Source organism: Acidovorax delafieldii, assembly GCF_007993815.1.
Taxonomy (GTDB): domain Bacteria; phylum Pseudomonadota; class Gammaproteobacteria; order Burkholderiales; family Burkholderiaceae_C; genus Acidovorax; species Acidovorax delafieldii.
Window position 1 is genome coordinate 222,426 of sequence record NZ_VJWE01000016.1, and the last position, 112,957, is coordinate 335,382.

A 112,957-nucleotide genomic window follows, 5' to 3' on the forward strand; every position below is an offset into this window, starting at 1 on the left:
GCCGCCGGAAGACAAGGCGCTGGACGACGAGGCGCTGTGCCAGCGGCCGCCCAAGGTGCAGGCCATTGTGCAGGCCTGGCGCTACCGCGAGACGCTGAAGAACATCGAGTTCGCGGCAGTGATCTCCGGCAGCAACAACGACGATCCGGCCTGGAAACAATGGACGGACACGGCGGCCAACGAGACGAGGATCAAGCGCTTCAAGAAGCCGCTGTTCCACACCAAGCCAGAGAGGACCGACCCGCTGGCCTTCCTGGTCGTGAAGTCGATGCTGTTGACCGGCTTCGATGCACCGATTGAAGGCGTGATGTACCTCGACCGCCCGATCCGCGAGGCGGAGTTGCTGCAGGCCATTGCCCGCGTGAACCGCACAGGGTTCGGCAAGCGCTGCGGCATCGTGGTGGACTACTACGGCGTCGCCCAGCACCTGAAGGAAGCCCTGGCCGCATACGCCGACGAGGACATTCAGGGTGCCCTGCAGAGCTTGAAGGACGAAGTACCGGCCCTGCGCGATCGGCACAAGCGCGTGGTGGACCTGTTCCGCAGCCGCGACATCGAGTCACTGGATGACGTGGAGACCTGCGTTGAAGTGCTGGCTGACGAACGGCTGCGCGCGGAATTCACCGTTAAGCTCAAGCAGTTCCTCGGTTCGCTGGACATGGTGTTGCCGCGCCCGGAGGGCCTGCCCTTCTCCAAGGACGCCAAGACCCTCTCGTACATCTATGCCCGGGCGCGCAACCGCTACAAGGACACGCCGGTTCTGGGCAAAGACGTAGGCGCCAAGGTCCGCAAGCTGATCGACGACCATGTGATTTCGCTGGGTGTCGATCCCAAGATTCCGCCGATTGCACTGACCGACGCGGAGTTCGACACGCATCTGTCGCGCCAGGCGAACGACCGCGCCAAGGCGTCCGAGATGGAACACGCCATCCGCTCGCACATCCGCAAGCATCTGGATGAGGACCCGGTGCTGTTCCGAAAGCTCAGCGAGCGACTGAACGAGATCCTGAAGACGCTGGCGGACCAGTGGGATGACCTCATCGCAGCGCTGCAGAAGATCATCAGCGACATGCGAGCAGGCGCCTCCAGCGATGACGCTGGCCTCCCCGACATGCCAGAACACTACGTGCCGTTCCTGCGCATGCTGCTGGAGGCTGTGGTGGGCACCGAGCGCCCGAGTGACGAGCAGTTGCTGAAGATTCGCGACCTGACTGTGGAGCTGGTCGACATGATTGCCGGCGAACTGACCGACACCTTCTGGGAGCCACACAAGCGCCCGGCACAAGACGCCCTAGGGGCACGCATCTTCAGAACGCTGCGCACATCCCGCCTGGTTGCACCCGGTGATGTGTCAGCCCTGAAAGATCGCCTGCTCGAACTCGCCCGCGCCAACCATGAGAGGTTGACCAAGGCATGAGCGTGCTGACCGTAGACGATCTCTCCTTCGAACTGAAGCCGAGCACCCGGCGCCGGACCCTGCAGATCACCGTGGATCGCAGCGGTGAGTTGGTGCTGTCGGCACCGCCCGATGTCGAAGAGGAGCGCCTGCGCGAATTCGTTCTGGAAAAACGCTTCTGGATCTACACCAAGCTGGCCGAGAAGGATCGCCTGCAGAAGGCCGTGCCGACCAAGAGCTATGTCGATGGCGAGGGCTTTCCATACCTAGGTCGCAGCTACCGGCTGCGCTTGGTGGATGAGCAGGACGCCGCTTTGAAGCTGCTCAACGGGCGTTTCATGTTGCGCCGCGACTCGGTCGATACCGCCCGGGGTCATTTGATTCAGTGGTACAGCGCCCGGGCCAAGGTATGGCTGTGGGACAAGGTGCAGGACTACGTGGCGCGCATGGAGGTCCAGCCCGTCGGCTTGAAAGTGCAGGACCTGGGGTACCGCTGGGGTTCATGCGGCAAAGGCGACTGGCTGTACTTCCACTGGAAGACCATCCTGCTGCCGCCACGCATTGCCGAGTACGTGGTAGTGCATGAGCTGGCACATCTGCATCAACCGCATCACACGCCGGACTTCTGGCAGAGAGTCGAGCGAGCACTGCCTGACTTCGAACGGCGAAAGATCTGGTTGGCCGAGCACGGCATGGACGTTGAAGGAATTTGAAACGATGGCACAGAACTACTTCAGCAACGACCATTTCAAGCTGTTGAACAAGTGGAAAGGGACGGTCTACGACAAGACCAACCCGGAGCAACAGCGCGTCTATGAGGAGCTGGGCCAAGCCTACGACGTCACCAAGCATTGGGCCGAGGCGCTGCAGCAGCAACTGTTCAAGGACGGCAAGACCAAGACCGTCCGGAAGCCGACCGACCAGTGGCAGAAGAAATTCACCCACTACAACTGGGCTCGGATTTACCCGGCACAGAACGCACCAGATGGCCTGGCCTATACCGTTGGCATCGACGCCGAGCTTGGGTTCGTCGTCAAGATCGACCTCGTGGATATCAAGGTCAACGACCCGGCGCTGCGGAAGAAGTACGAGCAGATCCGAGGACCATTGACATCCTCGCCCATCGTGGCCATCAAGTCCGCTGCCGACGGGCTTGCACTGGACTTCACCGCGCTGGTCGACTGGAGCGTCGAATCGATCAAGAACTTCAAACTGACCTACGACGACGTCGCAGACCAGCTGGGGCTTTCGGCGGGGCAAGACGAGGCGTCATTGCTGCACCACTTCCAAGGGCACGAGGACTTCGTTGAACGGCAGCCGCTGTGGACCAGCACCACGACCGAGCTTTTCGGCCGACTTGCCCGTGCAGTGAACGAAATGGGGTTGGACTGGTGGTTCACCCGGGCCACCAACAGCCAGCTGCGCTTCGGACGCAAGGAAAAGGGTGTAGTGAAAGGCGGTCCCGTCGGATGGCTGTTCTTGCGCAAGGATGGCATCCGAGTCAGTTGGTCCGCCTTTGCCGGGTTGGATGAGCTTGAGCCCACTGATCTCACGAGCGAGCTTGTCCAAATCTTCGAAGCCGCCGACAAGGACGAAGGCAGTTGGCCAGCCAAGCTTGGGGCGCGCTCCGGACGCAACGGCTACTGGCCCGACGACTACGACATTGAGGACGAGCCCAAGAGCGACAAGCCGCCCAAAAATGTCATCTACTACGGCCCGCCCGGCACCGGCAAGACGTTCGACTTGCAGGCCCTGCTCGTGTCTGATTACACCGATGCCGAGTACGGCGAGCGCTACGAGTTCGTCACCTTCCACCAGTCCTATGGGTATGAAGAGTTCGTGGAGGGCCTACGCCCCGTCATCGCCAAGCGGGGCAAGAAGCGTGCGGCGGACAGCGAGACAGCCTCCGCGTCGAATGGGGAGGTGCGCTACGAGATCACACCAGGTGCCTTCTTGAGGCTGTGTGACCGGGCACGAAAGAACCCGTCAAGGCAGTACGCGATGGTGATCGATGAGATCAATCGCGGGAACATCAGCAAGATCTTCGGCGAGCTCATCACACTCGTAGAGGTCGACAAGCGCGATGGAGCGAAGTATCCCGTCGCCGTGACATTGCCTTACTCCGCAGAGAGCTTCAGCGTGCCGTCGAACGTTGATGTGATCGGGACGATGAACACGGCAGACCGCTCGCTGGCACTGGTCGACACCGCACTTCGCCGCCGCTTCGAGTTCATCGAGTCGATGCCCAAGCCCTCGGTTTTGGCTGGCACCATCGTTTCCCATAACGGCGTGGACATCGACATCGAGCAGCTGCTGACCATGCTGAACAAGCGGATCGAGGCTCTGTACGACCGCGACCACATGGTGGGACATGCCTACTTCACACGCCTCAAAGACCTGAAGGAGGCGGATCGGTTCAGCGAGCTGAAGACCGTGTTCAGGAACAAGATCATTCCGCTCCTGGAGGAGTACTTCTTCGAGGACTGGCAGAAGATTCGACTGGTTCTGGGCGATAACCAGAAGGCAAAGCAGGACCACCAATTCGTGCATGAAATCGGCCGCGAGGAGGACCTGCTGGCTCTCTTCGGCCGCGAGCACGAGCTGGACCAGTACGCGATTCGTTCTCGCTACCAGTTGAACGCAGGCGCGCTCGATCAGCCGGACGCCTACGTCGGCATCTATGCGCCCAAACCTGCCGTGACCGCCGGATGAATTCCCTGACGATCTTTGAGTTCGACAAGGTCGTCGAAGCAAAGGCCGGAGCGGTCGGACTTGCTGTGCCCAGACGTGTCTTCGCCTGGCTGGACATGCAGTCCCTGCGAAATGATGACGATGCCCCTGGTTGGCTCAAGCCGACTCACCTGAGCGGCCAGCGGGCCATTCAGGTCACCAGCTATGTGGGCGTCATTCGCGCCCCATGCGGATTTCAGATCGAGGTACTGCCAAAGACTGGGAGGAATACGTCACCTGAGGAAGCACGCGCGCTCCTCATCGAGATGTTGAAGTGCCTGGCCGGGTTTCGGCACATCAAGACAGCCAACGCGGACTTGGTCGCTGAGCGCATGCCCCTCCTGGAGATCTTCATCCAGCAGTTCCTGTTGGCCGTCGGTTCGCTCGTCAAGCGCGGACTGCGCAGTGACTATGTCGCGCGACAGGACAACCTCTTTGCACTTCGTGGGCGGTTGTTGGTGGCACGGCAGATCTCCCTGAATCTGGTCAGGCGTGACCGGTTCTTTACCGAGCATGACGAGTTTTCGCAGAACCGTGCAGAGAACCGCCTGATTCACACGGCGCTTCGCCATGTTCTGGCCCTGTGCCGATCGCAGGAAAGCCAGCGTGTCGCACGCGAACTCAGCTTTGTCTTTTCAGATGTTCCGCCGTCAGTCGATGTTGCCCAAGACATTCAGCGAATCAGGCTGGATCGAGGCATGGGCTACTACGAGTCTGCACTGGACTGGGCCAAGCTGATCCTGCAGGGTCTCAGCCCCATCTCTGGGATGGGAAGTCACCATGCCCCGTCGCTGTTGTTTCCGATGGAAGCAGTGTTCGAGGCCTATGTCGAGAAGCACTTGGCAAGGCAGTTGCGCGCTGACTTCGTCCTGAAGGCACAGGCAAGCAGCCAGCACCTCGTTGCGCACGATGACCAGCGATGGTTCCGCTTGAAGCCCGACCTGTTGGTAAAGCAGAAGCAAACCACGCGCTTGGTCCTGGATACGAAGTGGAAGCTGCTGGATGCGGCAAAGAAGAACGGGCGCGAGAAATACCAACTCAGCCAGGCCGACTTCTATCAGCTGTACGTCTACGGTCACCACTACCTAGACGGCACCGGGGACATCGTATTGATCTATCCAAAGACGGACACCTTCACAGAGCCGTTGCCAGTCTTTGACTTTCCGAAGGCCATCGGGATGCGCCTTTGGGTGCTGCCGTTTTGCCTCAAGGAGCGTCGTCTGAAGTTGCCAGCTTCCCTGCAACTTCGGTCGGTCTTCGTCGGGGAGAGCAGCAAAGCATCGCAGGCCGAAGACTTCAATGCGGTACCGGCGTGACGGGAATGAAGAGGGAATACAACTGTGGCACTTAACCTTGGCAAATCGGTCGTCGACTTCCTGACGGCACACCCCGAAGAGAAGTTCTCCGCGCGACAGATTGCCGAGTGGCTCGTTGCGACCTTCCCGGCCGAGTGCAGCGCCAAGAAGGCGAGCAGCCAGACGCTGGAAACCGACGAGGACCTGCTGCAGCAGTTGGTGGCGGAGATCGGCTCACAGCGCCCACGTCTGCAGAAGAAGCATCCCGGCCTCAAGACCACAGAGGGTCGGCCCCGGAAGTACTACTTCTCGGAGAAGTCGGACAGCGCCGAGGTCGCAGCGGTGGAAAACGTCGGCGTCGCAATTCCGGTCGGCAAAGATGAAGCCAAGACCGGTGAACACGGCCTTTACCCCTTGCTGGCAAGCTACCTGTGGGCAGAGTTCGGGGTGTACTCGAAGCGCGTCGATGAGAAACGCTCGTCCAACAAACGTGGGCCGCACGGCAACCGCTGGCTCTATCCGGATCTGGTCGGCATGGAGGTCCTGGGAGCGGACTGGCACCGAGAGGTCAAGGACTGCGTCAATCAGTACTCGGACAAGCGCACCAAGCTGTGGTCGTTCGAGGTCAAGCTACTGATCAACCGATCCAACGTCCGAGAGTGCTTTTTCCAGTCCGTCTCGAACTCATCATGGTCCAACTTTGGCTACCTGGTGGCTGCCGAGATCGAGGGCCAGGACACGCTGAAGGAGCTGCGGATGCTGTTTGCAGCCCACGGCATTGGCCTGATCAAACTAGATGTCGATAACCCGTCTGAAAGTCAAGTTTTAATTCCGGCCAGGGAGCGCAGCGAGATCGACTGGGATACCGCCAACAGACTGGCGACTGAGAACAAGGACTTCCTGGAATACGTGAAGCTGGTGAAGCAGTTGTACCAGACCGGGGAAGCCAGACTGGCAGATTGGGATATACGCGAGACGACGGACTGAAGTGCGTTACTCGATGTGGCCAATGACCTCGAGGCGCTGATCACCGCGTTGAAATGCACCAAACCAGCCGTTGCGCGATTCGGCGCGGGTGCGACTCACCAACAGCGTGAACCCATCGCACCCGCGCGCCTTCGCAGTGCTGAAGTCTGAGGTTTCGAATTTAGCCTCTCACAACAGGGTCGTGGCTACCGACTTCATGGCCGACTCGAACGGGCCCAACAGATTGTCTAGTAGGTTGTTACCGACGTGAGCGAGTTGACCTTGTCGAACAGTTCGCTGACCCCTGGAGCCCTTAGTCGCTCGGCATTCTCGCGACAGGTTCGGTAGTTGCCGGCGATGGTAGCGCAACGCCTGCGGGGGGCCGCATCAGCATTTCAGCTGGGCTCGACAACTCGCTGGCGGTGTGAACGGGCACATAGACGGGAATCTCCTTGATGTTGTTGTCTCCCTGCAGCCACGCTCGTGCTCGCAGGACTTCTGATCACCGTCGTTCCGGTCATCAATCCCGAAATCGTCGTACATCCGCCCTTACATCGAACGGAAAAAGAAAAACCCCGCTACCTTTTCGATAGCGGGGTTTTCTTTACTGACTTGGTGCCGGAGAGATGAATCGAACACCCGACCTTCTCATTACGAATGAGCTGCTCTACCGACTGAGCTACACCGGCTTAGCCTTGGATTATAGCGTGGAATGGTAGCTGGTCACGCGCTCCACCTCATTTTTTGAGCCGAGGATCACGCTGACGCGCTCATGGAGCTGGGTGGGCTGGATATTGAGGATGCGTTGCTTGCCATTGGTGGCTGCACCACCGGCTTGTTCTACCAGCCAGCCCATGGGGTTGGCCTCGTACATCAGGCGCAGCTTGCCAGGCTTGTTGGGCTCGCGTTTGTCCCACGGGTACATGAAGACGCCACCACGGGTCAGGATGCGGTGCACGTCGGCCACCATGCTGGCGATCCAGCGCATGTTGAAGTCCTTGCCGCGCGGGCCTTCCTTGCCCTGCAGGCATTCGTCGATGTAGCGCTTCACGGGCTCGTCCCAGTGGCGCATGTTGCTCATGTTGATCGCGAATTCTTTGGTGTCCTCGGGGATGCGCACGTTCTCCTCGGTCAGCACGAAGGAGCCCTGTTCGCGGTCGAGCGTGAACATGGCTACGCCATCGCCCACGGTGAGCACCAGGGTGGTCTGCGGGCCGTAGATGCAGTAGCCCGCTGCCACTTGCTGGGTGCCGGGCTGCAGGAAGTCGCCTTCCTCCACGCCGCGATCACCATCGGGCTTTTTCAGCACGCTGAAGATGGTGCCGATGCTCACGTTCACATCGATGTTGCTGGAGCCATCGAGGGGATCGAACAGCAGCAGGTATTCACCTTGCGGGTAGCGGTTGGGCACGAGGTAGATGCCGTCCATTTCTTCAGACGCCATGGCCGCCAGGTGGCCGCCCCATTCGTTGGCCTCGATCAGCACCTCGTTGGCGATGATGTCGAGCTTTTTCTGAATCTCGCCCTGCACGTTTTCACTGCTGGCCGTGCCCAGCACGCCGCCCAGTGCGCCCTTGTTCACGGCGTGGCTGATGCTTTTGCAGGCGCGGGCCACCACTTCCAGCAGCAGGCGCAGTTGCGAGGGAATGAGTCCGTCCACCCGTTGTTGTTCAACAAGGTAGCGGGTCAGGCTGATGCTTTTTGCCATGTCAGTCTCTTCTCGGTCGTGGTTTATTCGGCGAGTGCGCGGGTCACTACCTCGCGCACATCGTTGGACAGATCAGGCTTGGCGGCCACACGAGCAATGGCCTCGCGCGCGGCGCTGCGCCAGGGGTCCGCCAGCTTCTTCCAGCGGTCGAGCGCGCGCGCGAGGCGGGCCGCAACCTGCGGGTTGATGGCGTCCAGCTCGATCACACGGTCGCTCCAGAACACGTAGCCCGCAGCGTCCGACCGGTGGAAAGCACCGGGGTTGGCGCTGCAGTAGCTGAAGATCACGCTGCGCGCCCGGTTGGGGTTCTTCAGGCTGAAGTCCGGGTGCTGCATGAGCTGGCGCACGGCGGGCAAGACGTTGCCGCAACGGTCGGGCGCACCCGCTTGCAGTGCAAACCACTTGTCGATGACCAGGGGCTCGTCCTTGAACAGCGCATGGAAGCGGGCGAGGGCCGGTGTGGCCAGTTCGCTGCCGCTGGCCACCAGGGCCGTGAGGGCATTGAACCGGTCGGTCATGTTGCCCGCGACCTTGAAGCGCTGGTACGCCTTGCCAGGCCAGACCACATCGCCTGTCTTTTGCGCGGCAATGCACAGCATGTGCAGCGCCAGGCCACTGAGTGCGCGGTGGCCGGAGGAGACGGGGTCGGGTCGGTAGCCGCCGGTGTCCTGGTTCTGTTCCCAGACGGTTTCCCAGTCGGCCTGCAGCGCCAGTGCCAGCTCTTCGCGCATGGCTTCGCGTACCGCGTGGATGCGCTGCGGGTCCACCACGTCCAGCTGCTCGGCGATGTACGTCTCGGAGGGCAGCGTGAGCACCAGTTCCTTGAATGCTGCATCCAGGGCCGGGTTGCGCAGCACGCTGCGCATCGCCTCTACAAACGGTGTCGACAGGATGGTTTGCTCAAATCGGCCAGTAGCGCCGGTTGTATATGCTTCATTAGCTATTGTATTAATAGCAATCCGCAGTGCCAGGCGCTGCCCAGCTTCCCAGCGGTTGAAAGCGTCGGCGTCGTGCGCCAGCAGCGTGAGCAACTGCGCGTCGGTGTAGTCGATGTCCAGCACCACGGGGGCACTGAACCCGCGCAGCAGCGATGGCACAGGCTCGCTATCCAGGTTGGTGAAGGTCAGGGTCTGCGATGCCTCGGTGAGCACGACCACGCGCGAGGTGGTGTGGGCTGCGCCTTCTGCAGCGCCTTCACCTGCGAGGTGCAAGGGCAGGGCGGCACCGGTGGTGGCATCGATCAGGCCCAGTTCCACCGGGATGACGAAGGGTAACTTCTCGCTTTGGCCGGGCGTAGGGGCGCAGCTTTGCGACAGCGTGAGTGCATAGCAGCGCGTGGCAGCGTCGTAGCGGCCCGTGGCGCGCACGCGGGGCGTGCCAGCCTGGCTGTACCAGCGCTTGAACTGCCCAAGGTGCTGCGTGAGCGGACTGCCCGGGTTGGCATCGGCTATTGATCGCACAAAATCGTCGCAGGTCACGGCCTGGCCGTCGTGGCGCTCGAAGTACAGCTTCATGCCCTTGGCAAAGCCTTCGCGGCCTACCAGGTTGTGCTGCATGCGCACCACTTCCGCACCCTTTTCGTAGATGGTGACGGTGTAGAAGTTGTTGATCTCGACGTAGCTGTCGGGCCGCACCGGGTGAGCCATGGGGCCCGCGTCTTCGGGGAACTGGGCGGTGCGCAGCACGCGCACATCCTCGATGCGCTTGACGGCGCGGGCGGACGGGCTGCCCGCGAGGTCCATGCTGAATTCCTGGTCGCGGAAGACCGTGAGGCCTTCCTTCAGGCTGAGCTGGAACCAGTCGCGGCAGGTCACGCGGTTGCCCGTCCAGTTGTGGAAGTACTCGTGGCCCACCACGCTTTCGATGTTGGCGAAGTCGGTGTCGGTGGCCGTGGATTCGCTGGCCAGAACGTACTTCGTGTTGAAGATGTTCAGGCCCTTGTTCTCCATGGCGCCCATGTTGAAGTCGCTGGTGGCGACGATCATGAAGCGCTCCAGGTCCAGCGGCAGGCCGAAGCGGGCTTCGTCCCATGCCACGCTGTACATCAGCGAGTTCATGGCGTGTTCGGTCTTGCCCAGATCGCCGGGGCGCACGTAGACCTGCAGCAGGTGGTCGGTGCCCGAGCGGCTCTTGATCTTCTGCTCGCGGGCCACCAGCTTGCCTGCGACCAGGGCGAACAGGTAGCAGGGCTTCTTGTGCGGGTCCACCCACTTGGCAAAGTGGCGGCCGTCTTCCAGGTCGCCGCTGTCCACCAGGTTGCCGTTGCTCAGCAGCACCGGGTACTGGGCCTTGTCGGCGCGCAGCGTGACGGTATAGCTGGCCATCACGTCCGGGCGGTCCAGGAAGTAGGTGATGCGGCGAAAGCCCTCGGCCTCGCACTGCGTGAAGAAGGTGCCCTGGCTCACGTACAGACCCATGAGCTGCGTGTTCTTGGCGGGGCAGCAGGTGGTGAAGATTTCGAGCGCAAAGGGCTCGGCGCCTTCCGGCAGGTTCTCCAGCACCAGGCGGGTGCCTTCCATCTTGAACGAGGTGCCCTGGCCGTTGACCAGCACACGTGCCAGGTTCAGGTCATCGCCATCGAGCTTGAGCGGCTGCGCGGCCACGTCGGGGTTGCGGCGCAGCGTCATGCGGTTGAGCACGCGTGTCTTGTTCGGGTCCAGGTCGAAGGTCAGCTCGACGCTGTCGATCCAGTAGGCGGGGGCGGTGTAGTCCTCGCGGCGGATGGCGATGGCCGGGGCCGCGCCGTCTCCGCTTCCGTCGGCTTTATGCAGTTGCAACATGGATGCTCTCCAGAAAGTCGGTGTTCATGAGTTCGGTGTAGTCGCGCACGGCGGCCAGCACATGGGGCCCGGCCAGTTGTTCGGGCGTGTGGGTGCTGCAGATGGCCACGGCACGCATGCCCGCGCGGCGCGCTGCCTCGATGCCGAAAGGCGCGTCTTCAAAGACGATGCAATGCTCGGGGGCTGCCGCGATGCGGCGTGCCGCCTCCAGGAAGATCGCGGGCTGGGGCTTGCCGGGCAGGCCCTCATCGCCACGCACGATGGCCTGGGGCGCGGGTTCCAGGCCCAGGTGGCCCAGTGCGAATTCCACGTTGCCGATGTCACCCGCGGTGCCCACCGCCACCTTGAGACCACGCGCGCGCACCTGGGCCGCAAACTGGCGAAAGCCCGCCACTTCGGAGAAACGCGGGGCGAACAGCTCGCGGTAGATGGTTTCTTTTTCGTGCGTGAGCGCGTCGGCCTCGTCCTGCGACACGGGGCGCCCCAACAGTTCCACGATGCACTCGGTGCCATTGCGGCCCGTGGTGCGCGCCATGAGGTCGGGCACGTCGATGTCCATGCCCCGGCGGCGTGCAAACTCTACCCACGCCTGGGCGTGCCAGGGCATGGAGTCGATCATGGTGCCGTCCATGTCGAAGATGATGGCGTCGGTGCGCATCCGCATCGCTCAGACGCCTTGCTTCAACGAAGCTTCGATGAAAGCGTCCAGGTCGCCGTCCAGCACCTTTTGCGTGGCCGAGATTTCAACGTTGGTGCGCAGGTCCTTGATGCGGCTGTTGTCCAGCACGTAGCTGCGGATCTGGTGGCCCCAGCCCACGTCGGTCTTGGTGTCTTCCAGTTTCTGTTGCTCTTCCATGCGCTTGCGCATCTCGAAGTCGTACAGGCGGCTGCGCAGGCGCTGCCATGCCACGTCGCGGTTGCTGTGCTGGCTGCGACCGTCCTGGCACTGCACCACGATGCCGGTGGGGATGTGCGTGAGTCGCACGGCCGAGTCGGTCTTGTTGATGTGCTGACCGCCCGCGCCGGAGGCTCGGAAGGTGTCGGTGCGCACGTCGGCGGGGTTGATGTTGATCTCGATGGAGTCGTCGATTTCGGGGTACACGAACAGCGACGCGAACGAGGTGTGGCGGCCGCCCGAACTGTCGAACGGGCTCTTGCGCACCAGGCGGTGCACACCGGTTTCGGTGCGCAGCAGGCCGAAGGCGTACTCACCCTCGATCTTGATCGTGGCGCTCTTGATGCCGGCCACGTCCCCCGGGGTTTCTTCTTCGACCGTGGCTTTGAAGCCCTTGCGTTCGGCGTACTTGAGGTACTGGCGCAGCAGCATGCTGGCCCAGTCGCAGGCTTCCGTGCCGCCAGCGCCTGCCTGGATGTCCACAAAGCAATTGAGCGGATCCGCCTCGTTGCGGAACATGCGGCGGAACTCCAGCTCTTCCACCGCTGCGCGCATCGTGGCGGCTTCCGACTCGATGGTCAAAAGGCCGGCTTCATCGCCTTCCTCTTTGCTCATCTCATACAGCTCGGCGTTGTCGGCCAGATCGCGGGTGAGCTTGTCCAGCGTGACGACCACGCTGGAGAGCGACTTTTGTTCCTTGCCCAGCTCCTGGGCCTTCTTGGGGTCGTTCCAGACGGAGGGATCTTCCAGCGATGCGTTTACCGTGCGCAGGCGTTCAAATTTGGCATCGAAGTCAAAGATACCTCCGTAACTCTTGCGTGCGCAGAGCCAGGTCGCTGAGGGTGGTGCCGATGAGGTTGATGCGTTCTGCGTCCATGATTCTTGTCCTGCGTGTTCTGTGGAATAACTCGCGATTTTCTCATGGGACGGGCAGGTGCCCTGCTAATGCCCTTTGTGCCAGACCGCCGCCGGATCTGCGCAGGCCGGCGTGTGGGCTCCGAGTGGCATTCATATCAAAAATGATAGCTACTCAGGCAATATCCACTAGCGCTTGCGAGCGCAAGGACTTCAAATTGCCTCAGGCAGCATCCAAAAACGCTTCGATCAGCTGGGCCACCTGCTCGGGCTGGTCATGGTGCAGCATGTGGCCCGCGTCTTGCACGACCGCGGTGCTGCAGGTGCGCACATGGGTCAGGCGCTGGTGGTATTCGTCCAGGGTGTACCGGCCGTTCCACCACTGGCCCAGGCTGTCGCCACTGGCCTCGATGGCCAGCACGGGGGCCGCAATGCGCTCGTAGATGGCCAGGGCCTCGTCCGCGCGGTACAGCTGCGCACTGGTGATCTTGTGGGCGGGGTCACCCAGGATTTCCCACTGCCCCTGCGCGTTGGGCCGCGCCCAGTGCTGGGCCAGCCATTGGGCCTTGTCTTCGGACAGGCGGGGGTTGGTCTTCATCAGGCGGCGGGCGACGCCGTCGGCGCTGTCATAGGTCTTGAGTTCCTTGGTGCCCTGGTGCAGCTGCTTGATCTCGTCGATCCATTGCGCGTAGCGGGTGGGCGCCTGCGCGGGGCGTGTGGCGGGCAGGCCAAAACCTTCCAGGTTGACGAGCTTGCGCACGCGCTCGGGCCGCACACCGCCGTACATCATGGCCACGTTGCCGCCCATGCTGTGGCCCACCAGGTCGATGGCTTCGCCGGGGGCATAGTGGTCCAGCAGCAGGTCCAGGTCGGCCAGGTAGTCGGCAAACACATAGTGGTCCACCGGTGCACCGGTGGTGAGGCCAAAACCGCGCCAGTCCGGCGCGATGATGCGGCGTGGTTGCCGCAGCGCGTCCACCGTGAACTGGTAGGAGGCACTGACGTCCATCCAGCCATGCAAAAGCACCAGCGTGGGCAGGTCGCTTTGCTCTGGGCCCCAGTGGCGGACGTGGTAGTTGAGGTGCCGCAGCGCCAGTGTGCAGCTGCGCGAAGGGGTGAGGACTTGGTACATGCTGTGCCAATGTTACGTTGCCGCCACGCTGGCGGGGCGCCCTGCGGTGTCACCAAGGAGTCCGGCGTCCGGCAGGTTTTGGCGATCGCTTGTACCATCGCCAGCCGGGGCCGCAGCAGGCCCTGCTTACTTTCCCACCTTCTGGAGCCTTCACCGCATGAACACCGTCCGCTTGGGTCAGAGTGACCTGCTTGTCACCCCCATTTGCCTGGGCACCATGACCTTCGGCGAGCAGGTCAATGAGGCCGACTCGCATGCCATCCTGAGCCAGTCGCTTGCGCGCGGCGTGAACTTCATCGACACGGCCGAGATGTACGCTGTGCCCGCCAAGGCCGAGACCTTTGGTGCCACCGAAACCATCATCGGCAACTGGTTTGCCAAGAACCCTGGCGCGCGCCAGAAGCTGGTGGTGGCGACCAAGGTGGCCGGCCCCTCGCGCGGCATGCCCTGGGTGCGCGAGGGCAAGGGCATGACCCCGGCCGACATCGTGGCGTCGTGCGAGGCCAGCCTGCGCCGCCTGCAGACCGATGTGATCGACCTCTACCAGATCCACTGGCCCGAGCGCCATGTGCCAGCGTTCGGCAACCTGTATTACGACCCTTCCAAGGAAACCTCGCAAACCCCCATCCGTGAGCAACTGGACGCGCTGGCCGGGCTGGTGAAGGCGGGCAAAGTGCGCTACATCGGCCTGTCGAACGAAACCCCCTACGGCGTGCACGAGTTCGTGCGCCTGGCCGAGCAGCATGGCCTGCCGCGTGTGGCCACGGTGCAGAACCCGTACTGCCTGATCAATCGCACCTGGGAAAACGGACTGGATGAAACCTGCCACCGCCTGGATGTGTCTCTGCTGGCCTATTCGCCCCTGGGTTTTGGCCTGCTGACGGGCAAGTACGACGAAAGCGGCATTACTGGGCCCAATGCCCCGCAGGGTGCGCGCATTGCATCATATGAATCCGTGCGCAAACAACGCTGGGGCCGCCCGGAGGCGCTGGAGGCATCGCGCCGCTACAACGCACTGGCGCGTGCCAACGGCATGACACCCACGCAGATGGCCCTGGCGTTCTGCTACACCAAGTGGCAAGTGGCCAGCACCATCATCGGCGTGACGTCGGTGGCGCAGCTGGAGGAAGACCTGAATGCCTGGGGCACCACGCTGTCGCCCGAGGTGCTGAAGGCCATCGATGCGATCCGCTGGGAGCTGCGCGACCCTGCGTTGTGACCGGGGCAGGGCGTGGCCCTGCGAATCGGCAAGATCAAACAAAGGGGCCGTGCAGGCCCCTTGGTTTTTCTGCGAGTTTGTGCGCGCTGCTGTCAGGCAGTTGCCTCCTGCCGGGTGGTGCGCCCTTCAGTCCACGGTGTCCCTTGTGGCTCACCCAGGTCCCAGAACAGCCCGGCCATCACCGCCAGACCTTCTCGTGCCACGGGCGCCAGCAAATGTTCGTTGGGCGCATGCTGGGCGCAGGCGGGGTACGAGTGCGGCACCCACAGCGTGGGCAGACCGAGCTGGTCGGCAAAGATGTCGTTGGGCAGCGAGCCTGCCAGGTTGGGCAGCAGCGTGGCGGGCTGGCCTGCGCTGGCCTGCAGCGAGGCCATCGTCCAGTCCACCCAGGGGTTGTGCAGATCGAGCCGTGTGGCGCCGCAGTGCATGCCCATGGTGATCTCGACCTGGCTGAAGCCATGCGCATCCAGGTGTTCGCGCAGCGTGGCCTCCACGTTCTGCCAATCGGTGCCCACCACAAAGCGCAGCTGGCAGTGCGCCACGGCCTGCGCGGGGATGGCGTTGATGGGCCGCTGCGCGTTGCCCGCGCCCAGCGCCAGCACCTCCAGCGTGTTCCAGCCCACCAGCTGCTCTGCGGGGGTCAGGCCGGGCTCGCCCCAGCCGGGGGTGAGGGCGGGGTCATCGGCGCCGGTGCCAATCACCACGTCCTTGAGGGCAGTGCGCAGCTTGTCGGGCACCGCGGGCGGCAGCAGGCCTTTGACGAGGATGCGGCCCTTCGCGTCCACCAGCGTGGCCAGGGCGTGCGTGAGCACGGTGGCCGGGTTGGCCAGCACGCCACCCCAGTTGCCCGAGTGGTAGGCCTTGTCGCGGCTGCGCACCGCGAGTGAGAAGTTGATGGCTCCGCGTGAACCCAGGAAGAGGGTGGGGTGGCCCGCGTTCACGCGGGGGCCGTCGCTGGCCAGAAAAAGGTCGGCCCTCAGCGCGTCACTGTGCTGCTCGCAGAAGGCGGCCAGGCCGGGCGAACCCGCCTCTTCGCCCATCTCCATGAGCAGCGTCACGTTGTAGCCCAGGCGGCCGCCCCGGGCCTCGATGGTGTGGGCCAGTGCGGCCAGGCTCACGGTGTGCTGGCCTTTGTTGTCGGCCGTGCCTCGGCCATACCAGCGCTCGCCTTCGATGGTGAGCTCCCAGGGCGAGAGGCCCTCGCGCCATTGCGCGTCCTGTCCGTTGACCACATCGCCGTGGCCGTAGGTGAGCACGGTGGGCAGCGCAGGGTCTTCCACGCGGCGGGCCACCAAGAAGGGGCCGCCTTGTGGCGACGGGTTGTCGAGCACCTCGCATTCAAAACCCAGGGGCGCGAGCCAGGGCACCATTTCGTCGGTGAGGTAGGTGTGCAGTTCGGGCGGCACCTTGCCAGTGTCGCTTTCGGTGCGCCAGGCCACGCGGCGACGCAGGTCGGTGGCGAAGCGGCCATCGTCAAAGTAGCGCTGGACGTTTTGAATGAGTTGTTGGCGGTTCATCGTGCAGGTCCTTGTTGGGTGTTCGTCAGTCCACCACGATCTTGGCGCGGTGGGCCAGCGCGCGGTAGCGGCCGATCTCGTCATCGATCATGGCGCGCGTGGCCACGGGGCCCAGGTGCACGGGTTCCATGCCCTGGGTGCGCATCTGTTCCTGCAGACCACTGTCGCGGGTGACGGCTTCCACCTCGGTCACCAGCTTTCGGATGACAGACTGTGGCGTCTTGGCGGGGGCGGCGATGGCATACCAGGCGTCGAACACGGCGTCTGGCAGTTTGAGTTCCTCCACGGTGGGCACCCCCGGCAGCATGCTGGAGCGCGACTTGCCCGCAATGGCCAGGGCGCGCAGCTTGCCGGCCTTCACTTGCGGCGCCGCAGCGGCCACGGTGTCGATACCCAACTGGATTTCGCCGCCCATGAGGGCGATCAGCGACTGGCTGCTGCCCCGGTAGGGCACGTCCTGCAGCTGGATGCCCGCGGCCTGCTCCAGCAGCGCGCCCGCTAGGTGCGGGCCAGAGCCCGAGCCGAAGGTGGCGTAGTGGATGCTCTTGGGCTTTGCCTTGGCTGCGGCGATCAGTGCGTTCAGGTCCTTGTACGGCGCGCTGACGCTGACGACCAGCACCAGGGGGGCCCGGGCCACGGTGGCCACGGGCACGAGGTCCTTGGCAGGGTCGTAGGGCAGCTTGCTGCGCAAGGCAGGGTTGACCGTGTAGCTGGTGGAGCCCGAAACCAGCAGCGTGTAGCCGTCGGGGTCGGAACGCACCACGGCTTCGGTGCCGATGATGGTGGAGGCACCCGGCTTGTTGTCGATCACCACCGGCGTGCCCAGGCGGCTGGCCAGCTTCTGTGCGAGCGCGCGTGCCACCACGTCGGTGCCGCCACCGGGCGGGAAGGGCACCACCATGCGCACGGGGCGCTGGGGCCAGGCGTCGGCAGGGGCTGCTGCCTGGGCGCAGGCCAGGCTGGCAGGGCCGGCAAGAACTGCCAGGGTGGCAGACAGGAAAGAGGCTCGAACAAGGCGTTTCATGCGGACTCCGGTGGTAGGGCCCCGACAGCGGGCGGCGTGGGAGCAATGACCACGTGGCGCCCGCGCAAGGGCATGGGTGAATTGGAGCCTCAAGCCATGCAAGATGGATGCTGGTTTACCATTGCTTGGAATAGAGATTTGGCAACTGACCATTGCCTTTTTGTGATTTAAACAACCATGGCCATTTCACTGCTCAGTCTGCCATTGCGCTACTTTCTGGAGGTCGCGCGCACCGGCTCCGTCAACCAGGCCGCGCAGCGCCTGCACGTGGCCGCTTCGGCCGTGAGCCGGCAGCTGGGCAAGCTGGAAGACAGCCTGGGTGTGGTGCTGTTCGAGCGCCAGGCGCGCGGCATGAACCTGACCGAGGCGGGTACCCGCCTGCTGGCCCACGCCAGTGCACACGATGCGCAGGCGCTGGAGCTGGTCGAGCAATTGCAGGATCTGTCGGCCCAAGGTGCCCTGCGGGTGCGGCTGGCCTGCACCGAAGGGTTTGCGGCAGCCTTCATGCCGCTGGTCATGGCGGGGTTTCGGCAGGCGCACCCGCAGGTGCAGCTGCAGTTGCAGGTGGCCGTGCCGCAGGAGGTGTCGGCCCTGGTGCTGCGCGGCGAGGCCGATCTGGCGCTGAAGTACAGCACGGCGCCCGAGAAGGGCCTGCAGGTGCTGCACTCGGCCATCGCACCCATTTATGCCGTCATGCCCGCACAGCACCCGTTGGCGCGCCAGCGCAGTGTTAGCGTGGCTGACGTGGTGCGCTACCCGTTGCTGCTGGGGGCCGCCAACACTACGGGGCGGCAGCTGTTTGACCTGAGCTGTGCGGTGCAGGGCCTGCGCTATGTTCCCGCTGTGGAGAGCAATTTTTCGTCGGCCTTGTTGCCGCTGCTGAGCGGGCAGGACGTGGTGCTGGCCAGCTACCTCACAGCGGCGCGATGGGTGGAGGCGGGCCTGCTGGCTGCCCGGCCATTTGACGAAACCCAGCTGCAGCAACGGCGCCTGCAGGTGCTGGCAGCCGAGGGCCGTAGCCAGTCCGCCCTGGTGCAGCAGTTCACGCAAGCGCTGGTGATCGCCATCGAGGAATACGGCAAGCGCAAGGTCGGGCGGCGCCGCAAGGCCACCCCAGCGCCTGCCTCGGTGTTCTGACACATTGCCGCAGATTCCAGCACGCTCACATTTGGATACGGATACCATCGGTGCCCTATCCGCACCACACCATGGCCAAGAAAGAACACGTTTCCGAGACCCAAGCCACCCAGCTGCTCAAGGCGAACAAGGTGGCGTTCACCGAACACCCGTATGAGTACCTGGAGCACGGCGGCGCGATGCACAGCGCCGAGGTGCTGGGTCTGGACCCGTTCACCGTGGTCAAGACCCTCGTCATGCAGGACCAGGACGCCAAGCCGCTCCTGGTGCTGATGCATGGCAACCGCAAGGTCTCCACCAAGAACCTCGCACGCCAGATCGGCGCCAAGTCGGTCGAGCCCTGTGCACCCGAGGTCGCCAACCGGCACAGTGGCTACCTGGTGGGGGGGACGTCTCCGTTTGGCACGCGGCGCACCATGCCGGTTTACATCGAAGAAACCATCCTCGCGTTGCCCCGCATTGCTATCAACGGCGGGCGCCGGGGCTTTCTGGTGCAGCTGGACCCGCAGGTGTGTGTGCAGTTGCTGGGCGCCAAACCGGTGCAGTGCGCGCTGGCAGAATAGGCCGCCGCGCGATACAGCCCGTCAGAAGGCTGACCATTTGATTTCCAAGGAGTTGCTTTGACCGCCGTCTATCCCGTTCTTGCCACCGTGGCCGCCTACCTGCTGGGCTCGCTGTCGTTTGCCGTCATTGTGACGCGTGTCATGGGCCTGAGCGATCCGCGCACCTATGGCAGCAAGAACCCCGGAGCCACCAATGTGCTGCGCTCGGGCAGCAAGGCGGCGGCCATCGTGACCCTGCTGCTCGATGCGATGAAGGGCTGGCTGCCCGTGGCGCTGGTGATGTGGTTTGGCCACCCCTATGGGCTCGAAGACGGCACCGTGGCGCTGGTGGGGCTGGCCGCTTTCCTGGGGCACCTGTGGCCAGTGTTCTTCCGGTTTGAGGGCGGCAAGGGCGTGGCGACGGCACTGGGCGTGCTGGTGGGCATCAGCGGTTGGCTGGGGCTGGCCACGGCGGCCACCTGGCTCATCATTGCGTTCTTCTTCCGCTACTCGTCGCTCGCCTCGCTGGTGGCCGCCGCGTTTGCTCCGGTGTACTACCTGCTGGTGGATGGCGTGGTCTGGTATGCCGAAGGCACGATTGCCGCCTCGATCGTGGTGATGGCGCTGCTGCTGGCCTGGCGGCACCGCGAGAACATCCAGCGCCTGATTGCCGGCACGGAATCACGCCTGGGCAGCAAGAAGGCGAAACCTGCCGAGGGCGAAGAGAGCGCCAAGGCAAAGCCCATAGCAAAAGCCAAGGCCAAACACTGATGTAGCCACGCGCCCGGTTGGGCGCGTGCCCTGTGTCAGAGCGCGCCGGGCGCAGTCACCAGCCCGCGCAACCCTGCGCTGTGCTGCGCGGCGTACAGCCCCAGCCGCACCATGGTGCGGTGGTTGAGTTCCAGGCTCACTGCGGACCGGGCCAGGGCAGACTGGATGCGGGGCTTGCCGCTCGCGGTCTGGTACAGGCTGGGCTGGCTGCGGTGGTTGCCGGTGCTGTCCAGCAGGCTGGCCACCAACGGGTGGTTGGCCTTGTCGCTGCGGCGCAGCACGATGGCGGTTTCGCCGTTGTCCAGTTTCACAAACGTACCTGGGGGGCACAGGCCGATGGAGCGCACCAGGGTGTAGCTGACCTCGTCGCGCTGGTCCACTTCTTGTCCCACGATGGCACGCACCGAATCGGTGGCACTGCGCCCGGCGCGGGATTTGCGTGGGCTGATCATGGCGGCATAGCGGTCAATGGTGCCGAGGATGCGGGTGAGCCGGTCTATCGGCTCCTGGTTGGCCAAAGGCACGCGTTCGGCAATGCTGGCATGGTGTTGCCCCACCACGTCCAGCCAGAGCGGATCGTTGATGAACAGGCGTTCCAGCAGCAGCATGCTGTCTTCGGGGTGGCTCTTGATGGCCTCCTGCTGCTCCGCCGTGGGGCGCTCGCGCTGCACGGCCAGTTCGTCCTGCAGGGTCGTCATGCCGATGTTCATGGTGAGTGCCGCCCGCACCAGGCTGTCGCGCTCACGCTGCGGCAGCTTGAGCTCCAGCGCCATGATGTGGCACAGCGTGCCGCACACCAGCGCGTGCGATGCGCTGTAGCCCACGGTGGATGTGGAGGCGTGCTGGAACATCAGGTACAGCGCCGCGTCGATGTCGTGCGCCACCAGGTCTTGCAGCCAGGCATCAAACTGCCGCACCTTGCCCGGAAAGTCCTGCACTTGCAGCGGCCGACTCAGCAGCACCGACAGGGCCGACTCCAGGTCGGACCAGAGGCTGAGCAGGTCTTCGTACTCCCCTTCGGAGTGCGCGTGGGTGGAGGAGGGGTGTGCGGACATTGCGGGTGTACAGGCGTCAGTGGCGCTTTTCGAGCACCATCTGGTCGTTGGTGCGGGTCATCTGGAACTCGTTCAGGAAGCTGTTGCCCAGCAGCACATAGGGCATGGGCTGCGAGGTGATGATGGCCTCTACCCCAAAGACCTCGACGTCACCGATGCGGATGGAGTCGAGCTTCATGCGCCAGCCCTGGGCGACGCCATTGGCAGTGTTCACGCGCACCGGCTGGCCGCTTTGGTAGTTGAGGCCCATGCGCTCTGCATCCGGCCGCCCGATGGCGACGGTGGAGGCCCCGGTGTCCACCATGTACTGCATCACCTGCCCGTTGATGGTGCCGCTGTTCACAAAATGGCCTCTGCCATCTGCCACCAGCAAAATGCGTTTGCCGCTGCCACTGCGTCCGCCCACGCTCACGGGCGCCTCGCCCAGTCGCAGTGTGCGCCGTGCGCCCTGGATCTCCACGGTGGCTTCGTCCTTGGCGACGGCGATGACTTTCACCCCCTGGAACTCATCCCCAGCGCCCACCGCCTTGGGCGGGTTGGCATTCACCACGATCAGCGCCTTGCTGCCCAGTACACCCGCCAGCGCCACAGCCTGCGCATGCGCCCAGGTGGGGCCCAGCAGCAACCCGATGCACAGGGCGAGGAGGCGCTGATACCGGCGCAGCCCTGGTGAGAGCAGCCGCGCAAGGACCGCCCCGCCGCGCTGGCGGCGTCCCCCTGGCTGCAGCGCTCCGCGCTGCGAGAGCGGGGGGAGGGCCCGCAGGACCTCAGCGGGGTGTCGCTTCATATCAGTCGCGGAAGTTGTCGAACGACAGCGGCACGTCCGTCACATCCTTGCGGATCAAGGCCATGGCGGCCTGCAGGTCGTCGCGCTTGGCGCCAGTCACGCGCACCTTGTCTTCCTGAATAGCGCCTTGCACCTTGAGCTTGCTTTCCTTGAGCAGCTTCTGGATCTTCTTGGCCAACTCGCTCTCGATGCCGTTGCGCACCTTGATGACCTGCTTGACCTTGTCGCCGCCCATTTTCTGCACATCGCCCATGTCCAGAAAACGCACATCCACGCTGCGTTTGGTGAGCTTGTTGCGCAGAACATCTTCAATCTGGGTGAGCTGGAAATCAGCATCGCCGATCAGCGTGATGTCCTTGTCCTTGATCTCGATGCTGGCAGAGGTGCCCTTGAAGTCGAAACGGGTGGCGATTTCCTTGGCGGTGTTCTCGACGGCGTTTTTCACTTCAACCAGATTGGCTTCGCAGACGGTGTCAAAAGATGGCATGGTGGGTCTCTATCTCGGGGAAAACAGGTGCAGATATGGGGGCGGATCGCGGGGAGCCAAAAGGCCGGGTGCGACAATCGGGCCAATGGTAGTCGAGAAAAACGCCCCTTTACAGCCCTGCAACACCTTCGGCATTGCCGCACGCGCCCAAACCCTGGTGCGAGTGCATTCGGTGGACGACCTGCGGGCTGTGCTGGCAGACCCCCAGCTCGCGCCGGTACCGAAATTTGTGCTGGGCGGCGGCAGCAACATCATCCTGACCGGTGACGTGAAGTCCGTCGTGCTCAAGATGGAAATCAAAGGCCTGCGCCTGGTGGATGAAACGCCCAAGGCCTGGATCGTGGAGGCGGGTGCTGGCGAGGTCTGGCACGACGCCGTGGCCTGGACGCTGGCGCACGGCTATCCCGGATTGGAGAACCTGGCCCTGATCCCGGGTACGGTGGGGGCATCGCCCGTCCAGAACATTGGCGCGTATGGCGTGGAACTGCAGGACCGTTTTGAGTCGCTCGACGCCATCGACCTGGCTACGGGCCAGTCGTTCAGCCTGGATGCTGCGCAATGCGGTTTTGGCTACCGTGATTCCGTTTTCAAGCATGCACCTTCCGAAGCGCAGGATGGCAGCGGGCTGCCGCGCGGCATGGGTCTGGCAGGCCGGGCGGTGATCACCCATGTGCGCTTTCGACTGCCCAAGCCCTGGAAGCCGGTACTGGGCTACCTGGACCTGGAGCGCCGCCGCGCCGAGGCGGGGGTGGAACACCCCAGTGCCCAGCAAATTTTTGACTGGGTCTGCGACATCCGCCGCGCGAAACTACCCGACCCTGCCGTGGTGGGCAACGCGGGCAGCTTCTTCAAGAACCCCACCGTGTCGCCCGACCAGTGCGCCGACATCATCGCCCGCGAGCCCAAGATCGTGCACTACCCCATGCCCGACGGCAGCATCAAGCTGGCGGCGGGCTGGCTGATCGATGCCTGCGGCTGGAAAGGCAAATCCATCGGCAAGGCCGGGGTGTACGAGAAACAGGCCCTCGTGCTGGTCAACCGGGGGCAGGGCGCTGACAGCGTGACAGGGGGCGAGGTCATGACCCTGGCCAAGGCCATCCAGACGAGTGTGTACGAGCGCTTTGGCATCCGGCTGGAGCCCGAGCCGGTGGTCGTGTAGCGCGAAGTCAGAGGCGACCCCTGCGCCTCGAAAGGGCTGGTGTCGCGCCTGGTACGAGACCCCAATGAAAAAGCCACCCCAAGGGTGGCTTTTGCTCATCTATTGATAGCTGGAGAGGAAAATTGCACTAGCGCTACCAGCCATTTTTGCTCCAAATGAGCCGCCAAGCTGCTCCCAGTGGCCACCCGGAAGGCTTGGGGCCCATGGGGCGAGTACCGCCTTACTTGCGGTCGTTGTCCAGCTGGGCCAGGGCTGCATTGCCTCCCAGCGACAGCAGGCCCGCCCGCGAGTACACGCCCAGCTTGCCGCGCGTGTCCGAGATGTCCAGGTTGCGCATGGTCAGCTGGCCAATGCGGTCCAGCGGGCTGAACGGCGCGTCTTCGACCTTTTCCATCGACAGGCGCTCGGGTGCGTAGGTCAGGTTGGGCGACTCGGTGTTCAGCAGCGAGTAGTCGTTGCCACGGCGCAGTTCCAGTGTCACGGTGCCGGTCACGGCGCGGGCCACCCAGCGCTGGGCGGTTTCGCGCAGCATGATGGCCTGTGGGTCGAACCAGCGGCCCTGGTACAGCAGGCGGCCCAGCTTCAGGCCGTTCATGCGGTACTGCTCGATGGTGTCCTCATTGTGGATGCCGGTCACCAGGCGCTCGTAGGCGATGTGCAGCAGCGCAAGACCAGGAGCTTCGTAGATGCCGCGGCTCTTGGCTTCGATGATGCGGTTTTCGATCTGGTCGCTCATGCCCAGGCCATGGCGGCCGCCGATGCGGTTGGCTTCAAGGATCAGCTCGACGGGGTCGTTGAACTCCTTGCCGTTCAGCGCCACGGGTTGGCCTTCGTTGAAGGTCACGGACACTTCCTCGGCCTTCACTTCGACCTCGGGCTTCCAGAACGCCACGCCCATGATGGGGTTGACGATGCGGATGCCGCTGGACAGGAACTCCAGGTCCTTGGCCTCGTGGGTGGCGCCCAGCATGTTGCTGTCGGTGCTGTAGGCCTTCTCGGCGCTCATCTTGTAGCCAAAGCCGGCCTGCGTCATGAACGCCGACATTTCGGCGCGGCCGCCCAGCTCGTCGATGAACAGCTGGTCCAGCCAGGGCTTGTAGATCTTGAGCGAGGGGTTGGTCAGCAGGCCGTAGCGGTAGAAGCGCTCGATGTCGTTGCCCTTGAAGGTCGATCCGTCGCCCCAGATGTTGACGTCGTCCTCCTTCATCGCGGCCACCAGCATGGTGCCGGTCACGGCGCGGCCCAGGGGGGTGGTGTTGAAGTAGGTCAGGCCGCCGGTGCTGATGTGGAAGGCGCCAGCCTGCAGGGCGGCGATGCCTTCGTGGGCCAGTTGCGTGCGGCAGTCCACCAGGCGGGCCTTCTCGGCGCCGTACTCCATGGCCTTGCGCGGGATGGCGTCGTAGTCGGGCTCGTCGGGCTGACCCAGGTTGGCGGTGTAGGCGTAGGGCACGGCGCCCTTGAGCTTCATCCAGTGCAGTGCGGCGCTGGTGTCCAGGCCGCCGGAGAAGGCGATGCCGACCTTTTGGCCGAGGGGGAGGTTCTGGAGGATGGTTGCCATGGAGTCTTCTTCAAAAATGATAGCTGCCAGCGCATTGTGTACTAGCGCTGGAGGCCAAAATCAATCAAATTTCAGCCCGAACATCTCAGCCGAAATGGCAGATGTAGTGGTAGGCCTCGGTCACGCGGATGTCGAACTTGGAGTTGCCGGGCACGCTGAACTTCTCGCCTGCGGACGATTTCACCCATGCATCGGTACCGGCCAGCTTGTATTCGCACGAGCCCGCCACGCATTCCATGATTTCAGGGGCGCCGGTGTTGAACGTGAGCGTTGCGGGCAGCACCACGCCCACCGACTTCTTCGTGCCGTCCGGGAAGGTGATGCCGTGGCTCACGCACTTGCCGTCAAAGTACACATTGGCCTGGGTGGTGACGGACACGCCGTCGATTTTTTCGGTGGTCATGGATGCGCGGGTAGGAATGGAGGAAACCCGCGATTTTAGGGCAGGGTGCTGCCGCATTGGGCTGTGCGAACCAACGAAACCCATGCCCGCCGCCGCTTGCATCAAGAAAAAGAGCCCCGAAGGGCTCTTTGTTCACGGGCTTGTGCGGCTATGCTGCCAGCCTTCAACGCCAGTAAGGGTTGCGGTGGTGCGGGTAGTAGGGGCGGCCGCTGTCGTAGCCGTATTCAATCACCGTCACCGGGGGCGTCACATAGGTGGGAGGCGCCTGGTACACCGGCTGCACGGGGTAGGTGGAGGTCACCACACCCGGTTGGCTGTAAACACCCTGGGCCGCATACGGGTCGGGTTGTGTGGAATAGGTCTGGCCAGCGGGCTGCACATTCACCGGGATCCAGCGGCCTGGGTCGTTCTGGGTGCGGGTGGTGTACTGGCGGCCTGCGTATTCATACACCACGTTGTAACCTACGGTACGGTTTTCGTAGTACGTCTCGGTGGAGCAACGCTGCACGTTCTGGTATTGCGGCTGGCCGTTGCCCTCGATCTGGTTGCCTACTACGGCGCCACCCAGCACCCCGATGGCGGTGGCTGCTGCGCGACCGCTGCCCTTGCCGATGGTATTGCCCACCGCGCCCCCGGCAATCGCGCCAATCACAGCGCCGGCGCCCGTCGTGCGGTTGCCGTTGTAGACGGTCTCGTTGCCACACACCTGCTGCGGAACGCCGACCTGCTGAATGATGGGCGTGGCAGACAGCACACGGCCTTGTTCCTGAGCGCTGGCCACGACGGCGACGGCTGCCAGGGCAGAAAAAATGACGATCTTTTTCATGGAGAAACTCCTTTCGGGTCGGTACATAACGCACCAGACTGCAGAAAAGTTTAGGCCCGCAAGGTCAATTCGGGGCCCGGACGCCGTAAATCTGCGTAAAGATTTGTGCGATTTTCCCGCGTTCCCCGTCCCAAGTCAGCCCTTGGATGCGCCATTCGGCCCGCCAGGCCACTGCTCCGGCACAAATCCGACGGTCACATGCAGGCCATGGGCGTCCTGCCACTGCACCACGGGGCGCTTGATCACACTGGGTTGTTGCTGCATCAGCGCACTGGCGCTCGCGTCGTCCTGCACCGATGCCTGTGTGGCTGAGTCCAGCTTGCGCCAGGTGGTCCCTTGACGATTGACCAGCTTCTGCCAGCCCACGGCCTTCAGCCAGCCAGGGAGCAGCTCGGTGGGAACGCCTTGCTTTTTGAAGTCATGAAACTGGACTTCCAGCCCTTGTTCTGCAAACCAGGCGCGGGATTTTTTGACGGTATCGCAGTTGGGGATGCCGTAGACGGTGATGGCGGTATTCATGCCGCGCATCATCCTCGAAATCGCGGGGGTGAATGCTGGCTCGGCGACAATCCCCGGCTGTATGCAAACCAAACCCCACACCCTGGAAGGCTGGCTGCGCCATTGCGAGCAGCTGCACCCCCGCAACATTGATATGGGCCTGGATCGGGTCGCCGAAGTCGCCCGCCGCATGGCGCTGCGGTTCGAGTGCCCGGTGATCACGGTGGCGGGCACCAACGGAAAAGGATCGACCTGCGCCATGCTCGAAGCGGTGGCGCTGCAGGCGGGTTATCGCACCGGCGTGTACACCTCACCGCATTTGGTGCACTTTGAGGAGCGCTGCCGTGTGCATGGCGAAATCGTGTCGGCGGCGGACCTGGTACCCCATTTCGAGGCGGTGGAGAGCGCTAGAACTCAGAACGGAAACGAGGTGTCTCTCACGTACTTTGAGTTCACCACCCTGGCCATCCTGCGCTTGATGAGCCATGCGTTGCTGGACGTGGCAATTCTCGAAGTCGGCCTCGGAGGGCGCCTGGATGCCACGAACGCGATCGACACCGACTGCGCCATCATCACCAGCATCGATATCGACCACACAGAATTTCTGGGCCCGGACCGCGAGAGCATTGGCCGCGAAAAGGCGGGCATCATGCGCACGGGGCGCCCAGCCATCGTGAGCGATCCCATGGCGCCGCAGAGCGTGGTGGATCACGCGCGGGAGATCGGCGCCGATTTGTGGAGTTTCGGGCGCGATTTCAATTTCTCGGGCGACAAGCAGCAGTGGAGCTGGGCTGGCCGCGGGCGGCGCTATGCCGGGCTGGCCTACCCGTCGCTGCGGGGGGCCAACCAGCTGGTGAACGCCTCGGGCGTGCTCGCCGCTTTTGAGGCATTGCGTGATCGGCTGCCGGTGACCGCCCAGGCCGTGCGCAACGGCATGGCCATGGTGGAGTTGCCGGGACGTTTTCAGATTGTGCCGGGGCAACCGACCCTGGTGCTGGATGTGGCGCACAACCCGCACTCCGTGGCGGCGCTCACGGCCAACTTGGATGCGATGGGGTTCTTCCCCGTCACCCACGCGGTGTTTGGCGCCATGGCGGACAAGGACCTGACGCCCATGCTGGCCAAGGTCGGGCCTCTGGTGGACCGTTGGTATTTCACCGATCTGCCCACTCCGCGCGCTGAGTCGGCCGCCGTGTTGCAGCAGAAGTGGAATGCCGTGCATATGGTGGCGGGCGGTCGTCGGGACGTTGCATCCAGCTTGCATGCCGACCCACTGCAGGCCCTGCAGGCGGCGGTGGCCGCCGCAGACCCCGCTGATAGAATCGTAGTCTTTGGCTCGTTCTACACGGTGGGTGGGGTGTTGATCAATGGAACACCCCGCTTGCACGCCAAACATATGGGCGCCTGAGCGCCTCACGAGTCCTTAGTCCATGGCATTTTTCAAGTTCCGGTGGCCCGGTCAGGGTGAGCAGCAACAGGCCGAAAAGCCGTCCAAGCGCCCGCGCACACCACAGGCTGAGAGCATCGAAGTGATGCGCCGCCGCGCCCGGCACCGTTTGATTGGCGCCGCAGTGCTGGTACTGGTGGGGGTCATCGGGTTTCCGTTGCTGTTTGATACCCAGCCACGGCCTATCCCTGTGGACATTCCCATCGAGATCCCAGACCGCAACAAGGTGGCTCCCCTGGTGGTGCCTGCGCCAGTGGCTGAAACTACCGCGGCCAAGCCTGCTGCGCCCTCCACCCCAGAGCCAGCCCCGACGGCTGCTGCGCAGCGGCCTGCGCCCTCGCGCACTGCCGCAGCCAATGGCTTGGCGGACGGTGAAGAACTGGTGCCTAGCGCTCGTACAGCAGCGGCCAAACCTGCGCCAGCCCCAGCGGTTGCACCCCCAAAGCCCGAGGTGAAACACGAGGCCAAGCCGCCTGCTGCTCCCGCACCTTCTCCCGTCCCCGAACCCAAGCCTGCACGTGCTGACGATTCGGCACGTGCCCGCGCCCTGTTGGAAGGCCGCAGCACCGAGGCGCCAGCCGCCGCCAGTGCCGAGGAAGCGCGCTTCATCGTGCAGGTGGGGGCGTTTGCAGATGCCGAAAAGGCCCGCGAAGCACGCACGAAGGTGGAACGGGCGGGTCTCAAGACCTATACGCAGGTGGTGGACACCAAGGACGGAAAGCGCACCCGGGTGCGTGTGGGTCCGTTCACCAACCGTGCAGAGGCAGACAAGGCGGCGGCGCGCATCAAGTCGCTGGACCTGTCGGCGTCGGTGCTCACCCTGTAAACATTCATCGGGCTGCCGCTTGTCCATGGCTGCGTTGGATTGGGTGTTTGTGGCCGTGTTGCTGGCCTCCATGCTGATAGGTGCGTGGCGCGGACTGGTGTTTGAAGTGCTGTCGGTGTTGGGCTGGGTGGCGTCTTTTTTTGTGGCGCAATGGTTTGCGGCCGATGCAGCGGCCTTGTTGCCCATGGGTGGGTCGGGCGAGTCGCTGCGGTATGCAGCCGGTTTTGTCGTGGTGTTTGTGGCTTCGGTTTTTGCCTGTGGTTTTCTGGCATGGCTGGCCAAGAAGCTGGTGGAAGCTGTAGGGCTGCGCCCGGCGGACCGCACCCTCGGCGCCGTCTTTGGTGTGTTGCGCGGCCTCGTTTTGTTGCTTGCTGTGGCCGTGGTGGCTGGCATCACCCCCGTGCACGAGGCACAGTGGTGGCAAGAGTCGCGGGGCGCGCCGGTCTTGGCCGAAGTGCTCAAGGGGTTGAAACCGGCGCTGCCGGACGAATTTGGAAGGCATCTGCCTTCGTGAGATCGAAGCGGCAGCGGCCAGAAGCTGCTGCCGTTGGATGACCGCGGGGCTGTTCCCGCAAACGGATGGAATACAACTATGTGTGGAATCGTCGGCGTCGTCAGTCCTGCGCCCGTCAATCAGCTGATTTATGACGCTTTGCTGCTTTTGCAGCATCGTGGCCAGGATGCTGCTGGCATCGTGACCCAGCAGGGCCGCAAATTCTTCGTGCACAAGGCCAAGGGCATGGTGCGCGACGTTTTTCGCACGCGCAACATGCGCGCTCTGCCGGGCAATGTGGGGCTGGGCCAGGTGCGTTACCCCACCGCCGGCAACGCCTACAGCGAAGAAGAGGCGCAACCGTTTTACGTCAATGCCCCGTTCGGCATCGTGTTGGTGCACAACGGCAATCTGACGAACGCCCGCGAACTGCGCACCGAGCTGTTCCAGACGGACCACCGCCACACCAACACGGAAAGTGATTCGGAAGTCCTGCTGAACGTGTTTGCGCACGAACTGGAACGCGCCACGCGGGGCGTGCCTCTGCAGCCCGAGGACGTTTTCACTGCCGTGCGTGCGGTGCACAAGCGCATCAAGGGTTCCTATGCTGTGATCGCGCTGATCGCAGGCCACGGTCTGCTGGCCTTCCGCGACCCGCACGGCATCCGCCCGCTGGCCATGGGCCGCAGCCAGGACGGCACCGTGATGGTGGGCAGTGAGTCGGTGGCGCTGGAGGGCACCTCCCACGTGTTCGAACGCAACATCAATCCGGGCGAAGCGATTTTCATCACGCTGGACGGACAGGTTCACGCCAGCCAGTGCGCAGAGAACCCGCAGCTCAACCCTTGCATCTTCGAGTTTGTGTACCTCGCGCGGCCCGATTCGGTGCTTGACGGTATCTCGGTCTACCAGGCCCGCCTGAACCTGGGTGAAGCCTTGGCCAAGCGTGTGGTGTCCACCGTGCCGCCCAACGAGATCGATGTGATCATCCCCATCCCCGAATCCAGCCGCCCCAGCGCTACCCAGCTGGCGCATCTGCTCGGCGTCCCGTACCGGGAAGGCTTCGTCAAGAACCGGTACGTGGGTCGCACCTTCATCATGCCCGGGCAGGGCGTGCGCAAAAAGTCGGTGCGCCAGAAGCTCAATGTGATTGGCAGCGAATTCAAAGGCCGCAACGTGTTGCTGGTGGACGACTCCATCGTGCGTGGCACGACCAGCCGCGAGATCGTGCAGATGGCGCGTGACGCGGGTGCCCGCAAGGTGTACCTCGCCAGCGCGGCGCCGCCTGTGCGCTACCCCAACGTGTATGGCATCGACATGCCCACCAGCAGCGAACTGGTGGCCCACGGTCGCACGGTCGAAGAGATTCGCCAGGCCATCGGCTGCGACGCTCTCATCTATCAGGATGTAGATGGCATGAAGAGGGCTGTGGGTGCGCTCAACAGTGCGATTGTCGGGTTCGATGCGTCGTGTTTTGACGGCGTGTACGTGACGGGTGACATCACTGCGGAAGGGATTGCCAGCCTGAATGAGGGGCGTGTAGGTGCAGAGGAGGGCGAGGAAGATACCTCGCGCCTTGCTTTACCCAATGCGCAGGAAGCATAGCCAAGGGCTTGCGCAGCCACCGCAGACCATCGCACGCGATGCTGTGCCCCCGGTTGTGCGCGTGATGCTCTAGCCGGGTCGGGCTGCGCCCGACGGATTGATCCTAGTTTGAACTGGCCCCATGGAGGGCCAGCATTGATTGTTATGACTGAAACCACTGCCACCAGCACGGGCCGCATACGCACCCGTTTTGCACCGTCTCCCACCGGCTTCATCCACCTGGGCAATATCCGCTCGGCGCTGTATCCCTGGGCGTTTGCCCGTGCCACGGGGGGGGATTTCATTTTGCGCATCGAAGACACCGACCTGGAGCGCTCCAGCCAGGCGGCGGTGGACGTCATCATCGAGGGCATGGCCTGGTTGGGTCTGAACCACGACGAAGGCCCGTTCTATCAGATGCAGCGCATGGATCGTTACAAGGCGGTCCTTGCAGAGTTGCAGGCCGCCGGTCACGTGTATCCCTGCTACATGAGCGTGGCTGAGCTGGATGCCCTGCGCGAGCGGCAGATGGCTGCCAAGGAGAAGCCTCGCTACGACGGCACATGGCGTCCTGAAGCTGGCAAGACCTTGCCAGCCATTCCTGAGGGCGTGCAGCCGGTGCTGCGCTTCAAGAACCCACAGGGCGGCGTTGTGGCCTGGGACGACAAGGTCAAGGGCCGCATTGAGATCAGCAATGATGAGCTGGATGACCTAGTCATCGCACGGCCCGATGGCACGCCCACCTACAACTTCTGCGTGGTGGTCGACGATATCGACATGGCGATCACGCACGTGATCCGAGGCGATGACCATGTGAACAACACGCCGCGCCAGATCAACATCTTCCGCGCCCTGGGTAAGGAACCCCCGGTGTATGCCCACTTGCCCACTGTGCTCAACGAGCAGGGCGAGAAGATGAGCAAGCGCAACGGCGCCAAGCCCGTGACGCAATACCGCGATGAAGGTTATCTGCCCGATGCCATGGTGAACTATCTGGCGCGTCTGGGCTGGAGTCACGGCGACGATGAGATCTTCAGTCGCGAGCAGTTTCTGCAGTGGTTCAACCTCGACCATCTGGGCCGCAGCGCGGCGCAGTTCGATGAAGCCAAGCTGCGCTGGGTGAATGCTCAGCACCTGAAAGCCATGGCTGACGACGCTTTGGCCGCGCTGGTTGCTCCGCAATTGCAGGCGCGTGGTGTTTCTGCTGAGGCGCTGGCCGACGGGCGTCTGCCCCGGATCTGTGCGCTGTTCAAAGACCGGTGCGACACCACCGTCGTGCTTGCCAACTGGGCGCAGGTGTTCTATGGCGACGTGACTCCGGAGGATGCAGAGCGCGCTCAGCATGTCACCGACGCCATTGCTCCCGCTCTGGACGCACTGGCTGATGCACTGTCCGCCTGCGAGTGGGACAAGGCGTCCATCAGTGCTGCGTTCAAGCAGGTGCTGACGGCTCAGGGTCTGAAGATGCCCCAGCTGGCGATGCCTGCGCGTGTTCTGACGGTCGGAACCGCCCACACGCCATCGGTCGATGCTGTGCTGGAACTGGTCGGACGTGAAAAAGTTATAGCGCGTTTGCGAAACCGCTAAAAATCTGTCTATAATTCAAGGCTCAGGTGATGACAACAAATACAAAGTGTTTGAAGTCATTCAGTGGGGGTATAGCTCAGCTGGGAGAGCGCTTGCATGGCATGCAAGAGGTCATCGGTTCGATCCCGTTTACCTCCACCACGTCGCTTGATAATGGTTAGTTCCAAGGTTTTGACCCTATCGTCTAGAGGCCTAGGACATCACCCTTTCACGGTGAGTACCGGGGTTCGAATCCCCGTAGGGTCGCCAAGTTTGTAGCACTTGGCTTGTGTTGATAAATACAAGCGAAAAGCTGCCTGCCAGGAGTGGTAGTTCAGTTGGTTAGAATACCGGCCTGTCACGCCGGGGGTCGCGGGTTCGAGTCCCGTCCACTCCGCCAGTCATAAGCCTTTGCAGTTCTTTTGGGTGCACTGGTTTTTCTTTGGCATAAGCCAAAGAAGTTTGGGGGTATAGCTCAGCTGGGAGAGCGCTTGCATGGCATGCAAGAGGTCATCGGTTCGATCCCGTTTACCTCCACCAAATTTGTTAGTGGTAGTTCGGTTAGTTCCAAGGTTTTGACCCCATCGTCTAGAGGCCTAGGACATCACCCTTTCACGGTGAGTACCGGGGTTCGAATCCCCGTGGGGTCGCCAAGTTTGTAGCACTTGGCTTGTGTTGATAAATACAAGCGAAAAGCTGCCTGCCAGGAGTGGTAGTTCAGTTGGTTAGAATACCGGCCTGTCACGCCGGGGGTCGCGGGTTCGAGTCCCGTCCACTCCGCCAGATATCAACCGCTGCAGTCGCAAGGCTGCAGCGGTTTTTTTATGCCTTGTTCTGATGCGCCCTGCGCTGGCAGGCTGTGCAAGCAGCGTGAGGCGGGGACCGCTACTGGGATTCGACCTGTTACAAGTGGTGGGGCCTGTGCAAGAATCGTCGGTACCCGGCCACGCCGCCATACCGCTCAGGCGGGCCTCACAGATCCATCCAGCGCCCATGAACCTTATTCGGCTGCAGATCCACCCACAGCAACTGGCCAGCTTCAAAGCCGTGGCGCCGGTGCTCTCCCTGTTAACCGGTGGGGTGATCGCAGCGTGGGTCTATTTTTCTGTGGTCAGCCCACAGCGGGTGGGGCATTACCTCACGTTGCACCAAGTGCTGGAGACGCTGTCCATTGCAGTGTCTGCCCTGGTGTTTGCGGTGGGATGGAAGGCGCACAGTCTCAATCCGCAGCGCAACGTGCTCATCCTGGCCTGCGGCTTCCTGGGCGTGGCGATCCTGGATTTTTCGCACATGCTGTCATTTGCCGGCATGCCCGACTACATCACGCCCAACTCGGTAGCCAAAGGCATCAATTTCTGGTTGCCCGCCAGATACTTGGGGGCGCTGACGCTCCTGGCTGCGGTGACGCTGCACTGGCGCGTGCCTGGCGATGCGGCCGCACCCGGCCCTGGCAGATTTGTGGTGCTGATGCTGGTATTGGCTGCAGTGGCCGCCATTCATGCTGTTGTGTTCTGGTTTCCTCAGTGGTACCCGCAGACCTATGACGCCCAGGGGCTCACGCGGTTCAAGATCGCCTCCGAGTACGGCGTGGTGGCCTTGTATGCAGCATCGCTGGGCGTGCTGCTGCACTGGGCGCAGGAGCGTGCCGCCTTTGATGTGGCCAGACTCTTCGCGGCGGTGTGGGTGATGGCCCTGAGCGAGTTCTTTTTCACGTTCTACATCATCGCTACCGATCCATTCAATCTGCTGGGCCACATATACAAGGTGGTGGGGTACTACTACCTCTACCGGGCCATCTTTGTGGGCACCATCGAGGCGCCGTATCGGGTGCTCAAGCAGTCCGACAAAGCCATGCGCGCTGTGCTGGATGCAGTGCCCGACCTGATGTTCGAAGTGACCCGCGATGGCCACTACGTGCAGATCCATACGCGCCAACCCGAGCTGTTGCTGATGCCAGCCAGCGAGGTAGTGGGCCGCTCTATCCACGACATCTTGCCCCCAGCGGCCGCAGCGGTAGCCCAAGCTGCGATCAATACGGCGGCTGAACAGGGCCTGGCCCGTGACTTCCAGTACGCGCTGGACTTGCCCGATGGCAAGCACTGGTTTGAGCTGTCCGTGGCGCGCAAGGTGATGGACGATGAAGCGGACGATCACTTTGTGGTGCTGTCGCGTGACATCACGCAGCGCGTTCAGACGCTCGATACTTTGCGCAAGCTTCGCCATGCCGTGGAGCAGGCGCCCAATTCCATCTTCATTGCGGGCGCTGATGGCAACATCGAATACGTGAACCCTGCGTTCACCGCCACGACGGGCTACAGCCCCGAGGAGGCGATAGGCCGCAACCCGCGCCTGCTCAGCGCAGGGGCCACGCCAGCCAGCGTGTATGCTGACCTGTGGGCGCATTTGACGTCAGGCCGTCCGTGGCGCGGCGAGTTCGTGAACCGGCGCAAGGGCGGAGGCGAATACAACGAGTCCGCCATCATCTCGCCACTGCACGACGAGCAGGGCCGCATCACCCACTACCTGGCCGTGCAAGAGGACGTGACGGAACGTCGGCGTGACGAGGAGCGCATCCGCAAGCTGATCAACTTTGATGCGCTGACAGGCTTGCCCAACCGCACGATGTTCGCCTCCCGTTTCAGCCAGGCCCTTGCATTGACCCAACGCAGCGGCCATCAGCTTGCCTTGTTGTATCTGGACCTGGACCACTTCAAGAACGTGAACGACTCGCTGGGTCACCAGGTGGGCGATGGGTTGCTGATCGAGATTGCGCACCGCTTGCAGTCGATGGTGCGCGACGAGGACACGGTGTCCCGACAGGGCGGGGACGAGTTTGTCATCGTGCTGCCGCTCACCGATGCCCAGCAGGCAGCCCACGTGGCCGACGAGCTACAGGCACAGGTGCGCCGCATCTGCAAGCTGGAGCACCACGAGCTGGTGGTCACGTCATCGATCGGTATTGCGATGTACCCCGAAGATGGTGGCGACTTTGAAACCCTGGCGCAGCGCGCCGACGCAGCCATGTTCCGCGCCAAAGAGTCGGGGCGCGACACCTACCGCTTCTTCTCGGCAGACATGCAGGCACGCTCGCTCAGGGTGTTGCACATCGAGAATGCTCTGCGCAGCGCCCTGGTGCAGGGCCAGCTGACGCTGCACTACCAGCCGCAAATCCGGCTGAAGGACCGTCAACTGGTGGGGGTGGAGGCCCTGCTGCGCTGGACCCACCCCGAGCTGGGCGCCGTCAGCCCGGCCGAGTTCATACCGGTCGCCGAGAGCAGCGGCCAGATTCTGGGCATCGGTGAATGGGTGCTGCGCACTGCGCTGGCCCAGGCCCGGCAATGGCGAGATGCTGGCCACACCGAGCTGGTGGTGGCGGTGAACCTGTCGATGGTGCAGTTTCGCCATCCGGGTCTGGTGGACATGGTGGGCCGGGCGCTGGCCGACAGCGGGGTGCCGTCGCAAATGCTGGAGCTGGAGCTGACCGAGAGCATCGCAATGGATGCGCCAGAGCAGGTGATTGCCATCGTGCGGCAGCTTTGTGACCTGGGTGTGCAGCTGTCCATTGACGACTTTGGGACCGGGTACTCGTCGTTCAGCTATATCCAGCGCCTGAAGGTACACAAGCTCAAGATCGACCAGTCGTTTGTGCGTCATTTGGGCGACGACCCCAGCGCGCCCCACATCGTGCGGGCCATCATTGGTCTGGCGCAAAGCCTGGGCCTGGAAACCATTGCCGAGGGCGTGGAGACGGCTGCGCAGCGTGACGTGCTTTGGGGACTGGGCTGCGACACCGGGCAGGGCTACCACTTCAGCCGTCCCGTGCCAGCTGCCGACTTGGAGGGGCTTCTCACCCAAGGCCACGCAGTCTTGGGTTGAGGAGGCGGGAGACCGAGGTAAGCCACCGCCACAACGAAACCGCCGCGTTGTGAGCGCGGCGGTCGGGTGGGCATCAGCAAAGTGTTTGGCTCTCAGGAGTCCTGCGGCCTTTCCGGGCCCCTTGTGGACGACTTTTTGTGCCAAACAGGCACCATGCGCTAGAGGAATATGCCTGAGGTGCTATTGAAAGAGTAGCATTCAGACATGCCTCTTTAACTTAATCCCCAGCTCAGCGTGGTGCCAGGCGAATGGCACCGTCCAGACGGATCACCTCGCCATTGAGCATGTCGTTTTCGAGGATGTGGCGCACCAGCTTGGCGTAGTCCTGGGGGGTGCCTAGGCGGCTGGGGAAGGGCACGCCCGCGGCCAGCGCGTCCTGCACTTCCTGCGGCATGCCAAACAGCATGGGGGTGCCGAAGATGCCGGGGGCAATGGTCATGTTGCGGATGCCGTTGCGCGCCAGGTCACGGGCAATCGGCAGGGTCATGCCGACCACGCCGCCCTTGGAGGCTGCGTAGGCGGCCTGGCCGATCTGGCCGTCATACGCGGCCACGCTGGCCGTGGAGATCAGCACGCCACGTTCGCCGGTGGATTCCGGCTCGTTCTTGCTCATGGCCTCGGCGGCCAGGCGGATCATGTTGAAGCTGCCGATCAGGTTGACCGTGATGGTCTTGCTGAACAAGGCCAGCGCATGCGCACCGTTCTTGCCCACCGTCTTCTCGGCGGGGGCGATGCCGGCGCAGTTCACCAGGCCCACCAGTTTGCCCGGCGACACGGCCTTGGCCACCACGGCCTGGCCGTCTGCCTCGTTGCTCACATCGCATTTCACGAACGCGCCGCCGATTTCCTTGGCCACGGCTTCGCCTTTTTCTGCCTGCATGTCGGCAATGACCACGGTGCCGCCCTGGGCGGCCAGCATGCGTGCCGTGCCTTCGCCCAGGCCCGAAGCGCCGCCGGTGACGATGAATACCTTGCCTTGGATGTCCATGGTTGTCTCCAGTAAGTGACGTTAACGTAAACGTCAATTATGGCGCATCTCCTCACCGTGCTGAACGCGAAAAAAAGCCCGGACCGGGCCGGGCTTGTGGTGGGTGAGCGCAGGGGCAGCTTACTGGAAGCCCACGCGGTCCAGCATCTGCTGCACCTTGGTCGTGTTGGCGCCCACCGCGCTGATCGGGATGGTCTCGCTCTTGAAAGGCTTGCCGCCGGTCATGGCCTTGAGGGCCGGGTTGTCCAGTGCCACACCCTTGGCAGCAGGCCACTCGTTGTTGCCGTTTGCAAAATAGTTCTGTGCCTCGGGGCTGGCCAGATATTCAAGGAACTTGATGGCGTTGGCCTGGTTCTTGGAGTGCTTGGCCACCGCGCCGCCAGCGATGTTCAGGTGCGTGCCCCAGGATTCCTGGTTGGGGAACACCACGCCCACCTTGTTGACCACAGCCACGTCCTCGGGCTTGTTGGAGCGCATCATGCGCGCCAGGTAGTAGGTGTTGGTCACTGCAATGTCGCACTCACCTGCAGCCACGGCCTTGATCTGGTCGGTGTCGCCGCCCTTGGGGGGGCGGGCCAGGTTGGCCACCATGCCCTTGAGCCAGGCTTCGGCCTTCTGCTCGCCCATGTGTTCCGTCACGGCGCCGAACAGGCTCAGGTTGTAGGGGTGCGAGCCGGAGCGGATGCACAGCTTGCCCTTGTTCTTGGGGTCACCCAGTTCTTCGTAGGTGTCCACATCGGCCTTCTGCATCTTGACCTTGTTGTAGACGATGACGCGCGCGCGGGTGGACAGGCCAAACCACGAGATGCCGCCGTCCGCTGCCGGCTGGCTGCGCAGATTAGCGGGGATGGCATCGTTCAGTACCTTGGACTGGATGGGCTGAAACAGGCCATCGACCTCGCCCTTGTACAGGCGGGCTGCGTCCACCAGCAGGATCACGTCGGCGGGCGAGGCGGTGCCTTCGGCCTTCAGCCGGGCCAGGATACCGGCATCGTCCGCGTCCACGCGGTTGATCTTGATGCCCGTGGCCTTGGTAAAGCCGGTGTACAGCGCTTCGTCGGTGGAGTAGTGGCGGGCCGAGTAGAGGTTGACCACTTGTTCCTGGGCGTGCACGGCGCCTGCAGCGGCGGCCAGGGCACAAGCGCTCAGCAAGGCTTTCACAGTCTTCGACATGGGTTGCGTCTTTCGGGGTTGAAACTGCGTCAATGATAAAGCAAACGCGAATTATTCTTGATCAATGTCTTGCGCAAGGGCCGGATTTCGGGTCCGGGTTTGAGGTGGCGCAAGGGCCGCATGCCGTGGATGCCGGACCACCGTAAAAAGATCGGTTCGCTGCGCGGGCCCGTCCCACGCTTGCGGCCTGTGGGTGGTCAGGCCAAAAAAAAGCCCGGTCGTAAAACCGGGCTTTAAAAGGATCCTTGAAACGGGGGTTTCGAGAGGATCCAAGGAGACAACTGAGGCGCTGTAGACAAGGTCAGCAGCGCATGGGTTGAATTATCAGGGTATTCCCTGAACACGGCCTAGAGGTTGCACTCCAGACCGCAGGTAGGGCGATTAACGCTTGCGGGGAGCGGCCGTCTTGGCAGCGTTGGCAGCGGTGTTGGCCACGGCGTTGAAGTTGGCTTCAGCCACATCAGACGCTTGCTTCACAGCCTTTTGTACCGACTCAAACGCGTTGTTGGCGGCAGACACGGCGCTCTTCATCACGGCCACAGCGGTTTCGGAACCGGCGGGGGCGTTCTTGGCGGCGCTGTCCACCAGGTTGGTGAAAGCCTTCTGTGCGTCGGTGGCCTGGGCTTCGAAAGCCTTGCCGAACTCAGCGCCCGTGCCCGAAGCGATGTCGTACAGGTGGCGGCTGTAAGCGGCGGTCTTTTCAGCCAGGGGCTGGAACAGGCCAGCTTGCAGGGCCAGCAGTTCTTGTGCGTCCTTCACGCCCAGCACGGCTTGCGTGTGGTTGGCGGCTTCGGACAGGGCAGCGCGCGAAGCGGTCACGTTCAGTTCAACCAGCTTTTCCACGCCTTCGAAAGCCTTGGTAGTCAAGCCAAACAGGGTTTCGATGTTGGCCTTGTGGGATGCCAGGATTTGTTCTGCGGTCAGCGACATGTCATATCTCCTAAAAATGAGGGCCCAGGGGGCCGGGTTGGTTCACAGACATCTGCGCTGACCTTGACCTGATAGTCATGTTGCAGTGCAGCATGGGTTGAATTTTAGGGACTTGCGGCGCTATTGCAAGGGGTTTTTGTTGCAGCGCAGCAAATTAGACACGATCACCCAGAAATCCTCGGCTTGCCACAATCGTGTCATGCACGCTTACTACGCCGACCACTTCGTGTTGCCCCTGCCCGAGGGCCACCGCTTCCCCATGGCCAAGTACCGCATGCTGCGCGACCGCATCGCTGAGCACTTGCCGGGTGCCGTGCTGAAAGAGGCACTGCCCGCTTCGGACGAGGCGCTGGCGCGCGTGCACAGCCCGCAGTACATCGACGCCGTGGCCCACGGTGCGCTCGCGCCCGCCGCCCAGCGGGAGATCGGCTTTCCCTGGAGCCCGGCCATGGCCGAACGCGCGCGCCGCTCGGTGGGTGCCACCCTGGCCGCCTCCCGCGCCGCGTGGCGCGAGGGTGTGGCGGGCAACCTGGCTGGCGGCACGCACCACTCGTATGCCGACAAAGGCAGTGGCTTTTGTGTGTTCAACGATGTGGCGGTGGCTGCCCGCCAAGCACAGGCCGACCACCTGAACGATGGCTCGGGCTGGCCGCTGCAGGTGGCGGTGATCGACCTGGATGTGCACCAGGGCAATGGCACGGCCCATATCTTTCAGGGGGACGACAGCGTGTTCACCCTGTCGCTGCATGGCGCACGCAACTTTCCGTTTCGCAAGGAGCCGAGCGACCTGGATGTGGAATTGCCCGATGGGTGTGCGGATGATGAGTACCTGCACGCGCTGGACCAGGCCCTGGACGCGCTGGACCACCGCTGCAAGCCGGATCTGGTGTTTTATCTGGCGGGGGCGGACCCCCATGTGGGCGACCGGCTGGGGCGTCTTGCTGTCACCCACGATGGGTTGGAGGCACGCGACCGGCGGGTGTTTGACTGGGCCTGGCAGCGGCGTATTCCCACGGTGTTCGTGATGGCGGGCGGTTATGGCAACGACCTGGAGGACACGCTGCAGGCGCAGCTCACCACCTGGCGCGTGGCCTGGCAGTACCACCAGCGCTGGCAGAATGTGCGGCCATGACCTCTGCCGCCAGCCCCTCTCCTGTCGCTTCTTCCGCGCCGGTCCGCCCGGCTCCGCAGCCGCGCAGCGCCTACCGCGTGTTCCGCCCCATCACCACACGCTGGGCCGACAACGACGTTTATGGCCACGTGAACAACGTCGTGTACTACAGCTGGTTCGACACGGCGGTGAACGCCCATTTGATCGACCAGGGCGTGCTAGACATCCATGCGGGCCAGACCATCGGCCTGGTCATCGAGACCCAATGCAATTACTTCGCGCCGCTGGCGTTCCCGCAGACGGTGGAGGCGGGCATTCGCGTGGCGCGGCTGGGCGGCACCAGCGTGCGTTACGAGGTGGGCCTGTTTGCGCAGGGCGAGCCGCTGACGGCGGCGGCGGGGCACTTCATCCATGTGTACGTGGACCGTGAAACCCGCCGCCCGGTGGCCGTGCCAGACGCATTGCGCAACGTGCTGCAGGCGCTGGTCATGCCCGGCTGAGGGGGCGTTGATTGGTGGCTGATCAGTGGCTGCAAACCGTAGCTACTGATTTGATAGCGTCAGGCGCAGTTGCGATGTGCGCCTGGGCCCTGAACAGCCTGAATGGCCGACGGCGGCTGAACACTGGCTGACGCCGCCCGCCGTGCCGCCCACCGGGCGCCGCGATGGCCTACACTTTGCGGCTTTGTTGTCCGGTCTGCGGCCGGAGCATCGCGTGCCCAGCGTGCGCGGTTTCTGAGGCTTGCCCTGTCCATGATCATCACCAGCCTGCTCGACACCGACCTGTACAAGTTCACCATGATGCAGGTGGTGCTGCACCAGTTTCCGGGCGCGCAGGTCGAATACAAGTTCAAGTGCCGCAACCCCGGCGTGCAGCTGGCGCCGTTTGCCAACGAGATCCGCGACGAGATCCGTTCACTGTGCAGCCTGCATTTTCAGGATGCCGAACTGGCCTACCTGCGGTCGCTGCGGTTCATCAAGAGCGACTTTGTGGACTTTCTGGGGCTGTTCAGGCTCAACGAGAAATACATCACCGTCGTGCCCCAGCACAACGGCGAGATCGATATCACCATCCGCGGGCCCTGGCTGCACACCATCCTGTTCGAGATCCCGGTGCTGGCCATCATCAACGAGGTGTACTTTCGCAACACGCAAAAGGTGCCCGACTTTCCGGAAGGCCGCCGCCGCCTGGATGCCAAGATTGCGCTGCTGCAGGGCGAGGGCCTGTCCGACCTCAAGATCGCCGACTACGGCACCCGCCGCCGCTTCTCGCGCGCCTGGCACGAGGAAGTGCTGCGCGTGCTGGTGGCACGCCTCGGTACCGGGGACCGCCGCCCAGGTGCACCCGCAGGCCCCGGGCAGTTCGCAGGCACCAGCAACGTGCTGTACGCGATGAAGCTGGGCGTGACCCCCCTGGGCACCATGGCGCACGAATATTTGCAGGCCTGCCAGGCGCTGGGCCCGCGGCTGCGTGACAGCCAGGTGTTTGGCTTCGAGATGTGGGCCAAGGAATACCGGGGTGACCTGGGCATTGCGCTGTCGGACGTGTACGGCATGAGCGCCTTCCTGCGTGACTTCGACCTGTACTTCTGCAAGCTGTTCGACGGTGCCCGCCATGACAGCGGCGACCCGTTTGCCTGGGGTGAACGCTTGCTGGACCACTACCGCAAGAACCGCGTGGACCCGCTGACCAAGACGCTGATCTTCAGCGATGCGCTCACCATCCCGCGCACCATCGAGCTGTACCAGCAGTTCCGGGGTCGCTGCCAGCTCGCGTTTGGTATCGGCACCAACCTGACCAATGACCTCGGCAGCCCGCCTGCCCATGAGCCTTTGCAGGTCGTCATCAAGATGACGCGCTGCAATGACCAGCCTGTGGCCAAGCTGTCGGACACGCCGGGTAAGGGCATGTGTGATGACGAGAAGTACCTGGCCTACCTGCGCCAGGTGTTTGATATCCCTTCGCCGGTGTGACCGTGCCCCGCAGGTGCCATGGCCCTGCGTCCCCTGATTTTTAGCAATGAGACGGAGACAAGAACCATGAAATTTTCGCGCGGGCTGGCAGTGGCCGGCCTACTGGCGGCGTTGCCGGGTCTGGCACTGGCGGCCGATATTGATGGCAGTGCGCTGTCGGTGCTGTGGGGCGTGCCCTTTGCCGGCATTCTGCTGTCGATTGCCTTGATGCCGCTGTTGGCGCCCATCTTCTGGCACCACCATTTTGGCAAGGTGGCTGCGGGCTGGGCGCTGGCTTTTCTGGTGCCGTTTGCGCTGGTGTTTGGCCCCGGCGCGGCGGGCGCGAGTTTTGTGCATGCGCTGGTGGCCGAATACATTCCTTTCGTCATCCTGCTCACCGCGCTGTTTACCGTGGCAGGGGGCATCTACATCCGGGGCAACCTGCACGGCAGCCCGGCGCTCAACACGGCCATCCTCGCCATTGGCGCGGTGCTCGCCAGCGTCATGGGCACCACGGGGGCGTCGATGCTGCTTATCCGCCCGTTGATCCGCGCCAATGACAACCGCAAGCACACAGCGCATGTGGTGGTGTTTTTCATCTTCATCGTGTCCAACGCCGGGGGCTCGCTCACACCCTTGGGTGACCCGCCGCTGTTCCTGGGCTTCCTGAAGGGGGTGGACTTTTTCTGGACGGTGAGCCACATCTTCCCCGAGACCCTCATTTTGGTGGGCTCGCTGCTGGCCATCTTCTTCGTGATGGATTCCTGGTACTACCACCGGCGCGAAGAGGTGCTCAGGGCCGACCCCACGCCCGACACCAAAGCCATCGGCTTTGACGGTAAGGCCAACTTTGCGCTGCTGGGCGTGGTGGTGGTGCTGGTGCTGCTCAGCGGCCTGTGGAAGTCGCAGGTGGCGTTCACCATCGCCGGGGCCGAGGTGGGCCTGCCTGGCATCGTGCGGGACGTGGGCCTGATCATCGTGGCGCTGGTGTCCCTGCGCATCACGCCCAAGCAGGTGCATGAAGACAACCAGTTCAGCTGGGGCCCCATGCAGGAAGTGGCCAAGCTGTTTGCGGGCATCTTCCTCACCATCATCCCGGTGATCGCGATGCTCAAAGCGGGCGTCAATGGCCCGTTTGGTGCCGTGGTGTCTGCCGTTACGCGGCCAGACGGCACACCCGACCCGGCCATGTACTTCTGGGCGTCCGGGTTGCTCAGCTCGTTCCTCGACAACGCGCCGACCTACCTGGTCTTCTTCAACACCGCCGGGGGCGACCCGGCCGTGCTGATGACCACCCTGGCCCCCACGCTGGCCGCCATCTCGGCGGGCTCGGTGTTCATGGGTGCTAATAGCTACATCGGCAATGCGCCCAACATGATGGTCAAGGCCATTGCCGAAGACCGGGGCGTGAAGATGCCCAGCTTCTTCGGCTACATGCTGTGGTCGGGGGGCATTCTGGTGCCGCTCTTTATCGTCATGACTTTCATCTGGTTTAGATAGTGAACATCCCCCTGAGCGGCTGCGCCGCTTCCCCCTTCTCTCGCACCGCTGCGCGCTGCGGGAAGGGGGACGCCGCCCTCGCTGCAGGGCGGCCTTTGCTCGGCGGCCACTGGCTTGGTCCACGCCAGTTCTTATAGGCCGACGTGCCTTGCGAATAGTTTGGAGATTGAAGACTTATGAGCAAACCCCGCATCCTGGTCGCCCGCGCGATCTTCCCCGACATCGTGGACCGCCTGCGTGAGCATTTCGACGTCGAAGCCAACACCGACGACGTGATCTGGACTCCGCAAGAGCTGGCCGCGCGGCTGGCCGACAAGGACGGGGTGCTGACCACCGGCAGCCAGCGCATTGATGCCGCGCTGCTGGCCGCTGCGCCGCGCCTCAAGGTCTGCGCCAACATGGCCGTGGGCTACAACAACTTTGATGTGGACGCCATGACGGCGGCTGGCGTGCAGGGCACCAACACGCCCGACGTGCTGACCGAGACCACGGCCGACTTTGGCTTTGCGCTGCTGATGGCCACGGCCCGCCGCATGACCGAGAGCGAGCATTACCTGCGTGCCGGGAAGTGGACCAAGTGGAGCTACGACATGTTCGCGGGCAGCGACATCCACGGCAGCACGCTGGGCATCATCGGCATGGGCCGCATAGGGCAGGGCATTGCCAAGCGCGGGGCGCATGGTTTTGGCATGAAGGTGGTCTACCACAACCGTTCGCGCCTGTCGGCCGAGCTGGAGGCCGAATGCAAGGCCACCTACGTGGGCAAGGACGAGTTGCTGCGCATCGCAGACCATGTGGTGCTGGTGGTGCCCTACACGCCCGCGTCGCACCACACCATCGGCGCGGCCGAGCTGGCGCTGATGAAGCCCACGGCCACGCTCGTCAACATTGCGCGTGGCGGCATCGTGGACGACGCTGCGCTGGCTGTGGCCCTGCGCGAGCGTCGCATTGCGGCGGCGGGGCTGGATGTGTTTGAAGGCGAACCCAGCGTGCACCCCGATCTGCTGACCGTGCCCAACGTGGTGCTCACCCCGCACATTGCCAGCGCCACCGTGCCCACCCGGCGCGCCATGGCCAACCTGGCGGCGGATAACCTGATTGCCTTCTTTGACGGGCGGGGGCCGCTCACGCCGGTGAATCAGCCCGCCACCCTGCGTTGATGCGGGATTTTGGGTCCAATCGACCGGATGCGCTAGTCAATCATGCGCTGATAGCTATCAAAAATATAGTAAACCTTGGCCACTGACACACTTGTTCTCTTGGCGGCGCTGGCACTGGCGCTGGTCCTTCTCGTGGTGCTCTTGTTGCGCCGTCCCCGCGTGGACCTGCCGCCCGAGTGGCTGGCACGCCTGCAGTCGCTGGAGCAAACCACACAGGCGACGCAGATTGCGGTGGCCAAGAATGATGGCGCGCTGGACGGTATGGGGCAGCAGCTGCGCGGCTTTACCCAGACCACGCAGTCCACGCTGGAGACACTGCGCCATGCCGTGGACGAACGCTTGGCCCAGGCCGTGGCCGAATCCCGCAACGGCCGCGCCGAGCTGTTGGCTGCCTTTGGCGTATTCGAGGCGCGGCTGGAGCAGCGCCTCACAGCACTGGATGCGGCCACACGCCTTACGCTCGATTCGCTCAAGGGCGATACCCAGTCGCAGCTGGGAGTGATGTCGCAAGCGCTCAAGGACCAGCTCGAAGCCAACGGCTTTCAGATCAAGAACCAGTTTGCGGTGCTGCAAGACGCCGTGTCGCAGCAGCTCACCGGGCTGGTGCAGGGCAGCCAGCACAACGCCGAGCAGCTGCGCACCGCCCTCAACGAGCGCCTGGCCGCCATCCAGGCCGACAACGCCACCAAGCTCGAAGAAATGCGCCGCACGGTGGACGAAAAGCTGCACGCCACGCTGGAGCAGCGCCTGGGCGAGTCGTTCAAGCTGGTGAGCGACCGGCTCGAACAAGTGCACAAGGGCCTGGGCGAAATGCAGACCCTGGCGGGTAGCGTGGGCGACTTGAAGCGCGTAATGACCAACGTGAAGTCGCGCGGCACCTGGGGCGAAATGCAGCTGGGCGCCATCATCGACAACGTGCTCACGCCCGACCAGTTCGCGCGCAACGTCAAGACCGTGCCGGGCAGCGATGAGCTGGTGGAATTTGCAATCCGCCTGCCCGGCAAGAGCGACGAGCACCCGGTGTGGCTGCCCATCGACTCCAAGTACCCAGTGGAGCAGTACCAGCGCCTGCTGGACGCGCAGGACGCGGCCGACAAGGCAGCCATTCTGTCGGCAGGCAATGCGTTCGAGACGTCGATCAAGCTGGAGGCCAAGAAGATCTTTGCCAAGTATGTGTCGCCCCCACACACCACCGACTTCGCCGTGCTCTACCTGCCCACCGAGGGCCTGTTTGCCGAGGTGATGCGCCGCCCCGGCCTGGTCGAATCCGTGCAGAACGAGTGCCGCGTGATGATCACCGGCCCGGCCAACCTGGCCGCCATGCTCAACAGCCTGCAAATGGGCTTCAAGACGCTGGCGATCGAAAAGCGCTCGTCCGAGGTGTGGAGCCTCTTGGGCATGGTCAAGACCGAGTTCGCCAAGTTTGGCGATGTGGTCGAGGCCACCAAAAAATCCATCGATGCCGCCGCCAAGAAGTTTGACGAGGTGGGGGTGCGCACCCGCGCCATCCAGCGCAAGCTGCGGGATGTGCAGGACCTGCCTGCGCCCGACACGGCCGTGCCGCTGGCAGGGGCCAGTCCATCGGCATTGCCTGGTTTGGATTCCGAGGACGACCTGCCGTGAACTGGGCCTTGGCGCGCCTGATTGCGGGGCAGATCTGCGTGCACGCCTGCATGGCGGGCATGCGACTGGCGGCGCCACTGCTGGCGCTGCGCGAGGGCCACAGTGCAGCAGCCGTGGGGGTGTTGCTGGCATTGTTCGCACTCACGCAGGTTTTTCTGGCCTTGCCCGCAGGGCGCTATGCGGACCGGCACGGCTTGAAGCGCCCCGTGGGCTACGCGGTGGCCCTTGCATCGGCAGGGGCTGCGCTGGCGCAGGTGTTCCCCGTCTTTCCGGTGTTGTGTGTGGCTGCGTTGATGACCGGTGGCGCCACCGGGGCCGCCACCATTGCACTGCAGCGCCACGTGGGGCGCGCTGCGCACGACGCCACGCAGCTCAAGCAGGTGTTCAGCTGGCTGGCCATCGGGCCTGCGGTGTCCAACTTCATCGGGCCTTTCTGCGCGGGGCTCATGATCGACAACGCGGGCAGTGCGGCGGGCAGCACCGAGGGCTATCGCGCCGCCTTCGCCCTGATGGCGGTGTTGCCCCTGCTCACCTGGTTCTGGGTGCGAGACACGGTAGAGCTGCCGCCCGTGATTGCCGCCGCGGGCGGCCCCCCGCACCGTGCGTGGGACCTGATGAACGAGCCGCCGTTCCGTCGCTTGTTGCTGGTCAACTGGATCTTGTCCTCGTGCTGGGACGTGCACACCTTCGTGGTCCCGCTGCTGGGGCACGAGCGGGGCCTGTCAGCGTCCGTCATTGGCTCCATCCTGGGGGCGTTTGCGATTGCCGCTGCCGTCATCCGGGTGCTCATGCCCATCGTGGCAGAGCGCCTGCGCGAACGGGTGGTGGTGGCGGGCGCCATGGTCGCTACGGCCGTGCTGTTTGGCGTCTACCCACTGTTGCACAGCGCGCTGGCGATGGGTGCGTGTTCGGTGCTGCTCGGGTTTGCACTGGGCTCGGTGCAGCCCATGGTGATGAGCCTGCTGCACCAGATCACGCCGCCGGCCCGCCATGGCGAGGCGCTGGGTCTGCGGCTCATGGCCATCAACGCATCCAGCGTGCTCATGCCCATGCTGTTTGGCTCTGCGGGGGCCGTGATTGGGGTGGGAGGGCTGTTCTGGGTGGTGGGCTGCGCTGTGGGGCTAGGCTCTCGGCAGGCCTGGCTGATGGGGCGCAACCCATGAAGAGAGCCCTGCGGGGTAGGTAGGTGCTTCAGGCACCCGTCCCGCCTTATGTTGGCCGTCAGAGCTTGTAAAACGCCCGGATCAAGTCCCAGGCCTCCTGAGGGTCATCGGTGTAGTGAAAGAGGTTGAGGTCCTGCGCGGAGATCGTGCCTTCTTCCACCAGCACGTCGAAGTTGATGAGGCGCTTCCAGTAGTTGGTGCCGAACAGCACGATGGGTACAGGTTTGGCCTTTTTAGTCTGGACCAGGGTCAGCACTTCAAACAGCTCGTCCAGCGTGCCAAAGCCGCCAGGAAAGGCCACCAGCGCCTTGGCGCGCATCATGAAATGCATCTTGCGCAGCGCGAAGTAGTGGAACTTGAAGGACAGCGAAGGCGAGATGAAGCGGTTGCCGCTTTGCTCGTGGGGCAGCGCGATGTTCAGGCCCACGTTCAGTGCACCCGCATCGTGGGCGCCCCGGTTGGCGGCCTCCATGATGCCTGGGCCGCCGCCGGTGCAGATGTAGATGCGGTCGGCAGGGCGCTGGCGTTCGCTGTAGTCGGCCACCAGCTTGGCGAACTGGCGGGCCAGGTCGTAATAGCCCGCGTTGCGCACGGCCAGGCGCGCGCGGCGCACGCGTTCGGCGTCGCCACTGGCTTCGGCCTCGGCCAGCTGTGCTGCGGCTTCGTCGGGTGCGACGAAGCGCGCGCTGCCATACACCACCACGGTGCTTTCAATGCCTTGTTCGGCCTGGCCCAGGTCGGGCTTGAGCATTTCGAGCTGAAAGCGGATGCCCCGGGTTTCGCGGCGGAACATGAATTCGGGGTCGGCAAAGGCCATGCGGTTGGCATCGGCCTGCAGGGGGTTGCCGTTGTGGGCGTGGTTGTGCAGCTCGGCCCAGGCATCGGCCAGGCGGCGTTCGTTGAGTTGGGTGTTGGATTCCATGAGGGGCTCGCGTATCGGTAGGTGAACAGAGAAGAAAGGGGCGGCACCGGCAGCAGCGGGTGGGGGCCCATGCAGTGTGGCGTGAATGGATGACGAAATGGCTTGCTAGTGCAGGAACATCAAGCGCGAGATGCTATGAAATACGAAGCAGTTTGCATGCCAAGCACCGTGAGGCCCAGCGAGCCCAGCAGGTGCAGTGCAGTGGTGCCCAGCGCCATGGCGTAGCGCTGCACCATCAGCATCTCAACGACTTCGGCCGAGAAGCTGGAAAACGTGGTGAGAGCGCCCAGGAATCCTGTGACCAGTGCCAGTCGCCACACAGGGTCGAGTTGGGGCATGGCGTGGAACACAGCGACGCACACCCCGATGAGATAGCCACCCACCAGATTGGCGGCCACCGTGCCCCAGGGAATGAGCCCCCCGGGGCTGAGCCACAGACCCAGGCGCCAGCGCGCCAGTGCGCCCACACAGGCGCCGATGCAGATGGCAAGAACGTTCAACATCGGGCCATTGTCGCCGGATTTTTGGAGCGTCGAACTGGCTCCTCTCCATCCCTCAAAACGCCAAGCGGGGCGTCCCCGGTGGAGGCGCCCCGCTTGGTTGTGCCGCTGGCGGCAGGTGTGTTTAGCGCGCCGACATCTGCTGCGGCAGCCAGGTCACGATGCCGGGGAAGACATAGATCAACGCCACGGCGCCACACATCAGGAAGAACATGGGCATGGCCACCTTGGCGATCCAGGGCAGCTGGCGACCTGTCATGCCCTGCAGCACAAACAGGTTGAAGCCCACGGGCGGCGTGATCTGCGCCATCTCCACCACCAGCACGATGAAGATGCCGAACCAGATGGTGTCGATGCCGGCGGCCTGCACCGTGGGCATGAGCACGCCCATGGTCAGTACCACCATCGAGATGCCGTCGAGGAAGCAGCCCAGGATGATGTAGAAAATCGCCAGCGCCACGATGAGCTGGGCCTGGTTCAAGCCCAGCGACGCGATCCATTCCGCCAGGTGGCGCGGCAAGCCGATATAGCCCATGGCCAGCGTGAGGAAGGCGGCTCCGGCCAGTATCAGCGCGATCATGCAGTACAGGCGCGTTGCGCCCATCAGCGAGTCCTTGAATGTGCCCCAAGTCATGGAGCCCTGCACGGCCGACAGCACCAGCGAGCCCACCACACCCACGGCCGCGGCCTCGGTGGCGGTGGCAAAGCCGGTGTAGATGGAGCCCAGCACGGCCGCGATCAGCAGCACGACAGGGATCAGGCTGCGGGATTCGGACAGCTTTTGCATGAAGGTCATGCGCACATCGGCCGCAGGCACCTGTTCGGGGTGGCGCAGCGCCCACAGCATGATGTAGCCCGAGAACAGCGCCGCCAGCAGGATGCCCGGCAGCACACCCGCAATGAACAGCTGCGAGATCGACACCTCGGCCGACACGCCGTACACGATCATGATGATGGACGGCGGGATCAACAGGCCCAGCGTGCTGGCACCGGCCAGCGTGCCCACCACCATGTGCTCGGGGTAGCCGCGGCGCGTCAGCTCGGGCAGCGTCATCTTGCCGATGGTGGCGCAGGTGGCGGCGCTCGACCCCGACACGGCGGCAAAGATGGTGCAGCCCACCACGTTGGTGTGCAGCAGCCGGCCGGGCAGCGCCTGTACCCACGGGGCAAGGCCCTTGAACATGTCTTGCGACAAACGGGTGCGGAACAGGATTTCGCCCATCCAGATGAACAGGGGCAGGGCGGTGAGGGTCCAGCTGGAGGCGCTGCCCCAGATGGTCACGGCCATCGCATCGCCCGCCGGGCGGGCGGAGAACAGCTGCATGGCGATCCAGGCGACGCCGGAGAGGGTGAGCCCGATCCATACGCCGCTGCCCAGGATCAGGAACAGTGACAGTACGAGCAGGCCGGTTATGGCGAGATCACTCATGGTAGGTCGTGCCGGGTTTATTCATTGCGCAATGCTTCGCCGGAGGAGGCATCCACACGCTTGCCCATCATCTCCAGCACCAGCTCGTCCAGGAACGCGATCGCCAGAATCACCGTGCCCAAGGCCATGGCGATCTGTGGAATCCACAGGGGCGTGGCGTCGCTGCTGGTGGAAATGTCGTGGAACTCGTGCGACTGCCAAGCCAGCTTGCAGCTGTACACCGCGAACAGCACGGCCAGCAGGGTGGCAATGGCCAAAGCCCAGATCTCGAACGCCTTCTTGGCGCCGCCCTTCAGAAAGTTGAGCAGCAGCGTGACGCGGATGTGCTCGCCGCGCTTCAAGGTGTGGGCGAGCGCCAAGAAGCCCGATGCGGCCATCAGATAGCCCGCATAGGCATCCGTGCCCGGCACGTGGAAGTGGAACTGGCGGCTGGCGATGGACAGCAGCACCATCCCCAACAAGCCGACCATGAAAAGCGCCGCCAGGGCGGCGGCGCTGTCGTACAGAAAGTCCAGCAGACGACGCATGTGCGTGGGCGCCTGGGCTTACTTGCGGTAGGCGTCGATGAGCGCCTTGCCTTCGGGGCCGGCCTTGTCCAGCCATTCCTTAAGCATGGTGTCGCCCACCTTGGCCATGTCGGCCTTCAGGGCGGCCGGTGGGGTCACCACGTCCATGCCATTGGCCTTGAGCTTGGCGACGGTGTCGGTGTTGACCTTGGCACTGTTGGCCCAGCCGCGTGCTTCGGCGTCGACACCGGCCTTCAGCAGCGCGTCCTGGCTGGGCTTGTCGAGCGCGTCAAACGCCTTCTTGTTCACCAGCACGGCGTTCTTGGGCAGCCAGGCCTGGGTGTCGTAGTAGAACTTGAGGTGTTCGTACAGCTTGCTGTCCACACCGGTGGCGCCCGAGGTCATCGTCGATTCGACCACGCCCGTGGCCAGGGCCTGCGAGAACTCCGCAGCCTGCACCGTCACGGGCTGGGCGCCGACCAGCTCGGCAATGCGCGCGGTGGCAGGGCTGTAGGCGCGCCACTTGATGCCCTTGAGGTCGGCGGCGGAGGCCAGCGGCTTCTTGGTGTAGATGCCTTGTGGAGGCCAAGCCACGGCGTACAGCAACATCATTCCCTGCTCAGCCAGCTTCTTTTCCAGGAAGGGCTTTTGGGCCGCGTAGAGTTTCTTGGAGGCGTCGTAGCTGTCGGCCAGGAAGGGCAGGCCATCCACGCCAAACAGCTGCCACTCGTTCTGGAAGTTGGCCAGCAGGATCTCGCCCATCTGCGCCTGGCCGCCTTGCACCGCGCGCTTGATTTCAGGGGCCTTGAACAGCGCGGCGTTGGCATGCACCGTGATCTTGAGCTTGCCGCCCGTGGCCTTGTCCACATCGCTGGCCAGCTGCACCATGTTCTCGGTGTGGAAGTTGGTGGCGGGGTAGGCGGCGGCCAGGTCCCACTTGGTCTGGGCGAATGCCGAGGTGGCAGACAGGCCCGCAGCCAGGGTCAGGGCGAGTGCGGTCACGGGGAAGATTCGACGCTTCATGGATATTGCTCCGCAGGGTTGTATGTACAAGATTGGATGTAACAAATCACTGTATCGGAAGCCGATCCGATTGCGATAGGTGTTTTGCCTAAACGCTGACAAATTGCCAACAAATTACCATCGACTTGCCTACAATGCCCCATGCATATCCCGTGCCAATCACAGAACCCGCAGGCCTGAACCCGCCATGAAATCTGACGCCAAGCCCAAGACCAAAACCGACTCCGGTCCCATCGTGTCTTCGGCGCATCTGGTGTCGGCGCAGAGTGCAGAGATGAGCGAGTTCGAGTTCGGCCTCATCGTGGCGGGCAACGCATTCCACCGCTGGGTGGTGCACTGCATGGCGGCGGCGGGCCTCAAGGACCTGACGCCGCTCGACGTGGTGGTGCTGCACCATGTCACGCATCGCGCGCGCGACAAGCGACTGGCCGACATCTGCTTCATCATGAACGTGGAAGACACGCACCTGGTGAACTACTCGCTCAAAAAGCTGCAGACCCTGGGCGTGGTCGCCTCGCAGAAGAACGGCAAGGAAGTCACCTACGCCGCCACCGACACCGGCCGCGCCTATGTGCAGCGCTACCGCGAGATCCGCGAGAGCTGCCTCATCGATGCCTTGAACGCCGATGACGCGCTCAACCGCGACATCGGCGAATTGGCCCGTTTGCTGCGTGTGCTCTCGGGCATGTATGACCAGGCAGCGCGCTCCGCAGCGTCGCTGTGACAACCTGCCCCTGGTTTCTGGTTTTTTGAATGAAATGCAGCTGTAGCGCAGGTATTCAATGCGCTAGCAGCTATTGATTAGATAGCATAATCATGTCCCAACAAGTTTCTCCTTTGTCCCGCTGGCAGTTCTGGATCGACCGGGGTGGCACCTTCACCGACGTGGTGGGAAAGCGCCCGGACGGCACCTTGGTCACGCACAAGCTGTTGTCCGAGAACCCCGAGCAGTACAAGGACGCGGCGGTGGCCGGCATTCGCCACCTGCTGGGCTTGCAGCCGGGCGAGCCGGTGACGCCCGCGCTGGTGGAGTGCGTGAAGATGGGCACTACCGTGGCCACCAACGCCCTGTTGGAGCGCAAGGGCGAGCCCACGCTGCTCATCACCACTAAGGGCTTCAAGGACGCGCTGCGCATTGCGTACCAGAACCGCCCCCGTTTGTTTGACCGCCACATCGTGCTTCCCGAGCTGCTGTACGAGCGCGTGATCGAGGCGCAGGAGCGCATGGGGGCACAGGGCGAAGTGATCGAGCCGCTGGACGAAGCCCACCTGAAGGAACGCCTGTGGGCGGCCTACGACGCGGGCCTGCGCAGCGCGGCCATCGTGTTCATGCACGGCTACCGCTACACCGCGCACGAAGAAGCCGCCGCCCGCATCGCGCGCGAAATCGGCTTTACGCAGGTGAGCGCATCGCATGCCACCAGCCCCATGATGAAGCTGGTGAGCCGGGGCGACACCACGGTGGTGGATGCGTACCTGTCGCCCATCCTGCGCCGCTATGTGGACCAGGTGGCGAGCGAAATGCCAGGCGTGAAGCTGTTCTTCATGCAGTCGTCGGGCGGCCTCACGGACGCGCAGGTATTCCAGGGCAAGGATGCGATCCTCTCTGGCCCCGCCGGTGGCATCGTCGGCATGGCGCGCACCGCGGGCCTTGCGGGCCACGACAAGGTCATCGGTTTTGACATGGGTGGTACCAGCACCGACGTGAGCCACTACGCAGGCGAGTTCGAGCGCGAGTTCGAAACCCAGGTGGCCGGCGTGCGCATGCGCGCGCCCATGATGAGCATCCATACCGTAGCAGCTGGCGGCGGCTCCATCCTCGGCTTTGATGGCGCACGCTTCCGCGTCGGCCCCGAAAGCGCGGGCGCCAACCCTGGCCCCGCCAGCTACCGCCGTGGCGGCCCGCTGGCCGTGACGGATGCGAACGTGATGGTGGGCAAGATCCAGCCTGCACATTTCCCCAAGGTGTTTGGCCACGCTGCCAACGAGGCACTGGATGGCGATGCGGTGGCACAGAAGTTTGGTGATCTGGCCGCCCAAACCGGTCGCAAGGCCGAAGACGTAGCCCATGGCTTCATTCAGATCGCCGTGCAGCAGATGGCCAATGCCATCAAGAAGATCAGCGTGGCACGCGGCTACGACGTGACGCGCTACACGCTGCAGTGCTTTGGCGGCGCGGGCGGCCAGCATGCGTGTTTGGTGGCCGACGCTTTAGGCATGACACGCGTGTTTGTGCATCCGCTGGCGGGCGTGCTCAGTGCTTACGGCATGGGCCTGGCGGACCAGAACGTGATCCGTGAACAGGCGGTGGAAACCAAGCTCGTGCCGGACGCGTTGCCCGGCATCGAGGCCACGCTGGAGCAACTGGCCACCACCGCGCGCACCGAGCTGGAGCGCCAGCAGGTGGGCGCGGGCACTGCGCTGGTGCACCGCCGCGTGCATGTGCGCTATGAGGGCAGCGACTCGGCGCTCATCGTGCCGTTGGGTTCGCTGGCCGAAATCACCGCCGCGTTCGAGAACGCTTACCGCCAGCGTTTTGCGTTCCTCATGCAGGGCAAGGGCCTGGTGGTGGAGGCCGTGTCCGTCGAGGCCGTGGTGCCCGGCGACGCGCCCGTGGAGCCACGCCACACGCTACAGCCCGCGCGCGAGGTGCCGCGCCGCAGCACCGTGCGCATGTACACCGGTGGCATCGATGGCGTGCCTGCATGGCACGACGCCGCCCTGGTGGTGCGCGAGGACCTGCGCCCTGGCGACGTGATCCCCGGCCCGGCCATCATTGCCGAGAAGAACGCTACAACAATAGTGGAGCCTGGCTGGGAGGCCACGCTGACCGACCTGGACCACCTGCTGCTCAACCGCCGTGTGGCGCGCGCCGTGCAGCATGCCGTGGGCACCACGGTGGACCCGGTGCTGCTGGAGGTGTTCAACAACCTGTTCATGAACATTGCCGAGCAGATGGGGCTGCAGCTGCAGAACACGGCGTACTCGGTGAACATCAAAGAGCGCCTGGACTTCAGCTGCGCGCTGTTTGACACCGCAGGCAACCTGATCGCCAACGCGCCCCACATGCCCGTGCACCTGGGCAGCATGGGCGAGAGCATCAAGACCGTGATCCGCGAGAACGCGGGCCGCATGCAGCCCGGCGATGTGTTCGTGCTCAACGACCCGTACCACGGTGGCACGCACTTGCCGGACATCACGGTCATCACGCCGGTCTACATCGCCAACGAGGCCGAGCCCACGTTCTATGTGGGTAGCCGGGGCCACCACGCTGATGTGGGCGGCACCACGCCGGGCTCCATGCCGCCGTTCTCCACGCGCATTGAAGAAGAGGGCGTACAGATCAACAACGTGAAGCTGGTGGAACGCGGCACCTTGCGGGAACGCGAGATGATTGCGTTGCTGGAAAGCGGCGAATACCCCAGCCGCAACCCCCAGCAGAACATGGCCGACCTGCGCGCGCAGATCGCAGCCAACGAAAAGGGCCAGCAGGAGCTGCGCCGCATGGTGGCGGAGTTTGGCCTTGATGTGGTGCAGGCCTACATGCGCCATGTGCAAGACAACGCCGAAGAGTCCGTGCGCCGTGTCATCACACGGCTGAAGGATGGTGCGTTCACGCTGCCTCTGGACAACGGCGCGCAGATCAGCGTGGCCGTGAAGGTGGATGCAGCGAGCCGCAGCGCCACCATCGACTTCACCGGCACAAGCCCGCAGCAGACGAACAACTTCAACGCGCCCACGGCGGTGTGCATGGCGGCGGTGCTGTATGTGTTCCGCACGCTGGTGGATGACGACATTCCGCTGAACGCGGGGTGCCTCAAGCCGCTCAACGTCATCATCCCGCCCGGCAGCATGCTCAACCCCAACCCACCAGCGTCAGTGGTGGCTGGCAATGTGGAAACGTCCACCTGCATCACCAACGCGCTGTATGGCGCACTGGGCCTGATGGCGGCGGGGCAGTGCACCATGAACAACTTTACCTTTGGCAGCACGCGCTACCAGTACTACGAGACCATCTCGGGCGGCAGCGGCGCGGGTGGTGTGTGGGATGCCAACGGGCAGCTGGTGGGCGGTTTTGGTGGCACCAGCGTCGTGCAATGCCATATGACCAACTCGCGCCTGACGGACCCCGAGGTGCTGGAGTTCCGCTTTCCGGTGCGGCTGGAGGGCTACGAGATCCGCAAGGGATCGGGCGGCGCCGGGCAGTGGAAAGGTGGCGACGGGGGCGTGCGCCGTGTGCGCTTTCTGGAGCCGATGACGGCCAGCATCTTGTCGAACGGGCGCCACCATGGCGCGTTTGGCATGGCGGGCGGCCAGCCGGGTGCCGTGGGTATCAACAAGGTGGTGCGCAGCGATGGCCGGGTGGAGCTGCTGGACCACATCGGCCAGGCAGAGATGCTGCCGGGCGATGTGTTCGAGATTCACACCCCCGGCGGCGGCGGGTTTGGTGTGTCGGGTGCGAAATAAGAGCCAAAAGTGCCGCAAGCGCATGTTTTATATGCGCCTGCAGCTATCAAATAAGGAGTGGTTGATCAGGCGTCTTTGACTTCCGTGCTCACACCCACTTTGGGTTGGCTCAGGCTGGGCGGCACGTCGCGCCCGGCCTGCCGTGCGCGGAACAGCGCCGCGCGCATGAGAAAGATCGACATCACCGGCACCGTGATCGCCACGAACACGGCGATCAGCAGCGCATGCAGCGCCAGGCTGCGGTCGGCCACCGAGAAGTACAGCACGGTGCCGTGCATGATCAGCCAACAGCCCAGCGTGGCAATGATGGAGGGCGCGTGTACCCGTTCAAAAAACGTGGGCAGCCGCAGCAGCCCGATGGAGCCCAGCAGGGCCAGCGCGGCACCGGCCAGCACCAGCACGGCCACGATGATTTCCAGCCACAGCGGAAGAACAGCGGTGGCGGTGGTGGCGGCTTCGGTCATTCGATCACCTCGCCGCGCAGCAAAAACTTGGCCATGGCCATGGAGCCGACAAAGCTGAACAGCGCCAGCAGCAGTGCGGCCTCAAAGTAGTTCTTGCTGCCGTAGAGCAGGCCCAGCACCAGCATCACCAGCATGCCGCTCAAGTACATGCAGTCCAGCGCCAACACGCGGTCTTGCGCGGAAGGGCCCTTGAGCAGTCGGATCAACGCGCAGCCCATGGCGAGCGCGAGCATGAGCAGGGCGGCCGGCAGGGCCCAGTCCAGCACGGGGGTCATTCAAAAATCTCCATCAGGGGCGCCTCGTAGCGCTGCTTCACGTCCGCGATCACCGCGGCGGGGTCGTCCAGCTCCAGCACGTGCAGCAGCAGCATGCTGCGGTCCAGAGAAATCTCGGCCCACGCGGTACCGGGTGTGATGCATACGATCATCGCCAGCACGGCCAATGCGTTGGGGTCCCGCATGTCCAGCGGGATGTGCACAAAGCCCGCAGGGTGGCGTCTGCGGCCGGGCGCCAGCAGCAGGCGGGCCACCGCGAGGTTGGACCGGGTGGTGTCGGCCACCACCGTGAGTGCCAGGCGCAGGACGGTGCCCGGCTTGCGGATGCGCACCGGCAGCGGGCGCAGCCCGGCGGTGAGCAGCGGGATGGCCAGTGCCAGCATCGTGCCCAGCACGAAGTGGCCCGCGCTCAGGCTGCGGTTGAGCAGCAGCCACAGGCCCAGGAGCGCCAGCGAGAGCAGCGGGGCCGGCACCAAGCGCCGCAATGGACCCGGGCGTGGCGGCATGGCGGGGGCGTTGGACGCCGCAGGTTGAGCAGGTTGGGTCATGGCTTGTTCCCCGGTGGCGTGGTTTCAGGCATCGCCGCAGGCGAAGCCGCGACGGGCGCAGCGGTCATCACCGCACGCACGTAAGTGCCGGGCGCATGCAGGGCATCGGCCGTGGCCTGGGTGTAGCGCATCACCGCCCCAGCCTGCCATACCAGCGCCACACAGGCCAGCAGCAGCAGCGCAATGGGCAGCCCCTCCAGCACCAAAAGCTGCGGTGACGCGCGGCCCTGGGCCGACCAGAAATGGCGTATGCCCGCGCGTGTGAGTGCCAGCAGCGCCAGCAGCCCCGAGCCCACCAGCAACGCCACCAGCATCCAGCCCGCAGCGCCCAGGCGGATGCCCTGGGCCGCGCCCAGCCCCAGCGGGTTGAGCAGTGCATGGATCATGGCGAACTTGCCCACAAAACCGGGCAAGGGCGGCAGGCCCGCAATGACCAGCGTGCAGGCCATGAACGCCAGGCCCAGAAAGGCCGCTGCGGCGGGGATGACCTGGCCGATCAGCGCCTGTTCCTTGTCGTCCAGGTTCATGCCTTCGGTGGGCACCAGGTCGGCCGACAGAAAGGGTGCGTCGTCGGTCTGCTCATACGGAGCCAGGTTGGCACCGTTGTTGCGCCAGCGGTCGATCAGGTCGGTGAGCAGGAACAGCGCACTCACGGCCAGGGTAGAGCTGAGCAGGTAGTACAGCAGCCCGCCCGTGAGCAGGTTTTGCCCAAAGCCCACGGCGGCCAGCAGCGTGCCCGACGACAGCACGGCGCTGAACCCTGCCAGGTGACCCAGCCGCTGCGAGCCCAGCATGCCAATGGCACCAAAGGCCATGGTCAGCATGCCGCCGCCAATGAGCCACTGGCTGCCAAACAGCGCGGATTCACCGGCCTCGGCGCCAAACAGCAGTGTCCACAGCCGCAGCACGCTGTACACGCCCACCTTGGTCATGAGCGCGAACAGCGCACCCACGGGCGCCGTGGCCGCACTGTAGGCAGGCACCAGCCAGAAGTTGAGCGGCCACACGGCGGCCTTGATGAGGAACGCGACCGCCAGAATCGCAGCGGCCGCATGCAGCAGCCCCCGGTCTGCCACGGCCACACCCGCAATGCTTTGGGCCAGGTCGGCCATGTTGAGCGTGCCGGTGATGCCGTACAGCATCGACACCCCGATGAGGAACAGCGAAGAGGCGGCGAGGTTGATGGCGATGTAGTGCAGCCCCGCCGACACGCGCGGGCGGCCCGAGCCGTGCAGCAGCAGCCCGTAGGACGCAGCCAGCATGATCTCGAAGAACACAAACAGGTTGAACAGGTCGGCCGTGAGGAACGCACCGGCCAGCCCCATGAGCTGGAACTGGAACAGCGGGTGAAAGTGCACACCCGCCCGGTGCCAGCGCGCGGCCGAGAACAGCACCGTGGCGAGCGCCACGGTGCTGGTCAGCACCAGCATCATGGCCGACAGGCGGTCGATGACCAGCACGATGCCGAACGGCGCCGGCCAGTTGCCCGGCAGGTACACGCCCAGGCTGGTCTGCACGCTGGGCTCCTTGGCCTGCACCAGCAGCAACACAGCCACCACCAGGCCGACCAGGGTCGATGTGATGTTGAGCGTGACCTTGGTGCGCTGGCGTTCCTCGCGCAGCAGCAGCATGAGCCCGGCCGTGAGCAGGGGCAGCGCAATGGGCGTGAGGATCAGGTGCGGCATGAGCCGCTCAAGCAGCATGTGCATGAATGTCATGTCATTTGTCCAAGGCGCTGCGCATGAAACTGGCACGCCCCAGGCCGGGGCAGCCAAGCAAGGGCCGCCCCGCAGCGAGGGCTGCGTCCCCCTGCCCGCAGCGCACAGCGCTGCGAGAGCGGGGGGAAGCGGCGAAGCCGCTCAGGGGGGTGTTCTATAGTCATGGCATTTCCTGCACGTCTTTACCCTTGGTGCCGTCCACATGGTCGGTGCCCGCCATGCCACGCGATGCCAGCAACACCACGAGGAAGAGGGCGGTCATGGCAAAGCCGATGACGATGGCCGTGAGCGTGAGTGCCTGGGGCATGGGGTCGGCATAGTGGGCCAGGTCTTGCGGCACCCCGGGCTGCAGCACGGGCTCTTTGTCAATCGCGAGGCCCAGGCGGCCCATGCTGAAAATGAAGAGGTTGACCGCGTACGACAGCAGCGACAGGCCCATGATGACCTGGAAGGTGCGGGGCCGCAGCAGCAGCCACACGCCGGAACCTGTGAGCACGCCGATGGCCAGGGCCAGTATCAGTTCCATGGACCTTCTCCCGGTGTGGCGGCGGCCTGGGCTTCTTCGGCCGCGCGTGCGTTGTTGTAGCGGTGGCTGCGCACCGACTGATGGGCAATGCCGGTGAGGATGAGCATGGTGGAGCCCACCACCAGGGTGAACACGCCGATGTCGAAGAACAGCGCGCTGGCCACGTGGATCTCACCCACCACGGGCAGCGAAAAATGCGCCGTGTGGCTGGTCAAAAACGGATAGCCCCAGGCCAGTGCGCCCAGGCCCGTGGCCAGTGCGGCGAGCAGGCCCACACCGATCCAGCGGCGCGGGTACAGCGGCAGATGCGCCTCGACCCACGAGGTGCCCGAGACGATGTACTGCAGCAGCAGGGCCACCGAGAACACCAGCCCCGCCACAAAGCCGCCGCCGGGCTCGTTGTGGCCGCGCATGAAGAGGTAGACCGCTACCAGCGTGGCAAACGGCAGCATCAGCCGCACCAGCACGGCGGGCACCATGAGGTAGCCCACGGCGGTGTCGGCAGTCTGGCGTGGGTTGGCGAGGTCGGTGTCCACATCGGCGGGCAGTGCGCGCTGCTGGGGCGGCAGGTCCATCACCTCGCGCGCAGGGCGGAAGCGCCGCAGCAGCGCATACACCGTGAGCGCCACAATGCCGAGCACCACGATCTCGCCAAAGGTGTCAAAGCCCCGGAAGTCCACCAGCATGACGTTGACCACGTTGGTGCCGCCCCCTTCGGAAAGCGCACGCTCCAGGAAGAAGGTGGAGGTGCTGTCGGGGAAGGGGCGGCTCATCATCGCGAACGACAGCAGGGCCATGCCACCCCCTGCGGCCAACGTCAACGCCATGTCGCGGTAGCGGCGCAGCTGGGTGCGGCGCTCTTCGGCCAGCGTGGGCACGCGCAGGCTCTCGTCGCGCCGCGGCAGCCAGCGCAGGCCCAGCAGAATGAGGATGGTGGTCACCACCTCCACCACGATCTGTGTGAGCGCCAGGTCGGGCGCCGAGAACCACAGGAAGGTCAGGCACACGCACAGCCCGGAGCCACCCAGCAGCGTCAGTGCCGCCAGCCGGTGGTATTTGGCCTGCCAGGCTGCCGCCACGGCGCACACGGCACCCAGCAACCACAGCAGCGCAAAGGCGGGGGACAGCGGCAGCTGCATCCGGTCGCCAATGGGCAGGCCCCGCGCCCACAGGGGCAGGGTGCCCGCCACCAGCGCAGCGCACACCAGCCACAGCATCTGCCACTGCAGGCGACCAGTGCCCAGCAGGCGGCGGCCATTGCGGCCCATCAGGCTGAGCACGGCCAGCGTGGCCTCAAAGGCCCGCTGGCCGCTGATGCGGCGCATGACGGGTGGCGCATCGATGGCACCCTTTTCGCGCTGCCAGCGCAGCAGTGCGTAGAGCGCGATGCCCCCGCCCAAAGCCACCAGGCTCATCACAAAGGGGGTGTTGAACCCATGCCAGACCGCCAGGCTGTACGTGGGCAGCTCGCCCCCCACCACGGGCCGCGCGGCAGCGGACAGGTAGGCCCCCACAGACCAGGCGGGCAACGTGCCCACCACCAGGCAGGCCAGCACCAGCAGTTCGACAGGAACGCGCATCCAGTGCGGCGGCTCATGGGGCGGGCGCGGCAGGTCGGTAGCGGGTGGGCCAAAGAACACATCCACCGTGAAGCGCAGCGAGTACGCCACGCTGAACATGCCGGCCACCGTGGCGGCCACCGGCAGCAGCCATTCGAGCAATGGCGTGGTGTTCACGTACACCGTCTCGGCAAAGAACATTTCCTTGGACAGGAAGCCATTGAGCAGCGGCACGCCCGCCATGGCTGCACTGGCCACCATGGCCAGGGTGGCGGTGATCGGCATCATGGTGCGCAGGCCCGACAGGCGCCGGATGTCCCGCGTGCCGCTTTCATGGTCCACGATGCCCACGGCCATGAACAGCGAGGCCTTGAAGGTGGCGTGGTTCATGATGTGGAACACGGCCGCCACGGCGGCCAGCGGGCTGTTCAGGCCCAGCAGCAAGGTGATGAGGCCCAGGTGCGAAATGGTCGAGTACGCCAGCAGCCCCTTGAGGTCGTTCTGGAACATGGCCGCATAGCCGCCCACCAGCAAGGTGGCCAGGCCCGCGCCGCCCACCAGCCAGAACCACTGCTCGGTGCCCGCCAGCGCGGGCCACAGGCGCGCCAGCAGAAACACGCCCGCTTTGACCATGGTGGCCGAATGCAGGTAGGCCGACACAGGGGTGGGCGCGGCCATGGCGTGCGGCAGCCAGAAGTGGAACGGGAACTGCGCGCTTTTGGTGAGCGCGCCCAGCAGAATCAGTACGAGCGCGGTGGTGTACAGCGCGTGGTTCTGGATGAGCTGGCCGGCGGCGAGCACATGATCGAGGTCATAGCTGCCAACGATGTGCCCCAGCACCAGCATGCCCGCCAGCATGGCCAGGCCGCCCGTGCCGGTGACGGTGAGCGCCATGCGCGCGCCGCGCCGCGCATCCTTGCGGTGGTGCCAGTAGCCGATCAGCAGGAAGGAAAACAGGCTGGTCAGCTCCCAGAAAAACGCAATCTGGATGATGTTGCCCGACAGCACCACGCCTGCCATCGCACCCATGAAGGCCAGAAAAAACGAGAAGAAGCGCGGCACCGGGTCGGCCGCAGACATGTAGTAGCGCGCATACAGCACCACCAGGCTGCCCACGCCCAGCACCAGCATGCAGAACATCCAGGCAAAGCCGTCCATGCGGATGACGAGGTTCAGGCCCAGCGCGGGCAGCCAGGCCAGCTCTTGCCGGATCACACCGCCGTCTGCAATCTGCGGGAAGTAGAGCGCCGCCTGCACGGTGCAGAACAGTGCGATGAGTCCTGCCAGGGTGGACTCGGTATTGCGGGCGTTGGAGGGCAGAACCGCTGCCAGCAGGCTGCCGATGAAGGGGAGAAGGATGAGCGTGATCAGGGGCATGCGCGATTGATTCTAGGGCGTGTCCCCCTTCAATTCCCCCACGCGCTGGCGGTGCAATGCGGATGGATGCCCGACAAAGCAGACGCCGCATTGCACCGCCAGCCCGAAGGGAAAGCCAGCCAAGCCGCACATTGCGTCGTTGCCCTTCGCTTGTGTAGCCAAGCTACACGGCGCTCAGGGCGCCTGGCACTGCACGGTCTGGATGGCTTTCGCGTGGGGGAATTGAAGGGGGACACGCCCTGGGGGCAGCGCCTAAAAACCCTGCCCGCCCCTTGCTGTCGCGCATGCCCTGCCGCAAAAAAGCAAGCCCGCTGGAGCGGGCTTGCTGCTTGTGAAGCGTGCTTAGTTTTTGCTAGCGCCGGTTGCTGGGGCGGGTGCTGGCGTGGCCGGTGCCGCAGTCGCAGTGGCGGGTGGTGTGGCTGGCGTGGTTGCCGTTGCGGCCTCCTTGTCAGCGCTGCCACGGGCCTTGCGGTCTGCTGCCTGGGAGCTGCTGTGCTTTTTGCCGGATTTGGCTTCTGCCTTGGCGGCGGCTGCTGCACTGTACTTCTTGCCGTTGACGGTGAGGCCCTCTTTGGAGAAGTTGACGGCACTCTTGTTGCCCACGCCGCCCACACGGCCGATGAAGTCGGCCCAGTCCTTGAAGGGGGCACTCTGGCGCTCCTGGAGGATGCGGCCCGACAGGCCGGGCCCGATGCCCTTGATGCCGTCCAGTTCGGCCTCGGTGGCGGTGTTCACATCCACGGCGGCCCAGGTGGCGGTGGCGAGCAGCGTGGCAACCAGCAGGGTCAGCAGTTTCTTCAGCATGGCAAGGGTCGTACAGCGTTGGGGATGAAGGCTTGGGTCAGAGTTCTTCGACCCGGCGTGCGGGGTAGCTGTCCCAGGTCTGGCAGCCGGGGCATTGCCAGAAATGCTGGCGCGCCTCGAAGCCACAGGCCGCGCAGCGGTAGCGGGTCAGGGGCTTGACGGCATGGTCCAGGGCACGTTGAACCTGGGGGTGGAATTCTTCGTGTTCCAGCTTTTCGGTGGCCAGCCATTTGGCAGCAGCGACCAGGGAGCGCTCCTTGTCCAGGTGTTCCACATAACGCTGGCGGGCGGATGGGCGGGTGGCCTCGTCGGCGGCTTCCATGGCCACGATGCTTTCCAGCACGTCCAGCGAAGGCGCTTGCGCATAGTGCGCCTGCAAAAGGGCATGCACTTCCTGGGTGCGGCCGGTAGCGGTGGCAGCCTCGACCATCAGCGGGGCGGCCAGGGGCAGCGCTGCGGGGTTGCGCTCGCCCAGCGCCTTGAGTGTGGACAGCACGGCAGCCGGCTGACCCATCAGGCGTTGCAGGCGCGCCAGTTCAATGCGCGCGCGCGCGGCCTCGGGAGCCGCGGCCACGGCCTGGTCCAGCAGGGCCTGAGCGCCCGGCAGGTCGCCTTGCGCGCTCAGCGCCAGCGCCTGCTCGCACAGGTAGTGGGCTTGCCGGGTGCTGAAGTCGCCCTGATCGGCATCGTGCATCTTGCGGGCAATGGTGGCGGCATGGGGCCAGTCGCGCGAACGTTCGTAGATGGCCAGCAGCGCCAGGCGGGCCTGGGCCTCGAACGGGGTGCCCTCCAGGCGCTGCAGCGCATCTTCGGCGCGGTCGAGCAGCCCGGCCTTGAGGAAGTCGAGCGCCAGCGCATGCTGGGCGCGTTCGCGGTCAGTACGGCTCAGGTCTCCGCGCGAGAGCAGGTGCTCGTGCACACGCACGGCACGGTCGTATTCGCCCCGGCGGCGAAACAGGTTGCCCAGGGCGAAGTGCAGCTCGGAGGTGTCGGGGTCGTTCTGCACGGCCTCGATGAAGGCGTCGATGGCTTGGTCCTGCTGCTCGTTGAGCAGGAAGTTCAGACCCTTGAAGTACGCCTTTGGGGCGCGGCGGTTTTCGGCGCGCAGCTGGCGCAGGTCAAAACGCGACGCCAGCCAGCCTAGCACAAACGCCAGGGGCAGGCCCAGCAGTATCCAGCTCAGGTCAAATTCCATGGATCGAAGGCAGGTCAGGAGGTGGTGGGGGCGCTGCCGGGGTGGCGCTGGCGGCGGGGGCCGTTACGGGCGTTGGTGCCACCACGACTGCTGCCTGGGCGCGGCGTGCAGCGTTGCGGTGGCGCCACCAGCGCGGCACCATGCCCAAGGCCCCAACGACCAGACCTGCGGCAAATGCGGTCAGCACCACCAGCACCAGCGGCGCGCGCCATTGCGTGCCAAAGAAGAAATGCACGGTCGCATCCTGCTGGTTGTTCAGCGCGAAGGCGAAGAGCGTAAAAAAAATGGCTGCCTTGAGCAGCCACAGGAGGTATTTCATCGGTCTCCCCAGTGGTGGGGCGATTCTAAGAGCTTGGCGCAGGGGGCCTGTGTATGCCTTCTCTCAGGTCAATACAAGCCAAAACGGCAGCAGGCGCTAGTGAATCATGCGCTTGCTGCTATCAATCTGATATCAGTTGCCCAGCGTGCCCGTTGCGGGCGGTGCCTTTTCTTCCATTTCGGCCGTGCGTTTGTCGACGGCTTCGCGCAGGGCCTTGCCCGGCTTGAAATGGGGCACACGCTTTTCGGGAATGGCCACGGCCTCGCCGCTGCGTGGATTGCGGCCCATGCGGGGAGGGCGGTGGTTGACCGAGAAGCTGCCAAAGCCCCGGATCTCGATGCGGTGCCCGCGCACCAGGGCCTCGCCCACGGCGTCCAGAATGGTCTTGACGGCGTATTCGGCATCGCGGTGGGTGAGCTGGCCGAAACGGGCGGCCAGTTCTTCGACGAGGTCTGAGCGGGTCATGGAATCTTGGGACATAGGCAGTCTTGGCTGAAAAAAGAGCGGGCGCCGAGGCGCCCGCTGTCTGACCGTTTAACGGGTCAGCGCTTTACTTTTCCGAGTTGTCCAGCTTGGCGCGCAGCAGGGCGCCCAGGCTGGTCGTGCCGGCGCTTTCGCGGCTCGATTGCTGGCTCAGGTTGGCCATGGCGCCTTGTTCGTCAGCCATGTCCTTTTGCTTGATCGACAGCTGGATGTTGCGGGTCTTGCGATCCACGTTCACCACCACGGCCGTGACTTCGTCGCCTTCCTTGAGCACGTTGCGGGCATCTTCCACGCGGTCGCGGGAGATTTCCGAAGCGCGCAGGTAGCCCGCGATGTCTTCGCCGAGGTCGATTTCAGCGCCACGGGCGTCCACGGTCTTGACCTTGCCGGTCACCGTCTGGCCCTTGTCGTTCACGGTCACGAAGGTCGTGAATGGGTCGCCGTCGAGCTGCTTGATGCCCAGCGAGATGCGTTCGCGGTCCACGTCCACGGCCAGCACGATCGCTTCCACTTCCTGGCCCTTCTTGTAGTTGCGGACAGCGGCTTCGCCGGGTTCGTTCCACGACAGGTCAGACAGGTGCACCAGGCCGTCGATGCCGGCAGCCAGGCCCACGAACACGCCGAAGTCGGTGATCGACTTGATCGGACCCTTGACGCGGTCGCCGCGCTTCGTGTCCTGTGCGAATTCTTGCCATGGGTTGGCCTTGCACTGCTTCATGCCCAGGCTGATACGGCGCTTGTCTTCGTCGATTTCCAGAACCATGACTTCGACTTCGTCGCCCAGCGAAACCAGCTTGGCGGGAGCGATGTTCTTGTTGGTCCAGTCCATTTCAGACACGTGCACCAGGCCTTCGATGCCGGGTTCGAGTTCCACGAATGCGCCGTAGTCGGCAATGTTCGTGATCTTGCCGAACAGACGCGTACCTTGGGGGTAGCGGCGGTTCACGCCCATCCATGGGTCGTCGCCCATTTGCTTCAGACCCAGCGAGACACGGTTCTTTTCGGTGTCGAACTTCAGGATCTTGGCAGTGATTTCCTGGCCAGCGGTCACCACTTCGGAGGGGTGACGCACGCGGCGCCATGCCATGTCGGTGATGTGCAGCAGGCCGTCGATGCCGCCCAGGTCCACGAACGCACCGTATTCGGTGATGTTCTTGACCACGCCTTGAACGATGGAGCCTTCCTTCAGGGTTTCCATCAGCTTGGCGCGCTCTTCGCCCATGGAGGCTTCCACCACAGCGCGGCGGCTCAGCACCACGTTGTTGCGCTTGCGGTCCAGCTTGATGACCTTGAATTCCATGGTCTTGTTTTCGTACGGCGTCAGATCCTTGATCGGACGGGTATCGATCAGCGAACCGGGCAGGAATGCGCGGATGCCGTTGACCAGAACGGTCAGGCCGCCCTTGACCTTGCCGCTGGTCGTGCCAGTGACGAATTCGCCGGATTCCAGGGCCTTTTCCAGGCTCATCCAGGAAGCCAGACGCTTGGCGGTGTCGCGCGACAGGATGGTGTCGCCGTAGCCGTTTTCGATGGAGCCAATGGCCACCGACACGAAGTCACCCACTTGGACTTCGACTTCGCCCTTGTCGTTCTTGAACTCTTCCAGCGGCACGTAGGCTTCGGACTTGAGGCCAGCGTTCACAACCACGAAGTTGTGCTCAACGCGCACGACTTCAGCGGTGATGACTTCGCCTGGGCGCATTTCCGTGCGCTGCAAGGATTCTTCAAAAAGGGCGGCAAAAGATTCGGACATGTGTTTCCTTGCCACAAACAGGATTCCGGCAGCACCATTGCTACCGTTTTTATAGCTGCTTGCGGTGGTTTTTTGCGGCAGAGCCGCGGGTTAGGTTATCGATCCACACAACCTGTGCGCTGACGCGCGATGGGGGCTGCGTGGGCCTGTGGCAAGGCCTTTCGGCACTGCCTGGAGCCCGAGGGCTCCACGTTGTCAGCGCTGCGCAGAAGCTGCGAAGGGCTGGCGCTCCTGCCACCAGGCCAAAACCTTTTCGACGGCTTGTTCAATCGTCAAATCGGAGTTGTCCAGGACCAGAGCGTCTTGCGCGGGCTTCAAGGGTGCAACGCTACGGGAACTGTCCCGGGCGTCGCGCGCCTCCAAATCTGCGCGAAGGTCTTCGATACTAGCCGAAAAACCCTTAGAAATCAACTGCTTATAACGGCGTTCTGCGCGGCAGGCGGCGCTGGCAGTGAGATACACCTTCAAGGGGGCCTCGGGGAAGATCACGGTGCCCATGTCGCGGCCATCGGCCACCAGCCCCGGCAGGCGCTGGAAGCTGTGTTGCAGGTCCACCAGCGCCGTGCGCACGGCAGGCAGAGCGGACACACGGGACGCGTTCATACCGGCTTCTTCGGTGCGGATGGCCTCGGTCACGTCGTCGCTGCCCAGCCACACCTTGCCGCCCTCAAACCGCACCGGCAGAGTTTGGGCCAGGGTGGCGATACGAGCTTCGTGGTCCGCATCGATGGCGAAACCCGCCCGCAGCGCGGCGAGGGCGGTGATGCGGTACATCGCGCCGGAATCCAAAAAGCGATAGCCCAGCCGTTGCGCCACCGCCGCCGCCACCGTGCCCTTGCCCGAGGCTGTCGGGCCGTCAATACAGATCACCGGGATGTGAGAGGTTTCGACCTGGGCGACCGAGAACAGCGCCTCGAAATAGTCCGGGAACGTCTTGGCTACGCACTTGGGGTCTTCGATGCGCACCGGCAGACGCGCCGGATTGAAGGCGGCCAGCGAGAAGCACATGGCCACGCGGTGGTCGTCGTAGGTGTGGATGCTGGCGGCTTTCCAGTCAGCGGACTGGGCGGGAGGCGTCACGCGGATGTAGTCCGCACCTTCCTCCACCGTGGCGCCGAGCTTGCGCAGCTCGGTGGCCATGGCGGCGATGCGGTCGGTTTCCTTCACGCGCCAGCTGGCGATGTTGGTCAGCGTGGTCGTGCCCTCGGCATACAGGGCCATCACGGCCAGCGTCATGGCCGCATCAGGGATGTGGTTGCAGTCCAGGTCAATGGCCTTGAGGGGCCAGGCGCCGCGTTCGATCTGCAGCCAGTTGGGGCCCCCGGTGATCACCGCGCCCATGGCCCGGGCCGCTTCGACAAAGCGAATATCGCCCTGGATCGAGTCGAGGCCCACGCCTTGTATCTTGATGCCGGATTTGGTATCTTTTTGGCCAGTAGCGCTAGTCGCTATTGCTCCAAGCGCTATGAAATAGCTAGCGGATGAGGCGTCTGCCTCCACATGAATACTGCCGGGCGACTGGTAGCGGCTACCCGCCGCGATGGTGAAGCGCTGCCAGTTCTGGTGCTCGACCACGATGCCAAACCGCGCCAGCAACTGCAGCGTGATGGCGATGTAGGGTTTGGAGATCAGCTCGCCCACCACCTCGATCACGATGGCCTGCGTGCCAGCCGCCAGCGGCAGTGCCATGAGCAGGGCTGTGAGGAACTGGCTGGACACATCGCCGCGCACGCGGATGGGCGCGGCCAGCGCCAGCGCAGGCACACCCTGGCCGTGGGCGATCTTGAGCGGTGGGTAGCCGTCGTTGCCCAGGTAGTCGATCTGGCAGCCTAGCTGGCGCAGGGCATCAATCAGGTCGCCAATCGGGCGCTCGTGCATGCGCGGCACGCCCGACAGTTCGAACTCGCCGCCAAGCAGTGCCAGCGCTGCCGTGAGTGGGCGCATGGCCGTGCCCGCATTGCCCAGGAACAGCTTGGCGGGAGACTGGGGCAGGCGGCCACCCAGGCCGGTGATGCGCACCGTGCTGCCCGCTTTATCCACTGTGCACCCGATCTGGCGCAGAGCGTCCAGCATCACGCGCGTGTCGTCGGACGCCAGCAGGTCGTGCACGGTGGTGGTGCCGTTGCTCAGCGCGGCCAGCAGCAGCACCCGGTTAGAGATGCTCTTGGAGCCCGGCAGGTGGACTTCGCCTGCAGCGGCTTGCAGAGGGGGCAGATCAAGGAATGCGGTGCTGTACATCGATCGATATCTTTCAGCCGGGGCCTCAAAAACTGGCGCGTCCCAGGCGAGGGCACCCGTGGAGCTGGCTTTGCCAGGCCACCGGGTGCGTCCCCCTTGGGGGAAGGCGCCGCAGGCGGCTCAGGGGGTTACTTTCTCTTCGCGCCCATGCGCCAATGCGCACGGGTTTCGCTGGCCAGGGTCAGCATGTCTTCAAGCGCCTGGGCATTGCCTTTTTCCATGGCCTGCTCGATGTTGCGCAGGGCCTGCTGGAACAGCTTGGACTGGGCAATCAGCTCGTCCCGGTTGGACAGCAGGATGTCGCGCCACACCTTGGGGTCGCTGGCGGCAATGCGGGTGAAGTCGCGGAACCCGGGGCCTGCGAGGGACAGAAAGTCGTCACCGTGCGTCTGGCCCGTGATGCTGTTCATCATGGCAAACGCGAGCAAATGGGGCAGGTGGCTGACGGCGGCAAAGGCCGCGTCGTGCGACTCCGGCGACATGCTGGTCACGCGGCAGCCCAGCGCAGTCCAGATCTTTTCGGCGTCCTGCAGCTGGGCCGTCAGGGTGCGCTCGGTGGGGGTCAGGATCACCTGGCGCCCGCTGTAGAGGTCGGCCTCGGCGTGTTCCACGCCCGACACCTCGCGCCCCGTGATGGGGTGTGCGGGCACGAAGGAGCCCACCTGGTCCCGCAGCGAACGCTGTGCGGCCTGCACCACATCGGACTTGGTCGATCCCACGTCCATGATGAGCATCTGGGGGGTGACAAGGTGCTTGATGGCCTTGAGGGTGGCCTCGGTGGCTGCCACGGGGACTGCCACCAGCACAATGTCTGCGCCCGCCACGGCCAGTAGCGCGGAAGGCGCCTCGACGTCGATCACGCCCAGCTGGCGGGCGCGGTCGGTGGTGGAGGGCGACTTGCTGTAGCCCACCACGCGTTTGACCAACCCGGCCTTCTTCATGGCCAGGGAGAATGAGCCTCCCATGAGCCCACAGCCGATCAGTCCCAATTGTTCAAACATGGCGGCTGCTCCTCAGGATGACACGGGATAGGTGCCCAGGACCTTGTAGAACGCACACAGGCTGCGCAGTTCTTCCAGCGCCCGTGCCACGTGGGGCTGGGCGGGGTGGCCGTCGAGATCGATGTAGAAGTAGTACTCCCACTGGCCCGTGCGGGCAGGGCGCGACTCAAAGCGCGTCATGGACACGCCGTGCGTCTTGAGTGGCACCAGCAGGTCGTGCACGGCGCCGGGGCGGTTGGGCACCGACACCACGAGGCTGGTGCAATCCTTGCCCGAAGGAGGCGGCGTCTGCAGCGTGTGGGGCAGGCAGATGATGGCGAAGCGGGTACGGTTGTAGGCGTCGTCCTGGATGGCGTGGGAGACGATGTGCAAGCCAAACTGGGTGGCCGCACGCTCGCTGGAGAGTGCTGCCCAGGCCGGGTTGGTGGTGGCCAGTCGCGCGCCTTCGGCATTGCTGGACACCGGGCGGCGCTCGGCATGCGGCAGGTGCTTGGACAACCACGCCTGGCACTGTGCGAGTGCTTGCGGATGGGCCAGCACCACTTCGATGCCATCGAGCGAGTTGCTGGTGCGCAGCAGGTTGTGGCGCACCAGCAGGCTGACCTCGCCCACCACATGCGTAGGGGTGTGCAGGAACAGGTCCAGAGAGCGGGTGACCACGCCCTCGGTGGAGTTCTCTACGCCCACCACGCCATATTGGGCACTGCCCGCCGCCGTGGCGTGGAACACCTCGTCGAAGTTGGCGCAGTACATCAGGTCGGCGGCACCGCCGAAGAATTCAATCGCGGCCTGCTCGCAGAACGTGCCCTCGGGGCCCAGCACGGCCACACGCTGGGGTGATTCGAGGGCCAGGCAGGCAGACATGATCTCGCGCCAGATCGCCGCCACGTGCGCACCCTTGAGCGGGCCCGGGTTGGCGTTGGTGATCTTGTCGATGACCTGCGCCACACGGTCGGGGCGGAAGAAGGGCGTGCCCTCACGTTTCTTGACTTCACCCACCTGTTCAGCCACCAGCGCCCTCTGGTTCAGCAGCGTGAGCAGTTGCTGGTCGATGCTGTCGATCTGCACGCGCAGGCTGGCGAGGTCGGGTGAGGCTTGCGGATTGTTCATGGACGGTGGGGTAGCGGTGCGTGCTCTGGGAGCCGTTTTCTGTTGCTGTCGTGTGGGGTGCGCGCTCAGGCGTGCTTTTGCTCAAATTCTCGCATGTAGTCCACCAGCGCCTGCACGCCCGCCAATGGCATGGCGTTGTAGATGCTGGCGCGCATGCCTCCCACGGACTTGTGGCCTTTGAGCTGCAGCAGCCCGCGCTCCTTGGCACCGGCCAGGAAGGCGTCGTTACGGCTTTCGTCACGCAGGAAGAACGGGACGTTCATGCGCGAGCGGCAGTTGGCCGCCACCTTGTTGACGTACAGCTGCGATTGGTCGATGGCGTTGTACAGCAGCGTGGCCTTGGCAATGTTGCGCTGCTCCATGGCGGCCACGCCAGTCAGGCTGCCTTCGGTCTGGCGCTTGAGCCACTGGAAGGTCAGCCCGGCGACGTAGATGCCCCAGGTGGGCGGCGTGTTGTACATGGACTGGTTGTCGGCCACGATTTTGTAGTCGAAGGCGCTGGGGCAGGCGGGCAGGGCATGGCCCAGCAGGTCGTCGCGCACGATCACCAGCGTGAGGCCTGCGGGCCCCAGGTTCTTTTGCGCTCCGCCAAAGGCAAGACCCACGCGGCTCCAGTCCACGGGCCGCGAGGCCACGTGCGAGGAGAAATCGATCACCAGCGGCGCATCGCTGCCCAGCGCCTTGAGGTCGGGCAGCTGGTGGAACTCGGTACCGTGGATGGTTTCGTTGCTGCACAGGTGCAGGTAGCTCGCGCCCCGACTCACCGTCCACGAAGCTGGGTCCGGCACGGTGGTATAGCCCGTCTCTTCGCCCGTGGCGACGATGTTGACTTCGGACGCATATTTGCGTGCTTCCTTTTGCGACTTCTGGCTCCAGCTGCCGGTCACCACAAAATCGACCACGCCGGCACGCGACAGGTTGAGCGGAACGATGGCGTTTTCGGCCAAGCCACCACCTTGCATGAAGAGGATCTTGAAATGCGACGGCACGGCCAGCAGTTCGCGCAGGTCGGCTTCCGCCTTTTCGTAGATGGACAGAAACTCCTTGCCGCGGTGGCTCATTTCCATCACGCCCATGCCGCTGCCGTGCCAGTCCAGCATCTCGGCAGCGGCTTGTTGCAGGACTTCGGAGGGGATGGCGGCGGGGCCTGCGGAGAAGTTGTAAGGGCGTGTCATGTTAGGGGCTAAAAATGCATCAGGCGCTTATTCAATAAGCGCCTGATGCTTCGCTTTTGATAGCGTTGGCGGAGCGTCTTCACGCCCTGCAGTGGTCAGGCGTCGGGGGCTTCAGGTGCGGAGGAAGTGCCACTGTCCGGGCTTGCATCCCCATCAGCTTCTGCATCCGTCACATTGGCGTCGTTCTCAACGATGCGCTGCAAGCCACTGAGCTTGGAGCCTTCGTCCAGTGCGATCAACGTCACGCCCTGCGTGGCACGACCCAGTTCGCGGATCTCGCTCACGCGGGTGCGTACCAGCACGCCCTTGTCGGTGATCAGCATGATCTCGTCATCCGCGTGCACCAGCGTGGCGGCAACGACCTTGCCGTTGCGCTCGCTCTGCTGGATGGCGATCATGCCCTTGGTGCCACGGCCATGGCGGGTGTATTCAGTGATGCTGGTGCGCTTGCCATAGCCGTTTTCTGTAGCAGTCAACACACTCTGCGTTTCGTCTTCGGCGACCAGCATGGCGATCACGCTCTGACCGTCTTCCAGCATCATGCCGCGCACGCCACGCGCCGCACGGCCCAGTGGGCGCACATCGTTTTCGTCGAAGCGCACGGCCTTGCCACCGTCGCTGAACAACATCACGTCATGCTTGCCATCGGTGAGGGCGGCACCGATCAGGTAGTCGCCGTCATCCAGGTTCACGGCAATGATGCCGCCCTTGCGCGGGTTGCTGAACTCGTCCAGTGCCGTCTTCTTCACGGTGCCCATGCTGGTGGCCATGAACACGTAGCGGTCCGCAGGGAAGCTGCGCATGTCGCCGGTGAGCGGCAGTACCACGTTGATCTTTTCGCCGTCCTGCAGCGGGAACATGTTGACGATGGGGCGTCCACGCGAGCCGCGCGAGCCTGCCGGCACTTCCCACACCTTGAGCCAATAGAGGCGGCCACGGTTGGAGAAGCACAGGATGTAGTCGTGTGTGTTGGCGATGAAGAGCTGGTCGATCCAGTCGTCTTCCTTTGTCGCGGTCGCCTGCTTTCCGCGTCCGCCACGCTTTTGGGCACGGTATTCGGACAGGGGCTGGCTCTTGATGTAGCCGGTGTGGGACAGCGTCACCACCATGTCGGTGGGTGTGATCAGGTCTTCGGTGGAGAGATCCTGTGCGCTGTATTCAACGATGGAGCGACGTGCGCCCAGCTTGTGCTGGCCGAACTCCTGCTTGATGGAGGTGAGTTCGTCGCCGATGATGACCGACACGCGCTCAGGCTTGGCCAGGATGTCCAGCAGATCCTCGATGACCGCCATGACTTCCTTGTACTCGGCGACGATCTTGTCCTGCTCCAGGCCCGTGAGGCGTTGCAGGCGCATCTGCAGGATTTCCTGGGCCTGCGTTTCCGACAACCGGTACAGGCCGTCCTGGCCCATGCCGAATTCCTTTTCCAGGCCGTCGGGGCGATAGTCGTCGGCGTTGATCACACCACCGTCAGCACGCGTGCGTGTGAGCATTTCGCGCACCAGCTTGCTGTCCCAGGGGCGGGCCATCAGCTCGGCCTTGGCCACAGGCGGCGTGGGCGCGTTGCGAATGATGGCGATGAAGTCGTCGATGTTGGCCAAGGCCACGGCCAAGCCTTCCAGCACATGGCCACGGTCGCGTGCCTTGCGCAGCTCGAACACCGTGCGGCGAGTCACCACTTCGCGGCGGTGCTGCAGAAAGACGCTGATCAGATCCTTCAGGTTGCACAGGCGGGGCTGGCCGTCAATCAGCGCCACCATGTTCATGCCGAACGTGTCCTGCAGCTGCGTCTGCTTGTACAGGTTGTTGAGCACCACCTCGGGCACTTCACCGCGCTTGAGTTCGATCACCAGGCGCATGCCGGATTTGTCCGACTCGTCCTGGATGTGGCTGATGCCTTCGATCTTCTTTTCGTGCACCAGCTCGGCCATACGCTCCTGCAGCGTCTTCTTGTTGACCTGGTAGGGCAGCTCGTCCACGATGATCGCCTGGCGCTGGCCGCGGTCGATGTCCTCAAAGTGGCACTTGGCACGCATCACCACCTTGCCGCGTCCGGTGCGGTAGCCATCCTTCACGCCGTTGATGCCGTAGATGATGCCGGCGGTGGGGAAGTCTGGGGCCGGGATGATTTCCATCAACTCATCGATGGTCGTCTCGGGATTGCGCAGCATGTGCAGACACGCATCGACCACTTCGTTGAGGTTATGTGGCGGAATGTTGGTGGCCATACCCACCGCAATACCTGCCGATCCATTCACCAGCAAGTTGGGCAGCTTGCTGGGCAATACCAGCGGTTCTTTCTCGCTGCCGTCGTAGTTGGGGCCGAAATCGACAGTTTCCTTGTCAATATCTCCCAGCATTTCATGGGCGATTTTGGCCAGGCGGATTTCGGTGTATCGCATGGCCGCAGCGTTGTCGCCGTCCACGGATCCGAAATTACCTTGTCCATCCACCAGCATGTGGCGCAACGAGAAGTCCTGCGCCATCCGCACAATGGTGTCGTACACCGCAGAGTCCCCGTGCGGGTGGTATTTACCGATCACGTCGCCCACGATACGAGCCGACTTTTTATAAGGCCGGTTCCAGTCGTTATTGAGCTCGTGCATGGCGAAAAGAACGCGACGGTGTACAGGCTTCAAGCCGTCACGCGCGTCGGGCAGTGCACGACCCACAATCACGCTCATCGCGTAATCGAGGTAACTGCGCCGCATCTCTTCTTCGAGGCTGATCGGCAGGGTTTCTTTGGCAAACTGGGTCATTGGGACGGCGGGGGCGGCAAAGGAGAGTCATTTTAGGCGTAAGACCGTGTAGCGACGGCGCAACATATCGAAGCAATTCAGGTTTTGTCCTACGGGCCCCGACCAGCGCGCGCAGCTTTTGCCCTGTTACGTATGGCACAATCGTTTGAACGCTTAGGGTGGTGGTCACCCCAGGCGTCCTGATTCGCAGCGCGGCTGCGGCTTTTTCCCCAAGAGGAGAACCATGAAGAAACTGAACAAAGTGGCGATGTTGTTTGCCTCTGCAGCGCTCGCAACCGCCGCTGGCGCACAAACCGTTGACAACTGGCGCGATGCTTCTGGCCAACTGGTCTGGAAGAACGGTACCAACGAATACTGCTGGCGCGATGCCAACTGGACGCCTGCTACGGCAGCTCCTGGCTGCGACGGCGCAATCGCTGCTCCCGCTCCTGCCGCTGCACCAGCTCCTGCTGCTGCTCCAGCACCCGCTGCCGCCCCTGCACCCGCTCCCGCACCAGCTCCTGCAGTCGCCACCAAGGTGACCTACGCTGCTGACGCCTTCTTCGACTTCGACAAGTCGGTGCTCAAGCCAGAAGGCAAGGCCAAGCTGGACGACCTAGTTTCCAAGGTCAAGGGCATCAATCTGGAAGTGATCATTGCTGTGGGTCACACTGACTCCGTCGGCTCTGATGCTTACAACCAAAAGCTGTCGGTGCGTCGTTCTGAAGCCGTGAAGGCTTACTTGGTGTCCAAGGGCATCGAAAAGAACCGCGTGTACACCGAAGGCAAGGGCGAAAAGCAACCCGTGGCTGACAACAAGACCGCCGAAGGCCGTGCGAAGAACCGTCGCGTGGAAATCGAAGTGGTTGGCACCCGCGCCGCTCAGTAATCTTCGGATTGCTTCACAAAAAAGCCCCGCTTGCGGGGCTTTTTTGCGTCTGGGGCTTTTCGCGCTCTCCCTTCATGGACAATCAGCGACATGATCGAAACCGTCAATGCAGATCCGGCCGAACTGGCCAAGTTTTCCGAATTGGCCCACCGATGGTGGGACCCTGACAGTGAATTTCGTCCCTTGCACCAGATCAACCCGCTGCGGCTTGACTGGATTCATGGGCTGAGCGCCTTGACCGGCAAGCGTGTGCTAGATGTGGGCTGTGGCGGGGGCATTCTGGCCGACTCCATGGCGCGCAAGGGGGCAGATGTGCTGGGTATTGACCTGGCAACCAAGGCGTTGCGCGTGGCGCAGTTGCATGCTCTGGAGGCTGGAACCCAAAACGTGCAGTACCGTGAGATCAGCGCTGAAGCGATGGCCTTGGAGCAACCTGCTGGTTTTGATGTGGTGACCTGCATGGAAATGCTGGAGCATGTTCCGGATCCCGCCTCGGTGGTCCGCGCGTGCGCCACCTTGGTCAAACCCGGGGGCTGGGTCTTCTTCTCCACCATCAATCGCAACGCCAAGGCGTTTATGCTGGCCATTGTGGGCGCGGAATACGTGCTTAACATGCTGCCGCGCGGCACCCACGAATACGCCAAGATGATCCGCCCCAGCGAGCTTGCAGGGCATTGCCGCAGTGCGGGCTTGGATGTTCTGCACACCAAGGGCCTGGAATACAACCCCCTCACGCGTCGCTATTGGCTCAGCGCCAACACCAGCGTCAACTACCTGTTTGCCGCGCGTCGCCTGGACTGATATGGCTACCGTTTTTCATGGCATTCGCGCAGTCCTTTTTGATTTGGATGGGACTCTGATCGACAGCGCACCAGACTTGGGGGCGGCCGCAGACAAAATGCGCACCGACCGAGGTCTGCCTTCGCTGCCCCCGGCCCGATATCGCCCGATGGCGGGAGCAGGCGCCCGCGGCATGCTGGCAGAAGCCTTTGGCATGGGGCCAGATCACCCAGACTTTGCCGTCATGCGCGAAGAGTTTTTCGTGAACTATGAAACTCGCATGACCGAGCAGACCACCATTTTTGAAGGTGTGCCTGAATTGGTTCGCCAGATTCTCGAACGTAACATGACGTGGGGTGTGGTCACCAACAAGGCTGCCCGCTTTACCGAACCCCTGACCCAGGCCATTCCGCTGTTTGCCACCGCTTCGGCAGTGGTCAGTGGCGACACCACGCCACACGCCAAGCCCCATCCAGCGCCCCTGCTGGAAGCGGCTGCGCGGTTGTGTGTGCCGCCGGAGCAGTGCATTTATGTGGGTGATGACGAGCGTGACATCGTGGCAGGTCTGGCGGCAGGCATGGGTACAGTGGCCGCCATCTACGGCTATTTGGGCGCCAGGACCGACCCTGCAGAGTGGGGCGCGCACGCCGCAATTAAATCTCCCAGCGAGCTCTTGCAATTGCTCGCGAACGCCTAAAATAAGAAGCCTAGGGGCTGTCCTGGTTTCGACGTGGGTTCGGGATCAGTGTGGTGCATGTCGAGCTTGAGTCACGCTCGTAAATCTCGATTTAACAAACTAACTGCAAACGACGAACGTTTCGCACTCGCTGCTTAATTGCCAGTGAGCCTTGCAACAGTTGGCCGATGGGCTGGGCAAGGGGGTTCTGAGCAATCAGTGCCTCCCGGCTGCAAGGATAATTACATGGGCTGGCTTCCATCCGGGTACCTTGGGTGGAGGCGAGAAAATAGGGTGCTGGCGGCCCATGTAGCGTGCGACTGCGCGACATGGGTAGCGAGATCCAAATCAGACCGCTAAACATGTAGATCTGCCTGACGAAGGCTTGCGGACGCGGGTTCAATTCCCGCCAGCTCCACCAAACATAAACCCCCAACCGGTAACGGTTGGGGGTTTTTCTTTTCCCACTGATTTTGTACTGCTGCGCAAGGATAGTTGCTTCCGTTCGCCCTTACCGAACGATTCGATGCACCTTCTGGCTCTGAGGCGTGACGTCTTTGAACCATGTCCCTCAACGGCAATCCGCAGTGGCTGTGTATCCCCGGCTTCGCGTTGTAAACCCCTGAAAAAATCGGCTAACACGCTGCCGTTCGCGCAGTCAACCACCTGTCAACGTGCTTCGCCAACACCGCCCAAGAAACAAAATGAAATAAACCGAAACTGGCTCGAGACCACGTTCCAAGCCGCTGCGCGCACCATCAGGGTCATGTTCCATACCGTCTTTGAAAGGACAGCATCATGAAACCCTGGATCAAGAAAACGCTGATGGGCATTTTTGGTGCGTCCATCGCGGTGGGTGGGCTGACGGCCTGCTCCAGCGGGCACCACCAGCGCGGCCCGATGACTGCGGAAAAGATGGCGGAAGTGCGCGGCAAGATGGTGGACCGGGTGAGCAGCAAGCTGGATCTGAACGAGGTACAAAAGACCAAGCTCAATGCCTTGGCCGATCAACTGGAAGCCCAGCGCGCAGCGTTCGTCGGCAAGACGGCAGACCCCCGAGCCGAGGTGCAGGCCATTGTGGCGGGCGACAAGTTTGATCGGGTGCGGGCGCAGTCCCTGCTCGAAGACAAGACGCGTGCGGTGCAGGCCCACAGTCCCGCGGTGGTCAATGCGATGGCCGACTTCTATGACAGCCTGAACCCTGACCAGCAGCAAAAAGTGCGCGAGCTGATGCAGCGTCGCAAGGGCTGGATGGCCCGCGGGTGATGGGCGGGGAGCATTGCATGTCACCCACGCTGGAACCTATCCACCGCCTCGCCCAGGGCGTTCGTGTGCACGGGCCCGCGCTGCTGTCGGGCATGCCGGAGCCTCACGATGAGCTGATGTCGCTGGTCTGGGGGCCGCGCTTTGACCGCGAGCATGCGATGGGCCTGGTCGCTCGCCAGCCCTCGGTGGCGGCCCACACGCTGCCTGCCCTGCTGGCGGCTGCCGACCATTTTGATGCGCTCCATGCCGGTGCGCAGGGCCGTTTGCGGCGACTCATCGTGCGACACCGCGCATTGTGTGCGGCTGGCGCTTCTGTCGATACCGCCCTTGGGGAGCGCGCCTGACGGTGTGAGAATTGCTCATGCACCGCATATTGTTGATTGACGACGACGCGCAGTTGGGCGCTCCCCTGGCCACTTACTTCCAGCGTTTTGAACTGGAACTCGTTCATGCACTTCGGCCCAGCGACGGCTTGGCACAGCTGACGGCCGGCGGGTTTGACGCTGCCATCCTCGACGTGATGCTGCCCGAGATGGACGGGTTTGAGCTGTGCCGCACCATCCGCAAGCAGGGTGACCTGCCCATCGTGATGCTGACCGCGCGCGGCGAGGTGATGGACCGGGTGGTGGGGCTGGAGCTGGGGGCTGACGACTATCTGCCCAAGCCCTTTGAGCCACGTGAACTGGTGGCGCGCCTGCAGACGGTGTTGCGCCGGCGCAGGGCGCCGGGGCAAGGCGTTGCCGTGGGCGCGCTGGAGTTCGAGGGCCTGTCCATCGACGCAGCGCGCCGCAGTGTGCAGCGCCATGGTGTGGTTGTGGAGCTGACCGGCACGGAGTTCGACCTGTTGCACCTGCTGGCGCGCGAGCCCGGCAAGGTCTTCAGCCGCGACGACATCCTGAACCAGCTGCGTGGTCATGAGGCCGAGCTGTACACCCGCGCGGTGGACATCGTAGTGAGCCGGTTGCGCAAGAAGCTGGAGCCGCTGGACTGCATCAAGACATTGCGCAACGTGGGCTACTCCCTGGCTTTGCGCCGCGCTGCCCCATGAAGCAGATTTGTTCTCCCATTCACGACCCGAACTGCCCCTGGCACCGCCGGGCGCGCCACGCGGTAGGGCATTCGCTGCGCATTCGGCTGGTGCTGGTGTTCATGGCACTGGCCGTGACTGTGGCGGTCACGTTCATGGGCGGGGTGCAAAAGGCCGTGTCCGTAGGCTGGCGCGAGGCTGCGCGGCCGCTGCTGATGGATTATGTGGACCGCCTTGCCGCCGAGATTGGCAGCCCACCGAGCATTGAGCGCGCGCAGGCGATTGCCAATCGCCTGCCACTGACCTTGCGCATCGACGGGCCGCAGATCCACTGGGCATCGCACCCCGATCAGCAGAACCCCGACTGGGTGAGCGACAAGGTCCGCCAGGAAGACCGCTGGACCGGGGACGAGAACGGGCACAGCCTGCTACGCCGCACGACGGCAGATGGGCACCATATCGAGTTCGGCCTCAATGCGCTGTCCTGGGACAAGCGCCCGCGCATTGCGTGGGGCACGCTGACCGTGCTGCTGCTGCTCACGGCGCTGGCCTATGTATATGTGCGGCATCTGTTGCGTCCGCTGGACGACATCCGCCAGGGCGCGCAGCGCTTTGGCAACGGCAACTTTGCCCAGCCCATACCGGTGCGGCATGCCCACCGGCCGGACGAGCTGGGCCAGCTGGCCGAGACCATCAACACCATGGGGGATGACATCCACCAGATGCTGGAGGCCAAGCGTGCACTGTTGTTGGCGATGAGCCATGAGCTGCGCAGCCCGCTCACGCGGGCCCGCCTGAACACGGAGCTGCTGCCCGAAACGACCGATGTGCAACCGCAGCGCCTGGCGCTCATGCGCGACCTGGGTGAAATGGCGGGCCTCATCACCGACCTGCTGGAAAGCGAGCGCCTGGCGGGCCGCCATGCGGCGCTGCACCGCGAGCCCACCGATGTCACCGAACTGGCGCGCGAAGTGGTGGCCGACCTGTGCTCCCGCCATGCCGGGGCCGCTGATATTGCCTTGCACGTGGCGCCGGACTTGCCCTCGGTGCGGCTGGACCGGTCCCGCCTGCGGCTTTTGCTGCGCAACCTGCTGGACAACAGCCTGCGCCACAGTGAGTCGGGTGCATTTCCCCCTGAGCTGCATTTGCGGCTGGCGGATGAGGGGAGGGTGCTGGAATTGGAGGTGCGTGATCATGGGCGCGGTGTGCCCCCCGAGCACCTGCCACACCTGGCCCAGGCGTTCTACCGCCCGGACACCGCACGCCAGCGTGCCACCGGTGGCGTCGGTCTGGGTTTGTACCTGTGCCGGCTGGTGGCGCAGGCGCACGACGGGCAATTGCACATGCGCAATGCAGAGCCCGGCCTGTCGGTCACCGTGCGTTTGCCGGTGGTGGAATAGGTCGCGAGCCGGCGGCATAGACAGGTTGGCCTCTGCGCTGGCAGGTGGCGTCGCACCGATGCGGCCAGGCCAGCGCACAGGCCTGGTGCAATGGGGAAGTGGACCTGCCAGCGGCCATGTCCGGCTTCTCAACGAAAATTGATGGCTTTTTTGCGCTGTAGCGCAGGTGTTTATTGACCTGATAGCTATCAAATCAGGAGTTTTTTCTGGTGCCCTGGACCACCAGCGAAGACGCCATCCTCCCTGGCCCCGTTCTTGCTGAAGATCGACACCCCCTCGCATGAGTCGGATTTTTCAGTGTTTACCCTGTATATACAGGTATGCTGAAACTGTCATCATGGCTTCCGGTACGCAGGTGCGTTCCGGTGGGCAGGGCCAAGGTACTTTCTTCAAACAGGAGCAGATGATGACTCGATCGGTTGTGAAATGGACGTCGCTGGCAGCGGCAGCAGCATGCATGATGGCCCTGGCCGCACCGGCCCAGGCGCAGGACACCAAGATTGTGCTGGGCATGTCCGGCTGGACAGGTTTCGCACCGCTCACGCTGGCCGACAAGGCTGGCATCTTCAAGAAGAACGGCCTGGATGTGGAGATCAAGATGATTCCGCAGAAGGACCGCCACCTGGCCCTGGCCTCCAAGTCCATCCAGTGCGCCGCCACCACGGTCGAGACGCACGTCGCCTGGAACGCCAACGGCGTGCCGATCGTGCAGATCTTCCAGATGGACAAGTCCTACGGCGCCGACGGCATTGCGGTGCGCGGCGACATCAAGGGCTTTGCTGACCTCAAGGGCAAGACCATCGGCGTGGATGCGCCCGGCACCGCTCCGTACTTCGGCCTGGCCTGGATGCTGAGCAAGAACGGCATGAGCCTCAAGGACGTGAAGACCACCACGCTGTCGCCCCAGGCGGCCGCGCAGGCCTTCGTGGCCGGGCAAAACGATGCCGCCATGACGTACGAGCCCTACCTGTCCACCGTGCGCGACAACCCTGCGGCCGGCAAAATTTTGGCCACCACGCTCGACTACCCCATGGTGATGGACACCGTGGGCTGCGACCCCGCCTGGCTCAAGGCCAACGGCAAGGCCGCACAGGCATTGGCCAACTCCTACTTCCAGGCGCTGGACATGATCAAGGCCGACCCGACCAAGTCCAACGAGATCATGGGCGCTGCGGTCAAGCAGACGGGCGAGCAGTTTGCCAAGTCGTCGTCCTTCCTGCGCTGGCAGGACAAGGCCGCCAACCAGAAGTTCTTTGCGGGCGAGCTGACCACGTTCATGAAGGACGCCACGGCCATCCTGCTGGAGGCCGGCATCATCCGCAAGGCGCCTGAAGACCTGGCCGTCACCTTCGACGCGAGCTTCATCAAGTAAATAGACGGAAGAAGAGCGCTCCATGTCCGCCGTGCAACCCCTGTCCGTTACCGAGCCAAAACCCGAGCAAAAAGCCGGACCACATGCCCCCGCGCGCCGGCGCTCGCTGGCCCCGCTGGAGCCTGTGAGCAGCAGCGCCCGGTGGATGCTTGGGCTGGCCTTCTTCGTCGTGTTCGTGGCGGTGTGGGCGTTCTTCACATTGGGCGGCTTCGTGTCGCCCACCTTCCTGGCCAGCCCCGTCACCATGGTGAAGGAAGGCTGGCTGTTGTTCACCGAGTACGGCTTCATCAAAGACATCGGCATGACCATCTGGCGTGTGGTCGGCGGCTTCATCCTTGCCGCCATCATTGCCGTGCCGTTGGGCATTGCGATGGGCGCGTACAAGGGCATCGAGGCGTTCTTTGAGCCCTTCGTCTCGTTCTGCCGCTACCTGCCTGCGTCGGCCTTCATCCCGCTGTTGATCCTGTGGGCTGGGATTGGCGAGGCGCAGAAGATCCTGGTCATCTTCATCGGCTCGGTCTTCCAGATCACGCTGATGGTCGCCGTCACCGTGGGCGGCGCGCGGCGCGATCTGGTCGAGGCCGCCTACACGCTGGGCGCGGGCCACAAGGGCATCGTCACGCGCGTGCTCATCCCCGGCGCAGCCCCCGAGATCGCCGAGACCCTGCGCCTGGTGCTGGGCTGGGCCTGGACCTATGTGATCGTGGCCGAGCTGATCGGCTCGTCCAGCGGTATCGGTCACATGATCACCGACAGCCAGTCGCTGCTCAACACCGGGCAGATCATCTTCGGCATCATCATCATCGGCCTCATCGGGCTGGTGTCCGACTTCGCCTTCAAGGCGCTCAACCACCGTCTGTTTGCCTGGAGTTTTGTGCGATGAGCAGCGTATCCATCCAAGCCGTCTCGCGTGTCTTCGAGACTGCCAAAGGCCAACGCACGCAGGCGCTGCAGCCGGTCGATTTCGAGGTGAAGGACAACGACTTCGTGACCATCCTGGGCCCCTCGGGCTGCGGCAAGTCCACGCTGCTGCGCATCGTGGCGGGGCTGGACCACGCCACCAGCGGCCGCGTGCTGCTGGATGGGGTGCCCGTCGAAGGCCCCGGCGCCGACCGCGGCATGGTGTTCCAGAGCTACACGCTGTTCCCCTGGCTCACCATCGAGCAGAACATCCGCTTTGGCCTGCGCGAACGCGGTATGCCCGAGGCACAGCAAAAGGAACGCGCCGCGTACTTCATCGCCAAGGTCGGCCTGCGCGGCTTTGAGCAGCACTTTCCCAAGCAGCTGTCGGGCGGCATGCAGCAGCGCACCGCCATTGCGCGCGCACTGGCCAACGACCCCAAGATTCTGCTGATGGATGAGCCCTTCGGCGCGCTCGACAACCAGACCCGCGTGCTCATGCAAGAGCTGCTGCTGGGCATCTGGGAGGCCGAGCGCAAGACCGTGCTCTTCGTCACCCACGACATCGACGAAGCCATCTTCATGGCCAACCGCGTGGCCGTGTTCAGCGCCCGCCCCGGCCGCATCAAGACCGAGCTGGCGGTGGACCTGCCGCACCCGCGCCATTACACGATCAAGACCAGCCCCGAGTTCATGGACCTCAAAGCGCGCCTCACCGAAGAGATCCGCGCCGAATCCATGGCGGCGGACCTGCACTGATCTGAACCTGCACCAGCCCCGCATCCACCCATGAGCGCCCGTCCTTCCCGCCGCACTGCAGCCACTGCCCCGCGCAGCGCCACGCCCGCCAAGGCGGTGGTCGCCGTGGCTGCACCCGCGCAAGCCATGGCGCTGTACGAGCAGGTCAAGGACCACATCTCGCGCAAGATCCAGGAAGGCATCTGGCGCGCGGGCGACCGCCTGCCATCCGAGAACGAGCTGGTCACCCAGTTCGGCATCTCGCGCATGACGGTGAACCGCGCGCTGCGCGAACTGGTGGAGCAGGGCCGCATCGTGCGCGTGGCGGGCGTGGGCAGTTTTGTGGCCGAGGACAAGCCCCAGTCCACGCTGCTGCAGATCGCCAATTTGGCCAGCGAAATCCGCCAGCGCGGGCACGACTACCGCTGTGACGTGCTCACGGTGGAACGCACCTCCGCCACGCTGGAAGTGGCCGCCGCGCTGGACCTGCGCACGGGCGAGTCGGTGTTTCACTCGCTGTGCATTCACCGTGAGGACGGTCTGCCCGTACAACTGGAAGACCGCCACGTAAACCCGCGCCAGGTGCCCCAGTTCGTCGCGCAGGACTTCACACTGCTGCAACCCTCCGAATACCTGGTGCGCAACGTGCCCTTTGACCAGATCGAGCATGTGGTCGATGCCGTCATGCCCACCGCCGAGCAGGCCGCGCTGCTGGAGATGTCTCCGCAGGAGCCCTGCCTGCTGCTCACCCGCCGCACCTGGTCGCGCGGCGTGCCCATTACCGTGGTGCGCTGCCTGCACCCCGCCACCCGTTACCGCCTGGGCAGCCGCTTCCGCGCCGACGGCAATCCCGTCGCCGGTTGAAAGTTTTCGCCAAAAGCACAGATTTTTTCGCTTGTACCTACTTGTATATACAGGATCAACGCCATGACACACAACGCTTCATCCCTCACCCTGCACCCCGGCCGCGTCACGCTGGCCGAGCTGCGCCGCATCCACGCGGGCCCCGTGCAACTGGTGCTCGATGCGTCGGCCCGCGCGGGTTTGCAGAAGTCCCTGACCACGGTGCAGCGCATCGTTGATGAAGACCAGGTCGTCTATGGCATCAACACCGGCTTTGGCAAGCTCGCCAGCACCAAGATTGCGCACGAGCGCCTGGCCGAGCTGCAGCGCAATCTGGTGCTGTCGCACAGCGTGGGCACGGGCGATGCGCTGCCCGACGACGTGGTGCGCCTCATCCTGGCCACCAAGGCCGTGAGCTTGGCGCGCGGCCACTCGGGCGTGCGCCCCGAGCTGGTGGATGCGTTGCTGGCCCTGGCCAACGCCAACGTGCTGCCGGTGATTCCGGCCAAGGGCTCGGTGGGCGCGTCGGGCGACCTGGCGCCGCTGGCGCACATGGCTTGTGTGCTGATTGGTGAAGGCCAGGCCAAGGTGGACGGCAAGGTGGTGCCGGGGGCAGAGGCCATGCGCTCCATCGGTTTGCAGCCGTTTGTGCTGGGCCCCAAGGAAGGGCTCGCGCTGCTCAACGGCACGCAGGTGTCCACCGCACTTGCACTGGCCGGGCTGTTTGGCGCCGAGAGCGTCTTTGCCGCCGCGCTGGTCGCGGGCTGCCTGTCGCTCGAAGCCATTAAGGGTTCGGTCAAACCCTTTGATGCACGCATTCACGAGGCACGTGGCCAGGCCGGGCAGATCGCCGTGGCCGCTGCCGTGCGTGCGCTGCTCGACGGCAGCGCCATCGACCCTTCGCACCCGAACTGCGGCCGCGTGCAAGACCCGTACTCCATCCGCTGCGTGCCGCAGGTGATGGGCGCGTGCCTGGACAACCTGCACCACGCCGCGCGCGTGCTGACCATTGAGGCCAATGCGGCTTCCGACAACCCCCTGGTGTTCGACAACGGCGACGTAATCTCTGGCGGCAACTTCCACGCCGAGCCCGTGGCCTTTGTGGCCGACATCATTGCGCTGGCCGTGGCCGAGATCGGTGCGATTTCTGAACGTCGCCTGTCGCTGCTGCTGGACCCAGGCCTGTCAGGCCTGCCCGCCTTCCTGATCCTCGACAGCGGCGTGAACTCGGGCTTCATGATCGCCCAGGTCACCGCCGCCGCATTGGCGGCCGAGAACCAGTGCCTGGCCAACCCCAGCAGCGTGACCAGTCTGCCGACATCGGCCAACCAGGAGGACCATGTCTCCATGGCCACCTACGGCGCGCGGCGCCTGGGCGACATGGTGCGCAATGCGGCGGTGATGGTCGGCATCGAGGCCATGGCCGCTGCGCAGGGCATGGAATTCGACCGCACCCTGAAATCCTCTCCGCTGATCGAAGCGCAATTCGCCGCCATCCGCGAGCGCGTGGCCTACCTGGAGCAGGACCGTTACCTCGCCCCCGACATCGAAGCCATGCGCGCATGGGCCCAGCAGTCCACCTGGCCTGCAGCGCTCACCCAGTGCCTGCCCAGCTTCGCCTGATTTTCTCTACGCATACCCCTTGATTCACAGGAGCCCACCATGAACGCCAACGACGCCATCATCGCCGCCGCCTCCAACACCGACCCCCGCCACGACGCCAGCCGCGTGATCCGCGCGCCGCGCGGCAGCCAGCTCACCTGCAAGAGCTGGCTCACCGAGGCCGCCTACCGCATGATCCAGAACAACCTCGACCCCGAGGTGGCCGAGCGCCCGCAGGACCTGGTGGTGTACGGCGGCATTGGCCGTGCCGCGCGCAACTGGGAGTGTTTTGACCAGATCCTCGCCTCGCTCAAGGACCTGAACGACGACGAAACCCTGCTCATTCAGTCCGGCAAGCCCGTGGGCGTGTTCAAGACCCATGCCAACGCACCCCGCGTGCTGCTGGCCAACTCCAACCTGGTGCCCAAGTGGGCCAACTGGGAACACTTCAGCGAGCTGGACCAGAAGGGCCTGTTCATGTACGGCCAGATGACTGCCGGCAGCTGGATCTACATCGGCACGCAAGGCATCGTGCAAGGCACGTACGAGACCTTTGCCGAGGCGGGTCGCAAGCACTTTGGCGGCTCGCTCGAAGGGCGCTGGATCTTGACCGCTGGCCTGGGCGGCATGGGCGGCGCGCAGCCGCTGGCCGCTACCTTTGCGGGCGCGGTGTCGCTCAACATCGAATGCCAGCAAAGCAGCATCGACTTCCGCCTGCGCACGCGCTATGTGGACAAGCAGGCGCGTGACATTGACCACGCGTTCGAGCTGATCCAGCAGCACACCGCGGCCAAGGAGGCCGTGTCGATTGCCCTGCTGGGCAACGCCGCAGAAATCCTGCCCGAGCTGGTGCGCCGTGCCAAGGCCGGTGGCCTCAAGCCCGACTTGGTCACCGACCAGACCTCGGCCCACGACCTCGTCAACGGCTACTTGCCCGCAGGTTGGACGGTGGCCCAGTGGCGCGCCGCGCAGCAGGACGTGACACAGCACGAGGTGCTGAAGAAGGCCGCTGCCAAGTCCTGCGCCGTGCATGTGCAGGCCATGCTCGACTTCCAGCACATGGGCATCCCGGTGGTGGACTACGGCAACAACATCCGCCAGGTGGCGTTTGACGAAGGCGTGAAGAACGCGTTCGACTTCCCCGGCTTTGTGCCCGCCTACATCCGCCCGCTGTTCTGCGAGGGCAAGGGCCCGTTCCGTTGGGTGGCCCTGTCGGGTGACCCGGAAGACATCCGCAAGACCGACGCCAAGATCAAGGAACTGTTCCCCGAGAACAAGCACGTGCACCGCTGGCTTGACATGGCGGGCGAGCGCATTGCCTTTCAGGGTCTGCCGGCACGCATCTGCTGGCTGGGCCTGGGCGAGCGCCACATTGCGGGCCTGGCCTTCAACGAGATGGTGAAGAACGGTGAGCTCAAGGCGCCCATCGTGATCGGCCGCGACCACCTGGACACCGGCAGCGTGGCCAGCCCCAACCGCGAGACCGAAGGCATGAAGGACGGCACCGACGCCGTGAGCGACTGGCCGCTGCTCAACGCCTTGCTCAACACCTCGGGCGGCGCCACCTGGGTCAGCCTGCACCACGGCGGGGGCGTGGGCATGGGTTACTCGCAGCACTCGGGCATGGTCATCGTGGCCGACGGCACTGAAGCTGCGGCCCAGCGCCTTGCCAATGTGCTGGTCAACGACTGCGGCAGCGGCGTGATGCGCCATGCCGATGCTGGCTACGAGCTGGCGGTGGAGACGGCCAAGAAGCAGGGCCTGAAGCTGCCCATGGTGAAGTGAAGGGGCGAGGGAGGGAATGACAGGAATGTGAAAAAAGGGAACTGCATTCCCATTCGTTGGGAATGTTGGGTTTGAATGCCGCTGCAATCCTTTGATACTGAGTCCATGCCCACCCGTGGACCCACCTCCGTTGCCGCCGCCGACCGTGTTCTGCACGTGCTGGCGGTGCTGGCGCAGCACGGGCAGCCCATGTCGGCTGCCGAGCTGGTGGAGGCCACGGGCCTGGCGCGCAGCACGCTGTACCGGCAGCTGGCGCGGCTCAAGCTGTGGGGCTTTGTGCTGGAGAGCAGCGGGCACTACGCGCCCGGGCCGCTCAGCCTGCAACTGGCCCTGGGCTTTGACATGGCGTCGCATCTGGTGCACCACGCGCGGTCGGACATGCAGGCCCTGGCCCGGCAGTCCCACGAGAGTGTGGGGCTGGTGGTGGCCGTGAATGACAGCGTGGTGTGCCTGGACATGGTGGACAGCACGCAGGCCCTGCGCTGCTCGTTTGAAAAAGGGCGCAGCGTGCCGCTGCGCGCGGGGGCCTCCGCCAAGTGCCTGCTTGCCCACGTGGCCCCGGCCACGCGCAATGCCATTCTGGACCTGCACTACGGCGCAGACACTGCTGAGCGCCAGGCGGCGCTGACCGAGCTGGAAGGCATTGCCAAGGCGGGTTACGCAGTCAGCTCCGGCGAAGTGGATGCCGGTGTCTGGGGCGTCAGCGTGCCCGTGTTCGGTTCTCCCCGGCAGGCCGCCGGGGCCATCACCCTGATGGCCCCGATCTTGCGGGCCCAGGGGCAGGAGACCGCACTCACCGGCATGGCCGTCGTCGCCGCAGCGCGCATCTCTCGCCAGCTCACTTCTCCCTGATTTTCCCTCACCCCTCCTCAGGAGCTTTCCCCATGAACCTTCGCCGCAACCTTCTTCTGGCCAGCCTGGCCGCCGCAGCCCTCTGCACCACGGGTGTACAGGCCCAGGACAACGTCCTGCGTGTGGGCACCGATGCCACGTTCCCGCCCATGGAGTTTGTCGAAAACGGCAAACGCACGGGCTTCGACATCGAGCTGGTGGAGGCCATTGCCAAGACCATGGGCAAACAGGTCGAGTGGGTGGACATCGACTTCAAGGGCCTGATTCCCGGCCTGATCTCGAAGCGTTTTGACATGGCGGTCTCGGCCATCTACATCACCGACGAGCGCAAGAAGGTGGTGGACTTCACCGACTCCTACTACGCCGGCGGCCTGGTGGTGATGGTGAAGGCCGACAACAAGGCCATCAACAAGCTGGCCGACCTGGACGGCAAGAAGGTCAGCGTGCAGGTGGGCACCAAGTCGGTGGCGTACCTGACCGAGAAATTCCCCAAGGTGCAGCGTGTCGAGGTCGAAAAGAACCAGGAGATGTTCAACCTGGTGGATATCGGCCGCGCCGACGCTGCCGTGACCGGCAAGCCCGCCGCGTTCCAGTATGTGCGCACCCGTCCCGGCCTGCGCGTGCTCGACGAGCAGCTCACCACCGAAGAGTACGGCATGGCCCTGCGCAAGGACACGCCCGAGCTGACGAAGGCCGTCAACGGTGCCATCACCAAGCTCAAGGCAGACGGCACCTATGCTGCCATCGTCAAGAAGTGGTTCAGCAACAGCGCTGCCAAGTAAACCGCAGCCACACGTTGCCGAACTGAGCCATGGAACTCGATTTTTCTCCTGTCTGGGCCGGGTTGCCCCAGTTGCTGGCGGGCGCGCTGGTCACTGTGGAAATCACGGCCGCCTCGCTGCTGCTGGGTTGCGTCATGGGCCTGCTGGTGGGTATTGGGCGCCTGAACCCCAAGCGCCGCGTGGTCTACGCCCTGTGCACCGCCTACGTGGCCGCCATCCGTGGCACGCCGCTGCTGGTGCAGCTGTTCATCCTGTTCTTTGGCCTGCCGCAGTTCGGCATCCTGCTGCCCGCTTTTGTGTGCGGCGTGATCGGCCTGGGCATCTACTCGGGCGCCTATATGTCCGAGGTGGTGCGCGGCGCCATCCAGTCCATCGACAAGGGACAGATGGAGGCGGCGCGTTCCATTGGCATGTCCTCGGGCCTGGCCATGCGCACCGTGGTGCTGCCACAGGCCGTGGTGCGCATGATTCCGCCACTGGGCAATGAGTTCATCGCGCTGATCAAGAACTCGGCGCTGGTGTCGCTGCTCACCATCCACGACCTGATGCACGAAGGGCAGAAGATCATCAGTGTGTCGTATCGCTCGCTGGAGGTGTACCTGGCGATTGCGGTGGTGTATTTCATCCTCACGGGTGTCACTTCGTTGGTGCTGCGCCGCATGGAGCTGCGCCTGCGTGCCGGGGGAATGGTGCAATGAAGAAAAATTCTGTGATGACCGTAGCAAGCCCATCCGCCGAGCCCATCGTGCGCATTCGCGGACTGCGCAAGTCGTTTGGCAGCCACGTGGTGCTGAACGGCATCGACTTTGACGTGCTGCCGTCGCAAGTGGTGGTGGTCATCGGGCCCAGCGGCTCGGGCAAGAGCACCTTTCTGCGCTGCTGCAACGGACTGGAGCAGCCCGAAGGCGGCACGGTCGAGATCTGTGGCCGCACACTGGTGCAGGACGGCCGCATGCTGCCCGACCATGACCTGAACGCTTTGCGCGAAGAAGTGGGCATGGTGTTCCAGTCGTTCAACCTGTTTCCGCACCTTTCGGTGCTCGACAACGTCACGCTGGGTCCGCGCAAGCTGCGCGGCCTCTCGCGCAAGGAGGCCGAGGAGCGCGCACAGGCCCTGCTGACCAAGGTGGGCCTGGCGCACAAGGCTTTGGCCATGCCTGCCAGCCTGTCGGGCGGGCAAAAGCAGCGTGTGGCCATTGCCCGCGCACTGGCCATGGAGCCGCGCGTGATGCTGTTCGACGAGCCCACCTCGGCGCTGGACCCCGAGCTGGTGGGCGAGGTGCTGCAGGTCATGAAGCTGCTGGCCAGCGAAGGCATGACCATGATGGTCGTGACGCACGAAATGGACTTTGCACGCGAGGTGGGCGACGTGGTGGTGGTGATGGACGGCGGCGGGATCATCGAGTCCGGCCAGCCTGCCACCATCTTCACCAACCCCACGCAGGAGCGCACGCGCTCCTTTCTGCAGGCGGTGCTCACGCGCGCCTGAGGCTGGGTGTGCGTGATGCATGACAACGGTCAATAGCCTACAAGGAGACAGCTCGTATGCACCCGGTTTCACCTGCCAGTGACCTGAGCCAACAACAGCACTTTCAACAGCGCTTGCAGGAGCGCCTGACCGCCGACGACATCGCGCGGTTTGACCGCGACGGCGCCATCTGCATCAAGCAGCTGCTCACGCCCGAAGAGGTAGCGCTGCTGCGCGACGGCATCGACGCCAACCTGGCCGCGCCCAGCCCGCGTGCCAAGGTGGCCAGCAGGCCGGATGACCCGGGCCGCTTCTTCGAGGACTTCTGCAACTGGCAGGACATCCCGCAGTTCGGCCGCTTTGTGCGCGACACGCCGCTGGCCCTGGCCGCGCAGCGCCTGATGCAGTCACGCACCGTGCGGCTGTACCACGACCATGTGCTGGTGAAGGAGCCGGGCACGCGCCAGAAGACGCCCTGGCACCAGGACCAGCCTTACTACAACATCGAAGGCAGGCAGAACGTGAGCATGTGGATTCCGGTCGATCCAGTGTCGCGCGCGGCCACGCTCGAATTTGTGGCTGGTTCGCACAAGGGCCCCTGGCTCATGCCGCGCACCTTCATGGACAACCAGGCCAAGTGGTTCCCCGAGGGCAGCCTGCAGGACCTGCCCAACGTCGAGGCCAATCGCGACGCTTTTCCCATCGTGGGCTGGGAGATCGAGCCGGGCGACGTGGTGTGTTTTCACATGCTCACGCTGCATGCGTCGGGCGGGGTGGAGGGGCCCAACCGGCGCCGCGTGTTCTCGGTGCGCTTCCTGGGCGACGACACGCGCCACGCGCCAAGGCCGTGGAAGACCTCGCCCGAGTTCCCGGGGCTGGCGGACCAGCTACCCGCTGGGGCAGCCATGGACCACCCGCTGTTCCCGCTGCTGGTGGGCGGGAACGGTGTGCCGCAGGGTGAAGGCGCGTGAAGCAGTTTCTGGACTTGGCCTCCACGCCCCCGGTGCCCTGGAAGAACGGCGGCGGCAGCACACGCGAGCTGGCGTGCTGGCCGCCCGGCGCGGGCATGGACAGCTTTGCATGGCGCGTGAGCGTTGCCACCATTGCAAGCCCCGGGCCGTTCTCGGCGTTTGTGGGGGTGGATCGGCAAATCATGTTGCTGGATGGCGATGGCGTATATCTGCAAGGCGCAGAAGGACATTGGCAGCACGCGCTGACGCACCGCTGGGAGCCGTTTGCGTTCTCCGGCGAAGAGCCGGTGGACTGCCGCATGCTGGGCGGTGTTTCCACCGACTTCAACCTGATGCTGCGCCGGGGTGCGTGGACCGGGAACCTGAAGGTGCTGCGCGATGCGCCGCCGCCCGCTGAGGGGGCTGCCGCGGGTCTGTGCGTGGTGCTGCAGGGCACCTGGCGATGCGAGGACTGCGATACCCACCAAGTGCGGATGCTGGCAGCGGGGCAGGGCCTGTGGTGGGTGAACGAAGGGGGCGAAGCAGCGCCGTCGATCACCCCTGTGCGCCGCGCCGAAAGCGGTGGGTCTGCCGACGATGCACCCGTGCTGGCCTGGGTGGCCTTGCGCAGGGGCTCTGCACCATAATTTGGATCAAATGGGCTGCAAGCGCTAGTGGAATATGCGCTAGTAGCTATATAAACAATAGCAATTCAATCCATGAACACAGCAGCAGGTAGCAACAAGCAGGGCGTTGTCCCGCCAGCATCTTCCGCACCCAGTGCCGATGGCGTGTGGACCAACCTGCGGCCCGTGGCCGCGTTGTGGGCGACGGATGTGCCGGTGCCTGAGGGCACGCTGGCGTGTGTGGTGGTGCAGGGCGGCGCCGTGCAGTGGGTGGGCCCGCAGGCCCAGGTGCCAGCAGCCTTTGCGGCCTTGCCTCGCATTGACAGCAGGGGCGCCGTCACCACCCCCGGTCTGGTGGATTGCCACACCCACCTGGTGTACGGTGGGCAGCGCGCCAACGAGTTCGCGATGCGGCTGGCGGGTGCGACGTATGAAGAGGTGGCCAAGGCGGGCGGGGGCATCGTGTCGTCGGTGCGCGCCACGCGCGAGGCCAGCGAAGACGAGCTCTTTGCCCTGGCCGCGCCGCGCCTGCAGGCGCTGCTGGACGAGGGCGTGTGTGCCATCGAGATCAAGTCCGGCTACGGACTGGCGCTGGAGCACGAACGCAAGCAGCTGCGCGTGGCCCGCCGCCTGGGCGAGGCCTTTGGCGTCACGGTGCGCACCACCTTCCTCGGCGCGCATGCACTGCCGCCCGAATACGCCGGGCGCAGCCAGGACTACACCGACCTTGTCTGCAACGAGATGCTGCCTGCGCTTGCGGCCGAAGGCCTGGTGGATGCCGTGGATGTGTTCTGCGAACGCATCGCCTTCACGCTGGCCGAGACCGAGCAGGTCTTCCAGGCCGCGCGCAAGCTCGGCATCCCCGTCAAGCTGCATGCGGAGCAACTGTCCGACATGGGCGGCTCGGCACTCGCTGCGCGCTACGGTGCGCTGTCGTGTGACCACATCGAGCACCTGTCGGCCGACGGCATCGCTGCGATGAAAGCCGCAGGCACCGTGGCCGTGCTGCTGCCTGGCGCCTACTACACGCTGCGCGACACGCACCTGCCACCCATCGCGGCACTGCGCGCAGCGGGTGTGCCCATGGCTGTCTCCACCGACCACAACCCGGGTACCTCGCCCGCGCTGAGCCTGCTGCTGATGGCCAACATGGCCTGCACGCTGTTCCGTCTGACAGTGCCCGAGGCGCTGGCGGGCATCACCACCCACGCCGCACGCGCGCTCGGCCTGCAAGACACCCACGGCCTCATCGCATCCGGCAGGCCCGCCCACTTTGTGCTGTGGCCGGTGGGCGAGGCGGCCGAACTGGCCTACTGGCTGGGCCAAAAGCCTGCCTGCACCATCGTGCGGCAAGGGCGCATTCACGGAGTCATGCCATGACGCAACAACTGTTCGCCGCCGATGCACTGCTGCCCACGGGCTGGGCGCGCAACGTGCTGATCACATGGGATGGGGCAGGGCGCATCACTGCCGTCGCGCCCAACGCCCAGCCAAATGGTGCCGCCATGGCCCCGGGCCCCGTGTTGCCCGGCATGCCCAATCTGCACTCGCACGCCTTCCAGCGCGCGTTTGTGGGCCTGACCGAATACCGGGGCGAAAGCCAGGACAGCTTCTGGAGCTGGCGCAACCTGATGTACCGCTTTGCGGCGCGCATTACGCCCGAGTCGCTGGAGGCTATTGCGACCTGGCTGTACGTGGAGATGCTGGAGGCGGGCTACACCAGCGTGTGCGAGTTCCACTACGTGCACCACGACCAGGACGGCACGCCCTATGCCGATGACGCCACGCTCTCGCTGGCCCTGCTGCGTGCGGCGCAGAATGCGGGCATCGGCATCACGCTGTTGCCGGTGCTGTACCAGACGAGTGGTTTTGGTGCCAAGCCACCGCGTGCGGACCAGGCCCGCTTCATTCGCAGCACGGACAACATGCTCTCATTGCTCGAGCGCCTTGCACCCGCTGCAAGAGCGCAAGCGGCCGTTTTGGGACTGGCGCCGCACTCGCTGCGCGCGGTGCCGCCCGGCAGTCTGGAAGTTGCGGTACAGGGCCTCACGGCACTCAATGCGCAGGCGCCCATTCACATACATATTGCCGAGCAGACGCAGGAAGTGGATGACTGCGTGGCCTGGAGCGGCCAGCGCCCGGTGCAGTGGCTGCTGGAGAACGCCCCCGTGGACGAGCGCTGGTGTCTGGTGCACGCCACGCACATGACCCCGCAGGAGTACCAGGACGCAGCGCGCACGGGCGCCGTGGCGGGCATCTGCCCCACCACCGAGGCCAACCTGGGCGACGGCATCTTCGACATGCCGCTGTGGCTTCAGCACGGCGGGCGCTGGGGCGTGGGCTCGGACAGCCATGCCTGCGTGAATGCGGCAGAGGAATTGCTGATGCTCGAATACGGCCAGCGCCTGTCGCTGCGCCAGCGCAATGTGCTGGCCACCGCTGCGCAACCCGAGGTGGCCACGGCCATGGCCTTGCAGGCCGTGCAGGGCGGGGCGCAGGCAGCGGGCCGCGCCATTGGTGGCCTCGCCGTGGGCCAGCAGGCCGACCTGGTGGTGCTGGATTCGCAGCACCTGGCGCTGCGCGATTTGCCTGCGCACAGCATGCTGTCGGCCCATGTGTTTGGCAGCCAACGCACCTCGGCCATCGACAGCGTGTGGGTGGCGGGGCAGCGGCGCATCGCCAGCGGCCGGCACACGCTGCATGACGCAGCGGCCCATGCGTTCGTGGCCGCGCGCTCGGCCACCATTGCACCCGATTGACGCGTCCGATTGAATTCCTACCCCTGAGCTTGTGATGACAGATACCTCTCCACCTCCTTTTGTCCTTTACCCCGGCACCGCGCCGCTGCTGGTGTCGATGCCCCATGCGGGCACCTACGTGCCGCCAGCGCTGGCTGCGCGCTTCACCGATGAGGCCCGCCAGGTGCCCGACACCGACTGGCACATGGAGCGCCTCTATGCGTTCGCCAAGGACCTGGGCGCGTCCATCCTCGTGGCCACGCACTCGCGCTATGTGGTCGATCTGAACCGCCCGCCCGATGGGACCAGCCTCTACCCTGGCCAAAGCGTCACCGGCCTGTGCCCGGTCGATACGTTTGACGACACGCCCATCTATGCCCGGGGCGATGTGCCCGATGATGCCGAGGTGGCCGCGCGCCGCGATGCCGTCTGGGCGCCGTACCACGCGCAACTGCGTGCCGAGCTGGACCGCATCCGCGCGCAGCATGGTGTGGCGGTGCTGTGGGACGCCCACTCCATCCGCTCGGTGCTGCCGCGCTTCTTTGAAGGCAAGCTGACCGACCTGAACCTGGGGACGGCCAACGGCGAAAGCTGCGATCCGGCACTGGCGCAGGAGCTGCTGTCCATCGCCAAAGAGGCCCAGGGCCACACCGCAGTGCTCAACGGTCGCTTCAAGGGCGGGCACATCACGCGCCACTATGGGCAGCCCGCGCAGAACATCCACGCGGTGCAGCTGGAGATGACGCAGTGCAGCTACATGCAAGAAGCCTTGCCGTTTGACTATCTGCCCGATGTGGCGGCAGGCGTGCAGCCGCACCTGCGCCGCATGCTGCAGGCCACGCTGGCCTTTGCGGCAGCGCAATCAGTTTGAAATGGGCACCCCGCGGCGGGAGGGAACGGTGCTAGTATGAACTGGTCGGTCCACCATGGACCGCCGTCAGGGCCCGCATTCACGCAAGGGCCCGTTGTAGCGGGAGGAGCCGCGCCCCATGGACCCCACCGCTTACTACTACATGCCCCTGTTCAAGCCCGGCGCGTTTGTACAATGGAACCACCAGCGCGAAACCGTGAGCCATGTGGTGGTGCGCCGCAACTCTCTCATGGTGTATCTGGTGGGGCATGAATCCCCCGTGCACCCTGAAGCGCTGCACCTGGCACCCACCGCCTTCCGGCTCACGCGGGCGCCAGACCGTTTGTGAGCGCGGCGCCCCGGCCGAAGGGCTACTGGGCTGATGGGCTGAAGGTCAGCCGCCAGTGCACTGCGCCATCGACTCGCCCAGCTGGATGGGGCGCGTGGGCGACCACTGCGGGTTGAACTGCAGCGGCCCCTGTGGGAACAGCATCACCACGGTGGAGCCGAGCAAGAAGCGGCCCATTTCCTCACCTTGCTGCAGGCTCACCTGGCCCTTGGCGTAGTCCCACTGCCGCATCGTGCCGGTGCGCGGCGGGTTCACCTGCCCATGCCACACGGTGGCCATGCTGCCCACGATGGTGGCGCCCACGAGTACCAGCACGAACGGACCCTGGGCCGATTCAAAAAAGCACACCACGCGCTCATTGCGCGCGAACAGGCCGGGCACGCCGCGTGCCGTGGTGGGATTGACCGAAAACAGGTCGCCCGGCACATGCACCATGCGCGTGAGCTCGCCCGCGCAAGGCATGTGGATGCGGTGGTAGTCGCGCGGGCTCAGGTACAGCGTGGCGAAGTGGCCGTTGTCAAAACGGGCTGCGGCGGCCGCATCGCCACCCACCAGGGCGGTGGTGGAGTAGGTGTGCCCCTTGGCCTGGAAAACCTGGTCCTTGGCGATGGGGCCAAACTGGCTGATCGCACCGTCCACAGGGCAGATCAAATCGGCCTGGGCCAGCGGGCGGGCGCCGGGCTTGAGCGCCCGCGTGAAGAAGTCATTGAACGACGTGTAGCTGGCAATGTCGGGGTTGGCCGCCTCGGCCATGTTGACGTTGTAGCGGCCCACAAACCAGCGGATCACCGAGGTGGTGAGGCCGCCCAGCCGGGCCGATGCGAACTTGCCCGCCAGGGTGGTCAGTGCGCGTTTGGGAAGAGCGTATTGGGGCAGTACGGTGAGGCGATCGGACAAAACGTTCTTCCTGAGTCGATAGAGCGAATGATTCTAACGACGGGGGGGCTGCTGGCGACCCGGGTTATCAAGGGTGCGTGTGCATGCGGTGGATGGAGTCTGGCCCTCCTGGTAGTCAGGTGATAAATTTGAAATTATTATCAAATTTATTGATTTTTCCGTTTCAAACAATTACATTTGCTCCATCAAGGCACACCCGCACGAAAGTCGGGGTCGCAAAGCCACCGGTCTAACCCCTTTTGAATGGGCATGGCAGCGGGGTTGCCACGGTTCTCCAGGGTGTTTGCTTGGGGGGTGCTCCAGGGCGCGTCGGCAATCCTCACAGGTGTTTGCATCCCAGCTTTCTTCGGTGTGTGCGGTGTGATTCCCGCATGTCATGGAGAACAGAATGCCAACGCAGACTCGCCGTCACCTTTTCACTCGCAAGCCCCAGCATGCTCGCTGGGCGTTGCTCTCTGTCGTTCCGTTGGTTGTCTTGGGGTGCGGCGGATCTGCCGACACGGAAGGACTTAGCGACGTGGCCTCCACCACCACGACGCTACAAGCGTCTGCCGAGATGTTGCCGCCAGAGGTGGAGAGCTTGGGGGCGCAGCCCACGTTCCACATCGCGCCAGTGGTGCTGGAGGCTCCTGACGACATGGACGTGCAGGATGCCAACCAGTCCGCGCGGAGTGCGCCCAAGTCGCAGCCGGTGCCGGAGATGTTCAAGGCATTGTCCACCCGCCGTCTCACACCCTCCAACCTGGAGGAGGTGAAGCAGAAGTCGGCGAATATGACCTGGACGGCGCCCAAGGATGCGCTGGCAGCGCCTCTCGCAGGTACCGGTGTGGTCACCACCTATTCGGTCGCTCAGGTACGCGCGGCCTACGGCTTCGGCGCGTTGCCCGCTGTAGGCTCCAAGCCGTCCGGAGCCCAAGCCGCTCAACTGGGGGCAGGGCAGACGGTGTATGTCATTGGAGCGAAGCACAACCCCAACGTGGCAGCCGAACTGGCAGCTTTTAATCAGAAGTTCGGGTTGCCCACCTGTGCTGCCAAGGTGTTGCCAGTAACCACTGGGCTGCCCCTGGCCGCCGCCTCCCCTGCAGCGGGTTGCGAATTGTGGGTGGCTTACAGCACAGCATCCGGCGGCATTTCTGGCGTGGCGCCCGCATACGACGCCGGGTGGGCGACGGAAATCGCGTTGGACGTTCAGTGGGTGCATGCGATTGCACCGCTGGCACGTATCGTTCTTGTGGAGGCGCCCGACGCATCGGTGAACAGCTTGCTGGGCGCCGTTCGGCTGGCCAACACCATGGGGCCGGGAGTGGTGTCCATGAGCTTCGGTGCGCAGGAAGGTGCATGGACAGCCTCTGCGGACTCTGCTTTTACTGCTGCGGGAATGACCTATCTGGCGGCGACCGGCGATTCTGGCGCAGGGGTGAACTGGCCTTCAGTTTCTTCCAATGTCATCGCGGTGGGCGGCACAACGCTGACCTATTCCGGCAGCGGGGCGCGCAGTGAGGTGAGCTGGTCGGGCACGGGTGGTGGTACCAGCGGCTTCATCGCCGTGCCGGCGTACCAGAAGTCGTCTGTGCCGGGTACTGGCTCGCTGGTGCGTCGCACGGTGGCTGATGTGGCCATGAATGCCGACCCTGCCACCGGGCAGTACGTGGCGGTGATGCAGCCCGGAAGCAGTGCTGTGCAATGGATCAGTGCAGGCGGTACCAGCCTGGCAGCACCCATGTGGGCCGGACTTGTAGCAGTCGCCAACGCAGGCAGGCAGCAAGCTGCGCGACCAGTGATAGGCGGTGGGCACGCGTTGCTCTATGGGCAGATTGGCGCAGTGGCATCGAACTATGCGAGCAGTTTTTCCGACATTCGCCTGGGCAGCCACGGCGTCTGCAGTACTTGCTCGGCCGGGCCTGGCTATGACCAGTTGACAGGCCTGGGTACTCCCAATGCCAGCGCGCTGGTGGGCTTGCTGGCTGGCGCTGCAGCACCTGCGCCAGCGCCGGTGGTCACGTCGGCCAGTATCAGCGGTACCGTAGGTGCGGCACTGACCTTCACTGTGTCCGTCAACGCCCCCAACCCCGTGACTCTGAGCCTTGCCGGTGCGCCCACTGGCATGTCGATCAGTGCTGCCGGTGTGGTGTCGTGGCCGGCTCCTGTGGCAGGGGCCTACGCCGTCACCGTTGTGGCAAAGGACACCAAGACGGGGCTCACTGGGCAGGGGGTTTACAACATCAACGTTATCGCTCCGGTGGCCCCGACGATCGAAAGCGCGAGCATTGCAGGCCGCCCTGGTGTCGCCCTGTCTTTCAAGGCGAATGTCAGCGCTCTCAATCCGGTGGCGTATTCCCTTGCAGGGGCCCCATCGGGAATGGTTGTGGCTGCAGATGGCGTGGTGAGCTGGCCCAAACCGGTGGCTGGTACGTACAGCGTGACCTTGACGGCGAAGGACACCAAGACGGGCTTGTCGGGCAAGGGCGTCTTCACGGTCAAGATCGCCACGGCAGGGCCGGTGATCACGGCCTCAGCCATGGTGGGCGTAGCCGGTCAACCGCTGTCCGGCAGCATCAACATTACCTCGCCGGGCGCCACCTCGCTCTCCGTCTCCATCACCGGTGTGCCATTGGGCATGGGCTTTGTAGTGTCTGGAAGCACCATTGTGGCTAACTGGCCCAAGCCGGTGGCTGGCAGCTATCAACTGGTGGTCACAGCCAAAGACTCGGCAGGTTTGTCCGCACAGCTGAATGTGCCGGTGACGATCAACCCGCGCTAGGAGGTCGAGCCGCTACGCGGCCACCGAGCTCCCGCTTTATCCCGGGCTGGCTGTAGCCGGTGCGCTCAAACCCCGAGGTACTGCTCCAGCAGCAGGGGCTGCGCATGCAGTGCGTCCGAGCTGCCGTCAAACACCACCTGGCCCTTGACCAGGATGACGTTGCGGTCGGTGATCTGCGTGACGTGCTTCCAGTTCTTGTCCACGATCACGCTGCTGATGCCGCTGTCCTTGATGAGGCTGCAGATGCGCCAGATCTCGCGTGCGATCAGCGGCGCCAGGCCCTCGGTGGCTTCGTCGAGGATGAGCACGTCGGGGTTGGTCATCAGCGCGCGGCCGATGGTGAGCATCTGCTGTTCGCCACCGCTGAGCTGCTGGCCGCCGTGGCCCAGGCGCTCCTTCAGGCGCGGAAAGGTCTCCAGCACGCGCTCGTAGGTCCAGTCGCGCTGCCCACGTGTGCCGGCGCGGGCGGCCATCTGCAGGTTCTCGACCACGCTCAGGTTGCCGAAGATGCCCCGGCCCTCGGGCACGTAGGCAATGCCCAGCCGGGCCACTTCGTAGGGAGGCTTGCCAGTCATGTCGCGGCCCGCCACGGCCACGCTGCCCGAGCGGGGCTTGACCAGGCCCATCAGCGACTTGAGCAGGGTGCTCTTGCCCATGCCGTTGCGGCCCATGAGGCCGATGGTCTCGCCCTGGCCCACGGTGAAATCAATGCCATGCAGGATGTGGCTGCTGCCGTAGAAGGTGTGGATGCCCTTGGCATCGATCCATAGAGTGGTCATCTCAGTGGTCCTCCCCCAGGTAGGCGGCCTGCACAGTGGCATCGGCGCGCACCTCGGGCGGTGTGCCATGCGCAATCACCTCGCCGTTGACCATCACCGTCAGGCGGTCGGCCAGCGCAAACACGGCATCCATGTCGTGCTCGACCAGCATCATGGCGTGGGCAGGCTTGAGTCGTTGCAGCAGCTCCACCATGCGTTCGGCCTCGGCCACGCCCATGCCGGCCAGGGGCTCGTCGAGCAGCAGCACCTGCGGCTCGGTGGCCAGGGTCATCGCAATTTCCAGCTGGCGCTGCTCGCCGTGGCTCATGGCTCCCGCGATGGCTGTGCGCCGGTCTTTGAGGCCTGACAGCTCAATAGCGCTTTCAAGACGTGCGCTGGTTGCTCTGTTTTTGATAGTGTCCGAGCGGGTGTCCTGCCACCAGCGCAACGGGTTCCAGGGCTGCTGTGCCTCGCGCGACTGGGCCGCCAGGCGCACGTTTTCGTGCACGGTGAGCGGCAGGAAGATGTTGGTCTTCTGGTAGCTGCGGCCCAGGCCCTGGCGCGAGATGCGTTCGGGCGCCCAGCCGGTCACATTGGTGCCGCCCAGCAGCACCTGGCCCCAGGTGGGGGGCAGGTCGCCCGAGAGCAGGTTGGTCAGGGTGGACTTGCCAGCGCCATTGGGACCGATCACCGCATGGATCTTGCCCCGCCAAAGGTCTAACGAGACACCATTGACGGCAGCCAGGCCGCCGAAGCGTTTGGTGACCTTCTGTGCAGACAACAGGACTTCAGCCATGGTGCGATCCCTCCGAAGCCTTGGCTGCGCTCCGCTGCGCAAACATGCCCAGCAGCCCGCGCGGCGCGGCCACCACCACCAGCACGATGAAGCCTCCCATCAGAAGCTGCCAGTGTTTGCTGATGTCCTTGAACACGTGCAGCAGGTACTCGAAGGCAAACGCACCCACGATGGCGCCTGCAAAGTTGCCCATGCCGCCCAGAATGACCATCATGATGGCGTGCGCGCTCATGTGAAAGCCCATGAGCTCAGGATTCACATAGCCGGTCTGCGCGCCCCACAGGTAACCCGCCAGGCCCGCCAGCGCCCCCGCGATGGTGAAGGCGGTGAGTTTGTAGCCCCGTGTGCCAAAGCCCATGGCGCGCATGCGGTGCTCGTTGATGCGGATGCCCGCCAGCGCGCGGCCCAGCGGGCTCCACAGCAGGCGGCGCAGCAGCACGTACACCAGCACCACCAGCGCCAGCGTGAAGTAGTAGAAGGTCTTGCGTCCCTCCAGATCGAACGGCAGCCAGCCGAAGAGCGACGCATCGGGCCGGAAGTTGATATACAGCCCGTCCGATCCACCCAGCACCTTGTTGTCGAAGAACAGGTAGAAGACCATCTGCGCAAAAGCCATGGTGACCATGATGAAGTAGATGCCGTGGGTGCGCACCACAAAGAACCCGATCACCAGTGCCACCAGGCCGGACACCGCCACGGCCAGCGGCAGCGACCACCACAGGCTGACCGGCATGTCTGCAGGGGTGAGAAAGGCCAGGGCGTAGCCCGCCACGCCAAAGTACGCAGCATGGCCCAGTGATACCAATCCGGTCGCGCCCTGCAGCAGATCCAGGCTCATGGCAAAGATGGCCATGATCATCATGCGGGTGACCATCTGTACGTAAAAGTCGCTGCCCACCACAGGGAACAGCAGCAACGCAGCCAGCCCCAATGCCAGGGCGAACTGCACGCTGCGCGGCAGCACTTCGATATTGGCGCGCGGGGTGCTCATGAGCAGCCGCCGGGCCGCCCCAAGGCAGCGAAGGCCCCCTTGGGGGGCAGCGAGATACACGAAGTGACGAGCGTGGGGGTAGTCATTGTTTAAACAGGCCTTCGGGTTTCCACAGCAGCACGGCCGCCATCAGCATATAGACCAGCATGCCCGCTGCCTGCGGCAGCAGCACCTTGCCAAACGTATCGACCAGGCCCACCAGCAGCGCCGCTATCAGTGCTCCCCGCACTGAGCCTATGCCACCAATCACCACCACCACAAAGCACATGATGAGGACCGACGAGCCCATGTTCGGGTACACGCTGGATACCGGTGCAGCCACCATGCCCGCGACGGCCGCCAGGCCTACACCCAGCGCGAAGACGATGGCATGGATGAGCTTGATGTTCACGCCCAGCGACTCGGCCATGTCGCGGTTGAAGGCGCCCGCGCGGATCTTCATGCCCAAACGCGTCTTGGAGATCAGCAGGTACAGCGCCACAGCCAGCGCGATGCACACGCCCGATATGAACAGCCGGTAGACCGGGTAGGAGAGGGTGTCGGTGAGAGGGATCGACCAGTCAAGCATTTGGGGGATGGGCACTCCGTGCACATCGTCGCCCCACAGGATGGAGCGCAGTTCTTCAAAAATGTAGATCAGCCCGAAGGTCAGCAACACCTGGTCCAGGTGGTCGCGGTGGTAGAAGTGGCGAAAGAGCAGCCATTCAAGCGCCAGCCCAAAGACCACCGACAGCAGCGCGCCACCCACGATGGCCAACGCCAGGCTGCCGAAATGCCCTGAGAGTGAATACGCGAGGTAAGCACCCAGCATGTAAAAGCTGCCGTGCGCCAGGTTCACCACGCCCATGATCCCGAAGATCAGCGTGAGCCCGGCCGCCAACATGAACAGCAGCAGGCCGTATTGAACGCTGTTGAGCAGCTGGATCAGGAAGGTGGCGAAGTCCATGAATGTGGTGATGTTGGCGGCCTGCCGATGTGGCTGGTAGCCACTGGTGAAAGGGGCTTTGTGCGGGCGATGTACCCGTGGAGTTGATAACTGGCGCGGCCTCATGAAAGGCAGCCGAGCAAGGGCTGCCCTGCAGCGAGGGCTGCATCCCTCTGCCCGCTGCGCGCAGCGCTGCGAGAACGGGGGAAGACGCGCGCGCCTCAGGGGGGGTTACCCCATCCTGCAACCGGCGCCGCTGTCGGCCAGCGCCTTGGCGGCTACGCCGATCACCTTGTTTTCCTTGTTCTCGACGCGGCGCAGGTAGATGTCCTGCACGGGGTTGTGCGACTTGCTCATCGTCCACTTGCCGCGTGGGCTGTCGATGACTGCGCTTTCCATCGCCTTGATGACGGCCGGTTTGGCAGAAAGGTCGCCCTTGACCGCGTTGGCGCCCTGCACCAGCAGCAGGCCGGTGTCGTAGCCTTGCACGGCATACACGTCGGGCTGACTGCGAAAGGCCTTGGCGTATTCCAAGCGGAACTGCTTGTTGCGCGGCGTGTCCAGCGAATCGCTGTAGTGCATGGTGGTGATGATGCCGTCGGCCGCGGGGCCGGCAGCGTCCAGCACGCCCTCGGTGAGGAAGCCCGAGCCGTACAGCGGAATCTTGTCCTTGAGGCCGGCCGCCGCATAGTCCTTGATGAACTTGGCCGCGCCGCCACCGGCGAAGAAGCAGGCCACGGCATCAGGCTTGAGGGCCGCGATCTCGGTCAGAAGCGCCTGGAATTCGACGTTGGGGAAGGGCAGGCCCAGCTCCTTGACGATGGTGCCGCCGGCCTTGGTGTAGCTTTCCTTGAAGCCCTCAAAAGCCTCGTCACCAGCAGCGTACTTCCAGGTGATCCATACGGCCTTCTTGTGGCCTTTTTCGACCATGGCCTTGCCCAGCGCCAGGGTGGGTTGGGAGTTGCTGAACGAAGTGCGGAATACATTGGGCGCGCACAGCGCGCGGGTGGCAGCGTGCACGCCCGCGTTGGGGATGAGGTTGAGCACACCGGTGTCGCGCGCCACCTTCTGGATGCCCATCTGCACGCCCGAGTGCACAGTGCCAATCAGCACATCCACCTTGTCGCGCTGGACCAGCTTGCTGGCGTTTTCCACGCCCTTGCTGGGCTCGGACTCGTCATCGACCTTGAACCATTCGATCTCGCGGCCGCCGAGCTTACCGCCTTGCTGGTCGATGGCCAGGCGCACGCCGTTTTCGATGGCCACGCCCAGCTGGGCAAAGGTGCCGGTGTAGGGCAACATGAACCCCACGCGCACCTTGCCGCTTTGAGCACGCACGATGGAGGGCAGCAGCAGGCCCGTGGATGCTGCGCCAACGAGGGCGGCACTGCGGCTGATGACGAGGCGGCGGGTGGTCATGGGGCTTGTCTCCTTTGTTTAGGCTTAAAGTAATTTACTGCAAGCGTTCGGTGGTGAATACCTATGGGTTACCCGTACCGGTGCTGGCGTGGGGTTCCGCGTGCATGCGGCGTGGCTTCCATGGTTTCTCTGTCTTCGCTGCTTGAGGCCCGACGGATCCAGGCGACATGGCTGCGAACGTTGATGGCTGCCGCAGCCAGGGGGTAAATTTGAAACATGAATTAAAATGCATGTATTGGATTTTTGTGCAGTATAGATCGTGTTTTTTGGATTCGGGTGGCCGATTTGAGCCTGCGTTGTAGGTAGTTTCCAGCAGGGAGGCGGCAGCGGCACCGACCGGTGCCCGGAGGTGTTCCAACGGATCGATGACCTCTCTCTCTCCTGCAGCATGGCCCTGCCTGCACAATCGTGGACTGATCATCAGACCCGTCGCATATGGCGAGATAGCCCGGCGGAGTGGTAGTGTTGTTGACTGCACGGAGCCGGCCACCATTCAGTCTGCGCCGAGTTGATGCAGCTTGCGGTTGCATCCGCTTTTTTATTCTGTATGCCTCCTTCTTCCCCCTCCGACCTTTCTCCTTCTGCGCCGTCCCGGCCGCCATTGGCGGCGCGCCTGGCCGAATGGCTGCGGCATTTCTGGCCCGCCCCGCTGGGTATTGATGGCAAAGAGCGCCTGCGCTTTGTGGTGGGCGCGGTGATCGGGGTGCTGCTCACGGCATGGCTCAGCCGCTGGTGGGCCCAGGGGAATGGCACTGGACCGTGGATGGTGGCTTCTCTGGGCGCCAGTGCCGTACTGGTGTTTGGCATGCCCTCCAGCCCGCTGGCGCAGCCCTGGCCTGTGTTGGGTGGCAGCACCTTGTCAGCGCTGGTGGGGGCGGTCTGCTCTGCGTTGATTCCGGACAAGGCCCTGGCGGGGGCGGTGGCAGTGGGGCTGGCCATCGCGCTCATGGTGCCATTGCGTTGTCTGCATCCTCCGGGTGGGGCCATGGCGTTGTACGTGGTGTTGACCTCTGGCGATGGGTGGCACCTTGCGGCATTCCCGGTGTTGTTCAACGTCGTACTCCTGTTGATCGCCGCCGTGGTCTACAACGGTTTGACAGGCCGTCGCTACCCGCATCCTCAGCGTGTCACGCCGCGGGTGGCAACGAGTCAGGGCGCTTTCACTGCGTCGGATGTCGATGCGGCGCTGGCCCACTACAACCAGGTGCTCGATGTGAGCCGGGCGGATTTAGAGGGGTTGTTGCACCTAGCGGGCCGCGCAGCTTTCCAGAGAACCCTGGGAGAGTTGCGCTGCGCGGACATCATGTCCAGTCCGCCTCACGCTGTGGAGGCCGGCGTGTCGCTGAAGGAGGCGTGGGCCCTGATGCGTTTGCAGCAAATAAAGGCGCTGCCGGTGGTGGATGCGCAGCGCCAGGTGATTGGTATCGTGACGGTGGCCGACTTCATGCGGCTGGCCAACCTGGACACCCATGAAGGGCTTGGGCAGCGGTTGCGCACACTGGTCATGGGGCGTGGTGGGCAACCCCAGGCAGTGGGCGAGATCATGTCCTACCCGGTCCAGGTGGCGCGCTCGGCCCAGCATGCGATGGACCTTGTGCCGCTCTTTTCGCAGGGCGGACACCATCACATTCCCATCGTGGATGATGTAGATCACCTCGTTGGCATCATCACCCAGACCGACCTCGTGCGTACCCTGGCCTCGGCGGTGCAAGGCCGATAGCGGATGGTTTTCGAGGTTCTGGCTGCGAGCGCTGCGCCCGCGCCACAGGGCAGACCGGGTGTCCCATAGGCAAAACACGGCTTGTCGCGGTACAATTGACAGGCTTTGCACAGCGCTGACGCCTGTTCATTGAAGCCGTCTCCCGGCCCTCTGCCTGATCTGCGCCCTGGGTGCAGCGACTCCCACCGCCCGCCATGCACCGTGTGTCGAGTTTCGACAACGCTGCAGCTGCCGTGGTGAATGCAATAAAACCGCTCAGGCGCCGACCACAGAACATTTGCTTTGAAGAGATAGAGAAACACATGGCCAAAGAAGAACTCATTGAAATGCAGGGCTCCGTCACGGAAGTCTTGCCCGACTCGCGATTTCGCGTCACGCTGGACAACGGCCACCAACTGATTGCCTACACCGGCGGCAAGATGCGCAAGCACCACATCCGTATCCTGGCTGGTGACAAAGTGTCCCTGGAGATGTCGCCTTACGACCTGACCAAGGGTCGCATCACGTTCCGCCACCTCGCCGGTCGCGGTCCTGGCCCTTCCTCCAGCCGCTGATCTTTCCGTTTTCGGTCCGTGGCAGACCGAGGCGGTTCTATAGTTTTTTCTGGTTCGTCTCTTGCCACGTCGCGTTCGCGCGACCGTTCCCTCCTGCGATCTCTTCGCCCTGCTACTTTCTAAAAAAAGTCAAAAAAGCAGGCGATGAGCCAAAAACAGGGGAATTGGCGGGTTAGAATACGAGCTGTCGGAGCGTAGCGCAGCCTGGTAGCGCATCTGCTTTGGGAGCAGAGGGTCGCGAGTTCGAATCCCGCCGCTCCGACCAATGTTTGAAGGCCTTGCAGCAAATGCTGCAAGGCCTTTTTTCTTGCCCCGCCTGGTGCCTTTCAACGCAGAGGCGATCGGGGTCTCGGGGGCGAGCGGAAATGGGCTATTCACCACCATCGTTTCCAGCAGGCTCGCGGAATCTACGTACCATTGTGGCCATCGCCGGTTGGCTCCCATTCGCACCGCCCCTGCCGTTTACCGCGCACTGTGCTTGCTGGTATGTCCATGACCTTCTCTGTGCTCTCTAAAGCCGCTGCCGTACCGTTGCCCCAGTCCGAAGCGCTTGCCCTGCCTGCAGTGCAGCGATACGACGCGGTTGATGCTCTGAGGGGAGTCGCCATGGTGTGGATGACGGTGTTCCACTTCTGTTTTGATCTGAGCCACTTCGGCTTGTGGTCACAGAATTTTCGTGTGGATCCGTTCTGGACCACGCAGCGCACCTTCATCGTGAGTCTTTTCCTGTTTTGCGCGGGACTGGGCCAGGCCATTGCGTTGCATCAGGGGCAGGGCTGGCACCGGTTTGGGCGCCGCTGGGTGCAGATCGCCGGGTGTGCGCTGCTGGTGTCCGCGGGGTCGTTTGTGATGTTTCCGGCCAGCTTCATCTATTTCGGTGTGCTGCATGGCATGGCGGTGATGTTGCTCATTGCGCGCTGTACGGCAGGGTGGGGGCGCTGGCTGTGGCTGGCTGGACTGGTGGCGGTGGCCTTGCCGTGGGCTGCGCAGCAGCTTCTGGCGGGGGTATGGGCCGATGCCGCACCCTGGTTCAATGGGCGAGCCCTGAATTGGCTGGGGTTGGTGTCCCGCAAACCGTTCACGGAAGACTATGTGCCCGTGTTGCCATGGTTGGGTGTGCTCTGGTGGGGGCTCGCTGCAGGTCAATGGGCCATGCGCGCGCGCAGGGGCTGGTTGCAATGGCCGCTACCCGTGGTGGTGCGGCCTCTGGCGACACTGGGGCGATGGAGCCTGAGCTATTACATGCTCCACCAACCGGTGATGATCGGCCTGCTGATGGCTGTGGTGTGGCTGATGGGGCGGACCTGAGCCTCGTCGAACTGTCTGGCCATACTAAACAGGCCGAGCCATAAAAAAACGCGACCGAGGTCGCGTTTTTTGTGGCCATGACGGCTGGGGGGCCGAGTGGCTTATTCCACCTTGGCCTTGGCGCGCAGGTCTTCCTGGAACTTGGCCAGCTTTTGCTGCTGCAGTTGCTGCGCCACTTGGGGCTTGACTTCTTCGAGCTTGGGCAGCTCTGCCTGGCGCACATCGTCCAGGCGGATGATGTGCCAGCCAAACTGGCTCTTCACGGGCGTTTCGGTCATCTTGCCCTTTTCGAGCTTGACCAGCGCTTCGGTGAACTCGCTCACGTAGCTCGATGGGTTGGCCCAGTCGAGGTCGCCGCCCTTGGCGCCGGAGCCTGGGTCCTTGGACTGCTTCTTGGCGATGTCTTCAAACTTGGCGCCCTTCTTGATGGACGCGATGATGGCCTTGGCGTCGGCTTCCTTTTCCACCAGGATGTGGCGGGCCTTGTATTCCTTGCCGCTGTTGGCTGCCACGAACTTGTCGTATTCGGCCTGGATTTCAGCGTCGGTGACGGGGTTCGTCTTCTGGAAGTCGGCGAACAGTTCGCGGATCAGGATGGCCTGGCGTGCCAGGTCCAGCTGGGCCTTGTAGTCTGCCGAGGTTTCCAGGCCGCGCTTTTGAGCTTCCTGCATGAAGATTTCACGGGCAATGACTTCTTCCTTGATCTGGCCTTCGATGTCGGGCGTCACGGGGCGGCCCGAGCGTTCGACCTGCTGCTTGAGCGCTTCGACGCGCTCCTTGGGAACTGCCTTGCCGTTAACAATGGCGACATTCTGGGCGGAAACGGGCAGGGCCAACGTGCCCAGCACGGCAGCGGCAACGAGGCCGGACAGGAGCTGTTTCTTCATGCGGAATCCAAAAAATGAGGGGTTGTTTGCCGACTGAAATCCGGCAGATGTTGACTTGAGGCCGGCTCAGAGAACTTCAATGGCGAGGGCGTGAACGCCTTGGTCAATAAATTCTTGCAGCGCATCATACACAAGGCGGTGTTGGGCCACGCGGGAGCGTCCTGTAAAGAAAGGTGACGAAATTCGCACCCGAAAATGGGTGCCGAATCCCGTGCCGTTGGCACCCGCATGGCCTGCGTGGGCGGCGCTTTCGTCCAGCACCTCCAGGTGGCTGGGGGTGAGGCGGTCGGCCAGTGTCTGGTGCATCTGATCTGCGATGGAGTTCATGGGCTTCACACTCGTTCAGGTGGTGGGCTCGTCGCCCTTGAGGTGGGGCGCAATGTAGATACCCTGGGCCACCAGGAAGACCAGCGGAAACGCATAGCCCCACAACTTGAAGTCCACCCAGGCTTCGGTGCTGAAGTTCATCACCACGTACGCGTTGATGGCAGACATGAAGGCGCAGTAGATGATCCAGGCCACGTTCAGCCGCTGCCATACGGCGTCGGGCAAGTCCAGCTGGCTGCCCAGCAGCATCTTGAGGAAATTCTTCTTGAGCGCCCAGAGCGCTACCGCCAGGGCCACCGACATAGCGCCATAGAGCACTGTGGGTTTCCATTTGATGAACCGGTCGTCCTGCAGCACCAGCGTGAGCGTGCCAAACAGCAGGATCAGCACCAGGGTGACCTTGTGCATGGTCTGCAGGCGCCGGTCGATGGCGTAGATGATGGCCATCTGCAAGGCCGTGGCCGCCATGAGCACGGCGGTGCCTACGTAGATGCCGTAGAACTTGTAGGCTCCGAAGAACAGCAGGATGGGAAAAAAGTCGATCAGAATTTTCATGGAGTCAGCAAGGAGTCCCGGGCTTCAGCGGTCGCCGGACTCGAAGTCCAGCGAAGCCGAGTTCATGCAATACCGCAGCCCGGTGGGCGCTGGGCCATCTTCAAACACATGGCCCAGGTGCGCCCCGCATTGTGCACACACCGTTTCGGTACGGACCATGCCATGGCTGCGGTCCACGATTTCGGTGATGGCGCCGGGGATGGCTTCGGAAAAGCTGGGCCAGCCGCAGCCCGCGTCAAACTTGGTGACCGAGTCAAACAGCTTGGCGCCGCAGCAGACGCAGTGGTAGCTGCCGTCGGCCCAGTGGGCTTCGTACTTGCCGGTGAAGGGGCGCTCGGTGGCGGCATGGCGCGTGACCTGGAAGGCCACGGGTTCTGCGCCTTTTTCGCGCAGTATGGCTTGCCATTCGGCGTCAGTCTTCTGGATGGGATGGGTCATGATGAACAGCTGATCTCGATGGAAGACGCCCAGTCGGGCGGGAAGGCGGCGTAGGCGTCATGCCCCGGGTGCTCGTCAAACGGGCGCTCCAGCAGCCGCTGCAGGGTTTGGAGTTCACCGAAGTCGCCAAGTTTCGCCGCACGAATGGCCTGTTCGCCCAGGTGGTTGCGCAGCACGAACTTGGGATTGGTTTTGAGCATCAAATCGGCTTGATGCGCTACATCCATATGCCTTGAGTGCTCTGAATATAGTAGCAACCATTGGTCCAGGCCAGCACGGTCCGCAAACAGGTCGCGCACGGGCTCCATGTCTTGGGTGCCCACGGCCTGCGACAGGCGGCGCCAGAAGATGGGGTAGTCCACCCGGTTCTGGGCCAGCAGCAGCAAGATGCCGTCGATGAGAGCGCCATCGCCGTCGCTGGCCTCCCGCAGCCCCAGCTTGGCGCGCATGCGGGCCATGAAGGCCT

The 112,957-nt window shown here is 64.0% G+C and carries 101 protein-coding genes, 8 tRNA genes, 1 other RNA gene and 1 riboswitch (2 of these 111 only partly in view); of the genes, 60 read left to right on the forward strand and 50 right to left on the reverse strand.

Features of this window, described 5'->3' with window-relative positions:
• The 5 genes in view from ATF69_RS18720 to ATF69_RS18740 are tightly spaced (at most 24 nt apart) and all read left to right on the forward strand, a layout consistent with a single transcriptional unit that may run on beyond the window.
• Window positions 1-1,417: the end of a type I restriction endonuclease subunit R gene (locus tag ATF69_RS18720; protein WP_146871913.1), read on the forward strand. It extends 1,922 nt beyond the left edge of the window; only the last 1,417 of its 3,339 coding nucleotides appear in the window; the start codon falls outside the window, past its left edge; its stop codon occupies window positions 1,415-1,417.
• Window positions 1,414-2,109: a M48 family metallopeptidase gene (locus tag ATF69_RS18725; RefSeq protein WP_146871914.1), complete on the forward strand. Its 696-nt coding sequence runs from the start codon at window positions 1,414-1,416 to the stop codon at window positions 2,107-2,109. The genes ATF69_RS18720 and ATF69_RS18725 overlap by 4 nt, the downstream gene beginning before the upstream one ends.
• Before the next feature lie 4 nt (window positions 2,110-2,113).
• Window positions 2,114-4,108: an AAA family ATPase gene (locus tag ATF69_RS18730; protein ID WP_146871915.1), complete on the forward strand. Its 1,995-nt coding sequence runs from the start codon at window positions 2,114-2,116 to the stop codon at window positions 4,106-4,108.
• Window positions 4,105-5,442, forward strand: a complete 1,338-nt coding sequence (locus tag ATF69_RS18735) for an McrC family protein (protein WP_146871916.1) — start codon at window positions 4,105-4,107, stop codon at window positions 5,440-5,442. The genes ATF69_RS18730 and ATF69_RS18735 overlap by 4 nt, the downstream gene beginning before the upstream one ends.
• 24 nt (window positions 5,443-5,466) lie before the next feature.
• Window positions 5,467-6,408 (forward strand): COG2958 family protein, encoded by a 942-nt coding sequence (locus tag ATF69_RS18740; protein ID WP_146871917.1) that lies wholly within the window; start codon window positions 5,467-5,469, stop codon window positions 6,406-6,408.
• Between the two features lie 592 nt (window positions 6,409-7,000).
• On the opposite strand, the gene ATF69_RS18750 is transcribed toward ATF69_RS18740, so the two are convergent.
• The 6 genes from ATF69_RS18750 to ATF69_RS18775 form a co-directional block, all read right to left on the reverse strand.
• Window positions 7,001-7,076, reverse strand: a tRNA-Thr gene (locus tag ATF69_RS18750).
• Between the two features lie 11 nt (window positions 7,077-7,087).
• Window positions 7,088-8,095, reverse strand: coding sequence for a class 1 fructose-bisphosphatase (locus ATF69_RS18755; RefSeq protein WP_146871918.1), 1,008 nt, complete (start codon window positions 8,093-8,095; stop codon window positions 7,088-7,090).
• A 23-nt stretch (window positions 8,096-8,118) separates the two neighbouring features.
• The gene (pepN, locus tag ATF69_RS18760) at window positions 8,119-10,875 is read right to left on the reverse strand and encodes an aminopeptidase N (protein WP_146871919.1); all 2,757 of its coding nucleotides are present in this window, start codon (window positions 10,873-10,875) and stop codon (window positions 8,119-8,121) included.
• Window positions 10,859-11,533 carry an HAD family hydrolase gene (locus ATF69_RS18765; protein WP_056746407.1) on the reverse strand — a complete coding sequence of 225 codons (675 nt, stop codon included), beginning with the start codon at window positions 11,531-11,533 and terminating at the stop codon, window positions 10,859-10,861. Before ATF69_RS18765 ends, pepN begins: the two co-directional genes overlap by 17 nt.
• A gap of 9 nt (window positions 11,534-11,542) precedes the next feature.
• Window positions 11,543-12,647 (reverse strand): peptide chain release factor 2 gene (gene prfB, locus ATF69_RS18770; protein WP_099730502.1). Its coding sequence is split into 2 segments (ribosomal slippage): window positions 11,543-12,565 and window positions 12,567-12,647, totalling 1,104 coding nucleotides; the frame shifts between segments, so codons are not numbered across the junction.
• A gap of 201 nt (window positions 12,648-12,848) precedes the next feature.
• A complete protein-coding gene (locus ATF69_RS18775; RefSeq protein ID WP_146871920.1) occupies window positions 12,849-13,757 on the reverse strand; it encodes an alpha/beta fold hydrolase in 909 nt (302 codons plus the stop codon).
• A 157-nt stretch (window positions 13,758-13,914) separates the two neighbouring features.
• Here ATF69_RS18775 and ATF69_RS18780 point away from each other — a divergent pair, with 157 nt between their 5' ends.
• Complete coding sequence (locus tag ATF69_RS18780; protein WP_146871921.1) at window positions 13,915-14,976, forward strand: aldo/keto reductase; 1,062 nt, start codon at window positions 13,915-13,917, stop codon at window positions 14,974-14,976.
• Between the two features lie 92 nt (window positions 14,977-15,068).
• Here ATF69_RS18780 and ATF69_RS18785 read toward each other — a convergent pair whose 3' ends face one another.
• Both ATF69_RS18785 and ATF69_RS18790 read right to left on the reverse strand, forming a co-directional pair.
• Window positions 15,069-16,493, reverse strand: coding sequence for a M20 family metallopeptidase (locus ATF69_RS18785; protein ID WP_146871922.1), 1,425 nt, complete (start codon window positions 16,491-16,493; stop codon window positions 15,069-15,071).
• A 25-nt stretch (window positions 16,494-16,518) separates the two neighbouring features.
• Window positions 16,519-17,517, reverse strand: a complete 999-nt coding sequence (locus tag ATF69_RS18790) for a Bug family tripartite tricarboxylate transporter substrate binding protein (RefSeq protein ID WP_121942704.1) — start codon at window positions 17,515-17,517, stop codon at window positions 16,519-16,521.
• Between the two features lie 177 nt (window positions 17,518-17,694).
• On the opposite strand from ATF69_RS18790, the gene ATF69_RS18795 reads away from it, so the two are divergent.
• From ATF69_RS18795 to plsY, 3 genes are all read left to right on the forward strand, one after another.
• Complete coding sequence (locus tag ATF69_RS18795) at window positions 17,695-18,654, forward strand: LysR family transcriptional regulator (protein ID WP_146871923.1); 960 nt, start codon at window positions 17,695-17,697, stop codon at window positions 18,652-18,654.
• A 71-nt stretch (window positions 18,655-18,725) separates the two neighbouring features.
• Window positions 18,726-19,217, forward strand: coding sequence for an aminoacyl-tRNA deacylase (locus ATF69_RS18800; RefSeq protein WP_056063754.1), 492 nt, complete (start codon window positions 18,726-18,728; stop codon window positions 19,215-19,217).
• 57 nt (window positions 19,218-19,274) lie between these two features.
• Window positions 19,275-19,967 carry a glycerol-3-phosphate 1-O-acyltransferase PlsY gene (gene plsY / locus ATF69_RS18805; RefSeq protein ID WP_056063751.1) on the forward strand — a complete coding sequence of 231 codons (693 nt, stop codon included), beginning with the start codon at window positions 19,275-19,277 and terminating at the stop codon, window positions 19,965-19,967.
• A gap of 35 nt (window positions 19,968-20,002) precedes the next feature.
• Here the strand turns inward: plsY and ATF69_RS18810 are convergent, their stop codons facing one another.
• From ATF69_RS18810 to ATF69_RS18820, 3 genes are read right to left on the reverse strand one after another with little or no spacing between them, the layout of a single operon-like run.
• A complete protein-coding gene (locus tag ATF69_RS18810) occupies window positions 20,003-21,022 on the reverse strand; it encodes an HD-GYP domain-containing protein (RefSeq protein WP_056063748.1) in 1,020 nt (339 codons plus the stop codon).
• A 16-nt stretch (window positions 21,023-21,038) separates the two neighbouring features.
• A complete protein-coding gene (locus tag ATF69_RS18815) occupies window positions 21,039-21,809 on the reverse strand; it encodes a retropepsin-like aspartic protease family protein (protein ID WP_225581272.1) in 771 nt (256 codons plus the stop codon).
• A 1-nt stretch (window position 21,810) separates the two neighbouring features.
• Entirely contained in the window at window positions 21,811-22,296 is a 486-nt protein-coding gene (locus ATF69_RS18820) for a YajQ family cyclic di-GMP-binding protein (RefSeq protein WP_056063745.1), read from the reverse strand.
• 85 nt (window positions 22,297-22,381) lie between these two features.
• Between ATF69_RS18820 and murB the strand changes: the two genes are divergently transcribed.
• On the forward strand, window positions 22,382-23,455 hold the full coding sequence (gene murB / locus ATF69_RS18825; protein WP_056063742.1) for a UDP-N-acetylmuramate dehydrogenase: 1,074 nt from the start codon (window positions 22,382-22,384) through the stop codon (window positions 23,453-23,455).
• Window positions 23,456-23,675: 220 nt separating this feature from the next.
• Here the strand turns inward: murB and argG are convergent, their stop codons facing one another.
• The 4 genes from argG to ATF69_RS18845 form a co-directional block, all read right to left on the reverse strand.
• Window positions 23,676-25,013 (reverse strand): argininosuccinate synthase, encoded by a 1,338-nt coding sequence (argG, locus tag ATF69_RS18830; RefSeq protein ID WP_056063739.1) that lies wholly within the window; start codon window positions 25,011-25,013, stop codon window positions 23,676-23,678.
• 85 nt (window positions 25,014-25,098) lie between these two features.
• Entirely contained in the window at window positions 25,099-25,416 is a 318-nt protein-coding gene (gene ppnP / locus ATF69_RS18835) for a pyrimidine/purine nucleoside phosphorylase (RefSeq protein WP_015014470.1), read from the reverse strand.
• A 163-nt stretch (window positions 25,417-25,579) separates the two neighbouring features.
• Entirely contained in the window at window positions 25,580-26,242 is a 663-nt protein-coding gene (locus tag ATF69_RS18840; protein WP_056063736.1) for a glycine zipper 2TM domain-containing protein, read from the reverse strand.
• A 135-nt stretch (window positions 26,243-26,377) separates the two neighbouring features.
• The gene (locus ATF69_RS18845; protein ID WP_116750075.1) at window positions 26,378-26,761 is read right to left on the reverse strand and encodes an arsenate reductase; all 384 of its coding nucleotides are present in this window, start codon (window positions 26,759-26,761) and stop codon (window positions 26,378-26,380) included.
• A 61-nt stretch (window positions 26,762-26,822) separates the two neighbouring features.
• Between ATF69_RS18845 and folC the strand changes: the two genes are divergently transcribed.
• The 12 genes from folC (at window position 26,823) to ATF69_RS18905 (ending at window position 36,532) form a co-directional block, all read left to right on the forward strand.
• Complete coding sequence (folC, locus tag ATF69_RS18850) at window positions 26,823-28,148, forward strand: bifunctional tetrahydrofolate synthase/dihydrofolate synthase (RefSeq protein WP_146871924.1); 1,326 nt, start codon at window positions 26,823-26,825, stop codon at window positions 28,146-28,148.
• Window positions 28,149-28,170: 22 nt separating this feature from the next.
• On the forward strand, window positions 28,171-29,013 hold the full coding sequence (locus ATF69_RS18855; protein WP_146871925.1) for an SPOR domain-containing protein: 843 nt from the start codon (window positions 28,171-28,173) through the stop codon (window positions 29,011-29,013).
• A 25-nt stretch (window positions 29,014-29,038) separates the two neighbouring features.
• The gene (locus tag ATF69_RS18860) at window positions 29,039-29,527 is read left to right on the forward strand and encodes a CvpA family protein (RefSeq protein WP_121942709.1); all 489 of its coding nucleotides are present in this window, start codon (window positions 29,039-29,041) and stop codon (window positions 29,525-29,527) included.
• Window positions 29,528-29,605: 78 nt separating this feature from the next.
• The gene (purF, locus tag ATF69_RS18865; protein ID WP_146871926.1) at window positions 29,606-31,111 is read left to right on the forward strand and encodes an amidophosphoribosyltransferase; all 1,506 of its coding nucleotides are present in this window, start codon (window positions 29,606-29,608) and stop codon (window positions 31,109-31,111) included.
• A 144-nt stretch (window positions 31,112-31,255) separates the two neighbouring features.
• Window positions 31,256-32,677, forward strand: a complete 1,422-nt coding sequence (gene gltX / locus ATF69_RS18870) for a glutamate--tRNA ligase (RefSeq protein ID WP_146871927.1) — start codon at window positions 31,256-31,258, stop codon at window positions 32,675-32,677.
• Between the two features lie 65 nt (window positions 32,678-32,742).
• Window positions 32,743-32,818 (forward strand) — tRNA-Ala (locus tag ATF69_RS18875).
• Window positions 32,819-32,850: 32 nt separating this feature from the next.
• A tRNA-Glu gene (locus ATF69_RS18880) sits at window positions 32,851-32,926 on the forward strand.
• 53 nt (window positions 32,927-32,979) lie between these two features.
• A tRNA-Asp gene (locus ATF69_RS18885) sits at window positions 32,980-33,056 on the forward strand.
• A 64-nt stretch (window positions 33,057-33,120) separates the two neighbouring features.
• Window positions 33,121-33,196, forward strand: a tRNA-Ala gene (locus tag ATF69_RS18890).
• A 37-nt stretch (window positions 33,197-33,233) separates the two neighbouring features.
• Window positions 33,234-33,309 (forward strand) — tRNA-Glu (locus tag ATF69_RS18895).
• Between the two features lie 53 nt (window positions 33,310-33,362).
• A tRNA-Asp gene (locus ATF69_RS18900) sits at window positions 33,363-33,439 on the forward strand.
• Between the two features lie 210 nt (window positions 33,440-33,649).
• Window positions 33,650-36,532 (forward strand): bifunctional diguanylate cyclase/phosphodiesterase, encoded by a 2,883-nt coding sequence (locus ATF69_RS18905; RefSeq protein ID WP_146871928.1) that lies wholly within the window; start codon window positions 33,650-33,652, stop codon window positions 36,530-36,532.
• Window positions 36,533-36,761: 229 nt separating this feature from the next.
• Here the strand turns inward: ATF69_RS18905 and ATF69_RS18910 are convergent, their stop codons facing one another.
• The 3 genes from ATF69_RS18910 to ATF69_RS18920 form a co-directional block, all read right to left on the reverse strand.
• Window positions 36,762-37,520, reverse strand: a complete 759-nt coding sequence (locus ATF69_RS18910) for a 3-hydroxyacyl-CoA dehydrogenase (RefSeq protein WP_146871929.1) — start codon at window positions 37,518-37,520, stop codon at window positions 36,762-36,764.
• 120 nt (window positions 37,521-37,640) lie between these two features.
• The gene (locus ATF69_RS18915; RefSeq protein WP_056746389.1) at window positions 37,641-38,693 is read right to left on the reverse strand and encodes an extracellular solute-binding protein; all 1,053 of its coding nucleotides are present in this window, start codon (window positions 38,691-38,693) and stop codon (window positions 37,641-37,643) included.
• A 381-nt stretch (window positions 38,694-39,074) separates the two neighbouring features.
• Entirely contained in the window at window positions 39,075-39,623 is a 549-nt protein-coding gene (locus tag ATF69_RS18920; RefSeq protein ID WP_056063715.1) for a phasin family protein, read from the reverse strand.
• Between the two features lie 199 nt (window positions 39,624-39,822).
• On the opposite strand from ATF69_RS18920, the gene ATF69_RS18925 reads away from it, so the two are divergent.
• From ATF69_RS18925 to ATF69_RS18960, 7 genes are all read left to right on the forward strand, one after another.
• Entirely contained in the window at window positions 39,823-40,755 is a 933-nt protein-coding gene (locus ATF69_RS18925; protein WP_146871930.1) for a histone deacetylase family protein, read from the forward strand.
• Window positions 40,752-41,234, forward strand: coding sequence for an acyl-CoA thioesterase (locus ATF69_RS18930; protein WP_146871931.1), 483 nt, complete (start codon window positions 40,752-40,754; stop codon window positions 41,232-41,234). Before ATF69_RS18925 ends, ATF69_RS18930 begins: the two co-directional genes overlap by 4 nt.
• Window positions 41,235-41,486: 252 nt before the next feature.
• Window positions 41,487-42,707: a nicotinate phosphoribosyltransferase gene (gene pncB / locus ATF69_RS18935; protein ID WP_116750069.1), complete on the forward strand. Its 1,221-nt coding sequence runs from the start codon at window positions 41,487-41,489 to the stop codon at window positions 42,705-42,707.
• A gap of 66 nt (window positions 42,708-42,773) precedes the next feature.
• Complete coding sequence (locus tag ATF69_RS18940; protein ID WP_146871932.1) at window positions 42,774-44,186, forward strand: sodium:proton antiporter; 1,413 nt, start codon at window positions 42,774-42,776, stop codon at window positions 44,184-44,186.
• A 176-nt stretch (window positions 44,187-44,362) separates the two neighbouring features.
• Window positions 44,363-45,346: a 2-hydroxyacid dehydrogenase gene (locus ATF69_RS18950; RefSeq protein ID WP_146871933.1), complete on the forward strand. Its 984-nt coding sequence runs from the start codon at window positions 44,363-44,365 to the stop codon at window positions 45,344-45,346.
• 75 nt (window positions 45,347-45,421) lie between these two features.
• Window positions 45,422-46,969, forward strand: coding sequence for a DNA recombination protein RmuC (locus tag ATF69_RS18955; protein WP_146871934.1), 1,548 nt, complete (start codon window positions 45,422-45,424; stop codon window positions 46,967-46,969).
• Window positions 46,966-48,132 carry an MFS transporter gene (locus ATF69_RS18960; protein WP_146871935.1) on the forward strand — a complete coding sequence of 389 codons (1,167 nt, stop codon included), beginning with the start codon at window positions 46,966-46,968 and terminating at the stop codon, window positions 48,130-48,132. Before ATF69_RS18955 ends, ATF69_RS18960 begins: the two co-directional genes overlap by 4 nt.
• A gap of 58 nt (window positions 48,133-48,190) precedes the next feature.
• Here the strand turns inward: ATF69_RS18960 and ATF69_RS18965 are convergent, their stop codons facing one another.
• From ATF69_RS18965 to ATF69_RS18985, 5 genes are all read right to left on the reverse strand, one after another.
• Window positions 48,191-49,054, reverse strand: coding sequence for an LOG family protein (locus tag ATF69_RS18965; protein WP_146871936.1), 864 nt, complete (start codon window positions 49,052-49,054; stop codon window positions 48,191-48,193).
• Window positions 49,055-49,173: 119 nt separating this feature from the next.
• A complete protein-coding gene (gene crcB, locus ATF69_RS18970) occupies window positions 49,174-49,557 on the reverse strand; it encodes a fluoride efflux transporter CrcB (protein ID WP_121942719.1) in 384 nt (127 codons plus the stop codon).
• Between the two features lie 121 nt (window positions 49,558-49,678).
• Window positions 49,679-50,983, reverse strand: coding sequence for a TRAP transporter large permease (locus ATF69_RS18975; RefSeq protein WP_146871937.1), 1,305 nt, complete (start codon window positions 50,981-50,983; stop codon window positions 49,679-49,681).
• Between the two features lie 17 nt (window positions 50,984-51,000).
• Window positions 51,001-51,510, reverse strand: a complete 510-nt coding sequence (locus ATF69_RS18980; protein ID WP_056746372.1) for a TRAP transporter small permease — start codon at window positions 51,508-51,510, stop codon at window positions 51,001-51,003.
• 18 nt (window positions 51,511-51,528) lie between these two features.
• Entirely contained in the window at window positions 51,529-52,512 is a 984-nt protein-coding gene (locus ATF69_RS18985) for a TRAP transporter substrate-binding protein (RefSeq protein WP_146871938.1), read from the reverse strand.
• A 187-nt stretch (window positions 52,513-52,699) separates the two neighbouring features.
• Between ATF69_RS18985 and ATF69_RS18990 the strand changes: the two genes are divergently transcribed.
• Both ATF69_RS18990 and ATF69_RS18995 read left to right on the forward strand, forming a co-directional pair.
• Complete coding sequence (locus ATF69_RS18990) at window positions 52,700-53,236, forward strand: winged helix DNA-binding protein (RefSeq protein WP_146871939.1); 537 nt, start codon at window positions 52,700-52,702, stop codon at window positions 53,234-53,236.
• 92 nt (window positions 53,237-53,328) lie between these two features.
• Window positions 53,329-56,979 (forward strand): hydantoinase B/oxoprolinase family protein, encoded by a 3,651-nt coding sequence (locus ATF69_RS18995; protein WP_146871940.1) that lies wholly within the window; start codon window positions 53,329-53,331, stop codon window positions 56,977-56,979.
• A gap of 65 nt (window positions 56,980-57,044) precedes the next feature.
• Here the strand turns inward: ATF69_RS18995 and mnhG are convergent, their stop codons facing one another.
• The 16 genes from mnhG to gyrA all read right to left on the reverse strand — a co-directional run bounded on the left by mnhG (window position 57,045) and on the right by gyrA (window position 76,283).
• Window positions 57,045-57,443: a monovalent cation/H(+) antiporter subunit G gene (mnhG, locus tag ATF69_RS19000; protein ID WP_056746366.1), complete on the reverse strand. Its 399-nt coding sequence runs from the start codon at window positions 57,441-57,443 to the stop codon at window positions 57,045-57,047.
• Complete coding sequence (locus ATF69_RS19005; RefSeq protein ID WP_056063664.1) at window positions 57,440-57,718, reverse strand: K+/H+ antiporter subunit F; 279 nt, start codon at window positions 57,716-57,718, stop codon at window positions 57,440-57,442. The genes mnhG and ATF69_RS19005 overlap by 4 nt, the downstream gene beginning before the upstream one ends.
• Complete coding sequence (locus ATF69_RS19010; protein WP_146871994.1) at window positions 57,715-58,224, reverse strand: Na+/H+ antiporter subunit E; 510 nt, start codon at window positions 58,222-58,224, stop codon at window positions 57,715-57,717. Before ATF69_RS19010 ends, ATF69_RS19005 begins: the two co-directional genes overlap by 4 nt.
• A gap of 38 nt (window positions 58,225-58,262) precedes the next feature.
• On the reverse strand, window positions 58,263-59,984 hold the full coding sequence (locus ATF69_RS19015; protein WP_146871941.1) for a monovalent cation/H+ antiporter subunit D: 1,722 nt from the start codon (window positions 59,982-59,984) through the stop codon (window positions 58,263-58,265).
• A gap of 160 nt (window positions 59,985-60,144) precedes the next feature.
• On the reverse strand, window positions 60,145-60,510 hold the full coding sequence (locus tag ATF69_RS19020; protein WP_015014440.1) for a Na+/H+ antiporter subunit C: 366 nt from the start codon (window positions 60,508-60,510) through the stop codon (window positions 60,145-60,147).
• Window positions 60,501-63,446, reverse strand: a complete 2,946-nt coding sequence (locus tag ATF69_RS19025) for a monovalent cation/H+ antiporter subunit A (RefSeq protein WP_146871942.1) — start codon at window positions 63,444-63,446, stop codon at window positions 60,501-60,503. Before ATF69_RS19025 ends, ATF69_RS19020 begins: the two co-directional genes overlap by 10 nt.
• Before the next feature lie 342 nt (window positions 63,447-63,788).
• Window positions 63,789-64,250 (reverse strand): ComEA family DNA-binding protein, encoded by a 462-nt coding sequence (locus ATF69_RS19030; RefSeq protein WP_146871943.1) that lies wholly within the window; start codon window positions 64,248-64,250, stop codon window positions 63,789-63,791.
• A 37-nt stretch (window positions 64,251-64,287) separates the two neighbouring features.
• A complete protein-coding gene (gene lapB, locus ATF69_RS19035) occupies window positions 64,288-65,445 on the reverse strand; it encodes a lipopolysaccharide assembly protein LapB (protein ID WP_056746358.1) in 1,158 nt (385 codons plus the stop codon).
• Window positions 65,435-65,764 carry a LapA family protein gene (locus tag ATF69_RS19040; protein WP_056063651.1) on the reverse strand — a complete coding sequence of 110 codons (330 nt, stop codon included), beginning with the start codon at window positions 65,762-65,764 and terminating at the stop codon, window positions 65,435-65,437. Before ATF69_RS19040 ends, lapB begins: the two co-directional genes overlap by 11 nt.
• Before the next feature lie 132 nt (window positions 65,765-65,896).
• Window positions 65,897-66,229 (reverse strand): integration host factor subunit beta, encoded by a 333-nt coding sequence (locus ATF69_RS19045; RefSeq protein WP_056065071.1) that lies wholly within the window; start codon window positions 66,227-66,229, stop codon window positions 65,897-65,899.
• An 85-nt stretch (window positions 66,230-66,314) separates the two neighbouring features.
• The gene (rpsA, locus tag ATF69_RS19050) at window positions 66,315-68,000 is read right to left on the reverse strand and encodes a 30S ribosomal protein S1 (RefSeq protein ID WP_146871944.1); all 1,686 of its coding nucleotides are present in this window, start codon (window positions 67,998-68,000) and stop codon (window positions 66,315-66,317) included.
• Window positions 68,001-68,195: 195 nt separating this feature from the next.
• Complete coding sequence (locus tag ATF69_RS19055; protein ID WP_146871945.1) at window positions 68,196-70,238, reverse strand: bifunctional 3-phosphoshikimate 1-carboxyvinyltransferase/cytidylate kinase; 2,043 nt, start codon at window positions 70,236-70,238, stop codon at window positions 68,196-68,198.
• Window positions 70,239-70,366: 128 nt separating this feature from the next.
• Complete coding sequence (locus ATF69_RS19060) at window positions 70,367-71,239, reverse strand: prephenate dehydrogenase (protein WP_146871946.1); 873 nt, start codon at window positions 71,237-71,239, stop codon at window positions 70,367-70,369.
• 12 nt (window positions 71,240-71,251) lie between these two features.
• Entirely contained in the window at window positions 71,252-72,349 is a 1,098-nt protein-coding gene (gene pheA, locus ATF69_RS19065) for a prephenate dehydratase (protein ID WP_056063641.1), read from the reverse strand.
• A 65-nt stretch (window positions 72,350-72,414) separates the two neighbouring features.
• Window positions 72,415-73,524: a 3-phosphoserine/phosphohydroxythreonine transaminase gene (gene serC, locus ATF69_RS19070; RefSeq protein ID WP_146871947.1), complete on the reverse strand. Its 1,110-nt coding sequence runs from the start codon at window positions 73,522-73,524 to the stop codon at window positions 72,415-72,417.
• 95 nt (window positions 73,525-73,619) lie between these two features.
• A complete protein-coding gene (gene gyrA / locus ATF69_RS19075; protein ID WP_121942730.1) occupies window positions 73,620-76,283 on the reverse strand; it encodes a DNA gyrase subunit A in 2,664 nt (887 codons plus the stop codon).
• 223 nt (window positions 76,284-76,506) lie between these two features.
• Between gyrA and ompA the strand changes: the two genes are divergently transcribed.
• The 24 genes from ompA to ATF69_RS19195 all read left to right on the forward strand — a co-directional run bounded on the left by ompA (window position 76,507) and on the right by ATF69_RS19195 (window position 98,155).
• On the forward strand, window positions 76,507-77,151 hold the full coding sequence (gene ompA / locus ATF69_RS19080; protein ID WP_015014428.1) for an outer membrane protein OmpA: 645 nt from the start codon (window positions 76,507-76,509) through the stop codon (window positions 77,149-77,151).
• Between the two features lie 90 nt (window positions 77,152-77,241).
• A complete protein-coding gene (gene ubiG / locus ATF69_RS19085) occupies window positions 77,242-77,952 on the forward strand; it encodes a bifunctional 2-polyprenyl-6-hydroxyphenol methylase/3-demethylubiquinol 3-O-methyltransferase UbiG (RefSeq protein ID WP_146871948.1) in 711 nt (236 codons plus the stop codon).
• 1 nt (window position 77,953) lies between these two features.
• Entirely contained in the window at window positions 77,954-78,628 is a 675-nt protein-coding gene (locus ATF69_RS19090) for an HAD family hydrolase (protein ID WP_146871995.1), read from the forward strand.
• Between the two features lie 13 nt (window positions 78,629-78,641).
• Window positions 78,642-79,028, forward strand: a transfer-messenger RNA (tmRNA) gene (gene ssrA / locus ATF69_RS19095).
• Between the two features lie 377 nt (window positions 79,029-79,405).
• The gene (locus tag ATF69_RS19100) at window positions 79,406-79,873 is read left to right on the forward strand and encodes a Spy/CpxP family protein refolding chaperone (RefSeq protein ID WP_056746325.1); all 468 of its coding nucleotides are present in this window, start codon (window positions 79,406-79,408) and stop codon (window positions 79,871-79,873) included.
• A gap of 17 nt (window positions 79,874-79,890) precedes the next feature.
• The gene (locus ATF69_RS19105) at window positions 79,891-80,217 is read left to right on the forward strand and encodes a hypothetical protein (protein ID WP_056065068.1); all 327 of its coding nucleotides are present in this window, start codon (window positions 79,891-79,893) and stop codon (window positions 80,215-80,217) included.
• A 17-nt stretch (window positions 80,218-80,234) separates the two neighbouring features.
• Window positions 80,235-80,921, forward strand: a complete 687-nt coding sequence (locus ATF69_RS19110; protein ID WP_056063622.1) for a response regulator transcription factor — start codon at window positions 80,235-80,237, stop codon at window positions 80,919-80,921.
• Entirely contained in the window at window positions 80,918-82,300 is a 1,383-nt protein-coding gene (locus tag ATF69_RS19115; protein WP_116750050.1) for a sensor histidine kinase, read from the forward strand. The genes ATF69_RS19110 and ATF69_RS19115 overlap by 4 nt, the downstream gene beginning before the upstream one ends.
• 406 nt (window positions 82,301-82,706) lie before the next feature.
• The gene (locus tag ATF69_RS19120; RefSeq protein ID WP_099732135.1) at window positions 82,707-83,672 is read left to right on the forward strand and encodes an ABC transporter substrate-binding protein; all 966 of its coding nucleotides are present in this window, start codon (window positions 82,707-82,709) and stop codon (window positions 83,670-83,672) included.
• A 22-nt stretch (window positions 83,673-83,694) separates the two neighbouring features.
• Window positions 83,695-84,555, forward strand: a complete 861-nt coding sequence (locus ATF69_RS19125; protein ID WP_146871949.1) for an ABC transporter permease — start codon at window positions 83,695-83,697, stop codon at window positions 84,553-84,555.
• On the forward strand, window positions 84,552-85,331 hold the full coding sequence (locus tag ATF69_RS19130) for an ABC transporter ATP-binding protein (RefSeq protein WP_056063613.1): 780 nt from the start codon (window positions 84,552-84,554) through the stop codon (window positions 85,329-85,331). Before ATF69_RS19125 ends, ATF69_RS19130 begins: the two co-directional genes overlap by 4 nt.
• Window positions 85,332-85,361: 30 nt before the next feature.
• A complete protein-coding gene (gene hutC / locus ATF69_RS19135) occupies window positions 85,362-86,174 on the forward strand; it encodes a histidine utilization transcriptional repressor HutC (RefSeq protein WP_108497401.1) in 813 nt (270 codons plus the stop codon).
• A 63-nt stretch (window positions 86,175-86,237) separates the two neighbouring features.
• A complete protein-coding gene (gene hutH / locus ATF69_RS19140; RefSeq protein WP_121942736.1) occupies window positions 86,238-87,776 on the forward strand; it encodes a histidine ammonia-lyase in 1,539 nt (512 codons plus the stop codon).
• A gap of 39 nt (window positions 87,777-87,815) precedes the next feature.
• The gene (gene hutU / locus ATF69_RS19145) at window positions 87,816-89,540 is read left to right on the forward strand and encodes a urocanate hydratase (RefSeq protein WP_056746312.1); all 1,725 of its coding nucleotides are present in this window, start codon (window positions 87,816-87,818) and stop codon (window positions 89,538-89,540) included.
• A 105-nt stretch (window positions 89,541-89,645) separates the two neighbouring features.
• Complete coding sequence (locus ATF69_RS19150) at window positions 89,646-90,392, forward strand: IclR family transcriptional regulator (protein ID WP_244303764.1); 747 nt, start codon at window positions 89,646-89,648, stop codon at window positions 90,390-90,392.
• Between the two features lie 32 nt (window positions 90,393-90,424).
• Window positions 90,425-91,174 carry a glutamine ABC transporter substrate-binding protein gene (locus tag ATF69_RS19155; protein ID WP_146871951.1) on the forward strand — a complete coding sequence of 250 codons (750 nt, stop codon included), beginning with the start codon at window positions 90,425-90,427 and terminating at the stop codon, window positions 91,172-91,174.
• Window positions 91,175-91,203: 29 nt separating this feature from the next.
• Window positions 91,204-91,872: an amino acid ABC transporter permease gene (locus tag ATF69_RS19160; protein ID WP_146871952.1), complete on the forward strand. Its 669-nt coding sequence runs from the start codon at window positions 91,204-91,206 to the stop codon at window positions 91,870-91,872.
• Window positions 91,873-91,886: 14 nt separating this feature from the next.
• Window positions 91,887-92,663 carry an amino acid ABC transporter ATP-binding protein gene (locus ATF69_RS19165; protein ID WP_146871953.1) on the forward strand — a complete coding sequence of 259 codons (777 nt, stop codon included), beginning with the start codon at window positions 91,887-91,889 and terminating at the stop codon, window positions 92,661-92,663.
• A 56-nt stretch (window positions 92,664-92,719) separates the two neighbouring features.
• A complete protein-coding gene (locus ATF69_RS19170) occupies window positions 92,720-93,613 on the forward strand; it encodes a phytanoyl-CoA dioxygenase family protein (protein ID WP_146871954.1) in 894 nt (297 codons plus the stop codon).
• Entirely contained in the window at window positions 93,610-94,239 is a 630-nt protein-coding gene (locus tag ATF69_RS19175; RefSeq protein WP_146871955.1) for a HutD/Ves family protein, read from the forward strand. Before ATF69_RS19170 ends, ATF69_RS19175 begins: the two co-directional genes overlap by 4 nt.
• Window positions 94,240-94,311: 72 nt before the next feature.
• Window positions 94,312-95,598 (forward strand): imidazolonepropionase, encoded by a 1,287-nt coding sequence (hutI, locus tag ATF69_RS19180; protein ID WP_146871956.1) that lies wholly within the window; start codon window positions 94,312-94,314, stop codon window positions 95,596-95,598.
• On the forward strand, window positions 95,595-96,977 hold the full coding sequence (locus ATF69_RS19185; protein ID WP_146871957.1) for a formimidoylglutamate deiminase: 1,383 nt from the start codon (window positions 95,595-95,597) through the stop codon (window positions 96,975-96,977). Before hutI ends, ATF69_RS19185 begins: the two co-directional genes overlap by 4 nt.
• Before the next feature lie 34 nt (window positions 96,978-97,011).
• Entirely contained in the window at window positions 97,012-97,827 is an 816-nt protein-coding gene (hutG, locus tag ATF69_RS19190) for an N-formylglutamate deformylase (protein WP_146871958.1), read from the forward strand.
• Between the two features lie 118 nt (window positions 97,828-97,945).
• Complete coding sequence (locus tag ATF69_RS19195; RefSeq protein ID WP_056063577.1) at window positions 97,946-98,155, forward strand: hypothetical protein; 210 nt, start codon at window positions 97,946-97,948, stop codon at window positions 98,153-98,155.
• A 45-nt stretch (window positions 98,156-98,200) separates the two neighbouring features.
• Here the strand turns inward: ATF69_RS19195 and asd are convergent, their stop codons facing one another.
• Window positions 98,201-99,052: an archaetidylserine decarboxylase gene (gene asd, locus ATF69_RS19200; protein ID WP_146871959.1), complete on the reverse strand. Its 852-nt coding sequence runs from the start codon at window positions 99,050-99,052 to the stop codon at window positions 98,201-98,203.
• Window positions 99,053-99,231: 179 nt separating this feature from the next.
• A riboswitch (cyclic di-GMP riboswitch) is annotated at window positions 99,232-99,321 on the forward strand.
• 248 nt (window positions 99,322-99,569) lie between these two features.
• Here asd and ATF69_RS19205 point away from each other — a divergent pair.
• The gene (locus ATF69_RS19205) at window positions 99,570-101,813 is read left to right on the forward strand and encodes a S53 family peptidase (protein WP_342212260.1); all 2,244 of its coding nucleotides are present in this window, start codon (window positions 99,570-99,572) and stop codon (window positions 101,811-101,813) included.
• 65 nt (window positions 101,814-101,878) lie between these two features.
• Here ATF69_RS19205 and ATF69_RS19210 read toward each other — a convergent pair whose 3' ends face one another.
• The 5 genes from ATF69_RS19210 to ATF69_RS19230 form a co-directional block, all read right to left on the reverse strand.
• A complete protein-coding gene (locus tag ATF69_RS19210) occupies window positions 101,879-102,592 on the reverse strand; it encodes an ABC transporter ATP-binding protein (RefSeq protein WP_146871961.1) in 714 nt (237 codons plus the stop codon).
• Between the two features lies 1 nt (window position 102,593).
• Window positions 102,594-103,367, reverse strand: a complete 774-nt coding sequence (locus ATF69_RS19215) for an ABC transporter ATP-binding protein (protein ID WP_146871962.1) — start codon at window positions 103,365-103,367, stop codon at window positions 102,594-102,596.
• On the reverse strand, window positions 103,360-104,358 hold the full coding sequence (locus ATF69_RS19220; protein ID WP_146871963.1) for a branched-chain amino acid ABC transporter permease: 999 nt from the start codon (window positions 104,356-104,358) through the stop codon (window positions 103,360-103,362). The genes ATF69_RS19215 and ATF69_RS19220 overlap by 8 nt, the downstream gene beginning before the upstream one ends.
• 82 nt (window positions 104,359-104,440) lie before the next feature.
• On the reverse strand, window positions 104,441-105,304 hold the full coding sequence (locus tag ATF69_RS19225; protein ID WP_056063561.1) for a branched-chain amino acid ABC transporter permease: 864 nt from the start codon (window positions 105,302-105,304) through the stop codon (window positions 104,441-104,443).
• A 210-nt stretch (window positions 105,305-105,514) separates the two neighbouring features.
• Entirely contained in the window at window positions 105,515-106,702 is a 1,188-nt protein-coding gene (locus ATF69_RS19230) for an ABC transporter substrate-binding protein (RefSeq protein ID WP_015014404.1), read from the reverse strand.
• A gap of 547 nt (window positions 106,703-107,249) precedes the next feature.
• On the opposite strand from ATF69_RS19230, the gene ATF69_RS19235 reads away from it, so the two are divergent.
• The 4 genes from ATF69_RS19235 (at window position 107,250) to ATF69_RS19250 (ending at window position 110,284) form a co-directional block, all read left to right on the forward strand.
• Window positions 107,250-108,422 (forward strand): HPP family protein, encoded by a 1,173-nt coding sequence (locus ATF69_RS19235; protein ID WP_244303765.1) that lies wholly within the window; start codon window positions 107,250-107,252, stop codon window positions 108,420-108,422.
• Between the two features lie 302 nt (window positions 108,423-108,724).
• Window positions 108,725-108,976, forward strand: a complete 252-nt coding sequence (gene infA / locus ATF69_RS19240) for a translation initiation factor IF-1 (RefSeq protein WP_015014402.1) — start codon at window positions 108,725-108,727, stop codon at window positions 108,974-108,976.
• 188 nt (window positions 108,977-109,164) lie between these two features.
• A tRNA-Pro gene (locus tag ATF69_RS19245) sits at window positions 109,165-109,241 on the forward strand.
• A 227-nt stretch (window positions 109,242-109,468) separates the two neighbouring features.
• Entirely contained in the window at window positions 109,469-110,284 is an 816-nt protein-coding gene (locus tag ATF69_RS19250) for a heparan-alpha-glucosaminide N-acetyltransferase (RefSeq protein ID WP_255356916.1), read from the forward strand.
• Between the two features lie 101 nt (window positions 110,285-110,385).
• Here ATF69_RS19250 and ATF69_RS19255 read toward each other — a convergent pair whose 3' ends face one another.
• The 5 genes from ATF69_RS19255 to ATF69_RS19275 all read right to left on the reverse strand — a co-directional run.
• Complete coding sequence (locus tag ATF69_RS19255) at window positions 110,386-111,171, reverse strand: peptidylprolyl isomerase (protein ID WP_056063551.1); 786 nt, start codon at window positions 111,169-111,171, stop codon at window positions 110,386-110,388.
• 66 nt (window positions 111,172-111,237) lie between these two features.
• Window positions 111,238-111,498 carry a BolA family protein gene (locus ATF69_RS19260; RefSeq protein WP_056746271.1) on the reverse strand — a complete coding sequence of 87 codons (261 nt, stop codon included), beginning with the start codon at window positions 111,496-111,498 and terminating at the stop codon, window positions 111,238-111,240.
• Window positions 111,499-111,513: 15 nt separating this feature from the next.
• Window positions 111,514-112,053, reverse strand: coding sequence for a septation protein A (locus tag ATF69_RS19265; RefSeq protein ID WP_056063543.1), 540 nt, complete (start codon window positions 112,051-112,053; stop codon window positions 111,514-111,516).
• Window positions 112,054-112,077: 24 nt separating this feature from the next.
• Window positions 112,078-112,491, reverse strand: coding sequence for a peptide-methionine (R)-S-oxide reductase MsrB (gene msrB, locus ATF69_RS19270; protein ID WP_146871964.1), 414 nt, complete (start codon window positions 112,489-112,491; stop codon window positions 112,078-112,080).
• A protein-coding gene (locus tag ATF69_RS19275) for a protein adenylyltransferase SelO (RefSeq protein ID WP_146871965.1) crosses the window boundary here: on the reverse strand, window positions 112,488-112,957 show its end. Its footprint extends 1,012 nt past the window's final position; 470 of the gene's 1,482 nt are visible here — the last part of the coding sequence; its start codon lies off the right edge, out of view; its stop codon occupies window positions 112,488-112,490. The genes msrB and ATF69_RS19275 overlap by 4 nt, the downstream gene beginning before the upstream one ends.

Bases quoted from the DNA above. Each gene is read 5' to 3' on its own strand.
- lapB (WP_056746358.1), bottom strand. From the start codon at position 65,445: ATGGAATTTGACCTGAGCTGGATACTGCTGGGCCTGCCCCTGGCGTTT.
- serC (WP_146871947.1), bottom strand. From the start codon at position 73,524: ATGACACGCCCTTACAACTTCTCCGCAGGCCCCGCCGCCATCCCCTCC.
- ATF69_RS18975 (WP_146871937.1), bottom strand. From the start codon at position 50,983: ATGAGTGATCTCGCCATAACCGGCCTGCTCGTACTGTCACTGTTCCTG.
- ATF69_RS18815 (WP_225581272.1), bottom strand. From the start codon at position 21,809: ATGAAGCGACACCCCGCTGAGGTCCTGCGGGCCCTCCCCCCGCTCTCG.
- ATF69_RS19100 (WP_056746325.1), top strand. From the start codon at position 79,406: ATGAAACCCTGGATCAAGAAAACGCTGATGGGCATTTTTGGTGCGTCC.
- ATF69_RS18860 (WP_121942709.1), top strand. From the start codon at position 29,039: ATGGCTGCGTTGGATTGGGTGTTTGTGGCCGTGTTGCTGGCCTCCATG.
- ATF69_RS18985 (WP_146871938.1), bottom strand. From the start codon at position 52,512: ATGAAGCGTCGAATCTTCCCCGTGACCGCACTCGCCCTGACCCTGGCT.
- ATF69_RS18995 (WP_146871940.1), top strand. From the start codon at position 53,329: ATGTCCCAACAAGTTTCTCCTTTGTCCCGCTGGCAGTTCTGGATCGAC.
- ATF69_RS18755 (WP_146871918.1), bottom strand. From the start codon at position 8,095: ATGGCAAAAAGCATCAGCCTGACCCGCTACCTTGTTGAACAACAACGG.
- ATF69_RS18775 (WP_146871920.1), bottom strand. From the start codon at position 13,757: ATGTACCAAGTCCTCACCCCTTCGCGCAGCTGCACACTGGCGCTGCGG.
- ATF69_RS19030 (WP_146871943.1), bottom strand. From the start codon at position 64,250: ATGCTGAAGAAACTGCTGACCCTGCTGGTTGCCACGCTGCTCGCCACC.
- infA (WP_015014402.1), top strand. From the start codon at position 108,725: ATGGCCAAAGAAGAACTCATTGAAATGCAGGGCTCCGTCACGGAAGTC.
- hutC (WP_108497401.1), top strand. From the start codon at position 85,362: ATGAGCGCCCGTCCTTCCCGCCGCACTGCAGCCACTGCCCCGCGCAGC.
- ATF69_RS19265 (WP_056063543.1), bottom strand. From the start codon at position 112,053: ATGAAAATTCTGATCGACTTTTTTCCCATCCTGCTGTTCTTCGGAGCC.
- ATF69_RS19040 (WP_056063651.1), bottom strand. From the start codon at position 65,764: ATGAAATACCTCCTGTGGCTGCTCAAGGCAGCCATTTTTTTTACGCTC.
- purF (WP_146871926.1), top strand. From the start codon at position 29,606: ATGTGTGGAATCGTCGGCGTCGTCAGTCCTGCGCCCGTCAATCAGCTG.
- pheA (WP_056063641.1), bottom strand. From the start codon at position 72,349: ATGAACAATCCGCAAGCCTCACCCGACCTCGCCAGCCTGCGCGTGCAG.
- ATF69_RS18920 (WP_056063715.1), bottom strand. From the start codon at position 39,623: ATGTCGCTGACCGCAGAACAAATCCTGGCATCCCACAAGGCCAACATC.
- ATF69_RS19155 (WP_146871951.1), top strand. From the start codon at position 90,425: ATGAACCTTCGCCGCAACCTTCTTCTGGCCAGCCTGGCCGCCGCAGCC.
- ATF69_RS19055 (WP_146871945.1), bottom strand. From the start codon at position 70,238: ATGTACAGCACCGCATTCCTTGATCTGCCCCCTCTGCAAGCCGCTGCA.
- hutG (WP_146871958.1), top strand. From the start codon at position 97,012: ATGACAGATACCTCTCCACCTCCTTTTGTCCTTTACCCCGGCACCGCG.
- ATF69_RS18930 (WP_146871931.1), top strand. From the start codon at position 40,752: ATGACCTCTGCCGCCAGCCCCTCTCCTGTCGCTTCTTCCGCGCCGGTC.
- ATF69_RS19045 (WP_056065071.1), bottom strand. From the start codon at position 66,229: ATGACCCGCTCAGACCTCGTCGAAGAACTGGCCGCCCGTTTCGGCCAG.
- ATF69_RS19165 (WP_146871953.1), top strand. From the start codon at position 91,887: ATGACCGTAGCAAGCCCATCCGCCGAGCCCATCGTGCGCATTCGCGGA.
- ompA (WP_015014428.1), top strand. From the start codon at position 76,507: ATGAAGAAACTGAACAAAGTGGCGATGTTGTTTGCCTCTGCAGCGCTC.
- ATF69_RS19005 (WP_056063664.1), bottom strand. From the start codon at position 57,718: ATGACCCCCGTGCTGGACTGGGCCCTGCCGGCCGCCCTGCTCATGCTC.
- gltX (WP_146871927.1), top strand. From the start codon at position 31,256: ATGACTGAAACCACTGCCACCAGCACGGGCCGCATACGCACCCGTTTT.
- ATF69_RS18855 (WP_146871925.1), top strand. From the start codon at position 28,171: ATGGCATTTTTCAAGTTCCGGTGGCCCGGTCAGGGTGAGCAGCAACAG.
- ATF69_RS19105 (WP_056065068.1), top strand. From the start codon at position 79,891: ATGTCACCCACGCTGGAACCTATCCACCGCCTCGCCCAGGGCGTTCGT.
- ATF69_RS18940 (WP_146871932.1), top strand. From the start codon at position 42,774: ATGAAATTTTCGCGCGGGCTGGCAGTGGCCGGCCTACTGGCGGCGTTG.
- ATF69_RS18845 (WP_116750075.1), bottom strand. From the start codon at position 26,761: ATGAATACCGCCATCACCGTCTACGGCATCCCCAACTGCGATACCGTC.
- ATF69_RS19210 (WP_146871961.1), bottom strand. From the start codon at position 102,592: ATGACCACTCTATGGATCGATGCCAAGGGCATCCACACCTTCTACGGC.
- ATF69_RS19025 (WP_146871942.1), bottom strand. From the start codon at position 63,446: ATGCCCCTGATCACGCTCATCCTTCTCCCCTTCATCGGCAGCCTGCTG.
- ATF69_RS18905 (WP_146871928.1), top strand. From the start codon at position 33,650: ATGAACCTTATTCGGCTGCAGATCCACCCACAGCAACTGGCCAGCTTC.
- ATF69_RS19130 (WP_056063613.1), top strand. From the start codon at position 84,552: ATGAGCAGCGTATCCATCCAAGCCGTCTCGCGTGTCTTCGAGACTGCC.
- ATF69_RS18765 (WP_056746407.1), bottom strand. From the start codon at position 11,533: ATGCGCACCGACGCCATCATCTTCGACATGGACGGCACCATGATCGAC.
- ATF69_RS19010 (WP_146871994.1), bottom strand. From the start codon at position 58,224: ATGCCGCCACGCCCGGGTCCATTGCGGCGCTTGGTGCCGGCCCCGCTG.
- ATF69_RS18790 (WP_121942704.1), bottom strand. From the start codon at position 17,517: ATGAAACGCCTTGTTCGAGCCTCTTTCCTGTCTGCCACCCTGGCAGTT.
- ATF69_RS18910 (WP_146871929.1), bottom strand. From the start codon at position 37,520: ATGGACATCCAAGGCAAGGTATTCATCGTCACCGGCGGCGCTTCGGGC.
- ATF69_RS18915 (WP_056746389.1), bottom strand. From the start codon at position 38,693: ATGTCGAAGACTGTGAAAGCCTTGCTGAGCGCTTGTGCCCTGGCCGCC.
- ATF69_RS19195 (WP_056063577.1), top strand. From the start codon at position 97,946: ATGGACCCCACCGCTTACTACTACATGCCCCTGTTCAAGCCCGGCGCG.
- ATF69_RS18810 (WP_056063748.1), bottom strand. From the start codon at position 21,022: ATGTCCGCACACCCCTCCTCCACCCACGCGCACTCCGAAGGGGAGTAC.
- hutH (WP_121942736.1), top strand. From the start codon at position 86,238: ATGACACACAACGCTTCATCCCTCACCCTGCACCCCGGCCGCGTCACG.
- crcB (WP_121942719.1), bottom strand. From the start codon at position 49,557: ATGTTGAACGTTCTTGCCATCTGCATCGGCGCCTGTGTGGGCGCACTG.
- ATF69_RS19230 (WP_015014404.1), bottom strand. From the start codon at position 106,702: ATGACCACCCGCCGCCTCGTCATCAGCCGCAGTGCCGCCCTCGTTGGC.
- ppnP (WP_015014470.1), bottom strand. From the start codon at position 25,416: ATGACCACCGAAAAAATCGACGGCGTGTCCGTCACCACCCAGGCCAAT.
- ATF69_RS19255 (WP_056063551.1), bottom strand. From the start codon at position 111,171: ATGAAGAAACAGCTCCTGTCCGGCCTCGTTGCCGCTGCCGTGCTGGGC.
- ATF69_RS18785 (WP_146871922.1), bottom strand. From the start codon at position 16,493: ATGAACCGCCAACAACTCATTCAAAACGTCCAGCGCTACTTTGACGAT.
- ATF69_RS18730 (WP_146871915.1), top strand. From the start codon at position 2,114: ATGGCACAGAACTACTTCAGCAACGACCATTTCAAGCTGTTGAACAAG.
- ATF69_RS19150 (WP_244303764.1), top strand. From the start codon at position 89,646: ATGCCCACCCGTGGACCCACCTCCGTTGCCGCCGCCGACCGTGTTCTG.
- hutI (WP_146871956.1), top strand. From the start codon at position 94,312: ATGAACACAGCAGCAGGTAGCAACAAGCAGGGCGTTGTCCCGCCAGCA.
- ATF69_RS19215 (WP_146871962.1), bottom strand. From the start codon at position 103,367: ATGGCTGAAGTCCTGTTGTCTGCACAGAAGGTCACCAAACGCTTCGGC.
- ATF69_RS18840 (WP_056063736.1), bottom strand. From the start codon at position 26,242: ATGAAAAAGATCGTCATTTTTTCTGCCCTGGCAGCCGTCGCCGTCGTG.
- ATF69_RS18990 (WP_146871939.1), top strand. From the start codon at position 52,700: ATGAAATCTGACGCCAAGCCCAAGACCAAAACCGACTCCGGTCCCATC.
- folC (WP_146871924.1), top strand. From the start codon at position 26,823: ATGCAAACCAAACCCCACACCCTGGAAGGCTGGCTGCGCCATTGCGAG.
- msrB (WP_146871964.1), bottom strand. From the start codon at position 112,491: ATGACCCATCCCATCCAGAAGACTGACGCCGAATGGCAAGCCATACTG.
- ATF69_RS19115 (WP_116750050.1), top strand. From the start codon at position 80,918: ATGAAGCAGATTTGTTCTCCCATTCACGACCCGAACTGCCCCTGGCAC.
- pncB (WP_116750069.1), top strand. From the start codon at position 41,487: ATGATCATCACCAGCCTGCTCGACACCGACCTGTACAAGTTCACCATG.
- hutU (WP_056746312.1), top strand. From the start codon at position 87,816: ATGAACGCCAACGACGCCATCATCGCCGCCGCCTCCAACACCGACCCC.
- ATF69_RS19220 (WP_146871963.1), bottom strand. From the start codon at position 104,358: ATGAGCACCCCGCGCGCCAATATCGAAGTGCTGCCGCGCAGCGTGCAG.
- ATF69_RS18950 (WP_146871933.1), top strand. From the start codon at position 44,363: ATGAGCAAACCCCGCATCCTGGTCGCCCGCGCGATCTTCCCCGACATC.
- argG (WP_056063739.1), bottom strand. From the start codon at position 25,013: ATGGCAACCATCCTCCAGAACCTCCCCCTCGGCCAAAAGGTCGGCATC.
- ATF69_RS19170 (WP_146871954.1), top strand. From the start codon at position 92,720: ATGCACCCGGTTTCACCTGCCAGTGACCTGAGCCAACAACAGCACTTT.
- rpsA (WP_146871944.1), bottom strand. From the start codon at position 68,000: ATGTCCGAATCTTTTGCCGCCCTTTTTGAAGAATCCTTGCAGCGCACG.
- ATF69_RS19125 (WP_146871949.1), top strand. From the start codon at position 83,695: ATGTCCGCCGTGCAACCCCTGTCCGTTACCGAGCCAAAACCCGAGCAA.
- mnhG (WP_056746366.1), bottom strand. From the start codon at position 57,443: ATGACCGAAGCCGCCACCACCGCCACCGCTGTTCTTCCGCTGTGGCTG.
- ubiG (WP_146871948.1), top strand. From the start codon at position 77,242: ATGATCGAAACCGTCAATGCAGATCCGGCCGAACTGGCCAAGTTTTCC.
- ATF69_RS19020 (WP_015014440.1), bottom strand. From the start codon at position 60,510: ATGGAACTGATACTGGCCCTGGCCATCGGCGTGCTCACAGGTTCCGGC.
- ATF69_RS18795 (WP_146871923.1), top strand. From the start codon at position 17,695: ATGGCCATTTCACTGCTCAGTCTGCCATTGCGCTACTTTCTGGAGGTC.
- ATF69_RS19225 (WP_056063561.1), bottom strand. From the start codon at position 105,304: ATGGACTTCGCCACCTTCCTGATCCAGCTGCTCAACAGCGTTCAATAC.
- ATF69_RS19120 (WP_099732135.1), top strand. From the start codon at position 82,707: ATGACTCGATCGGTTGTGAAATGGACGTCGCTGGCAGCGGCAGCAGCA.
- ATF69_RS18780 (WP_146871921.1), top strand. From the start codon at position 13,915: ATGAACACCGTCCGCTTGGGTCAGAGTGACCTGCTTGTCACCCCCATT.
- ATF69_RS19235 (WP_244303765.1), top strand. From the start codon at position 107,250: ATGCCTCCTTCTTCCCCCTCCGACCTTTCTCCTTCTGCGCCGTCCCGG.
- ATF69_RS19060 (WP_146871946.1), bottom strand. From the start codon at position 71,239: ATGTTTGAACAATTGGGACTGATCGGCTGTGGGCTCATGGGAGGCTCA.
- ATF69_RS19110 (WP_056063622.1), top strand. From the start codon at position 80,235: ATGCACCGCATATTGTTGATTGACGACGACGCGCAGTTGGGCGCTCCC.
- ATF69_RS18735 (WP_146871916.1), top strand. From the start codon at position 4,105: ATGAATTCCCTGACGATCTTTGAGTTCGACAAGGTCGTCGAAGCAAAG.
- pepN (WP_146871919.1), bottom strand. From the start codon at position 10,875: ATGTTGCAACTGCATAAAGCCGACGGAAGCGGAGACGGCGCGGCCCCG.
- ATF69_RS19015 (WP_146871941.1), bottom strand. From the start codon at position 59,984: ATGACATTCATGCACATGCTGCTTGAGCGGCTCATGCCGCACCTGATC.
- ATF69_RS18980 (WP_056746372.1), bottom strand. From the start codon at position 51,510: ATGCGTCGTCTGCTGGACTTTCTGTACGACAGCGCCGCCGCCCTGGCG.
- murB (WP_056063742.1), top strand. From the start codon at position 22,382: ATGGTAGTCGAGAAAAACGCCCCTTTACAGCCCTGCAACACCTTCGGC.
- ATF69_RS19160 (WP_146871952.1), top strand. From the start codon at position 91,204: ATGGAACTCGATTTTTCTCCTGTCTGGGCCGGGTTGCCCCAGTTGCTG.
- ATF69_RS18725 (WP_146871914.1), top strand. From the start codon at position 1,414: ATGAGCGTGCTGACCGTAGACGATCTCTCCTTCGAACTGAAGCCGAGC.
- ATF69_RS19250 (WP_255356916.1), top strand. From the start codon at position 109,469: ATGACCTTCTCTGTGCTCTCTAAAGCCGCTGCCGTACCGTTGCCCCAG.
- gyrA (WP_121942730.1), bottom strand. From the start codon at position 76,283: ATGACCCAGTTTGCCAAAGAAACCCTGCCGATCAGCCTCGAAGAAGAG.
- ATF69_RS18925 (WP_146871930.1), top strand. From the start codon at position 39,823: ATGCACGCTTACTACGCCGACCACTTCGTGTTGCCCCTGCCCGAGGGC.
- ATF69_RS18965 (WP_146871936.1), bottom strand. From the start codon at position 49,054: ATGGAATCCAACACCCAACTCAACGAACGCCGCCTGGCCGATGCCTGG.
- ATF69_RS19090 (WP_146871995.1), top strand. From the start codon at position 77,954: ATGGCTACCGTTTTTCATGGCATTCGCGCAGTCCTTTTTGATTTGGAT.
- ATF69_RS19260 (WP_056746271.1), bottom strand. From the start codon at position 111,498: ATGAACTCCATCGCAGATCAGATGCACCAGACACTGGCCGACCGCCTC.
- ATF69_RS18820 (WP_056063745.1), bottom strand. From the start codon at position 22,296: ATGCCATCTTTTGACACCGTCTGCGAAGCCAATCTGGTTGAAGTGAAA.
- ATF69_RS19185 (WP_146871957.1), top strand. From the start codon at position 95,595: ATGACGCAACAACTGTTCGCCGCCGATGCACTGCTGCCCACGGGCTGG.
- ATF69_RS18800 (WP_056063754.1), top strand. From the start codon at position 18,726: ATGGCCAAGAAAGAACACGTTTCCGAGACCCAAGCCACCCAGCTGCTC.